The 112,873-nt window shown below is 59.0% G+C and carries 109 protein-coding genes, 4 tRNA genes and 3 pseudogenes (2 of these 116 cut by a window edge); 68 read left to right on the forward strand and 48 right to left on the reverse strand.

The features are described from left to right. Positions 1 to 52, forward strand: the 3' end of a protein-coding gene (locus J7I12_RS09295; protein WP_302548426.1) for a hypothetical protein. 917 nt of this gene lie to the left of the window's left edge; the window shows 52 of its 969 coding nt (coding positions 918-969); its start codon lies off the left edge, out of view; its stop codon occupies positions 50 to 52. Between the two features lie 127 nt (positions 53 to 179). Continuing rightward, entirely contained in the window at positions 180 to 452 is a 273-nt protein-coding gene (locus J7I12_RS09300) for a hypothetical protein (protein ID WP_302548427.1), read from the forward strand. Positions 453 to 838: 386 nt separating this feature from the next. Here J7I12_RS09300 and J7I12_RS09305 read toward each other — a convergent pair whose 3' ends face one another. The 4 genes from J7I12_RS09305 to J7I12_RS09320 all read right to left on the reverse strand — a co-directional run bounded on the left by J7I12_RS09305 (position 839) and on the right by J7I12_RS09320 (position 5,088). Then, positions 839 to 1,414: a MerR family transcriptional regulator gene (locus J7I12_RS09305; protein WP_118229391.1), complete on the reverse strand. Its 576-nt coding sequence runs from the start codon at positions 1,412 to 1,414 to the stop codon at positions 839 to 841. A gap of 584 nt (positions 1,415 to 1,998) precedes the next feature. Continuing rightward, entirely contained in the window at positions 1,999 to 2,493 is a 495-nt protein-coding gene (locus J7I12_RS09310) for a C40 family peptidase (RefSeq protein ID WP_118229392.1), read from the reverse strand. Between the two features lie 964 nt (positions 2,494 to 3,457). Continuing rightward, positions 3,458 to 4,255 carry a DsbA family protein gene (locus J7I12_RS09315; protein ID WP_118229393.1) on the reverse strand — a complete coding sequence of 266 codons (798 nt, stop codon included), beginning with the start codon at positions 4,253 to 4,255 and terminating at the stop codon, positions 3,458 to 3,460. A 407-nt stretch (positions 4,256 to 4,662) separates the two neighbouring features. Next, positions 4,663 to 5,088, reverse strand: a complete 426-nt coding sequence (locus J7I12_RS09320; RefSeq protein WP_118229394.1) for a response regulator — start codon at positions 5,086 to 5,088, stop codon at positions 4,663 to 4,665. A gap of 57 nt (positions 5,089 to 5,145) precedes the next feature. On the opposite strand from J7I12_RS09320, the gene J7I12_RS09325 reads away from it, so the two are divergent. Continuing rightward, complete coding sequence (locus J7I12_RS09325) at positions 5,146 to 5,310, forward strand: hypothetical protein (protein ID WP_165450887.1); 165 nt, start codon at positions 5,146 to 5,148, stop codon at positions 5,308 to 5,310. Positions 5,311 to 6,003: 693 nt separating this feature from the next. Next, on the forward strand, positions 6,004 to 6,792 hold the full coding sequence (locus J7I12_RS09330; RefSeq protein ID WP_118229395.1) for a ParA family protein: 789 nt from the start codon (positions 6,004 to 6,006) through the stop codon (positions 6,790 to 6,792). Between the two features lie 606 nt (positions 6,793 to 7,398). On the opposite strand, the gene J7I12_RS09335 is transcribed toward J7I12_RS09330, so the two are convergent. Then, on the reverse strand, positions 7,399 to 7,803 hold the full coding sequence (locus J7I12_RS09335) for a hypothetical protein (RefSeq protein WP_130957869.1): 405 nt from the start codon (positions 7,801 to 7,803) through the stop codon (positions 7,399 to 7,401). Positions 7,804 to 8,074: 271 nt separating this feature from the next. On the opposite strand from J7I12_RS09335, the gene J7I12_RS09340 reads away from it, so the two are divergent. Further along, the gene (locus tag J7I12_RS09340; RefSeq protein WP_118229397.1) at positions 8,075 to 8,995 is read left to right on the forward strand and encodes a ParB/RepB/Spo0J family partition protein; all 921 of its coding nucleotides are present in this window, start codon (positions 8,075 to 8,077) and stop codon (positions 8,993 to 8,995) included. A gap of 34 nt (positions 8,996 to 9,029) precedes the next feature. On the opposite strand, the gene J7I12_RS09345 is transcribed toward J7I12_RS09340, so the two are convergent. From J7I12_RS09345 to J7I12_RS09360, 4 genes are all read right to left on the reverse strand, one after another. Continuing rightward, positions 9,030 to 9,461, reverse strand: a complete 432-nt coding sequence (locus J7I12_RS09345) for a DMT family transporter (RefSeq protein ID WP_165450888.1) — start codon at positions 9,459 to 9,461, stop codon at positions 9,030 to 9,032. A gap of 324 nt (positions 9,462 to 9,785) precedes the next feature. Next, positions 9,786 to 10,736, reverse strand: coding sequence for a carbohydrate kinase family protein (locus J7I12_RS09350; protein WP_288908195.1), 951 nt, complete (start codon positions 10,734 to 10,736; stop codon positions 9,786 to 9,788). A 40-nt stretch (positions 10,737 to 10,776) separates the two neighbouring features. Then, positions 10,777 to 11,097: a divalent-cation tolerance protein CutA gene (cutA, locus tag J7I12_RS09355; protein WP_118229399.1), complete on the reverse strand. Its 321-nt coding sequence runs from the start codon at positions 11,095 to 11,097 to the stop codon at positions 10,777 to 10,779. Between the two features lie 61 nt (positions 11,098 to 11,158). Then, complete coding sequence (locus J7I12_RS09360) at positions 11,159 to 11,854, reverse strand: aspartate/glutamate racemase family protein (RefSeq protein WP_288908194.1); 696 nt, start codon at positions 11,852 to 11,854, stop codon at positions 11,159 to 11,161. Between the two features lie 330 nt (positions 11,855 to 12,184). Between J7I12_RS09360 and nth the strand changes: the two genes are divergently transcribed. From nth to ureG, 14 genes are all read left to right on the forward strand, one after another. After that, a complete protein-coding gene (gene nth, locus J7I12_RS09365; protein ID WP_118229401.1) occupies positions 12,185 to 12,877 on the forward strand; it encodes an endonuclease III in 693 nt (230 codons plus the stop codon). 171 nt (positions 12,878 to 13,048) lie between these two features. Beyond that, positions 13,049 to 14,002, forward strand: a complete 954-nt coding sequence (locus tag J7I12_RS09370; RefSeq protein ID WP_118229402.1) for a chemotaxis protein — start codon at positions 13,049 to 13,051, stop codon at positions 14,000 to 14,002. 601 nt (positions 14,003 to 14,603) lie between these two features. Continuing rightward, positions 14,604 to 15,884 carry an urea ABC transporter substrate-binding protein gene (urtA, locus tag J7I12_RS09375; RefSeq protein WP_118229403.1) on the forward strand — a complete coding sequence of 427 codons (1,281 nt, stop codon included), beginning with the start codon at positions 14,604 to 14,606 and terminating at the stop codon, positions 15,882 to 15,884. 135 nt (positions 15,885 to 16,019) lie between these two features. Then, complete coding sequence (urtB, locus tag J7I12_RS09380) at positions 16,020 to 17,705, forward strand: urea ABC transporter permease subunit UrtB (protein WP_207287311.1); 1,686 nt, start codon at positions 16,020 to 16,022, stop codon at positions 17,703 to 17,705. Between the two features lies 1 nt (position 17,706). Further along, positions 17,707 to 18,891: an urea ABC transporter permease subunit UrtC gene (urtC, locus tag J7I12_RS09385; protein WP_130957870.1), complete on the forward strand. Its 1,185-nt coding sequence runs from the start codon at positions 17,707 to 17,709 to the stop codon at positions 18,889 to 18,891. Then, a complete protein-coding gene (gene urtD / locus J7I12_RS09390; RefSeq protein ID WP_118229405.1) occupies positions 18,888 to 19,778 on the forward strand; it encodes an urea ABC transporter ATP-binding protein UrtD in 891 nt (296 codons plus the stop codon). Before urtC ends, urtD begins: the two co-directional genes overlap by 4 nt. A 5-nt stretch (positions 19,779 to 19,783) precedes the next feature. Next, the gene (urtE, locus tag J7I12_RS09395; RefSeq protein ID WP_118229406.1) at positions 19,784 to 20,479 is read left to right on the forward strand and encodes an urea ABC transporter ATP-binding subunit UrtE; all 696 of its coding nucleotides are present in this window, start codon (positions 19,784 to 19,786) and stop codon (positions 20,477 to 20,479) included. 9 nt (positions 20,480 to 20,488) lie between these two features. Continuing rightward, positions 20,489 to 21,541 (forward strand): urease accessory protein UreD, encoded by a 1,053-nt coding sequence (locus J7I12_RS09400; RefSeq protein WP_302548430.1) that lies wholly within the window; start codon positions 20,489 to 20,491, stop codon positions 21,539 to 21,541. A 43-nt stretch (positions 21,542 to 21,584) separates the two neighbouring features. Continuing rightward, positions 21,585 to 21,887, forward strand: a complete 303-nt coding sequence (ureA, locus tag J7I12_RS09405) for an urease subunit gamma (protein WP_118229407.1) — start codon at positions 21,585 to 21,587, stop codon at positions 21,885 to 21,887. Positions 21,888 to 21,902: 15 nt separating this feature from the next. Continuing rightward, the gene (locus J7I12_RS09410) at positions 21,903 to 22,241 is read left to right on the forward strand and encodes an urease subunit beta (protein ID WP_118229408.1); all 339 of its coding nucleotides are present in this window, start codon (positions 21,903 to 21,905) and stop codon (positions 22,239 to 22,241) included. Next, a complete protein-coding gene (ureC, locus tag J7I12_RS09415) occupies positions 22,238 to 23,959 on the forward strand; it encodes an urease subunit alpha (protein WP_207287313.1) in 1,722 nt (573 codons plus the stop codon). The genes J7I12_RS09410 and ureC overlap by 4 nt, the downstream gene beginning before the upstream one ends. 180 nt (positions 23,960 to 24,139) lie before the next feature. Continuing rightward, complete coding sequence (ureE, locus tag J7I12_RS09420) at positions 24,140 to 24,580, forward strand: urease accessory protein UreE (RefSeq protein WP_118229409.1); 441 nt, start codon at positions 24,140 to 24,142, stop codon at positions 24,578 to 24,580. Further along, complete coding sequence (locus tag J7I12_RS09425; RefSeq protein ID WP_288907743.1) at positions 24,555 to 25,358, forward strand: urease accessory protein UreF; 804 nt, start codon at positions 24,555 to 24,557, stop codon at positions 25,356 to 25,358. The genes ureE and J7I12_RS09425 overlap by 26 nt, the downstream gene beginning before the upstream one ends. A gap of 4 nt (positions 25,359 to 25,362) precedes the next feature. Beyond that, entirely contained in the window at positions 25,363 to 26,013 is a 651-nt protein-coding gene (gene ureG, locus J7I12_RS09430) for an urease accessory protein UreG (RefSeq protein WP_118229410.1), read from the forward strand. Between the two features lie 98 nt (positions 26,014 to 26,111). Here ureG and ahcY read toward each other — a convergent pair whose 3' ends face one another. Together ahcY and J7I12_RS09440 are read right to left on the reverse strand one after the other, a co-directional pair. Next, the gene (gene ahcY, locus J7I12_RS09435) at positions 26,112 to 27,533 is read right to left on the reverse strand and encodes an adenosylhomocysteinase (protein ID WP_118229411.1); all 1,422 of its coding nucleotides are present in this window, start codon (positions 27,531 to 27,533) and stop codon (positions 26,112 to 26,114) included. A 54-nt stretch (positions 27,534 to 27,587) separates the two neighbouring features. After that, entirely contained in the window at positions 27,588 to 28,526 is a 939-nt protein-coding gene (locus J7I12_RS09440; RefSeq protein WP_288907739.1) for an ArsR/SmtB family transcription factor, read from the reverse strand. Positions 28,527 to 28,657: 131 nt separating this feature from the next. Here J7I12_RS09440 and J7I12_RS09445 point away from each other — a divergent pair, with 131 nt between their 5' ends. The 3 genes from J7I12_RS09445 to tyrS all read left to right on the forward strand — a co-directional run bounded on the left by J7I12_RS09445 (position 28,658) and on the right by tyrS (position 31,498). Then, positions 28,658 to 29,227, forward strand: a complete 570-nt coding sequence (locus J7I12_RS09445; protein ID WP_242621188.1) for a DciA family protein — start codon at positions 28,658 to 28,660, stop codon at positions 29,225 to 29,227. Between the two features lie 325 nt (positions 29,228 to 29,552). Continuing rightward, complete coding sequence (locus J7I12_RS09450) at positions 29,553 to 29,924, forward strand: hypothetical protein (protein ID WP_118229453.1); 372 nt, start codon at positions 29,553 to 29,555, stop codon at positions 29,922 to 29,924. 377 nt (positions 29,925 to 30,301) lie between these two features. Further along, positions 30,302 to 31,498, forward strand: coding sequence for a tyrosine--tRNA ligase (tyrS, locus tag J7I12_RS09455; RefSeq protein WP_288907736.1), 1,197 nt, complete (start codon positions 30,302 to 30,304; stop codon positions 31,496 to 31,498). 172 nt (positions 31,499 to 31,670) lie between these two features. On the opposite strand, the gene J7I12_RS09460 is transcribed toward tyrS, so the two are convergent. From J7I12_RS09460 to J7I12_RS09485, 6 genes are all read right to left on the reverse strand, one after another. Further along, entirely contained in the window at positions 31,671 to 33,311 is a 1,641-nt protein-coding gene (locus tag J7I12_RS09460) for an L-lactate permease (protein WP_118229415.1), read from the reverse strand. Between the two features lie 769 nt (positions 33,312 to 34,080). Continuing rightward, positions 34,081 to 35,091: a glycosyltransferase family 2 protein gene (locus tag J7I12_RS09465; protein ID WP_118229416.1), complete on the reverse strand. Its 1,011-nt coding sequence runs from the start codon at positions 35,089 to 35,091 to the stop codon at positions 34,081 to 34,083. 5 nt (positions 35,092 to 35,096) lie between these two features. After that, entirely contained in the window at positions 35,097 to 36,233 is a 1,137-nt protein-coding gene (locus J7I12_RS09470) for a DegT/DnrJ/EryC1/StrS family aminotransferase (RefSeq protein WP_118229454.1), read from the reverse strand. Positions 36,234 to 36,260: 27 nt separating this feature from the next. After that, positions 36,261 to 36,785, reverse strand: coding sequence for a chemotaxis protein CheW (locus tag J7I12_RS09475; protein WP_130957871.1), 525 nt, complete (start codon positions 36,783 to 36,785; stop codon positions 36,261 to 36,263). Next, positions 36,782 to 37,210 (reverse strand): hypothetical protein, encoded by a 429-nt coding sequence (locus J7I12_RS09480; RefSeq protein ID WP_302548434.1) that lies wholly within the window; start codon positions 37,208 to 37,210, stop codon positions 36,782 to 36,784. Before J7I12_RS09480 ends, J7I12_RS09475 begins: the two co-directional genes overlap by 4 nt. Further along, on the reverse strand, positions 37,207 to 40,047 hold the full coding sequence (locus J7I12_RS09485) for a response regulator (RefSeq protein ID WP_302548435.1): 2,841 nt from the start codon (positions 40,045 to 40,047) through the stop codon (positions 37,207 to 37,209). The genes J7I12_RS09480 and J7I12_RS09485 overlap by 4 nt, the downstream gene beginning before the upstream one ends. A gap of 127 nt (positions 40,048 to 40,174) precedes the next feature. On the opposite strand from J7I12_RS09485, the gene J7I12_RS09490 reads away from it, so the two are divergent. Continuing rightward, positions 40,175 to 41,092, forward strand: coding sequence for a DMT family transporter (locus J7I12_RS09490; protein WP_118229420.1), 918 nt, complete (start codon positions 40,175 to 40,177; stop codon positions 41,090 to 41,092). A gap of 223 nt (positions 41,093 to 41,315) precedes the next feature. Here the strand turns inward: J7I12_RS09490 and J7I12_RS09495 are convergent, their stop codons facing one another. From J7I12_RS09495 to J7I12_RS09515, 5 genes are all read right to left on the reverse strand, one after another. Next, entirely contained in the window at positions 41,316 to 41,678 is a 363-nt protein-coding gene (locus tag J7I12_RS09495; protein ID WP_118229421.1) for a DNA-binding transcriptional response regulator, read from the reverse strand. Positions 41,679 to 41,741: 63 nt separating this feature from the next. Continuing rightward, positions 41,742 to 42,119 (reverse strand): NifB/NifX family molybdenum-iron cluster-binding protein, encoded by a 378-nt coding sequence (locus tag J7I12_RS09500; RefSeq protein ID WP_118229422.1) that lies wholly within the window; start codon positions 42,117 to 42,119, stop codon positions 41,742 to 41,744. Positions 42,120 to 42,143: 24 nt separating this feature from the next. Then, positions 42,144 to 43,058: an ATP-binding protein gene (locus J7I12_RS09505; protein ID WP_288907730.1), complete on the reverse strand. Its 915-nt coding sequence runs from the start codon at positions 43,056 to 43,058 to the stop codon at positions 42,144 to 42,146. Beyond that, positions 43,051 to 43,971 (reverse strand): nucleotide-binding protein, encoded by a 921-nt coding sequence (locus J7I12_RS09510; protein WP_288907729.1) that lies wholly within the window; start codon positions 43,969 to 43,971, stop codon positions 43,051 to 43,053. The genes J7I12_RS09505 and J7I12_RS09510 overlap by 8 nt, the downstream gene beginning before the upstream one ends. A gap of 1 nt (position 43,972) precedes the next feature. Next, on the reverse strand, positions 43,973 to 44,341 hold the full coding sequence (locus tag J7I12_RS09515) for a NifB/NifX family molybdenum-iron cluster-binding protein (protein WP_118229425.1): 369 nt from the start codon (positions 44,339 to 44,341) through the stop codon (positions 43,973 to 43,975). Positions 44,342 to 44,595: 254 nt separating this feature from the next. Here J7I12_RS09515 and J7I12_RS09520 point away from each other — a divergent pair, with 254 nt between their 5' ends. The 16 genes from J7I12_RS09520 to J7I12_RS09595 all read left to right on the forward strand — a co-directional run bounded on the left by J7I12_RS09520 (position 44,596) and on the right by J7I12_RS09595 (position 62,630). Next, positions 44,596 to 44,847 carry a hypothetical protein gene (locus tag J7I12_RS09520; RefSeq protein ID WP_288907727.1) on the forward strand — a complete coding sequence of 84 codons (252 nt, stop codon included), beginning with the start codon at positions 44,596 to 44,598 and terminating at the stop codon, positions 44,845 to 44,847. A gap of 739 nt (positions 44,848 to 45,586) precedes the next feature. Next, positions 45,587 to 46,747, forward strand: a complete 1,161-nt coding sequence (gene hflK / locus J7I12_RS09525; protein ID WP_118229427.1) for an FtsH protease activity modulator HflK — start codon at positions 45,587 to 45,589, stop codon at positions 46,745 to 46,747. Further along, on the forward strand, positions 46,747 to 47,592 hold the full coding sequence (gene hflC, locus J7I12_RS09530) for a protease modulator HflC (RefSeq protein WP_118229428.1): 846 nt from the start codon (positions 46,747 to 46,749) through the stop codon (positions 47,590 to 47,592). The genes hflK and hflC overlap by 1 nt, the downstream gene beginning before the upstream one ends. Positions 47,593 to 47,627: 35 nt before the next feature. Continuing rightward, on the forward strand, positions 47,628 to 48,320 hold the full coding sequence (locus J7I12_RS09535) for a LexA family transcriptional regulator (RefSeq protein ID WP_118229429.1): 693 nt from the start codon (positions 47,628 to 47,630) through the stop codon (positions 48,318 to 48,320). A 2-nt stretch (positions 48,321 to 48,322) separates the two neighbouring features. After that, complete coding sequence (locus J7I12_RS09540) at positions 48,323 to 49,390, forward strand: lytic murein transglycosylase (RefSeq protein WP_288907723.1); 1,068 nt, start codon at positions 48,323 to 48,325, stop codon at positions 49,388 to 49,390. A 316-nt stretch (positions 49,391 to 49,706) separates the two neighbouring features. After that, positions 49,707 to 50,855 carry a tyrosine-type recombinase/integrase gene (locus J7I12_RS09545; RefSeq protein WP_303193060.1) on the forward strand — a complete coding sequence of 383 codons (1,149 nt, stop codon included), beginning with the start codon at positions 49,707 to 49,709 and terminating at the stop codon, positions 50,853 to 50,855. After that, positions 50,852 to 51,904: a hypothetical protein gene (locus J7I12_RS09550; protein WP_303193059.1), complete on the forward strand. Its 1,053-nt coding sequence runs from the start codon at positions 50,852 to 50,854 to the stop codon at positions 51,902 to 51,904. Before J7I12_RS09545 ends, J7I12_RS09550 begins: the two co-directional genes overlap by 4 nt. A gap of 528 nt (positions 51,905 to 52,432) precedes the next feature. Then, positions 52,433 to 52,558, forward strand: a complete 126-nt coding sequence (locus J7I12_RS09555) for a hypothetical protein (protein ID WP_498794168.1) — start codon at positions 52,433 to 52,435, stop codon at positions 52,556 to 52,558. Positions 52,559 to 52,718: 160 nt separating this feature from the next. Beyond that, positions 52,719 to 53,246 (forward strand): hypothetical protein, encoded by a 528-nt coding sequence (locus J7I12_RS09560; protein ID WP_303193058.1) that lies wholly within the window; start codon positions 52,719 to 52,721, stop codon positions 53,244 to 53,246. Further along, complete coding sequence (locus tag J7I12_RS09565; protein ID WP_498793601.1) at positions 53,239 to 55,134, forward strand: DUF3987 domain-containing protein; 1,896 nt, start codon at positions 53,239 to 53,241, stop codon at positions 55,132 to 55,134. Before J7I12_RS09560 ends, J7I12_RS09565 begins: the two co-directional genes overlap by 8 nt. 957 nt (positions 55,135 to 56,091) lie before the next feature. Further along, a complete protein-coding gene (locus tag J7I12_RS09570; RefSeq protein WP_498793603.1) occupies positions 56,092 to 56,760 on the forward strand; it encodes a YagK/YfjJ domain-containing protein in 669 nt (222 codons plus the stop codon). A 206-nt stretch (positions 56,761 to 56,966) separates the two neighbouring features. Continuing rightward, positions 56,967 to 57,839, forward strand: coding sequence for a ParB/RepB/Spo0J family partition protein (locus tag J7I12_RS09575; RefSeq protein WP_303192887.1), 873 nt, complete (start codon positions 56,967 to 56,969; stop codon positions 57,837 to 57,839). A gap of 122 nt (positions 57,840 to 57,961) precedes the next feature. Beyond that, the gene (locus J7I12_RS09580) at positions 57,962 to 58,243 is read left to right on the forward strand and encodes a hypothetical protein (protein ID WP_303192888.1); all 282 of its coding nucleotides are present in this window, start codon (positions 57,962 to 57,964) and stop codon (positions 58,241 to 58,243) included. Positions 58,244 to 58,259: 16 nt separating this feature from the next. Further along, positions 58,260 to 58,445, forward strand: a complete 186-nt coding sequence (locus tag J7I12_RS09585; RefSeq protein ID WP_215646934.1) for a hypothetical protein — start codon at positions 58,260 to 58,262, stop codon at positions 58,443 to 58,445. 552 nt (positions 58,446 to 58,997) lie between these two features. Beyond that, entirely contained in the window at positions 58,998 to 59,477 is a 480-nt protein-coding gene (gene brxF, locus J7I12_RS09590; RefSeq protein ID WP_303192889.1) for a BREX-3 system P-loop-containing protein BrxF, read from the forward strand. A 15-nt stretch (positions 59,478 to 59,492) separates the two neighbouring features. After that, positions 59,493 to 62,630 (forward strand): DUF6079 family protein, encoded by a 3,138-nt coding sequence (locus J7I12_RS09595; RefSeq protein ID WP_498793606.1) that lies wholly within the window; start codon positions 59,493 to 59,495, stop codon positions 62,628 to 62,630. Positions 62,631 to 62,690: 60 nt separating this feature from the next. Here the strand turns inward: J7I12_RS09595 and J7I12_RS09600 are convergent, their stop codons facing one another. From J7I12_RS09600 to J7I12_RS09630, 7 genes and pseudogenes are all read right to left on the reverse strand, one after another. Further along, positions 62,691 to 63,044 carry a DUF488 domain-containing protein gene (locus J7I12_RS09600; RefSeq protein ID WP_303192891.1) on the reverse strand — a complete coding sequence of 118 codons (354 nt, stop codon included), beginning with the start codon at positions 63,042 to 63,044 and terminating at the stop codon, positions 62,691 to 62,693. A 565-nt stretch (positions 63,045 to 63,609) separates the two neighbouring features. After that, positions 63,610 to 64,347 (reverse strand): DUF542 domain-containing protein, encoded by a 738-nt coding sequence (locus J7I12_RS09605; protein ID WP_303192892.1) that lies wholly within the window; start codon positions 64,345 to 64,347, stop codon positions 63,610 to 63,612. Positions 64,348 to 65,045: 698 nt separating this feature from the next. Continuing rightward, complete coding sequence (locus J7I12_RS09610) at positions 65,046 to 65,744, reverse strand: ABC transporter ATP-binding protein (protein WP_303192893.1); 699 nt, start codon at positions 65,742 to 65,744, stop codon at positions 65,046 to 65,048. A 3-nt stretch (positions 65,745 to 65,747) separates the two neighbouring features. After that, a complete protein-coding gene (locus J7I12_RS09615) occupies positions 65,748 to 66,881 on the reverse strand; it encodes an ABC transporter permease (protein ID WP_303192894.1) in 1,134 nt (377 codons plus the stop codon). Further along, entirely contained in the window at positions 66,878 to 68,038 is a 1,161-nt protein-coding gene (locus J7I12_RS09620) for an efflux RND transporter periplasmic adaptor subunit (RefSeq protein ID WP_498793609.1), read from the reverse strand. The genes J7I12_RS09615 and J7I12_RS09620 overlap by 4 nt, the downstream gene beginning before the upstream one ends. A gap of 18 nt (positions 68,039 to 68,056) precedes the next feature. After that, entirely contained in the window at positions 68,057 to 68,656 is a 600-nt protein-coding gene (locus tag J7I12_RS09625) for a TetR/AcrR family transcriptional regulator (RefSeq protein WP_374283474.1), read from the reverse strand. 403 nt (positions 68,657 to 69,059) lie between these two features. Continuing rightward, positions 69,060 to 69,296, reverse strand: a pseudogene (locus J7I12_RS09630) (integrase core domain-containing protein); the annotation flags it as partial. On the opposite strand from J7I12_RS09630, the gene J7I12_RS09635 reads away from it, so the two are divergent. Together J7I12_RS09635 and J7I12_RS09640 are read left to right on the forward strand one after the other, a co-directional pair. Next, positions 69,259 to 70,575, forward strand: a complete 1,317-nt coding sequence (locus tag J7I12_RS09635; protein ID WP_498793611.1) for a DUF927 domain-containing protein — start codon at positions 69,259 to 69,261, stop codon at positions 70,573 to 70,575. The pseudogene J7I12_RS09630 and the gene J7I12_RS09635 sit on opposite strands and share 38 nt — an antisense overlap. A 450-nt stretch (positions 70,576 to 71,025) precedes the next feature. Continuing rightward, positions 71,026 to 71,098 (forward strand) — tRNA-Pro (locus tag J7I12_RS09640). A gap of 370 nt (positions 71,099 to 71,468) precedes the next feature. Here J7I12_RS09640 and J7I12_RS09645 read toward each other — a convergent pair. The 4 genes and pseudogenes from J7I12_RS09645 to J7I12_RS09660 all read right to left on the reverse strand — a co-directional run bounded on the left by J7I12_RS09645 (position 71,469) and on the right by J7I12_RS09660 (position 73,666). After that, positions 71,469 to 71,822 (reverse strand): DUF3024 domain-containing protein, encoded by a 354-nt coding sequence (locus tag J7I12_RS09645; RefSeq protein ID WP_498793612.1) that lies wholly within the window; start codon positions 71,820 to 71,822, stop codon positions 71,469 to 71,471. 10 nt (positions 71,823 to 71,832) lie between these two features. Further along, entirely contained in the window at positions 71,833 to 72,324 is a 492-nt protein-coding gene (locus J7I12_RS09650) for a restriction endonuclease (protein ID WP_498793613.1), read from the reverse strand. Continuing rightward, positions 72,290 to 72,379 (reverse strand): annotated as a pseudogene (locus J7I12_RS09655) (transposase); the annotation flags it as partial. The gene J7I12_RS09650 and the pseudogene J7I12_RS09655, both read right to left, overlap by 35 nt. Positions 72,380 to 72,475: 96 nt before the next feature. After that, positions 72,476 to 73,666 (reverse strand): IS256 family transposase, encoded by a 1,191-nt coding sequence (locus J7I12_RS09660; RefSeq protein WP_498793615.1) that lies wholly within the window; start codon positions 73,664 to 73,666, stop codon positions 72,476 to 72,478. A 31-nt stretch (positions 73,667 to 73,697) separates the two neighbouring features. On the opposite strand from J7I12_RS09660, the gene J7I12_RS09665 reads away from it, so the two are divergent. Beyond that, positions 73,698 to 74,012, forward strand: coding sequence for a hypothetical protein (locus J7I12_RS09665; RefSeq protein ID WP_498793616.1), 315 nt, complete (start codon positions 73,698 to 73,700; stop codon positions 74,010 to 74,012). 66 nt (positions 74,013 to 74,078) lie between these two features. Here J7I12_RS09665 and J7I12_RS09670 read toward each other — a convergent pair whose 3' ends face one another. The 4 genes from J7I12_RS09670 to J7I12_RS09685 form a co-directional block, all read right to left on the reverse strand. Further along, positions 74,079 to 74,591 carry a GGDEF domain-containing protein gene (locus tag J7I12_RS09670; RefSeq protein ID WP_498793618.1) on the reverse strand — a complete coding sequence of 171 codons (513 nt, stop codon included), beginning with the start codon at positions 74,589 to 74,591 and terminating at the stop codon, positions 74,079 to 74,081. Positions 74,592 to 74,632: 41 nt separating this feature from the next. Further along, positions 74,633 to 75,868 (reverse strand): ISL3 family transposase, encoded by a 1,236-nt coding sequence (locus J7I12_RS09675; protein WP_096152604.1) that lies wholly within the window; start codon positions 75,866 to 75,868, stop codon positions 74,633 to 74,635. Then, on the reverse strand, positions 75,810 to 76,946 hold the full coding sequence (locus J7I12_RS09680) for a nitrate- and nitrite sensing domain-containing protein (RefSeq protein ID WP_498793619.1): 1,137 nt from the start codon (positions 76,944 to 76,946) through the stop codon (positions 75,810 to 75,812). Before J7I12_RS09680 ends, J7I12_RS09675 begins: the two co-directional genes overlap by 59 nt. A gap of 322 nt (positions 76,947 to 77,268) precedes the next feature. Beyond that, a complete protein-coding gene (locus J7I12_RS09685; protein ID WP_498793621.1) occupies positions 77,269 to 77,844 on the reverse strand; it encodes a GGDEF domain-containing protein in 576 nt (191 codons plus the stop codon). A 173-nt stretch (positions 77,845 to 78,017) separates the two neighbouring features. Between J7I12_RS09685 and J7I12_RS09690 the strand changes: the two genes are divergently transcribed. Beyond that, positions 78,018 to 78,275, forward strand: coding sequence for a transposase (locus J7I12_RS09690; protein ID WP_498793623.1), 258 nt, complete (start codon positions 78,018 to 78,020; stop codon positions 78,273 to 78,275). On the opposite strand, the gene J7I12_RS09695 is transcribed toward J7I12_RS09690, so the two are convergent. From J7I12_RS09695 to J7I12_RS09705, 3 genes are all read right to left on the reverse strand, one after another. Continuing rightward, positions 78,266 to 79,109 (reverse strand): IS5 family transposase gene (locus J7I12_RS09695; protein ID WP_498793625.1). Its coding sequence is split into 2 segments (ribosomal slippage): positions 78,266 to 78,701 and positions 78,700 to 79,109, totalling 846 coding nucleotides; the frame shifts between segments, so codons are not numbered across the junction. The genes J7I12_RS09690 and J7I12_RS09695 overlap by 10 nt on opposite strands. A gap of 97 nt (positions 79,110 to 79,206) precedes the next feature. After that, on the reverse strand, positions 79,207 to 80,562 hold the full coding sequence (locus tag J7I12_RS09700; RefSeq protein ID WP_225940604.1) for a transposase: 1,356 nt from the start codon (positions 80,560 to 80,562) through the stop codon (positions 79,207 to 79,209). A 152-nt stretch (positions 80,563 to 80,714) separates the two neighbouring features. Continuing rightward, positions 80,715 to 80,870: a (2Fe-2S)-binding protein gene (locus tag J7I12_RS09705; RefSeq protein WP_118230672.1), complete on the reverse strand. Its 156-nt coding sequence runs from the start codon at positions 80,868 to 80,870 to the stop codon at positions 80,715 to 80,717. Between the two features lie 84 nt (positions 80,871 to 80,954). Between J7I12_RS09705 and J7I12_RS09710 the strand changes: the two genes are divergently transcribed. The 8 genes and pseudogenes from J7I12_RS09710 (at position 80,955) to J7I12_RS09745 (ending at position 88,173) form a co-directional block, all read left to right on the forward strand. Beyond that, positions 80,955 to 81,308: a hypothetical protein gene (locus J7I12_RS09710; protein ID WP_498793628.1), complete on the forward strand. Its 354-nt coding sequence runs from the start codon at positions 80,955 to 80,957 to the stop codon at positions 81,306 to 81,308. An 18-nt stretch (positions 81,309 to 81,326) separates the two neighbouring features. Next, on the forward strand, positions 81,327 to 81,611 hold the full coding sequence (locus J7I12_RS09715) for a hypothetical protein (RefSeq protein ID WP_227118716.1): 285 nt from the start codon (positions 81,327 to 81,329) through the stop codon (positions 81,609 to 81,611). A 161-nt stretch (positions 81,612 to 81,772) separates the two neighbouring features. Continuing rightward, positions 81,773 to 82,474 carry an ERF family protein gene (locus tag J7I12_RS09720; RefSeq protein WP_192112109.1) on the forward strand — a complete coding sequence of 234 codons (702 nt, stop codon included), beginning with the start codon at positions 81,773 to 81,775 and terminating at the stop codon, positions 82,472 to 82,474. Between the two features lie 68 nt (positions 82,475 to 82,542). Next, a complete protein-coding gene (locus J7I12_RS09725; RefSeq protein WP_303193295.1) occupies positions 82,543 to 83,706 on the forward strand; it encodes a hypothetical protein in 1,164 nt (387 codons plus the stop codon). 92 nt (positions 83,707 to 83,798) lie between these two features. Continuing rightward, positions 83,799 to 84,767: pseudogene (locus J7I12_RS09730) on the forward strand (AAA family ATPase); the annotation flags it as partial. Positions 84,768 to 85,136: 369 nt separating this feature from the next. Next, a complete protein-coding gene (locus J7I12_RS09735; RefSeq protein WP_498793631.1) occupies positions 85,137 to 86,174 on the forward strand; it encodes a DUF3150 domain-containing protein in 1,038 nt (345 codons plus the stop codon). Between the two features lie 4 nt (positions 86,175 to 86,178). Then, positions 86,179 to 87,804, forward strand: a complete 1,626-nt coding sequence (locus J7I12_RS09740) for a cobaltochelatase CobT-related protein (RefSeq protein ID WP_498793633.1) — start codon at positions 86,179 to 86,181, stop codon at positions 87,802 to 87,804. 207 nt (positions 87,805 to 88,011) lie between these two features. Further along, positions 88,012 to 88,173, forward strand: a complete 162-nt coding sequence (locus J7I12_RS09745; protein ID WP_374281456.1) for a hypothetical protein — start codon at positions 88,012 to 88,014, stop codon at positions 88,171 to 88,173. A 488-nt stretch (positions 88,174 to 88,661) separates the two neighbouring features. Here the strand turns inward: J7I12_RS09745 and J7I12_RS09750 are convergent. Continuing rightward, positions 88,662 to 88,738 (reverse strand) — tRNA-Arg (locus J7I12_RS09750). A gap of 416 nt (positions 88,739 to 89,154) precedes the next feature. On the opposite strand from J7I12_RS09750, the gene J7I12_RS09755 reads away from it, so the two are divergent. From J7I12_RS09755 to J7I12_RS09765, 3 genes are all read left to right on the forward strand, one after another. Beyond that, positions 89,155 to 89,703 carry a UbiX family flavin prenyltransferase gene (locus J7I12_RS09755; protein WP_242621195.1) on the forward strand — a complete coding sequence of 183 codons (549 nt, stop codon included), beginning with the start codon at positions 89,155 to 89,157 and terminating at the stop codon, positions 89,701 to 89,703. Positions 89,704 to 89,837: 134 nt separating this feature from the next. Next, positions 89,838 to 90,524 carry a metal-dependent hydrolase gene (locus J7I12_RS09760; RefSeq protein ID WP_288907722.1) on the forward strand — a complete coding sequence of 229 codons (687 nt, stop codon included), beginning with the start codon at positions 89,838 to 89,840 and terminating at the stop codon, positions 90,522 to 90,524. Then, positions 90,517 to 91,101 (forward strand): GNAT family N-acetyltransferase, encoded by a 585-nt coding sequence (locus tag J7I12_RS09765; protein ID WP_498793635.1) that lies wholly within the window; start codon positions 90,517 to 90,519, stop codon positions 91,099 to 91,101. The genes J7I12_RS09760 and J7I12_RS09765 overlap by 8 nt, the downstream gene beginning before the upstream one ends. On the opposite strand, the gene J7I12_RS09770 is transcribed toward J7I12_RS09765, so the two are convergent. The 3 genes from J7I12_RS09770 to murA all read right to left on the reverse strand — a co-directional run bounded on the left by J7I12_RS09770 (position 91,061) and on the right by murA (position 95,239). Continuing rightward, positions 91,061 to 92,452 carry an L-serine ammonia-lyase gene (locus tag J7I12_RS09770; protein WP_118229877.1) on the reverse strand — a complete coding sequence of 464 codons (1,392 nt, stop codon included), beginning with the start codon at positions 92,450 to 92,452 and terminating at the stop codon, positions 91,061 to 91,063. The two genes, J7I12_RS09765 and J7I12_RS09770, sit on opposite strands and share 41 nt — an antisense overlap. 854 nt (positions 92,453 to 93,306) lie before the next feature. Further along, positions 93,307 to 93,963 carry a BON domain-containing protein gene (locus J7I12_RS09775; RefSeq protein ID WP_288907720.1) on the reverse strand — a complete coding sequence of 219 codons (657 nt, stop codon included), beginning with the start codon at positions 93,961 to 93,963 and terminating at the stop codon, positions 93,307 to 93,309. Positions 93,964 to 93,988: 25 nt separating this feature from the next. After that, positions 93,989 to 95,239, reverse strand: a complete 1,251-nt coding sequence (murA, locus tag J7I12_RS09780) for a UDP-N-acetylglucosamine 1-carboxyvinyltransferase (protein WP_118229960.1) — start codon at positions 95,237 to 95,239, stop codon at positions 93,989 to 93,991. A gap of 148 nt (positions 95,240 to 95,387) precedes the next feature. Here murA and J7I12_RS09785 point away from each other — a divergent pair. The 14 genes from J7I12_RS09785 to J7I12_RS09850 all read left to right on the forward strand — a co-directional run bounded on the left by J7I12_RS09785 (position 95,388) and on the right by J7I12_RS09850 (position 108,999). Then, a tRNA-His gene (locus tag J7I12_RS09785) sits at positions 95,388 to 95,463 on the forward strand. Between the two features lie 288 nt (positions 95,464 to 95,751). Continuing rightward, entirely contained in the window at positions 95,752 to 95,949 is a 198-nt protein-coding gene (locus tag J7I12_RS09790) for a serine acetyltransferase (RefSeq protein ID WP_118229879.1), read from the forward strand. 228 nt (positions 95,950 to 96,177) lie between these two features. Next, a tRNA-Val gene (locus J7I12_RS09795) sits at positions 96,178 to 96,254 on the forward strand. A 195-nt stretch (positions 96,255 to 96,449) separates the two neighbouring features. Next, positions 96,450 to 98,387, forward strand: coding sequence for a threonine--tRNA ligase (gene thrS / locus J7I12_RS09800; protein WP_288907719.1), 1,938 nt, complete (start codon positions 96,450 to 96,452; stop codon positions 98,385 to 98,387). Position 98,388: 1 nt separating this feature from the next. Then, positions 98,389 to 98,919, forward strand: a complete 531-nt coding sequence (gene infC, locus J7I12_RS09805; RefSeq protein ID WP_118229881.1) for a translation initiation factor IF-3 — start codon at positions 98,389 to 98,391, stop codon at positions 98,917 to 98,919. Between the two features lie 141 nt (positions 98,920 to 99,060). After that, positions 99,061 to 99,258 carry a 50S ribosomal protein L35 gene (gene rpmI / locus J7I12_RS09810; protein ID WP_118229882.1) on the forward strand — a complete coding sequence of 66 codons (198 nt, stop codon included), beginning with the start codon at positions 99,061 to 99,063 and terminating at the stop codon, positions 99,256 to 99,258. Positions 99,259 to 99,636: 378 nt separating this feature from the next. Then, positions 99,637 to 99,993, forward strand: a complete 357-nt coding sequence (gene rplT / locus J7I12_RS09815; RefSeq protein WP_118229883.1) for a 50S ribosomal protein L20 — start codon at positions 99,637 to 99,639, stop codon at positions 99,991 to 99,993. 447 nt (positions 99,994 to 100,440) lie between these two features. Then, positions 100,441 to 101,478 carry a phenylalanine--tRNA ligase subunit alpha gene (gene pheS, locus J7I12_RS09820; protein WP_118229884.1) on the forward strand — a complete coding sequence of 346 codons (1,038 nt, stop codon included), beginning with the start codon at positions 100,441 to 100,443 and terminating at the stop codon, positions 101,476 to 101,478. Positions 101,479 to 101,483: 5 nt separating this feature from the next. After that, positions 101,484 to 101,948: a translation initiation factor IF-2 gene (locus J7I12_RS09825; RefSeq protein WP_118229885.1), complete on the forward strand. Its 465-nt coding sequence runs from the start codon at positions 101,484 to 101,486 to the stop codon at positions 101,946 to 101,948. Positions 101,949 to 102,002: 54 nt separating this feature from the next. Beyond that, the gene (gene pheT / locus J7I12_RS09830; protein WP_118229886.1) at positions 102,003 to 104,408 is read left to right on the forward strand and encodes a phenylalanine--tRNA ligase subunit beta; all 2,406 of its coding nucleotides are present in this window, start codon (positions 102,003 to 102,005) and stop codon (positions 104,406 to 104,408) included. Positions 104,409 to 104,494: 86 nt separating this feature from the next. Then, complete coding sequence (locus tag J7I12_RS09835; protein ID WP_118229887.1) at positions 104,495 to 104,848, forward strand: MerR family transcriptional regulator; 354 nt, start codon at positions 104,495 to 104,497, stop codon at positions 104,846 to 104,848. A 45-nt stretch (positions 104,849 to 104,893) separates the two neighbouring features. After that, entirely contained in the window at positions 104,894 to 105,598 is a 705-nt protein-coding gene (gene rpe / locus J7I12_RS09840) for a ribulose-phosphate 3-epimerase (protein ID WP_118229888.1), read from the forward strand. Positions 105,599 to 105,765: 167 nt separating this feature from the next. Further along, a complete protein-coding gene (gene tkt, locus J7I12_RS09845) occupies positions 105,766 to 107,757 on the forward strand; it encodes a transketolase (RefSeq protein WP_302548487.1) in 1,992 nt (663 codons plus the stop codon). Between the two features lie 72 nt (positions 107,758 to 107,829). Continuing rightward, complete coding sequence (locus J7I12_RS09850) at positions 107,830 to 108,999, forward strand: phosphoglycerate kinase (RefSeq protein ID WP_118229890.1); 1,170 nt, start codon at positions 107,830 to 107,832, stop codon at positions 108,997 to 108,999. 116 nt (positions 109,000 to 109,115) lie between these two features. Here the strand turns inward: J7I12_RS09850 and J7I12_RS09855 are convergent, their stop codons facing one another. From J7I12_RS09855 to J7I12_RS09870, 4 genes are all read right to left on the reverse strand, one after another. Continuing rightward, on the reverse strand, positions 109,116 to 109,619 hold the full coding sequence (locus tag J7I12_RS09855) for a translation initiation factor 2 (protein WP_288908520.1): 504 nt from the start codon (positions 109,617 to 109,619) through the stop codon (positions 109,116 to 109,118). Between the two features lie 43 nt (positions 109,620 to 109,662). After that, positions 109,663 to 110,244 (reverse strand): histidine phosphatase family protein, encoded by a 582-nt coding sequence (locus tag J7I12_RS09860; protein ID WP_118229892.1) that lies wholly within the window; start codon positions 110,242 to 110,244, stop codon positions 109,663 to 109,665. After that, positions 110,241 to 111,662 carry a DVU_1551 family NTP transferase gene (locus tag J7I12_RS09865; protein WP_302548486.1) on the reverse strand — a complete coding sequence of 474 codons (1,422 nt, stop codon included), beginning with the start codon at positions 111,660 to 111,662 and terminating at the stop codon, positions 110,241 to 110,243. The genes J7I12_RS09860 and J7I12_RS09865 overlap by 4 nt, the downstream gene beginning before the upstream one ends. 280 nt (positions 111,663 to 111,942) lie before the next feature. Continuing rightward, on the reverse strand, positions 111,943 to 112,873 hold the 3' portion of the coding sequence (locus J7I12_RS09870; protein WP_242621192.1) for a DVU_1553 family AMP-dependent CoA ligase. The gene runs 173 nt beyond the window's last position; 931 of the gene's 1,104 nt are visible here — the last part of the coding sequence; the start codon falls outside the window, past its right edge; the stop codon is at positions 111,943 to 111,945.

The following is a 112,873-nucleotide window of genomic DNA, read 5'->3' on the forward strand; positions in this document are numbered from 1 at the left end:
CGCCAGCATGGCCCTGGTGACCGTGTTCTACTACTATGCCGGGCGGGCGTAAGGCTCTGTGCCTTGCGGACGTTTTGCAGCCCCCCCAATAAACGGCTTTTGCCGGAGGGTTGCGTGTTCTGGCTTCAGCCTGCAGGCAGCGCAAACAGTACATAGTAAAATTCAAGGATATCCACAAGATGCAATCAAATCCCTCTGCCGCCATAGCGGCGCAGCCGCAGCCCAAGGTTCTGCGTCCGGAACACACGGGCGCACGGGTAACAGTGCTGGTGCAGCCGGAAGAAAGCCTGCTCTCTTTGCCCCGGCCCAAAACTGCCCGCCAACTGCTGGAAGTGCTGGGGCTGGCGGAAGAGACCGCCCTGGTGGCTCGTGAAGGCCAATTGTTGACGCCGGACCGGCGGGTCTGGCCGGGCGACAACCTGCTGGTGCGCAAGGTTACGTCCTCAGGCTAGAGCCAGCGTATCGTTGAGAATATGTATTCTCAACGGTTACAGCACGCTCGGTCCGGCGCTTAAGCGGGCATGGACATAGCGCTGCTGTCTTTGTCCGCAACTTTCTTCGTCGTAACGGGCCAAGCTCCTTCGCCGCAATGGCTGAAGCTGCGCCTGCGCCTCCACGGCGGGCCGGCGGGCGTCTGCTTCCGCAACCGCCAGGCATGGTAACGTTGCAATGTCCGCGTTTTTGCTGCAGGTTTGCTGTTTTGCAAGTCGGGTTTCAGGGAGAGTTTGGCGGCGCGGCTTTGGACTTGCGCCGTTTTTTTGTCGTGGGACGGTGCGGCATGCGTTATTTTTATTCCTGCAATATTTATTAATTATAATACATAGTTATCTTGTTGTGGTTATGGTGCGTCGGCATTGCGGTTGCGCAGCGCCCGCCCCATCCACTGCCGCAGCTGTTCCAGGTCGGCTTGCTGTGTCTTTTCAGAGGATTCCAGTAAAATGCGCAAATGCGCAAGCTCGCGCTGCAGCGCGTCAACGGAGGCCGATGGCGTGCTTGGAGGCGATGCGGGCAGGCGTTCCACCAACAGGCGCAGCACGGCAGCAATGGCTTCCACGGCGGTGGTTTGCCGTTCCAGAAGTTGCAGGGCTGCGTCGGGAAAGGCGGTAACGGCTGCAGCGGTGTTCTGGTCCGGCGGCTGCGCCGGGGCCACCACCAGCGCATTGCGGGGAAAGCGCGTTTGCAGGGCTTCTTCCACTGTGGCGGCGGTGCGGGATTTTTGCATCTGTTCCAGAATGGCGGCAATAACCGTAAGGGTTTCGTGCCGGTAGCGACGGCGGCGGCCTTCGCCCACACTGGGAATATAGGCGGCAAAACGTTTGCAGTAGTATCTGGTGGTGGATTCCGGCAGGGAGAAATGGCGCGAAATATCCGCAATGCTCAACAGGCTTGCCGTCGCTGTAGCTTTGCGTGGCATACGTCCTCCCTCGCTGCGGGCGTTCGGATCAGGCTTTTTGTGGCCTTGCGGACCGGCATTCTGAAACGCATTTTCACTACGCTGCTGCGTTTAGAAAAAACGTAAGCAAAATCCTCTGCCTTGGCAAGCTGCCCGCTTTTTTTGCGCAGCATTCAGCGTTTTTTGAGGGCTTGCGGCCTGGCCGACATATGTGCCTTGCGGTTTGCTGCACTGGTGCACGGTCGGAGCCGTCCTTGATCTTTTGCCGCTTTTCTGGTGCGGCGTGGAAGCGTCCACACGGCCTGAAAGGACAGGATTGCAGAACGGGGCTGCAAGCGGGCTTGCCCCCTGCGCGGTCCTTGTTGTGGTTTGACGGTCTTGTGGCTGTTTTGAGCTTGCAGAAAAAACGAACGACAGGGCCTGCCGTTGGGTGGAGTTGTGCTGCCTGGATAGCTTGCGGATTGGCGCGGGGGATTGCGACGTTATGCGGCGAGATGCCCACGAGGCAAGGCTTTTTTCTACGCTTTTTGCAGGGACGGGAGGGCACTGTCCGTCTCGCCCTGCTTGCGGTGATGCGAGACGGCAGAAGGACGTGGCGGAGAGGCTCAGCGCACGACGCGCCGCACTGAGACAAGCCGGCTGCGCCAATAGGGGATGTCCATATTCTCCATACGCACTTTTTCGCCCCTGCGCGGGCTGTGGATAAAGGAGTTGCCCCCGGCGTAGATGCCGGTGTGCAGTCCACGCGGGCTTGCGCTCGTGCGGAAGACCACGATGTCGCCGGGGCGCACTTGCTCGCGCGGCACAGACTGCCCGATTCTGGCCTGGTCCACGGTGATGCGGGGCACTTTTACGCCGTTTTTGTTGTACACCCACCAGATGAGCCCGGAACAATCAAAACCTTTTTGTGGCGAAGCGCCGCCAGATCGGTAGTTTTTTCCCATCTGGGCATAGGCGGTGCGCACCACCCCTTTGGCGGCCTCTGGCGTGGGGCCTGTGTCCACATTGCGCCCCAGCAGCCCGCAGCCGCTCAGCAACAGCACGCTGAGGCCCACCAACAGGGCGGAGCGTACCGTTTTGGCAACCGCGTGTCCTTGCATTGTCCTTCCCTTCCTTCGCCTACGCGGGGGCCTTGCCAGCCCCGGCGTGTTTTGCCTTTGTGCCGCAAGGCCTTGCGGGCTTCTTTGCACCTGTGGCTTCCCTCGGCTACAGGCTGTGCCGCGGCCATAAGGCTTTTTTATTGAGAGCTGTATGTTGCGCTTCTGCGGCGCTGGCCCTTTTACCGTATTTCATGGCCTGAGGCGTTGCTTTTTTGACACAACTGCCTGTGCGTATTGCATAGCAAATCTCGTGCCGCATTTTTCCCGCTGCTATAACTTCTATCTCCTATAAGCCGGGAATCGTCAAAAAGGTCAAGTCCCATTTTCTCTAGAGATTTGATATAAAAGTTACAGACACAGTGCGTCATCTGCCCTGTTTTTGCCAGCCTGCAGGGAAGTGTTATTCCATCCCCCCCCCCGTTATTTTGCCGACTTTGTAGCGCTTGCCGTATGGCGTCGCTGTTCTTGTTCCAGTGACGCTTTACCCAGAGCGTATTCTTGTTGTTGTCGAGGAGTGGATATGTTTTGCCCCCCAGCACTTTTACCGTGAGGTTTCGGCAGCTTTTTTGTCTCAACCTCACGGTATGCAGCGTGGCGCCGGCGCCTACGTCTTTGTTCCTGGTAAAATTTCAGTTGCACTGGCTTTGGTGAAGGCGTGCACAGACGTCCACAGACACCCGGGGGGCATCGGCGCTGCTTTTGGGGGCGGGAAAGCGTCTGCGGGAGCGTTTAAAAGTTGTACGAATATGCTTGCAACATGGAAATGCGCAGACGCTGCAAGCCCCCAGGCCGCACTGCGCGGTATGGGGGCTTGCAGGAGCTTGTTTGTCTGGATGTGGCGCGTTGGGGGCGAACGGCCCGCGTATGGTTCCGTTGCATGCGCGCGTGCGGTGGTCAGCTCTGCCGCCTGCGTCTTGTCGCAGGGTCTGGCTCCTGACGGGCACGGGCTTTGCCCGATCAGTTCTTATTTGTCGGCTTGTTTTTTGAGGGCCATGTCCACAGCGTCTTTAAACAGATCCAGGGGCAGGGCTCCGCGCAGCACCATATTGTTGACCAGAAAATAGGGGGTGCCTTCCACGCCCAGTTTTTGCGCGTCTTCCTGGTCTTGGGCTAAAATGGTTTTGACCTTTTTGCTGTGCAGATCTTTGACCAGGGTTTTCATATCGACGCCCAGTTCCTGGGCCGTTTTTTTCAAATACGCTTCACCTTCCGTTATTAACTGGTCCCGGTTGGCAAAAAGCGTTCGGTAAAAGGCCCAGGCCTTATTTTCGTCCTGTTGCGCAATAGCCGTAAAGTAGGCTGCAGAGGTGGCCCCCGGACCTTTTTCGTCCAGAGGCAGATTTTTGAAAACCAGGCTCACGTCTTTGCCGTATTGCCGCATGAGGGCGTCCAGGGTGTGAGACGCCTGCTGGCAAAAATGGCAGGTGAAATCTGAAAACGCCACGATCCTGACCTTGGCGTTGGCCGGTCCCAGTACGGGCCTGTCCGCCGTGCGTACGGACTTGGGCGTTTTCATGTCTTCTGCCCACTGGGCCTCCATGCTGCGCTTGCGCCGTAGGTTGGAACCTTGCTGTGCGATATCCAGGACAGATTCGCTGTTGCGGCGCAGCACGTCCATGACCAGATCCGGACGTTCTCGAAAGATTTTTTCCAGAGCCTGGGTCAGATTTTCATCACTGATGGGCGCAGCTTTGGTCTGCGCCCCCCAAAGCAGGCCTGCCGCCATAAGGGCTGCCAGCACAAATGTTTGCATAGTCCGCATAGATACTCCGCTCTGTTACTCTGTCCTTTTTTGCTGCTGTCGCTTGTGGCCAGGGCTATTCTCTGACGCACGCCGCTTTGCCCGTGCTGACGGTCACGACAGGCCTGCGCCTTGCCCCGGCGCTGTGTGCGTTTTTTGGGGGCGCGCAGTTCTCCCCCCTTCTCAGGCGGGACAGTCATGTTTAGATTGTTACGTCCGCGCTGTCCAGAGCACGGCAGCCGCATTTTTGGCAGTGCGTTGTTGCCCCGCCCCTTCCCCCCAATCAGGGGCTTGCCCGTCTTCTGCCTGTTCTGCAGAGTTCTTTTTTGGGGGGGGCTGTGCCGCGACCGAGGACCCTTTGCGGCAGTAATCCATGGTCATATTTTCCCCCGAATGCCCGCCACCAGCCCTGCAGGTCCGGATAAATTTCACCTTTGCATTTGTTGCCTGGTGTTTTCCGGCGAGGTGTCCGCCCCGACTTCAAGGCTGCTTTGGGTGAACGCATCTTCCAGCTTGAAGATCAATTCGTCCAGATCTACGGGCTTCATGAGATAGCCAAAAGCCCCTTGGCTCATGGCCTGCACTGCCAGCTGCATGTCAGCGTGTCCCGACAGCAGAATAACTTTAATCTGCGGCCACTGCTGGTGGATTTGCTGCAGAGCGGCCATGCCGTCCAGCACCGGCATCTTCACATCCATGACAACCAGGCCGCAAGGGTCGTTGGTTAGGGCCGCTAAAGCCTCTTGGCCGTTGCTGGCCATTGCGCAGACATACCCCCTCTTGCCCAGGCGCTTGGCTAAAATGCGCGTCACATCCGGTTCGTCATCCACCAGCAGGATTTTTTTTGTCCCCATAGTTGCTCCCTGTTCTGCGCCGTCCGTCACGTTTCACGTGAAACGGAGGTAAACATCGTGGCGTGCAGCCAGCGGTTGTCATTGCAAAAATTTTATACTTTTACCATGGTATTTGCCATAAGAATTTTTACCGCCCTGCAAAACGAATCGCAAGTGTTGGGCCTGGCCGGTACTCTGCTGCCTGTTGCTGTAGAAGAAATTTTTTATACAAAACATCGCTGAGCGCAAAGGGCTGTACGACGGTGGCTGGTGCGTGGCTTTGGCAAACGTGTGCACCTGTCTGTCATGATAGGTGGGGTGGCCTGCTGGCTCTGGTTTTAAAGGATAACTACACTCCCCCACTGCAAAAAGGTCAGGCCAGGGCACTCTCTCGCTGTTTTGCTTCGGTACATCAAAGCTAACATCGGTTGCCGCAGTGGAATATCCCCCCGTCCGTGCGTGTGCCGCATGTCCACATTCTTCCACACACGCTTGACGAAAGGTTTGCAATGCACTACAAAAAAGTCGGCTTGTTTTGCGGCGTTTCATGAGAAACATGTTTGTTATTGCGTTTCACGTGAAACGTTGCCCGTGGTCTGATTTTTAAAGCAGCTCTGGCTTGTTACGCCTGCCAGACAAGATGGTTCGCCTTGAGAACATTCTGACGGCTGCGCAAAAGAACACCGTCACAGAAGCGTAAACGCAGCTTGTCCTGTTACGAAAGGGCCCTGGCCCGTTATGCTGCAGCAAGCCAGGGGCCAGAATCGCCTCGTGGTTGCTTGCGCTGCTGTACGTCAAGGGCGGACATCGTACAATTTTGAGGACGTCTGCGCTCAACATGGCAAGCATTGGCGTTTTGTGCGCGCCGCGTTTGCGCGCCGTGGCGGTTGTCCGCTTACCTGCATCATTTCAGACCCCTGTGACCGGGAGGGACGCATGGCGCGCATTATTTCCATCGCCAACCAAAAGGGCGGCGTGGGCAAAACCACTACAGCCATCAATCTTTCGGCCGCTTTGGCGGTCATGGAAAAAAAGGTCTTGCTGGTGGATTGCGACCCTCAGGCCAACAGCACCAGCGGCCTGGGCCTGCAGCAGGAGAATCTGCACGGCGATCTGTACGGGGCCTTTTATGAGCCGGAAAAGGTGCGCCATTGTATTGCCAAAACCCGCTCTCCCTTTTTGGATATCCTGCCAGCCAGCACCAACTTGGTGGCGGTGGAGCTGGAATTAGTGGACAAGATGGCGCGGGAGTTTTTTTTGGACGAATGTCTGAAACCCATCCACAATGACTACGAATATATTATTCTGGACTGCCCTCCTTCACTGGGGCTGCTTACCCTCAACGCCCTTTGCGCCGGGCGTGAACTGCTTATTCCCCTGCAGTGCGAATTTTTTGCTCTGGAGGGCATCGTCAAGCTGTTGCAGACTTTTGAACAGGTCAAAAAGCGCCTGAACCCGCAGTTGCGATTGTTGGGCGTTGTTTTGACCATGTACGATACGCGCAACCGGCTGACCCGCGAAGTCAAAAACGAAGTGCGGCGCTGCTTCCCCGACCATCTTTTTGAAACCGTGATTCCGCGCAACGTGCGCCTCTCGGAAGCGCCCAGCCACGGTAAATCCATTATCCATTATGATATCAAATCCAAAGGGGCGGACGCCTACCTGGGTTTGGCCAAAGAGGTGGTATTGCGCCGTCCCGCAGCGCAAAGCCCCGTGTTGCAATAGTGCGGTATGCTAACGTAGTCATTATGTCGCGGTTTATTTGTATTTTCCAGAACCGCAATGTGCTTGCGTTGTTTGCTTGGGGAAAATTCTCGCGTCTGATGCGCCCAAGCGGTTCAGGCGCGCGGTCCCGCTGCGGCGCAGGCAAACCGGTTTTTGCAGCGTCGGCATATTCCTGAAGGATCTGTCGGCTTGAAAAGGCGCAAAGGGACGTCGGCAAAAGCTCACGAGGTCGCGCAGCGTCCATCAGAGGGCCAGCCCCGGAGCGAGTTTCGGCACGGCCCCTTACGGTCCCTTGTGCCGCCCACTACGCCCACATGGGGCAGAAAGTGCGCCCGCGGCGGTCAACAGGTTGCGCCAAAGGGGCAGACACAACGGCAAGGCCGAGCGCCGTAGCCGGGTTTTGCCCGGCGGTGCTTCGGCGCGCGGGTTCGACATCGACGCGGCTGTGCCAGGAGGCAGCGGAGGGCGTTTCCTTTGGCCCAAGCGCCTTGGGCTGCGGCGCCATGTGGTTGGGCCATCCTCACCGACCGTGGTCGCGTGGGTTTGCCCACACTACCCCCCGCCTGTGTTGTCGGCCCGACGCTGACGCCCCAGGCGTGTGTTCGCTCAGCAGTGCGGCGTACTGTGCTCCAGGGCCTGGTGGTCGCGGAAATGCTTTTGTCGGATGGTGGTGCCGCAGGCCCGGCAATGGAAGACCAGCAGCCCGCCGATATTGGCGTTGGTCAGTACAAAAGGCTGGGCTGGGTCCGTGCGCCAGTCTTCGGTGGCCGCGCCGCAGTGCGGGCAGGAAACGGCCGGGCTGTAGGGATAGCGAAAGTCCCAGGTCCGCAGCAGCGCGTCAAAATCGGCCAGCGGACCTAGGGGCTGCTCCAGATTTTCCGGCTGTTGGGGCTTAGCGTGCAGAGCGGCGGCCTGCGGCTCCAGGCGACGCCAAAGATCCCAGGGCAGGATCACATATTCCACATTGCCTTTGGCGTCGGTGACATAACGCAGCGCGTCTTTATACGACATGGTTTGCATCCCCTTTAATGATAGGCCGTAAGATGACGCGCGGCTGTAAAAAAAGTCAAGGCCCAGCCCGTCATCGGCGCACATCCGCAATAGCGCAAGATAGGGGCCGGTCAGCCTGGATAGACGGTAGCCTACATGGCATCTTAGTGATATATCGCACTATTATGCATGGTTCGGCGCGGCATGGAACGCAGGAAGAGCCCTTGGCAGAGCAAAACCGCAAGGGAAATAAAGAAATGCTATTGCAAAATGCAGTGTACAAGGAGCAGCCATGAGCGGCAGCAGCAAAGGACTGGGACGGGGGTTGGACGCCCTTTTCGCCGGCTCGGCGGCACAGAAGGAAGTGAGCAGCGCTGTGGCGGAGGTGGCGGTGAAGGATTTGCACCCCAATCCGGATCAGCCCCGGCGGCGGTTTGACGACGCGGGCCTGCAGGAGCTGGCGCAATCCATCAAAATGCAGGGCATTATGCAGCCTTTGCTGGTGCGGCCCCTGCCCGGCGGTCAGGGCTATCAGATTGTGGCGGGCGAACGGCGCTGGCGGGCGGCGCAGCTGGCGGGCCTGCAGCAGGTGCCGGTCTATGTGCGCCAGATGTCGGAAGAAGAGGTCATGGCCGCTGCGCTGATTGAAAATCTGCAGCGCGAAGACCTGAACCCCATTGAAGAGGCCGAGGCCCTGCAGGCCCTGCGCCGGACCCTGAATTTGACGCAGGAGGAATTGGCCCTGCGCCTGGGCCGCAGCCGACCTTCGGTGGCCAATGCCCTGCGGTTGTTGCAGCTGAGCCCGCAAGCGCGCAAGGATCTGGAGGAGGGGCGGCTCACCGCCGGGCACGCCCGCTGCCTGTTGGGCGTGGACGAGGCCGCGGCGGCGGAAAACCTGCGTTGCCGCATTGTGGAACACAATCTTACTGTGCGCGAGGCCGAGGATGCGGCCGCCTACTGGCGCGGCAACAACGCCCTGCCCTGGGATCTGGCGGATGCGGCGCCCGTTGTGCCGAAGGCGCGTGTTCCCCGCAAAAAAAGCCCGGAGCTGAAGGCCCTGCAGCAGGACCTCAGCCGCAGTCTGGGCTGTCGGGCCCGCATCAGCGGCGACGAAAACGCGGGACGCATCGCCCTGCCCTACGCCAGTCGCGAAGAACTGGGCGCCCTGCTGCACAGGCTGGGCATGGATGCGGACAAGGGCGAACAGGTCTGATGCGGGCCCGGCGGCTATGTCATTGACGGCGCTATCAGCGCCGCATGACCAGTACCAGGCCGGCCAAAATGAGCAGCAGGCCCACGGCTCTGCGCCAGTCCAGCGGCATGGGGGTCAGGCCAAACCAGCCAAAATGGTCGATGACAGAGGCCATGAACAGGTTGCCGAGGATCATGGCCACGCCCGTGGCCAGAGCGCCGATGCGCGGCACGGCCAGTACCGTGCTGAAGACCATGCAGGCGCCCAACACCCCGCCCACCCACTGCCAGGCAGGGGCTTCGGTCAGGCGCAGAACGTGCCCGCGCCCCAGAACCAGACTCATCAGCCCCAAAAACAGGGCCCCTACCGTAAAGGAAATAAAGCTGCTTTCCAGGGTGCCCACGGCGCGGGCCAGGGCCGCGTTGATGGGGGCCTGCAGGGCCACCATGCAGCCGGCAAAGATCATCAGAGCGAGGGTCGGCAGCATTGGGGCCTCCTAGAGCATTTAACACTTGAAATGCTCGCTTACGGCAGGCAAAAGCCTGCCTTCTCGCATTTCGTGGCAAGGATTTTCAAGAAAATCCTTGCAGAGCAGTTACCTTTGAGAACAGGTATTCGCAACGTTTACGGCACGCTCGTTTCGGCGCTTAAGCGCGCAAATGCATAGCGGTGCTGTCTCCATCCGCAGCATTCTGTGTTGCAACGGCTGAAGCTACGCTTGCGCCCCATGGTGGACATCTGCTTACGCAGCCGCCAGGGCATTGCAATGTTGCAGTGCCTGGCGGCTGCGCCAAGCGGCGCAGAACCGTGCTTACAGAATGCCCTGGGGCAAGGGGCCGAAAGCCGCTTCGTAGCGCTGACGAAATTGCTCCGGTGTGTAGCTGTGTTCCTGCGTGCCCAGTTTTTCCAGGGCAAAGCTGGCGCTTACAGAGCCCAGTCTGGCGGCTTCGGGCATGGTCAGGCCGTGGGTGAGGCCCTTGAGCAGGCCCGCGCGGTGCGCGTCGCCGGCGCCGGTAGGATCCTGTACGGCAGTGCAGGGCACGGCCGGAATGCGCGTTTCCGTGCCGTCTGCGCCGCGCACCACGGCCCCGTCCGCGCCCAGGGTGGTGACCAGCCAGAGGGTGCGGCCCACGAGTTCGTCTTCGCTTTTGCCTGTGGCCTTGCAAATCATGTTCAGCTCATAATCGTTGGTGATGCAGGCAAAGGAGCCTTCAATGGCGGCCAGCAGGTCCGCGCCGGAAAGTACGGGCAGCTGCTGACCGGGGTCGTAGATGTAGGGCACGCCCTGCTCACGGAAAAAGCCGGGCAGGCGGCGCATGTCTTCCACATTGCCGGGAGAGATGATGGCCATGTCCGCTTCGGGGTCCAGATGGGGGAAGGCGTAGTGGGCGGGCAGCGTCATGGCCCCGGGATAGAAGCCGGTGATTTGGTTGCTGTTGAGGTCTGTGGTGATGTAGCAGAGGGCCGTGAAGATGTCGTCCTGACGGCGTATGCCTTCCAGCGGCAGGCCCAGCCGCTCCAGCGCCGTGGCGTAGGGGCCGAAGTCCCGCCCGGCGGCGGAAACGATGACCGGCTTTTCGCCCAGCAGGGCCAGAGAATAGGCGATGTTGCCCGCGCAGCCGCCCCGCCGTTCGTCCATGCCGTCCACCATAAAGCTCACATTGATCATGTGCAGCTTGTCCATAAGGATGTGGTCCTGAAAATTGCCGGGAAAGGTCATGATGCGGTCAAAGGCCAGCGAACCGGAAACGTAGATGGACATGGTTGCCTCATTGCCGAAAAGGACAAGGGTGAAAGAAACGTTATGCCAGGGGCCGACTGTTGCGTTCGATCCAGCGCAAAAAGGGTTTGAGGCCGTCTGCCAGGGGCAGGGCCAGCACGCAGGGCAGCTGGTAGGGGTGCCCGCTGCGGACAAAGGCCTGCACGTCCGCAAAGGCCGCATCGCTGACCTGCGCAAGCAGCAGACACTCTTCGGCCTCGTGCACCCTGCCCTGCCAGCGGTACACAGATTGCGCGCCGGGCAGCACGTTGACCCCGGCGGCCAGCCGGCGCTCCACCAGGCCGCGGGCCAGACGCAGAGCCGCTTCACGGCCTGGTACGGTCATATAGACAAGGTAGGGCACTCGCGCCTCCTGCCCCGCATTCTACACGCAGACTGTGGAAAAACAAAGGGCGAACCGGCCGTCACGCTGCGGTCAGGGCAAAGGCAACCGCGCTCAGGGCGTGGATTTTCGTGGTGTCAAAAAGGGGAATGGGCGTGTCGCTCTGGCGCAGCAGCAGGCCGATTTCCGTGCAGCCCATGATAATGCCCGCACAGCCGCGCACCGCAAGATCTTCCACTGCACGCAGATAAAATTCGCGGGAGCGCGCGGCAATGACGCCGTGGCAGAGCTCTTCAAAAATGATGCGGTTTATTTCCCGGCGCTGTTCCTGTGGGGGAACCATAACCTCAATGCCCGCCGCCATGATTTTTTCTTTATAAAAAGTCTGCTCCATGGTGTAGGCCGTGCCGAGCAGGCCCACCCGGCGCAGACCGCGCGCCAAAACCGCTTCGGCCGTGGCGTCGGCAATGTGGATCAGCGGCAGGCTTACGGCCGCCCGCACCTGGTCAAAAACTTTGTGCATGGTGTTGGTGCAGATAAGCAGCACTTCTGCCCCGCCCCGTTCCAGGGCTTGACCCGCCTTGGCCAGGATGCGGCCGCTTTTCTCCCATTGCCCGGACTTCTGGCAATCCTCAATGGCTTGAAAATCCACACTATAGAGAAGACATTGGGCGGAATGCAGTCCGCCGAGCCTTTGGTTTACGGCCCGATTGATGATTTGGTAATAGCTGACCGTGCTTTCCCAGCTCATGCCTCCCAGCAAGCCTATGATCTTCATAATTTACACCTGTTAAATCGGCATGTTGTGAAAAATCCGTCGCGGCAGGGCCGGTGACGGCCAAACGTCCGGGGTGGCGTCGGGTGAAGTGCCCCGAAGCAAGCCAAGGTTAAGGGAGAACAGCGCCAGCATGCCAAACCCCGGGCCCAAGGTCGAGCAAAAAACGCTTGCCTCTATGGCAGGAAAGGGTTGCCGTATGGCGAAAACGTTCCGGCGCGGGCACGGGAGACACAGCTGCTGCCCGTAGCGGCCCGGATATTTTGGGGAACGTCCCGCGCGGGCACGGAGGACGCCCTTGCGGCGGGCAACAGGCTATGGCATAGCAGGCCCATGAGCACAAAAAACGACCGCCAAGAGCGGGCTTCCCGCACGCTTGCGGCCCTGCAGGCGCGCTATCCCGCGCCGCACACCCACCTGGACGCCCGCAACGCCTGGGAACTGCTGGTGGCCACAGTGCTGGCCGCTCAGTGTACGGACGCGCGGGTCAATACCGTCACCCCGGAGCTGTTCCGGCGCTGGCCGGACGCCGCGGCACTGGCCGAAGCCGCGCCGGAGGAGCTGGAAGCCGTCATCCGGCCTACGGGCTTTTACCACAGCAAGGCCAAAAACCTGCTGGGCGCGGCGCGCCGCCTGCGGGATCAGTTTGGCGGCTCGGTGCCGCAAACCCTGGCGGAGCTGGTGACCCTGCCCGGCGTGGCGCGTAAGACGGCCAACGTGGTGCTGTTCGGGGCCTTTGGCATCAATGAGGGCCTGGCCGTGGACACGCACGTCAAGCGCATCTGCTATCGGCTGGGCCTTACGGACGCCACAGACCCCGTAGAAGTGGAGCGCGACCTCATGGCGCTGCTGCCCCGCGAGGAGTGGGGTGACTTCAACCACCGCATGGTCTGGTTCGGCCGGGAGGTTTGCGCGGCGCGCAAGCCCCAGTGCGGGCAATGCCCCATGGAAGGGTTTTGCCCCAGGCGCGAGCCGCCCCGTGCGGGCGGCAAGGGCGCGCCGGGGCGCAAGGTTGTCCTGTCCTGATTTTTTTCTGGCGGTGGTCTGGGGCGTCTTAAGAAAATCGCGGCCTTGCCGATGAGCTTTACAAGTCGCAATATACAGCTTTGCCAAGGACGCAGACCAGTGCCGGCGTGGGTGACGCAAGCACCGGGGAAGCCTTCTTCCCGAAGTGAAACTGTTTGAGGGTAGGACGCCATGTCGCAGAACAGCTTGCTCAACGTCAGCAATAACGAACTGGAAATCATTGAATTTCTTATTGACGAAAAGCAGCCGGACGGCAGCGCCTACAGCGGGCGCTACGGCATCAATGTGGCCAAGGTGCTGGAGATCATCCGCCTGCCCAGCATCACCAGTGTGCCCAGCAAGCACGACCCCTCGGTGCTGGGCACCTTCAATCTGCGGGGCAAGGTGCTGCCTCTGCTGGATCTGGCGGCCTGGCTGGGCAAGGAGATGTCCACGCGAGAAAACGCCAAGGTCATCGTCACAGAATTCAGCGGCGTGCAGGCGGCCTTCCTGGTGTCTTCGGTCACCAGCATCCACCGCATGACCTGGGACCGCATTGAGCCGCCCAACCGCTATGTGCAGACGTATTCGCGCGACAGCATCACTGGCGTGCTGCGCATCCAGGACCGCGTACTGTTCATCCTGGATATGGAAAAAATTCTGGCCAATCTGGACAGCAGCCTGGACATGTCCAAGGTGGAGCTGGACAGCAGCCCGGTGGAAGGGGCCGCACAGTTCCACCTGCTGGTGGCGGACGACTCCAACTCCCTGCGGCACATTATTCGATCTTCACTGGAAAAATCCGGCTTTCAGGTCACGGCTGTGGGCAGCGGACGGGAGGCCTGGGAATTTTTGCTGAAAACCCAGGCCGAGGCGCAGGCCCAGGGCAAGGAACTCACCGACCTGGTGCACCTGGTGGTTTCAGACATCGAAATGCCTGAAATGGACGGCCACATGCTCACGGCCAAAATCAAAGAAGCGCCGGGCATGCACCACCTGCCCGTCATCCTGTTTTCTTCGCTCATTACCGAAGCGCTCTACGCCAAAGGCGTCAAAGTGGGGGCGGATAAGCAGGTTTCCAAACCCGACCTGCCGGGCCTGAGCACCATCATCCGCGAACTCATCGCCCAAAAGCTGCACAAATAGCGCAGTTTACGAATGAAATGAGTTAATTGCTCTGCAAGGATTTTCTTGAAAATCCTTGCCACGAAATGCGAGAAGGCAGGCTTTTGCCTGCCGTAAGCGAGCATTTCAAGTGTTACATGCTCTAGAGCAACGCACCGTTGCGAATAGGTATTCGCAAAGGGTAAGGCACGCTCGCTCCGGCGTTTCAGCGCGCAAATCAATAGCGATCTGCTTGCATCCGCAGCATCCTGTGTCGCAACGCTGAAGCTGCGCTTGCGCCTCCACGGCGGGCGTCTGCTTACGCAACCGCCAGGGCATTGCAGCATTGCCATCCCTGACAGCGGCAAAAAGCCGTCGAAAGCCCATTTGAGAGCCCATTGCCCTGCACCGCCTTTTGCGGTGCAGGGCTTTTTTGTGCGGTGGGATAAAACAAAAATGTTTTATACTCGGGGCAAAAAAACAAAAATGTTTCGGTAAAGCGGGATACTTTAAAAAAATATTATTACATATCGCACTGATATAAAAAAATCCAAGCTGGCACATCGCTTGCTACCCAAAGGCAACAACGCACCGCGTCCCATGGGGGCCGGGCGCGTACACCCCGTGTTCCCAGGAGGAAGCGATGTTGAAGAAAATGTTGGCACTGCTGGCGCTGGCCCTGACCCTTGGCGGCGTTACCGGCGCACGCGCGGCAGACACCATCAAGGTGGGCATTCTGCATTCATTGTCCGGCACCATGGCCATCAGCGAAACTACGCTCAAGGACGCCATGCTCATGCTCATTGACGAGCAGAACAAAAAAGGCGGCCTGTTGGGCAAAAAGCTGGAGCCTGTGGTGGTGGACCCCGCCTCCAACTGGCCCTTGTTTGCGGAAAAAGCCCGCGAACTGCTGAGCAAAGACAAGGTAGCCGTGGTCTTTGGCTGCTGGACCTCGGTTTCGCGCAAGTCTGTGCTGCCCGTGTTTGAGGAGCTCAACGGCCTGCTCTTCTATCCCGTGCAGTATGAAGGCGAGGAGTCTTCACGCAACGTCATTTACACCGGGGCCGCGCCCAACCAGCAGGCCATCCCCGCCGTGGACTATCTGATGAACGACCTGGGCGTGCAGCGCTGGGTGCTGGCCGGCACGGACTATGTCTTTCCCCGCACGGCCAACAAGATTCTGGAGGCCTACCTCACCGCCAAGGGCGTGAAAAAGGAAGATATCCTTATCAACTATACGCCCTTTGGCCATTCCGACTGGCAGTCCATTGTGGCGGAGATCAAAAAATTCGGCAGCGCCGGCAAAAAGACCGCCGTGGTTTCCACCCTCAACGGCGACGCCAACGTGCCCTTCTACAAAGAGCTGGCCAACCAGGGCGTTTCTGCGGCGGATATTCCGGTCATGGCCTTTTCTGTGGGCGAGGAAGAGCTTTCGGGCATCGACACCAAGCCCTTGGTGGGCCACCTGGCGGCCTGGAACTACTTCATGAGTGTGGACACGCCCGCCAACAAGGCCTTTATCAAAAAATGGCACGCCTACATCAAGAATAACAAGCGCGTGACCAATGACCCCATGGAAGCCCACTACATCGGCTTCAACCTCTGGGTCAAAGCCGTGGAAAAAGCCAAAAGCACGGATGTGAACAAGGTGCTCAAAGCCATTGTGGGGCTGGAAACCCCCAACCTCACCGGCGGCATGGCCAAGGTGCTGCCCAACCACCACATTACCAAGCCCGTGCTGATCGGCGAAATCCAGGCCGACGGTCAGTTCCAGGTGGTCTGGGAGACGCCCAAAGTGGTGCCCGGCGACGCCTGGTCCGATTACCTGCCCGGCTCCAAAGACCTGGAAGCGGACTGGACCGACCCCATTAACTGCGGCAACTACAACGTAAAAACAAAACAGTGCGGCGGCGCTGCCAAGTAAGGCCGCACGTCCAAAGCTCATAGAGCCTCCACCCTGCAACCGGAGGGGGCCGACCCTGCCCGCGTCGGCCCCCTCCCCCACCGGCTGTCCCCTCCGGCTGTCATGCCGGAGAGCCCCCCGGACAAGGATATGTCTATGCGCGCGGTGTTATCCCTTCTTTTTTGCATCCTGTGCGGCTTGCCCTTGGCAATGCCCACTGCCGCTCCGGCGGCGGGCGCTGCCTCCGGAGACGCGGCGCTGACTCCCGCCACGACTCCGGAGCCCAGCCCGACCCAGGAGCAGGCCGGGCTGTCCACAGCCCTGCCTGCGGAACTGCTCCGGGCTTTGGTCAGCCCCAAGGTTATGGACAGGGACAAGGCCCTGGACCTGTTGGACACCCTGCCCGTCGACCTTCAGGACAGGCTGCTGCGCGCCCTGCTCCACGGCCGTCTGTTGGCGGATCAGGAAACCCGGACTCTCTATGTGGCGGCCGCTGATGGCGCCGCCCGGCCACTGCTTGCGCCGGAAGCGTCGGCCCGGCCCGCTGAAGGACTGCGCCGCGTGGGCACCAGCAACCGTCAGCGCCAGCGCATCACCGATGTTCTGAACGCCCGCGCCCTCACTGCGCCCAACGTGCTGCGCCGCCGCGCCGCGGCCGCCGCACTGATGGAAAGCGCCGTACCGCCGCTCAAAGCCCCGGCCCTGCGCGCCTTGCTGGATGTGGAAAAGGACGCTCCCACCCGCGCCAGCCTGGAAGCCGCCCTGGCCCTGCACACGGCGGCGGACAAAAGCGCCACCCCTGCAGACCTGCTGCAGGCCGTAGCCGCGCTCGACGCCAACGGTGCGCCCACGGCCTGTAACGCCCTGAACGCCCTTGCCGACAGTGCTGACCCGGCGGTGGCCAAGGCGGCGCAGGACGCCCTGTACAGACAGCGTGTGGCCGCCCAGTGGGGCGGGTTTTTTGAAATGTTCTTTTTCGGCCTCAGCCTGGGATCCATTCTGGTGCTGGCGGCCACTGGTCTGGCCATCACCTTTGGCGTCATGGGCGTCATCAACATGGCCCACGGCGAATTTATCATGCTGGGGGCCTACACGGCCTGGGGCGTGCAGCAAATGCTGCCCGGCCGCCCCGGCCTGGCGCTGCTGCTGGCCGTGCCCGCCGCCCTGCTGGTCAGCGGCGGCATGGGCGTGCTGCTGGAGCGCACGGTCATCCGCTTTCTCTACGGACGGCCGCTGGAAACCCTGCTGGCCACCTTTGGCGTGAGTCTGGTGCTGCAGCAGGCCGTGCGCAGCGTGTTTTCGCCCCTTAACCGGGCCGTGCAGACCCCGGACTTCATGAGTGGCGTGTGGCAGATCACTCCGCACTTTGCCCTGACCTGCAACCGCGTCTACATCATGCTGTTCTGCCTGGGAGTCTTTGCCTGCATCCACGCGGCCATGCACCGTACCCGACTGGGGCTGGAGGTGCGCGCCGTATCGCAAAACCGGCCCATAGCCCGCTGCATGGGCGTGCGCGCCGCGCGGGTGGACGCCCTGACCTTCGGCCTGGGTTCCGGCGTGGCCGGCATGGCCGGCGTGGCTCTGAGCCAGGTCACCAACGTGGGGCCCAACCTGGGCCAGGGCTACATTATTGATTCCTTCATGGTGGTGGTCTTCGGCGGGGTGGGCAACCTCTGGGGCACGCTCACGGGCGGCCTGGCCCTGGGCGTGGCCAACAAGTTTCTGGAGCCCGTAAGCGGGGCCATGCTCTCCAAGATCATCATTCTGGTCTGTCTTATCCTGTTTATCCAGAAGCGGCCGCGCGGGCTCTTTCCGCAGAAGGGCCGGGCGGTGGAGGCATAATATGCGCACGCTACTCTCCACGGCGCCGGTCCTTCGCGCCGGGCAGGATCCTCTGCCGCACGAAGGGCTCTTCAACCGCTCCACCCGCGTTTTTCTGCTGCTTACGGCACTGTTCGCCCTGGCGGTCTGCGGCGGCAGCCTGCTGCCCCAGGCCAGCGCCCTGCATGTGCCGGGCTATCTGGTCGCCTTGCTGGGCAAGTACCTGACCTACGCCCTGCTGGCCCTTTCCGTGGATCTGATCTGGGGCTACATGGGGGTGCTCAGCCTGGGGCACGGGGCCTTTTTTGCCTTGGGCGGCTATGCCTTCGGCATGTACCTCATGCGCCAGATCGGCGCGCGCGGCGTGTACGGCAATCCGGACCTGCCGGATTTCATGGTCTTTCTTAACTGGAAGGAACTGCCCTGGTTCTGGACCGGCAGCGAGCATTTCTGGGCGGCGGCTCTGCTGGTGGCGCTGCTGCCGGGCGTGACGGCCTATGTGTTCGGCCGACTGGCTTTCGGCTCGCGGGTGTCGGGGGTCTATTTTTCCATCATGAGTCAGGCCATGACCTACGCTCTTATGCTGGCCTTTTTCCGCAACGAAATGGGCTTCGGCGGCAACAACGGGCTTACGGACTTTAAGTCCTTGCTGGGGTTTGACATCCAGACCGATGGCATGCGCACGGCGCTCTTTGCCTGTTCGGCGCTGGCCCTCATGGCGGGCTATTGTCTGTGCCGGGCCGTGACGGCCTCGCGCCTGGGGCGGGTCTGCGTGGCCATCCGCGACGCCGAAGACCGCACGCGCTTTCTGGGCTACAGGGTGGAGCGCTTTCAGGTGGCGGTGTTCACCCTTTCCGCTGTGCTGGCGGGCGTGGGCGGCGCACTCTATGTGCCGCAGGTGGGCATTATCAACCCCGGCGAGTTTTCACCCCTCAATTCCATTGAAGTGGTGGTCTGGGTGGCCCTGGGCGGCCGCGGCAGGCTTTACGGCGCGGTATTGGGGGCCATTGCGGTCAATGCCTTCAAAACCTGGTTCACGGGCGTGCTGCCGGAGGTCTGGCTATTTGCCTTGGGCGGGCTGTTTGTGCTGGTCACCGTGTTCCTGCCCCAGGGGCTGGCGGGACTGCCTGCGCAACTGCGCGCATGGCTGCGTCGTCAAAGGCCCTCTGCGCCTTCCGAGGCCGCAACGCAAGGAGGCGCGGCATGAAATCCTCTCGCGACTATCTGCAGGGCCGCAGCCTGGAGGAAGTGGAAGCAGCGGCCAAAGCCTACGAGGCCAGCCACACGCCCTTTGACAAGCGTCCGCTCCGGGAGCGCGTGCAGCCTCCCCGCGCCATGCTGGAAAAGCCGCGCATCGCCCTCTATCTGGAACGCATCGGCGTGAGTTTTGACGGCTTCAAGGCGCTCAATGACCTGACCTTCTATGTGGACGAAGGGGAGCTGCGCTGCGTCATCGGCCCCAACGGCGCGGGCAAGACCACCATGATGGACGTCATCACGGGCAAGACCCGCCCCGACGCGGGCACAGCCTGGTTTGGCCGTGACTGCAACCTGCTGCAGATGGACGAGGTAGCCATTGCCCAGGCGGGCATCGGCCGCAAATTCCAGAAGCCTTCGGTCTTTGCGGCTTTGACGGTGGCCCAGAATCTGGAGCTGGCCCTGGCGGGCCGTAAAACCGTGTGGGGCGCTTTTCGCGCGCGGCTCAACGGCGAACAGCGCGACAGCCTGGAGGAAGTGCTCACCCGTATTCGCCTCGCGGAGCAGGCCCGCATGCCCGCGGGCAGCCTTTCCCACGGGCAGAAGCAGTGGTTGGAAATCGGCATGCTGCTTATGCAGAAGCCCCGCCTGCTGCTGCTGGACGAACCTGTGGCGGGCATGACCCCGGAGGAAATGGATCGCACCATTGAGCTGTTGCACGAGCTGGAAGGTAAGCAAAGCATCATGGTGGTGGAACACGATATGGAATTTGTTCGGGCCATTGCCCACAAGGTCACGGTGCTGCATCAGGGCAGCGTGCTGGCCGAGGGCAGCATGGAGGCCATGCAGAACCATCCGGCCGTGGTGGAGGCCTACCTGGGCGAACCCTTGGAGTAAACGTCATGCTGCGGATAGAAAATCTCAATCAGTATTACGGATCCAGCCACATCCTGCGGGATGTGGAGCTGGAAGTGGCCGCCGGTTCCTGCGCCTGCCTCATGGGCCGCAACGGTGTGGGCAAAACCACGCTGCTGCAGTGCGTCATGGGCGTGCTGCCCGCGCGCTCCGGCCATATTTTCCTGGAAGGGAAGGACTTGCTCCCGCTGCCTGTGGAGCGTCGTGCGGCCCTGGGCATAGGTTATGTGCCCCAGGGCCGCCAAATCTTCCCCTTGCTTACCGTTCGGGAAAACATGGAGCTTTCCCTGCCCATGCGCCGGGACGGCCTGCGCAGCATTCCGTCCTTCATCTTCGACTTTTTCCCGGTGCTGGGCGAAATGCTCTCCCGTCGGGGCGGCGACCTTTCCGGCGGGCAGCAACAGCAGCTGGCCATTGCCCGCGCCCTGGTTCTGGAACCGCGCCTGCTCATCCTGGACGAACCCACCGAAGGCATCCAGCCCAATATCGTGCGGGATATCGCCGTCGCCATCCGGCGGCTGAACGCGGAGCTGGGCCTTACCGTCCTGCTGGTGGAACAAAAAGTGCCCTTTGCCCGGCGTATGGCCGATACCTATATGATCATGGACCGGGGGCACATTATGGCTCAGGGCCCCATGCAGGGCCTGGACGCGGCCACGGTCAAAGCCTTTTTGAGCGTCTGAGGCCCCGCTGTGCTGCCCCCTTCCCCCCTTGCCCCTTCCCCCTGCTTTGCTGCGCCTGTGGCGCACGACGACGCCGGGCACGGGTTCGGGCCGGACCGCCGCTGGAGCGCCGGGCTGGACCTTATTTTTGAAGCGCGGCTGGCGCGCAGCGTGCTGACCAGGATGTCTTTTCACGGTCCCCTGCGCGTGCAGCGCCCCTTTTACCCGGAAGGGCCTTTGCCGGGCGCGCCCCTGGCCGCAGCTGCCTTGGCCGAGCCCTGCCACTGCTGTTTGCTGCATCCGCCCGGCGGCCTGGTAAGCGGTGACGATCTGCGCATAACCGCCTTGGTGGAGCCCCAGGCCCATGTGCTGCTTACCACGCCCTCGGCCGCCAAGTGTTATGCCGCCGACGCCTGCCAGGTGCCCCAGGCCCAGCATGTGGCGTTGCGGGTGCGCGGCGGCCTGCTGGAGTGGCTGCCGCGTGAAACCATCGTCTATGACGGCGCGCGGGCCGAGCTGACAACGGCCATTGACCTGGATGCCACGGCCTGTTGCCTGGGCTGGGAGGCCCTTTGTCTGGGCCGTGCGGCGGCTGGAGAACGCTTTACGCGCGGCCGTCTGCGTCAGCGATTGAGCCTTTGGCGCGCGGGCCGCCCCCTGCTGCACGAGACGTTGGACCTCACGGCCGGGGATGACCTGCAGCACGGGCCTTTCGGCCTGCAGGGAGAAACCGTGTGTGCCACGCTGTTTGCCGTGGGCCGGGCAGAGGCGCAAGGCGGCCCCGGCCCGGACCAGGCGGCCCTGGAAGCGGTCTGCGCCCAGTTGCAGGAAGGGCTGGCCCCGGAGAGCCCCTGTACGCCCCTGATCTCCGGTGGCCGTCCCGGCCCCGGCCCGGTTCGCGCGCTGTCCCCCGCGTCGGGGCGGGCCGGGGCCACCCTGCGCCAGGGCGTGCTGTTGTTGCGCTATCTGGGGCCGGATATGGAAGCGGCCCGGCGGCTGTTTTTTCAGGTCTGGGCCTTGCTGCGTCCTGTACTGGCGGGCCGGGCGCCCTGCCCGCCGCGCGTCTGGGCCGGAGCTTTTTGAAAAGATGGGTGGGGGTGTGAAATTCTCCATCCAAGGAGGCATTATGGAACTGCTGCCCAGAGAAAAGGACAAACTTTTGCTGTTCACGGCCGGGCTGCTGGCGGAGCGGCGCAAGGCGCGCGGGCTTCGGCTCAACTATCCGGAAGCCGTGGCCTACATCAGCCTGGCGGTATTGGAAGGCGCGCGGGATGGGCGGAGCGTGGCCGAGCTCATGGGTTCGTGCCGCAATCTGCTCAGCCGTGAGGACGTCATGGAGGGCGTGCCGGAGATGGTCCGCGAGGTACAGGTGGAGGCCACCTTTCCCGACGGCACTAAGCTGGTTACGGTGCACGATCCCATTTTGTAGCAAGGAGAGGGCCTTATGATCCCCGGCGAATACATGCTGGCGGCGGGCGAAGTGGTCTGCAACGCCGCGTCGGAAGGGCGCGAAGTGGTGCTGGAAGTAGCCAATACGGGCGACAGGCCCATTCAGGTGGGTTCGCACTACCATTTTTATGAGGTCAATCCCGCGCTGGTCTTTGAGCGGGAAAAGGCGCGCGGCATGCGGCTGGATATTCCGGCCGGCACGGCCGTGCGACTGGAGCCGGGGCAGAAGCGCGAGGTGCGGCTTATTCCCTATGGGGGGCTGCGGCGCGTCTACGGCTTTCGGGGGCAGGTGATGGGGCCGCTGGACGTTGTGGTCGGGGAGGAAGAAGCATGATCCGCATACCAAGAAGCCAGTACGTCGAGCTGTACGGCCCCACCACGGGCGACCGCATCCGCCTGGCGGATACGGACCTCTGGATTGAGGTGGAACGCGACCACACCGTGCCCGGCGAAGAAGTCTGCTTTGGCGGGGGCAAGGTCATCCGCGACGGCATGGGGCAGAGCCAGCGCGGCAATGCCGAAGGCGCCATGGACACGGTCATCACCAACGCCGTTATTCTGGATGCGGCGCTCGGCGTCATCAAGGCCGATCTGGGCATTCGGGACGGGCGCATAGCCTGCATGGGCAAGGCCGGCAACCCGGACGTGCAGCCGGACGTGGACGTGATCATCGGCCCCGGCACGGAGATCATTGCCGGCGAAGGCTGCCTGCTCACAGCCGGGGGCATGGATTCCCACGTCCACTTCATCTGCCCGCAGCAGGTGGAGGAGGCGCTGGCCAGCGGCATTACCACCATGCTGGGCGGCGGTACGGGCCCGGCCACAGGCACCAACGCCACCACCTGCTCGCCCGGCCCCTGGCATCTGGAGCGCATGCTGGCCGCCACGGACCTGCTGCCCATGAACTTCGGCTTTCTGGGCAAGGGCAACGCCGCCCTGCCCGACGCCCTGCGCGAACAGCTGGAGGCAGGAGCCTGCGGCCTTAAGCTGCACGAGGATTGGGGCAGCACCCCGGCGGCCATCGACAACTGCCTGTCTGTGGCCGACGAATACGACGTGCAGGTGGCCATCCACACGGATACGCTCAACGAGGCCGGTTTTGTGGAAGATACTCTGGCCGCCTTCCGGGGGCGAACCATTCACACCTACCACACGGAGGGCGCGGGCGGCGGACACGCGCCGGACATTCTGCGGGCCTGCTCTCTGCCCAACGTGCTGCCTTCGTCCACCAATCCCACCAGACCCTATACGGTCAACACCGTGGACGAGCATCTGGATATGCTCATGGTCTGCCACCACCTCAACCCTTCGCTGCCGGAGGACGCGGCCTTTGCCGATTCGCGCATCCGGCGCGAAACTATTGCCGCGGAAGATATTCTGCAGGACATGGGCGTCATTTCCATGATTTCTTCCGATTCCCAGGCCATGGGGCGGGTGGGCGAGGTGATCATCCGCACCTGGCAGACAGCCCATAAGATGAAAGTGCAGCGTGGCCCCCTGCCGGAAGATAAAGACCACGGCAACGACAATTTCCGTGTGCGGCGCTATCTGGCCAAATACACCTGCAACCCGGCCATTACCCACGGCCTGTCCCATGCCGTGGGCGCTGTGGCGCCGGGCCTGCTGGCTGACCTGGTGCTCTGGAAACCGGCGTTTTTCGGGGTCAAGCCTTTGCTGGTGCTCAAGGGCGGGCAGATAGCCTGCGCCCCCATGGGCGACGCCAACGCCTCCATTCCCACGCCCCAGCCCATGCACAGCCGCCCCATGTTCGGAGCCCTGGGCCAGGCGGCGGCAGCGGCCAGCCTGAGCTTTGTTTCCCGCGCGTTTATGGAAAACGGCGGGGAAGGCCGCCTGCGCGAACTGGGCCTGCTGCGCGGGCTTTCGGCCTGCCGGGGCACGCGCGCCCTGCGCAAGAGCGACATGCTGCTGAACAGCGCCACGCCCGCCCTTTCCGTCAACCCGCAAACCTATGAGGTGCGCGCCGACGGCGAAATCCTCAGCTGCCCGCCGGCGGAGGTGCTGCCCATGGCGCAGCGCTATTTTCTGTTTTAGGTGGCGGAGAGCAAAGTCCGCTCCTTCGCGGCCTTGCACTGGATTGGCGGCCCCAGGCGACGTGACAAGGTCGTTTCCCCTCCGGCCAGGGTACGCCCGGCGCACGCCCTGAGAAGAGAAGCGCTTTTTGAAGGATGGCGCGCGGGGGAAAGCAGTTCCAACTTCACAGGAGGAGGTTCCATGCTGGAATTTACGGAAAATCTGGGCAACCGCGACGATCTGCAGCCCACGGAACGGCTGACGTTGGCCTATGAGCAGCGCGGCAAGTGCCGTCAACGGCTGCGGTTGGACAGCGGGCAGGAAGCGGGCCTGTTTTTGCAACGGGGGCAGGTGCTGCGGGAAGGGGACGTGCTCCGCGCGGGGGAAACCCTGGCCGTGGTGCACAATGCTCAGGAGCCGGTAGTGACGGCCGTGGCCCCCAACTGGGAGACGCTGGCGCGGGCCTGCTATCATTTGGGCAACCGCCATGCGCCTCTGCAGCTGGGGCACAAGTGGCTGCGCTTTACGCCGGACCATGTGCTGGAAGAATTGGCGGAAAGCCTGGGCCTGCGCCTGCGGCGGGAAAACGCGGCCTTCGTGCCCGAAGGGGGCGCGTATGACGGCCCGCACAGCCATGCCTGAAGCCTCCGCGCCCGGATCTGCACCGGGGGGCGCGGTCACGGGGGGCTGGTCCGGGCCGGACCCGGCCCTGCTGCCCCTGCTCTATCTGGCCGGGCAGACTTTGCCCGTGGGCGGTTTTGCCTGGTCCCAGGGGCTGGAGGCTGCCGTGGAACAGGGCCTGGCGGGCGACGCTGCGGGCTTGCGGCGTTGGCTTGCGGGCGTGCTGCACTACGGCCTGGCCCGCAACGATCTGCCCTTGCTGCTGCGCCTGCACCGGGCGGCAATGACGCAAGACGCGACGGGCCTGCGCTTTTGGAACGATCGTGTGCTGGCAAGCCGCGAGAGTGCGGAACTGTGGCAGGAGGAAGTGCAGATGGGCCGGGCTTTGCGGCGGTTGCTCACGGATACGGGGCTGCTGGCTGCCGCGGGGCCCCTGCCGGGTATGGATTTGCCGGATGACGCGGGCTATACGGCCTGTTTCGCGGCGGCGGCGGCTTTGCTGCAGACGCGCGCCGCAAAGGCGGCCCCTACGCCGGGGCAGGCGGCGTCCTTTGGGCTGAACGCGGCCTGCGCCTATGCCTGGAGCTGGCTGCAGAACCAGACCGCCGTGGCCTGCAAGACCGTGCCCCTGGGCCAGACCGCCGCCCAGAAGCTGTTGCTGGAATTTTTATCCCTGCTGCCGCAGGAAGCGGCGCAGGCCGCCGCGCTGGACGATACGGCGGTGGGGGCGTCCCTGCCGGGGCTGGCCCTGTGCAGCGCCGCGCACGAACGGCAGTATTCACGTTTGTTCAGGAGTTGAAACCATGACTGCAAGACCCTGCCTGCGTGTGGGCGTGGGCGGCCCGGTGGGTTCGGGCAAGACCGCCCTCCTCCGCCATCTCTGCCTGCGCATGCGCAAAGACTACAATATGGCCGTGGTCACCAATGATATTTATACCCGCGAGGACGCGGAATTTCTGCTGCGGCACAACGCCCTGGAGGCCGACCGCATCCTGGGCGTGGAAACGGGCGGCTGCCCGCACACGGCCATACGGGAAGACGCCTCCATGAACATCCAGGCCATTGAGGCGCTGCAGCGCCGCCATCCCGGCCTGGAACTGGTGCTGGTGGAAAGCGGCGGGGACAATCTTTCCGCCACGTTCAGCCCGGAACTGGCGGACCTGACCCTCTATGTCATCGACGTGAGCGGCGGCGATAAAATTCCCCGCAAGGGCGGGCCGGGCATTACCAAATCCGACCTGCTCATCATCAACAAGGTGGATCTGGCCCCCATGGTCCACGCTTCGCTGGACGTTATGGAGCGGGATACGCGCAGAATGCGCGGGCAGCGGCCCTATGTGCTCACGGAGCTGCTTTCCGGCGCGGGTGTGGAGGCGGTGGTGGCGTTTATTGTGCGCGAAGGGATGCTGCGGCCATTGATGCGGGAGCAGCAGGCGGGCTGTTGCCGTAGCTGAAGGCCCGGACCGGCCGGGGCAGCGGCGGTAGCGCGCTTTCCCGTTGCCGGACCGGGCCGTTGAGGCGGCGGGCAACAGCCGCGCCGCCCCGGAGAGCCTCAGTAGCGGTACATTTCAGCTTTGTACGGCCCTTCCACGGGCACGCCGATGTAGTCGGCCTGCTCCTGGGTAAGGGTGGAGAGCTTGACGCCCAGGCGGGCCAGATGCAGGCGGGCCACCTCTTCGTCCAGCTTTTTGGGCAGGATGTAGACCTTTTTTTCCAGATTTTCTGCGGCCAGCTTGAGCTGGGCCAGGGTCTGGTTAGTGAAGCTGTTGGACATGACGAAGCTGGCGTGCCCTGTGGCGCAGCCCAGGTTGACCAAACGTCCCTCGGCCAGCACCAGAATGCTGCGGCCGGACTTGAGCGTCCACTTGTCCACCTGCGGCTTGATGTTGGTCTTGGTGACGCCGGGGGTGTTCTCCAGGTAGGTCATTTCGATTTCATTATCAAAGTGACCGATATTGCAGACAATAGCCTCGTCCTTCATGCCTTCCATGTGCTTGCCGGTAATGACGTGATAGTTGCCCGTGCAGGTAACGTAGATGTCGCCGCAGGGCAAGGCGTCTTCGATGGTGATGACTTCAAAGCCTTCCATGGCGGCCTGCAGGGCGCAGATGGGGTCGATTTCCGTCACCAGCACGCGCGCGCCGAAGCCGCGCATGGACTGGGCGCAGCCTTTGCCCACGTCGCCGTAGCCGCAGATCACCACCACCTTGCCGGCCACCATGATATCCGTGGCGCGTTTGATGCCGTCGGCCAGGGATTCGCGGCAGCCGTAGAGGTTGTCAAACTTGGACTTGGTTACGGAATCGTTGACGTTGACAGCCGGGAAAAGCAGTTTGCCCGCGGCGGCCAGCTGGTAAAGGCGGTGTACGCCGGTGGTGGTTTCTTCAGACACGCCGCGGACCTTGGCGGCCACGTTGTGCCAGTGCCGCGGGTTGTCCTGTAGCCGCAGCTTCAGACGATCCAGCACGCACTGAAATTCCTTGCTGTCGGCTTTTTTGTCCAGCATAGCGGGATTTTCTTCGGCCTCCACGCCCGTGTGAATAAACAGGGTGGCGTCGCCGCCGTCGTCCACGATAAGGTCCGGGCCGCTGCCGTCAGGCCAGGTAAGGGCCATTTCAGTGCACCACCAGTAGTCTTCCAGGCTTTCGCCCTTCCAGGCAAAAACCTTGGCCAGGCCCTGTTCCACAATGGCGGCGGCGGCGTGGTCCTGGGTGGAAAAAATGTTGCAGGAGGCCCAGCGGATGTCCGCGCCCAGGGCATGCAGCGTCTTGATGAGCATGGCCGTCTGAATGGTCATGTGCAGGGAGCCCGTGACCTTGAAGCCCTTGAGAGGCTTGGAAGGACCGTACTTTTTGATGCATTCCATAAGGCCCGGCATTTCGCGTTCGGAAAGCTGCATTTCTTTGCTGCCGAAGTCGGCCAGGCTCATGTCCGCCACTTTGTGCGCCAGGGTCAAATCCAGTGCTTTGGTCATAATTTCTCCTTGAACCCTCTGTTTTTTATCTGTTTGCTGAATTTATTGATTTAATTAGTCAACCGCATCGGCCTGAAGCAACAGCAGGGTCAGGCCCCGTCCCACGGGCTTGCGCACGGCACTGTGTACGGCAAAGCCTGCCTTCTGCAGAACCGTGGCCAGGGCGTCTTCGGCAAAGCCTAGCCAGCGGTCGCCGTAGCGGTTGCGCATGGCCTCGTCGGTATGGCGCAGAAAATCCGCCACGAACAGCCGCCCGCCGGGCGGCAGGATCCGCCGGATTTCGCCCAGGGCCTCGGCCGGTTGCGAAAGGTGGTGGAGCACCAGGTTTATGCAGGCAAAATCCGCCTCGTGGTCGCGCAAAGGCAAATGGCTCAGATCGCCGATGCGCAACGAAACCCGCTCCGCCGACAGATCCTCCGGGGCGAAGCGGCGGCGACAGATCTCCAGCATGCGGGCCGAACCGTCCACGCCGATGACCCCGTGCGCCAGGGGCAAGAGCCTGGCCAGTACGGCTCCGGTGCCGCAGCCCAGGTCCACGGCCGTGCCGCAACCTTGCGGGACGGCGGCGCAGACGGCCGCGGGCAGGTCAAAATCGCCCAGCACTTCATTATTCAGCTCGTCCCAGTTTTCCGCAATGGCGTTGAAAAACTGGCGGGTCTTGCGGGCGCGCTCCTCCAGCATCTGCGCGGCCATGGCCAGGTCGGCCCGCATGTGGGCATCGGGCTGCACAAAGGCCATGAGGGCGCGCAGCAGATCGTGGCGCTCGCCTGTTTTGGGCGCAGCGTAAAAAACCCACAGTCCGTCCCGACGTGAACCCAGCAGGCCCGCTTCCGTAAGAATTTTCAGGTGGCGCGACACGCGCGACTGGCCCATATCCAGAATGTGGACCAGTTCGTTGACCGAAAGCTCATAATGCAGCAGGATGTAGACCAGCCGTAAACGGGTTTCGTCGGAAAGCGCCTTGAAGCAGAGCAGGGCCGTGCCGTTGTCCATAATGCCGGTTGTCCTGAAAAAAGGTGGAAGCGCAGGGGCGCAAAAGCCGGTCGCCGGGCTGCGCCCGGACCTCGGTGACGGCCCCTGTGGAGTGAGGTGGGGCCGCAATATGAATGTAAATATCAAGATATATGCATATAGTCAATACGGCTTTGCGTCGCCGCTGTGGCCAGGGGGGCGGCCTCATGGCCCGGCGCAAGCGTAAGCGCACGGCGGCTTCAGGCCCTATGCCCGTGGGCGAGGCTCTGGCGGGGGTCTTTGCCGGGCTGGGTCTGGACCCGGAGGAAGCGGCCCGCCGCGCTCGCCTGCAAAGCCTGTGGGAGCACTGGGAAAGCGTTATGGGGCCGGATCTGGCCCCCCTGGCGCGGCCCCTGGGGCACCGGCGCGACCTGCTGCTTATTGGGGCAGAAGACGCCATGCTGGCTCAGGAGCTGCACTACCTAAGCCAGGAGCTGCTGGACCGGGCCAATGCCTTTATGGAAGCGCCGGTGTTTCAGAGCGTGCGGGTATCCTTGCTCCTGGGCAAGAACGGGCTGGACGTTTCGGCCGCAAGCCCTCTGCCGGTCACGCGCACCCGTCCCGTGGGGCGCAGCAAGCCCCTGCCTCGCCCCAGCGGCGAACGCCTTGTGGGCATGGACCCCGCCTCGCCCGTGGCCCGTGCCTACGCGCTGTTTGCCGGTCGCAAGCCACGGGCGCAATAAGCGGCCTGCGCCTTCGGTGTGATGCGTGTAAGGGTTTTCCTGCGTCAGCAGCCAGTTATATGGTGCCTGCACAAAACCGCATTGCGTTTTTGTCGTTGCTTTTGCCGCAGGCGCGCTCCCCTCTCCACCGCAAGTTCGGCCCTGCCGCAAAATTTTTTTAGCGTGTTATTTTGCATAAATAAAAAAATATTGGCGCTCCTCAGCCTGCGCCCTTGTTGTGCGCTTGCTGCGGTTATTGACAACGCTTCCGCCGGAGTGCTAGCTTGCTGCAAGCACCGTCCGCCAGTGCCGGACCGGACGGAAGAGCGCGGAGGATGGAATGCAGATGCGGAAAGTCATGGAAGACATTTGTCTGAAACACGACAATGGCTGCGATTTCACCTTTCGCGGTCGCCTGTTCTCCGAATGCTCGTGGTATGACGAAGGCCTTGGCATGCTCACCCGTCAGAAGCTCTATGTGACCGATCACAACGAACAGGTCTACTACATCGTCCGCTCCAGCGGGCAGGAACGCAGCCGTCACGCCTATAAGCTGCGCATGCACGGCGACAATTGCATCATCGATAACGGCGTCAGTGAAATGGCCCTGCAGTTCGACCTGCTCATGCTGGCCGTGCGCGGTCTTTGCGGGCTGGACGCCGCCGCCACCCCCACCCTTTCCATGGTGGAAGAGATGCTCAAGGCCGCCAATGCCTGAGCCGCACCACGGCCATCAGCCACGCCGCCCTCCAACCAGGCGGCGGCAGCCTCCACAGTAAAGGCCCCGCAAGGGGCCTTTTTCACAACCGTCATCATTGCGGACGGGCCTTGGTGAGGACAGGCGTCCGGTAAGAGCGGCGTGGTGCAGACTTTCCCCGTCACCGCGATAAAAAAGCCTTTTTGTGCCGCTGCAGCCTGCGGCGGTTTTTATCGGTCACGGGCGGAAAGCGTTCCGTTTTGTCCGGCCTTGAGGATGAACATCCCCAAAGCCGGGCGGTTCCGGTTTGACACTGCCCAGAGCCGGGGCTATCAAAGAAAGCCGTGCGCCGTTGCCGCGGCGTCGCCGCCAACCGTTTTTCCACAAGGATATGCACCATGACGGATATCGACCGCCAGATGGCCGCCATTAAACGTGGCGTGGCCGAGCTTATCGACGAGGGCGAACTGCGCAAAAAACTGGCGCGGGGCGTCCCCCTGCGCGTGAAAGTAGGTTTTGACCCCACCGCCCCGGACCTGCACCTGGGCCATACCGTGGTCATGCACAAGATGCGCCATTTTCAGGAGCTGGGCCACAAGATCATCTTTCTTATCGGCGACTTCACCGGCCGCATCGGCGACCCTTCCGGCCGTTCAGAAACCCGCCCTCCCCTTACCGAAGAACAGGTCATGGCCAATGCCGAGACCTACAAAAAACAGGTCTTTAAAATTTTGGACCCGGAAAAGACCGAGGTGGCCTTCAACTCCGCTTGGCTGGGTTCCATGAACGCCGCGGACTTCATCCGTCTGGCCTCCTGCTGCACCGTGGCCCGCATGATGGAACGCGACGACTTTGAAAAACGCTTCCGCGAGCAACGCCCCATCTCTATCCACGAGTTCCTCTACCCCCTCTGCCAGGGCTATGACTCCGTGGCTCTCAAGGCTGACGTGGAAATGGGCGGTACGGACCAGAAGTTCAATCTGCTCATGGGCCGCACCCTGCAGGCCCATTATGGGCAGGAAAGCCAGTGCATCCTTACCATGCCTCTGCTGGAAGGCACGGACGGCGTGCGCAAGATGTCAAAATCCTACGGCAATTACATCGGCATCGACGAAGCGCCTTCCCAGATTTTTGGCAAAGTCATGGCCATTTCTGATGCGCTCATGTGGCGCTACTACGAACTGCTCTCCAGCAAATCTCTGGAGGACATCGCCGCCCTCAAGGCCGCCGTGGCCAACGGCAGCGTCCACCCCAAGGCCGCCAAAGAGGCCCTGGCTCACGAAATGGTCGCCCGCTATCACAGCCCCAAAGACGCCGATGAAGCCCAGCAAGGCTTCAACGCCGTGTTTGCCGGCGGCGGCGTGCCCGATGAAATGCCCCAATACGCCTGCTCTTCCGGCGAAGCCAGCACGCCCCCGGCCTTCCTTGAAGCCGCCGGACTGGTAAAAAGCCGCGGCGAAGCCAAACGGCTTATTAAAGAAGGCGCCCTCTCCATCGACGGCCAACGCTGTGACGACCCCCTCTCTTCCCTTGCCAGGGGCTCCTATGTCGTCAAACTGGGCAAGAAACGTTTCCTCAAACTGCTGGTGCAGTAGGGATCTTCTGAGTGCTGCTGTCGTTGCCCGTAACGAGTGTTGCCTCTTTGTCCGCTTCCTTCGCCGCAACGGGCTAAGCTCCTTCGTCGCAACAATTGAAGCTGCTATGGCGCAGAACACAAAAAGGCCGCCCCCAAGGGGGCGGCCTTTTTAGTGTAAAGCAGGAAGTGGGCTACGGCAGCATCCAGTGCAGCACGCCGGACTGCAGGTAGGTCAGCACGCAGATGAAGGCCGTCATGGCCAGGCTGTGGCCCAGGGTGAAGCGGAAGAGGTTGCCCTCGTTGCCCACCAGGCCGGTAGCCGCGGTGGCCACGCTGATGGATTGGGGCGAGATCATCTTGCCGGTAACGCCGCCCGAGGAGTTGGCGGCCACGGCCAGGTAGGGGTCCATGCCCACCACTTCGGCCGTGGAGCGCTGCATGCCGCAGAACAGGGCGTTGGAAGAAGTGTCCGAACCGGTGAGGAACACGCCCAGCCAGCCGAGCAGCGGCGAGAAGAGCGGGAAGAGCGGCCCGGTCAGGGTAAAGGCGATGCCCAGGGTAGAGCTCATGCCAGAGTAGTTCATGAGGTAGGCCAAGCCCAGGATGGTGGCGATGGTCAGGATGGGGAAGCGCAGCTGGTAGATGGTGCGGAAGAAGCAGGCCACCGCCTTGCCGAAGCTGTAGCCCTTCATGAAGGGCACGGAAAGGAAGCCGGCAATCAGGATGGCCGTGCCGCCCGCAGAGAGCCAGTTAAGGGTAAAGATGGCAGGATAGTTGGGATCTTTGCCGGCGGCCAGAATGGGCGCGGCTTTGTTGATCATGCCGTCCAGAGCGGGCCAGGAGAACTTGAGCACCGCGCCGGGCACGGCGTTGAGCATACCCTTGAACTGGGGCAGGCCCCACAAAAAGACCATCAGGGCCAGGATGATGTAGGGCAGCCATGCGCGCAGCACCACGCCGAAGCTGGGGGCTTCGCCCGCCAGGGGGGTTTCCTTTTCGCCTTCAAAACGCCAGATGCGGGCGGGCTTCCACACGCGCAGCAACAGCACCATGGAAATGATGGTGATGATGGCGGACATGATGTCGGGGAGGGTCGGGCCGTGGAAGTTGGAGAAGGCAAACTGCGAGGCGGCGAAGCTCACGCCGGCCACCATGATGGCGGGCAGCACTTCCAGAGAGCGTTTGAAGCCGCACATGACCACGCACAGCCACAGGGGCACGATGACGGAAAGGAAGGGCAGCTGACGGCCCACAATGGCGCTCACGTGCAGGTCGCTCAGGCCGGAAACCTGGGCGCCCACGATGACCGGAATGCCGATGGCGCCGAAGGCCACGGGGGCGGTGTTGGCAATCAGACAGATGCCCGCAGCGTACAGGGGTCTGAAGCCCAGGCCGGCCAGCATGGCCGCGGTGATGGCCACGGGCGTGCCGAAGCCGGCGGTGCCTTCAAGGAAGGAACCGAAAGCAAAGGCGATAAAGATGGCCTGGAGGCGGCGGTCGTCGGTAAGCCGGGCCAGCGATTCTTTGATGTACTCAAATTCGCCGGATTCCACGGTCATGTTGTAGACCCACACCGCCGTGACGACGATCCAGATAATCGGGAAGAGCCCGAAGGCCACGCCGTAGCTCAGTGCGCCCACGGCCGTGCCGAAGGGCATGCCCCACACGGCCACGGCCAGGATGAAGGAAAGGGCCACTGCCACCAGCGAGGCGTAGTGCCCTTTAGCCCGGCGTACGGCCAGCATGTAGAACAGGCTGAACAGCGGGATTGCTGCCAGCAGGGCGGAGACCACTGCTCCGCCTACGGGATCGTAAACTTGCGTCCATGCCATAATGAGACCCTCATACAAAAAAGATGTTGTTGATGGGCATGCCGGAAGGGCGGGCACAGAACGCCCGTGCGCCCCGGCGTCCGGTCACGCCCCCGCGACCAGAGCAGGCGCCGTCAAAACGTGCGCGCATCCGCTAGGATTTACCCGAAAATCCTTTTGCTATCGGCCGAAATACAGATGTCGTCTGTTTTCGTCATCAGGCAGGGCGGAAACTACTCTGGGCTATGTTTATCCTGTTTTGTCCTGAAAAACAACGGGGTGAAGCCCGGCGAGAGGAAAAAAACAGAAAATCCCAGGTGTAGTAAAAAATTCAAGACAACAGGGTTGTTACAGCTGGCCGATAAGAAAAAGCGCAGTGCAGAGGGCCCCGCATGACCCTGCGGCAGCATCGCCCTGCCCTGCAGAACCAGGATGCGGCAAAGGGGCGCGCTTCGTGCACTGTCTGATGGAAAAAGGTTTTGCAGGATGGAGGCTGCGGAGGCAGGAATTTTTGTGAACAAAAGCGCCCTGCCCGCCCCTGCTTCTGGGCATTACAACGTTGCAATGCCCTGGCAGTTGCGTAAGCGCTATGTCTTTGCGCGCGGAAGCGCTGGAACGGGCGCGCCGTAAACGTTGCGAATACCTGTTCTCAACAGTGCTCTGTGCTAGAGCAGTTTACGAATGAAATGAGTTAATTGCTCTGCAAGGATTTTCTTGAAAATCCTTGCCACGAAATGCGAGAAGGCAGGCTTTTGCCTGCCGTAAGCGAGCATTTCAAGTGTTAAATACTCTAGCGGCGCAGGGCGGCAGGCAGGGCAAAGTAGAGGCGGGCGGCCAGATCAAAGCAGGCGCCCGGCAGGTAGCTGGCCCACCAGAAAAGCTGGTATTTGCGCCCGGCGGCGCGCCAGGGGCGCAGGACGCGGCGAGCTTCGGCGTTGTGCCCTTGCCGCCAGAGGTCCACGGCTTTCTGGAAGGCGGCGCGGCGGTTGAGCAGGCTGACCAGGTCGGCGTAGTCCGCGTCGTAGCCGGGGTAAAGGCGGCGGTGTTTCTTCAGAATGCGCAGGGTTTCGTCTGCAAACTGGCCGAATTTGCGGAAGGTAGTATTGGCCCCGTGCACTCGCCAGAGCGTCAGGGGGGCGTCCACATGGTCCAGTTCCCAGTCGTGGGCGATGCGGTAGAAGACGTCGGCTTCTTCACAGACGTTGAGGCTTTCGTCAAACCAGCCGCCGTTTTGACCCGTGCCGGGGGCCACGCCCGCAGAGGAAAGCCCGGTGAGGGCAGTGGCCCGGATCATGGCCGAGGACATGGAAATCCACTGTCGTTCCATGAGGGCGGCAAAGGCTTTGCCGCGCACGGGCGCGGCTTCGGCGAAAAGGCGGCGGCGCATGCCCCGGCCGTCAAAGATTTCCGTGTCGGTGCAGGCAAGGCCCACGCGGGGGTTGACCTCAAAAAGGGCCGTCTGCGCCGCCAGTTTTTCGGGCCGCCAGAGGTCGTCGCAGTCCAGAAAGGCCAGGTAGCGGCCCCTGGCCTGGGCCAGGGCCAGATTGCGGCCCGCGCCCAGGGGTACGATAGTCTCGCCCCGGAAGTAGCGCACCTTGGGACCGTAGCTCTGCGCTATGGCCGGGCTAGCATCGGTGGAGGCATTGTCCCAGAAGATGACCTCAAAATCGGTAAAGGTCTGGGCCATGAGGCTGTCCAGGGCTTCACGCAGGTGGCGGGAACTGTTCAGACAGTTCATGATCACGGAAACGGCCGGGGCCTCCGTGACGGCGGGACGCGGGGCGTCTGCAGGCGTCTGCATGGCGGTCAGTCCAGGGCGGCGGCCAGGGCGTCGCAGACGTGCTCCACGTCTGCGCGGCTCAGGCCGGGGTGCAGGGGTACGGTCAGGATTTGACTGTAGAGGGCTTCGGTCACGGGCAGACTGGGTTTGCCGCCGCCAAAGAAGCTCAGCAGGTGGTTGGGCTTGTAGTGCACGCCTGTGGGGATGCCCCGGTCGGCCAGGACGCGGACCACCTGATCTTTGCGGCCTTCCCGCACGCAGACGGGCAAAATATGGGGCACAATATAATCCTGCGGGTCTGTGGCAAACAGGTGCAGGCCCTTGAGGGGGCTAAGGCGCTGGGCATAGAGGGCGGCCAGGTCGCGCCGGGCCGGGGCAAATTCCTTATCCAGGCGGCCCAACTGCACGCGGCCCACAGCGGCCATGATGTTGCTCATATGGTAGCGCCATCCCTGGCGCTTTACGTCCGGATCCCAGGAGCGCGTGCCGGAAAAGCGCTTTTGGGCATCGTTTTCCACGGAGAGCAGGCGGGCGTCCGAGGCCAGGCGGACCACTTCGGGGTCAAAGGAAACCAGGCAGCCGCCTTCGCCGCAGGTGATGTTCTTGATGCCGTCGAAGCTGAAGCAGACCACATCGCCGAAGCTGCCGATTTTGCGGCCGTGGCGCAGACAGCCGAAGGCGTGGGCCGCGTCCTCTATCACGCGCAGGCCGTGGCGGCGGGCAAAGGCGTAAACCTCTTCCAACTGCCAGGGGTTGCTGGCGTAGTGCACGGGCATGACGGCGATGGTGCGGGGGGTCAGGCGGCGGGCGGCGTCTTCCAGGTCCAGGGTGCCCGTTTCGGGCAGCGCGTCGCAGGCCACGGGACGGCAGCCCGCAGCGCTGATGGCCTGAAAGGAGGCCACAAAGGTCAGGCTGGGCACCAGCACTTCCGGGCGGCCGTCTTTGACGGCGCAGCCGGCGGCCACGGCGTCCACAGCCAGGTGCAGGGCGGCCGTGCCGGAGTTGGTGGTGACCACCTGTGCGGGCTTCACGCCCAGGTAAGCGGCCAGTTCTTCTTCAAAGCGGCGCACTTCCGCGCCCATGCCCAGATAGCCGTCTTCCAGCAGCACGCGCGCCACGGCGCGCGCCTCCGCCTCGCCCACAATGGACCGGGACAAACGCATGGCCGACATACAGCCTCCTTGTGGGGTCTAACCCACTTCGGCCTTCGTGTCGCTCAATAACGTGTCCAGGTCAAGCAGAATCAGCAGCCGGTCGTCCAGCTTGCCCACGCCCCTGATGTATTCCGAGCCCACGCCGCAGACCACGGGGGGCGCGGCCTCCACCGTGGAGGCGGGAATGCGCAGCACTTCGGAAACGCCGTCCACCAGAAAGCCCACGATTTTCTGGTCAAATTCCATGACCACAATGCGGGTGCGGCTGTCGCGTTCTACCGGCGGCAGGTTGAAGCGGGTGCGCATGTTGATGACCGGGATGACCTTGCCGCGCAGATTAATGACGCCTTCAATGTAGGCGGCCGCGTGGGGCACCATGGTGATCTGTATGGGGCGGATGATTTCCTGTACCGCAAGGATGTCCACGCCGAATTCTTCGTCGGCAATATGGAACGTGACCAGCTGCAGCAGGTCGCCTTTATGGGCGGCAGCCTGGTCGGCGGCGGTCTGGCTGGTGGCCGTCGGCGATGCGCCGGCGGCGGGGGTGGTGGTTTGCGTCATGATGGTGTCTCCGTGCTTTCCGGAACATGCCCCAACGTCTGCGCGCGGGGGCGGCCGTGGAACGTCGCGTCTTTCTTATCGGCAGCGCCCGGCAGGACTTCAGGGCCGCTTCCCAGCTTTGGGCCGGGGCGCGTTCGTCCGGGCGCAGGGAGTCCGGCCAGACGCGGCGTACGTAGTCGAAGTGGTTGACGCGCAGGTTCGCACAGCGTTGTCTGTGAGGGGGAGAGTCCGCCGGGCGTGATGCGCGGGCGGTGGCGCGCTACGGGGATGTTTTCCGCCGCCAGGGTGGCCTGCAGGGCCGGGTCCGCGCCGGCGTAGACGCAGAGACAGTCCGCGCCGGGGGGCACGGCCCGCAGGGAACGCACGGCGGCTTTGAGCAGCAGCAGGTAGGAAGGTTTGTGGTCCAGGCAGAAAATCACTTTCATGACTGGGGGGCCTCTTCGGGGCTGGGCGCGGGGTTCTCCAGCCTTTCCAGCAGCAGATTGGCGCGGCGGGCCATGCCCTCCGTGTCGAAATCGCGTAGTCGGTGCAGAATGTCCGTCACGTCGCCGGCATAGGGCGTGCCTTGGGTCAGGGGGGCGAAGCGCGCCAGAGCCGCTTCGGCCCCGCCCCAGTCTGTAATCATACGTTCTGGCAGGGTTTCCAGCACCTCGTGCAGAGCCTCCAGCCGGGCTGCCGACAGCCGCCGTTGGCCGCCTGTGGTCGCGTCGCCGTGCCGTTGCAGGGTGCTGATCTGGGCCAGGGCTTCGGCCATGCTGTGGGCAAAGTCGGTCATGAGCTCCTGGGGGGGCGCGCTGTGGGGCAAATTGGCCTCCATCTCCGTGGTGAGCTTGCGGATGCGCTCTACCCCCAGGTTGGCGGCCACCCCCTTGACCGTGTGGGCCAGGCGCGCGGCGGCGCGGTAGTCGCCGGCGGCCAGCAGGGCTTCCAGTTCGCGCGGGCTGTCGCCGTAGTGCTCCATGAAGCGCAGCAGCAGGTCGCTGTACAAGCCATTGTTGCCGCCCACAGTGGCGAGTCCGGCTTCAAAATTGATGGGTGGGTCGCTCGGCGTGGCGTCCGGGCGGGCGGCGTCGGGGGCAATCTTTTCGTCGTCGCCGGCGGAGGCGGTGGCCGTGGTTTTATCCGGAGACGACGCGTCCGGCGTGGGCCCGACAGGCGCCGTGCCCGTGTCGGGGCAGCAGGGCAGCCCGCCGGGCAGCCAGCGGCACAGGGCGTCGTAGAGGGCGGTGGGGTCCACGGGTTTGGTCAGATAGTCGTTCATGCCCACGGCCTTGCCGTCGTGGCGCGAGGCTGCGTCCGTGTGGGCGGTCATGGCGATGACGGGCAGACTGTGCGGCGTATGCCCCAGGGCGCGGATGCGGCGGGTGGCCTCCAGGCCGTCCATAACCGGCATCTGCACGTCCATAAGCACCACGTCCACGCCGCCCTGGCGTACTGTCTCCAGCGCTTCCTGGCCGTTATTCGCCAGACGCACTTCCAGACCCGCCCGGAGAAGCAGCTCCCTGGAAATTTGCGCGTTGATTTCATTGTCGTCCACCACAAGGACCACGGGGCGCAGCTGGGTCGGGTTCGGGGCCGGGTCCGGCTCTGCCGCAAGGGTCTGGGGCCGCGCGAAGTCCAGGGCAAAGGAAAAGGTCGTGCCTTTGCCGGGGACGCTTTCCACCTGCAGATCCCCGCCCATGAGGTGCACCAGCTGCCGGGCCAGGGCCAGGCCCAGGCCCAGACCGCTGTCCGCGCGGGTGAGGGATTCATCGCCGGGGGTAAAGGGATCGAACACGGTGCAGAGCTGCTGGGCGTCCATGCCCGGCCCGGTATCGGCCACCACAAAGCGCAATCGCAGCCTGTCGGGCGCGGAGGCGGCAATGGGATCTTCAGACGGGGGGGCGGGCTGCGCCCGGCACTCCACTACGCCGCGACTGGTGTAGCGTACGGCATTGTCCAGGAGGATGCGCAGAACTTCTTCCAGATGGCGCTCGTCGCCCGTGATTGTGGCGGGCAGGGCGGGGTCGAGCACAAAGCGCAGGTCCAGTTTTTTTTCCAGAGCCGCGCCGGCCACGCTCTGGCGCAGCAGCTCTACGAATCTGGCCAGCACAAAGGGCTGCGGCTCCAGTTGCACATGGCCTTCGCTGGCGCTGGAAAAGTCGAGAATGCGGTTGACCATGTCCAGCAGCACGCTGCCGGATTTGTTGATTTGCGCCAGGTAGTCGCGCTGCACGCCGCTGAGCTCTGTCTGCAGGCTCAGGTAGCTCATGCCGATGATGGCGTTGAGGGGCGTGCGGATTTCGTGGCTGATGCGGCGCAGGAAATCATCTTGCACGCGGGAGGCCCGCTGGGCCAGCTCCAGGGAGGTGAGCGCCTGAGTTCTGGCCTGCACGGCCTGCTTGCGGTTGTTGCGGGCCGTGAGCTCTGCGGCTTTGAGCGCGTTGATGCGGGCCTGCAGGGTGGCCTGCATGTGCTGTAGGGTGGCGAACATGCCGGCCAGTTCGTCCTGGTGGCGCAGGCGCAGGGGGGGCGGATCTTCCCCCGCGGCCACGGCGGCCGCGTAGCGGTTGACGGCCCGCAGGGGCCGCACCACCCTGGTGTGGCAGACGTAGATATTGATCACAGCGCTCACGGCCAGCAGGCTCAAGCCCGCCAGCACGGCGGCCAGCAGAGGCAAAAGGCTGGCCTGGCGCGCCTTCATTTCGTTCAGAAAGTCCCCGCGCCAGCGTTCGCGCAGTGCGCGCATGCGGCTTTCGAGCTCCAGGGGCAGGCGGTCCAGTCCCGTGCTGCGCAGCATGCGCCGCGCGCCTTCCGGGTCCGGCGGGCGGCCTTCGGCCCTGGCCTCGCCCATGGCGCGGCCCACGGTGGCTTCCGTAAGGTAGGCGAGTTGGGCTGTTTCGTTGAGCAGTGCGCGAACCTGATCCAGAACTCCCGGCGGCAGGATAAGGCCTTCGGCCAGGGCGTTGAGAGAAACTGTTTGCCCTGGCGCAAGGCGCGAGCTTTGCGGTCGCGGGGCTTCCCCCTGGGCCACCTGCAGGGTGTGCTGCCAGGCCTCCAGGCTGGCTTTGTCGCCTGTGACCACAAAGGCCAGGGCATCGGCGTAGGTCTGCTGCACCGAATCGCCCAGTTCGCCCAGCAGACTTTCAAGGTGAGAAAATTCGTGTACCATGCCGTTAAGCGTGTGCTGGCCCCGCGCCAGCCAGATCAGCCCCGTGGCCAGCACGGCCAGCAGGATCAGCTGGGTGATGTTGGCTATGCGGATCAGACCACGGATGCTCATGTCGTGCTCCCGGTACGGCCCATCCCCGCGGTGGGCGGGGACGGGTTTTTCTTGCTGTTCCCCCCGGTATGCCATAGGCTGCCGCAAAAATCACCTCCAACCGGCGCAGCCGTCCCCCCCGGTCGTCATGTTGTCCATCCGGTCCTCCCTTCTGCCCCACCTGGCCCTGCTGACCGCCATGTCCTTCTGGGGTTCCACTTTTGTGGCGTTGCGTGTGGCCCTTGCCGCGCTTACTCCCCTGCAGACCATGAGCGGGCGTATGCTGGTGGCCTGCCTGGCCCTGCTGCCTGTCTGGCCGCGTTTGTTTCGGGAGCTGCGGCGCAACGGGCACTGGGCTTTGCTCTTGCTGATGGGGCTGTGTGAGCCCTGCCTGTTTTTTTTGTTTGAGACCCACGCCCTGCGCCTGACCACGGCCTCGCAGGCGGGCATGGTCACGGCCCTGCTGCCTCTGCTGGTGGCGGCGGCCGCCTACGTGGCTCTGGGGGAACGTTCCGGCCCGCGCGCGTGGCTGGGCTTTGCCCTGGCCGTGGGCGGCGTGGTCTGGCTGAGCGGCACGGCCAGGGCAGGGGCAGCCGCCCCCAACCCGGCCCTGGGCAATCTGTTGGAGGCCGCAGCCATGTGCTGCGCCACGGGCTATACTCTGCTGGCCCGTCGCTTGTCGCCGTTTTACAGCCCCCTGTGCATTACTGCCGTGCAGGCCGGCGTGGGGCTGGCTTTTTTCAGCCTGCTGCTCTGCTTTGTGCCCGAAAGCGCGGCGCGGGTGGACCTGGGACGGAACTTTCCCGCCTGGGCCGCCTGGGCCTGCGTGGCCTACCTGGGGGGCTGCGTGACCTTTGCCGGCTACGGTCTGTATAATCTGGGGGTTAACCGGCTTTCCGCCGGCCGCGCCGCCGCCTACACCAATTTGATTCCGGTTTTTGCCATGTTTTTCGGCATGCTGTTGTTGGACGAACGCCTCAGTCCCGGCCAGTATGGCGGCGCAGTCTGCATTGTGGCGGGGGTGCTCTGCAGCCAGTGGCGCGGCGGCGCGAAAGAAGCAACGTAGTTTTTGACGGGGCGTCAGGGATGTGTTCCGCCCTTGCCCGCGGAGGGCCGGACGCCGGTACAAAAGCCCCCGGCCTCGTCGTGGCGACGATGCCGGGGGCGGGTACGGCGCAAGGCAGACCGGGGGGCAATCGGCCCGCGTCGGCGGATGGAGGAGGGCGTCGCCGCGCGGGGCCTTGCGCCGCATCCGCGGCAACGACGCGAGGCGTCGTTCCGGGAACGGGTCAGGCCAGTTTGTCCAGCAACTGCAACAGCCGGGCGGCGTCTGCGGCGTCGGGCTGCAGGGGCAAGGCCGTCAAGATGCCCAGGCCTTCGGTGGCCTCGTGAAAGTCCTCCTCCGGCATGGGGCTCAGCACGGCGGTGGGCACGGCGGCGTTGACCAGCAGCAGGTCCATGACGGCCCGGCGTGCGTCCGCCTCTGGTCCAAGGTCCAGAATCATCAGGTCCGGCGGCTGCGTGCGCAGCAGCGCCTTGCAGTCTTCCAGGCCGGACACCAGCGCCACGCTGTGCCCCGGCGTTTCCAGCCCGGCCACAAAAGCGGCCAGATCCGCGGGGCGGCGGGTTTGCACCACAAGATTTCTGCTCATGCCTGTCCTCCCCTGGGCCGCTGCGCGGCCCGCATGGTCACAAGGTTTTCCCTTTGGAGAGGCTTAATGGCCGCCGCCGCAAGTGTTTTCCACGGTGAAGGGGGCGAGGCGTCCCGCGCAGAAGGCTTCCACGGCTTTGCCCACATTGGGCTGGTCGCCGGCAAAAAAGACCTGGATGCCCATTTGGTTGAAGCCCATGAGGGGACGCATGCCCATGCCGCCAGCCAGCAAGGCCGTGACGCCGTGCTGCGCCAGATACTGCACGGGGGCCATGCAGCCGCCCTGCTGGTGGGGGATGGGCGGCAGGGTGGACTGACCCAGCACTTTGCCGTCTTCCACTTCCACGATGGTATAAATATCGCAATGACCGAAATGCATGCCCATGCCGGCTTCCATGCCGCCGGGCAGCGCCGAAGGAACGGCTACCACTGACTTGCTCATACGTTGCATCCTTGTCTGTTTTGGTTAGAGGTGGGTAAGCGCGGCGGCAGGCTTGCGGGGCGTTGCAGCCAGCTGCCGTATCCCGCGCCACATGGCCGCCAGAGGGGCGGTCAGGGGCGAGGGGTCTTCGGTCAGAGCGCGGCGGCGCAGCATGGCTTGGGGCACCAGGGGGCTGAAGGGCAGCTCGCCGACCACCGTATGGCCGTTCTGCGCCGCCAGGGCGCGGATGGCCGTCGCTTCTTCCGGGTTGAGGTCCGCTTTGTTGATACACACGGCCACGGGGATGCGGAAGTGGGCGCAGAGCTCCGCCACCCGCGTGAAGTCGTGCTTTCCGGCCGGGGTGGGTTCCACCACGGCCACAGCCAGATCCGCGCCGGAAAGGGAGCTGATCACCGGGCAGCCCACGCCGGGCGAGCCGTCGCAGAGCAGCCAGTCCAGCCCGCGTTGAGCGGCCAGTTCCCGCGTACGGGTTTTGAGCAGCGCCACCAGGCGGCCGGAATTTTCCGCTCCGGGGGCCAGTTGGGCGTGCACAAAGGGGCCCAGCCGGGTTTCGCTCACATACCACTGGCCGCAGTGCCGTTCGGGAAAGGCTATGGCTTTGTCCGGGCACAGGCTGTAGCAGACGCCGCAGCCCTCGCAGGCCAGGGGGTCGACCTTGGCCACGCCTGTTTCAAGGTTTATGGCCTCAAAGCGGCAGAGGGCGACGCACTGGCCGCAGCCCGTGCAGCGTGCCGGGTCCACCACGGCCGTGTTGCCGGAGATGAAAGGCTCTTCACTGATGCGGCGCGGGTCCAGCAGAATGTGCAGATCGGGCACATCCACATCCAGGTCCGTGAGCGCCAGGCCCAGCCCTTCTGCATGGGCCAGGGCCGCGAAGGCGGCGCAGAGACTGGTCTTGCCCGTGCCCCCTTTGCCGCTGACGACGACGATCTCAGGCATGAGCGGCCTCCTTGACAAAGGCTTGCAGCCGCGCTGCCAACTGCGTGCAGCGTTGCCGCCAGTCATCCCCAACGGGGGCGGGGGCCAGGGTAGGCGGCAGGCCGCGCGCGCCTGCCGCAGCGGCCTCGCGGTCAAAGGGCAGCTCTGCCAGTACGGGCAGACTCCGCCCGGCGCACCAGCGGCGCAGCTCCGCCGCGTCGGCGTCGCTCTCCGCCATGCCCACACGGTTCAGCACTACGGCCGTGGGCCGGCCCAGAGGCTCAAGAGCCGCGTGGGCCAGCCGAAAGTCGTGCACGCCAAAGGGCGTGGGCTCGGCCACCAGGAGAACTGCATCGGCCTTGCGGGCAACGGTCATGGTGGGGCAGCTCACGCCGGGGGGGCCGTCCAGAATAACGTCGGGCGCGGTTTCGCCGTCTTCCGCAACCGGCAGAAGATCTTCCAGCCGTGCAGAGAGCGCCCGCAGCAGGGGCGGGGTCATGGCTTCGCCCACCCTGCTGCGGCCCATGAGAAAGGCCCTGCTCGTCGGCGCCAGTTTTGTGACGCCCTGCAGCAGCACGCCCAGCTCCCGCCGGCCGGGGGTCAGGGCCTGGGCCGGGCAGACCGCAAAGCAGCCGCCGCAGCCGTGGCACATTTCAGCAAAAAAGACCGCCTTGCCGCCCAGCATGGCTATGGCCCCGAAGCGGCAGATCTCCCGACAGGCCCCGCAGGCCGTGCAGCGGGCGGGATCCACCTGTGGCACCTCCATGTAGACCGGTTCGGGCGCGGCGAGCTCCGGCTTGAGGTAGAGGTGCAGATTGGGGGCCTCCACATCGGCGTCCACCGCCAGGCACGGCCTGCCCCACTGGGTGAGCAGGCTGGCGGCCACGGTAGTTTTGCCCGCGCCGCCCTTGCCGCTGGCCACCAGCAGGCGCATGTCAGGCCCTTCCGCCCGCGGCGCGGTTGGGACCCTGCGCCTGGGCCGCCTTGCCGCTTTCATAAAGGTTAACGGCCTGGCCCACGCTGCCCTTGTCCATATCCTGAAACACGGCAACCCCCGCCGCTTGCAGGGCCGTAAAAGCCTTGGGGCCCACAAAGCCGCTGAGCACCACGGTAACGCCCGCCTGGGCCAAGCGCTCCGCCGTCTGAATGCCGGCCCCCTGGGCCGCCATCTGCGAAGCGCCGTTGTCCAGATACGTGGTCTGACGGGTTTCCGTGTCCAAAAGCACAAAGCCGGCGGCCCGACCGAAACGCGGATCCACCATGGACTCCAGCCCAGGGCCTTCACTGGAAACGGCAATCTTCATCTGAGGCCTCCTGCAGCGGCACTTTCGTCGGGGAAAATGCCCATAAGGTTATCCTGCCCGATCAGGTTTTTGTGTTTTGCTCAAATGAGCATAACATCAGACTTGCGCCTGTCAAGAGAAAAAGTTGCGTCAAAGTGCCTTCAGAAAAAAAATATGCGGGATTGGGTGCGCCAGGCAGCGCTGGAAGGAACAATTTTCCGGTACGGTTTTTGCTTGCCTGCTGCGTTACCAGAAAATGTTTTTCGGGAGGCTGTATGCTGCGATTTTTTACTCCGTACCGTTGGCCCTATACCTTGTTTGTGACGCTTTTGGTGAGCAGCGCTCTTTTTTTGCTGGTCATGCTCGGCAGCGCTGCGGAGCCGGCCCCCTCCGGCGCGGACTATGCGCCGGGCTTTGCCGTGCGGGCCGACCATGTGCAGGTGGTGCAGGTGGTGCCCCTGGCCGGAGCGAGCCTGCGCAACCCTGCCGCGTCCACGGCGCGCGCCGCTGTGGTTTTGCCTTATTAGATAATTTCAAATGGCGTTGCGGCTGTGCGGGCAGACGTCCGCTACGGAGACGTGGCGCGTTTTTTGCGTCGACAGACGCCGGGGCGTACCGCAAGCGTTGCGGAAACAGTTGCAACGCAAGGCGGCGCCTTCTGCTGCGTGTAAAAAAATACCGCTTTTTCTGCAGGAAACAACTGCCCTGCTGCCGTTATTTTTTTTGTTTGTCGGCAGGGAGTTGCCGGGGCCGGAGCGCGTGGGCCCGGGTTGCGTCAACGGCAGGCGCGCCGCCCGGCCATGACCGTAGCGGTCGCCGCAGAGTATTCAGAAACGCTTTATTTTTATCGTGCTCACAGTGTGGGGGCAGGCCGGAGCACGTTGCGCGGCCTTAGAGCAGTTAGCGAATGAAATGAGCTAACTGCTCTGCAAGGATTTTCTTGAAAATCCTTGCCACGAAATGCGAGAAGGCAGGTTTTTGCCTGCCGTAAGCGAGCATTTCAAGTGTTAAATGCTCTAGACGGCCGCCGCAGAGACACGCCCGCCTGCCGCAACAGAGTCATGTCGAAAAGGGTTATCCTTTTCTTTTAGCGTCGGCCTTGACCCTCGCGTACGCATCCCGTATAAAAGTCTTGTGGTTTCATGCCATGGACCGTTTCTTGACCGGATTCTATGTATATCGTATTCTCCCGCTTTCATGCCTTTCACAACTGCCGGCATCCTTCCTCCGGGGCGCCGCACTTTCAACACAAGGTATAACAACATAATGAACTGGGATTGGGACAAACTGCAGGAAAAACGGCAGAAACAACAAGGCGCGCAGCCGCCTCGTCCGCCGCATGAGCCGGAACCCGAAACCGAACCGCGCGAAGACGAACCTCGCCGCGCCCGGCGATCCGATTTCGGCGGCGGCCGTCCTTCTTTTGGCGACAATCCTTTTAAAAAACTGTCGCAGCTCAAGCCGCCCCGCGGCAAAGCCGTGTGGCTGGTAGGGCTGGCCGTGCTGGGTTTGTGGCTGCTTTCCGGCATCTACATCATTAACCCCGACGAGCAGGGCGTGGTGCTGCGCTTCGGCCAGTACAACCGTACTGAGGGCCCCGGCCCCCATTACGCCTGGCCCGTGCCCATCGAAAGCGTCTACAAGCCGCAGGTCACCCAGGTGCTGCGCAGCGAGGTGGGCTTCCGTTCCGTGGGGCAGGCCGCCACTTTTCAGCAGGGCCAGCTGCGCACTATCCCCGAAGAAGCCTCCATGCTTACGGGCGACGAAAACATCGTCAACGTGCAGTTCAGCGTGCAGTACAAAATCAATGACCCCGTGCAGTATCTGTTTAACGTGAGCGCGCCCACGGCCCTGGTGCGCAACGCGGCCGAGGCCGCCATGCGCGAGGTTATCGGCAACAGCCAGATCGATTCGGCCATCACCGACGGCAAACTGCAGATCCAGAGCGAGGCCACTCAGCTTTTGCAGACCATCCTCGACCGCTACGGCGCGGGCATCCGCGTGCTGGCCGTGCAGCTGCAGGACGTGCACCCCCCGCGGGAAGTTATTGACGCCTTTAAAGACGTGGCCAGCGCCCGCGAGGACAAAAGCCGCATCATCAATGAGGCCGAGGCCTACCGCAACGAACTGCTGCCCAAGGCCCGCGGCCAGGCTGCGGCCCTGCGCAACGAGGCTCAGGCCTATACCGCCACCAGGGTGCGCGCCGCCGAGGGTGAGGCCGCCCGTTTTGACGCCTTGCGCGTGGAGTATGAAAAAGCCCCCAAAGTCACTGAACAGCGCCTGTACTATGAAGCGGTGGAGGAAATCCTCGCCGCCTCCAAGGACAAAGTGGTGCTGGACGGCGCTGCTGCCGGACGGGCCCTGCCCTATCTGAACCTGCCCGGTTTTGGCGCGCCCGTGGCCCCCAAGGCGCTGGAGAAGAAGTAATGCGCAGAAATCCTCTTGCTCTTGCCCTGGTGCTGTTGGTGCTGGTCGTGGTGGTAAGCCAGACGTTTTTCACCGTCCACCAGACCCAAAAGGCTCTGGTGCTGCAGCTGGGCGACCCCTTGCAACGGGTTTACGGCCCCGGCCTGCATGTGAAAATCCCTTTTATCCAGAACGTGGTCTACTTCGACGCCCGCGTGCTGGACTACGAGGCCCGCTCGCGCGAAGCCTTCACCGTGGACAAAAAAGCCATCGTGCTGGACAACTACGCGCGCTGGCGGATTATCGACCCCCTGCAATTTTACCGTACCATGCGCAGCATTCCAGGCGCGCAGGCGCGGCTTGACGACGTTGTCTACTCCCAACTGCGCGCTCTGGTGGGCGCGTACACCCTTACAGAAGTGGTGTCCTCCCACCGGGCCGTCATCATGAAGGAAGTAACCAACAAGGTTTCGGCCTTGATGCACAATTATGGCGTGGACGTACTGGACGTGCGCATCAAACGCACGGATCTGCCTTCCGAAAACCAGCGGGCCATTTTTGGCCGTATGCGCGCGGAACGGGAACGGCAGGCCAAACAGTACCGTTCGGAAGGCGAGGAGGAATCCACAAGAATCCGCTCCGACGCCGACCGGCAGCGCGCCGTCATCCTGGCTGAAGCCGCACGTGCGGCGGAGGTGGAACGCGGCAAGGGCGACGCCCAGGCCGCCGCCATCTACGCTGAGGCCTACAACAGGGCGCCCCAGTTCTACGCATATCAGCGCTGGCTTGCCACGCTGCGTTCTTCCCTTAAGGAAAACAGCAGAATAGTTCTTGGCACCACGGCGCCCCTGCTCAATCAACAATAGCCCACGTGGCTTGCCTCGTGTTTAACGGAGCCTTTATGCCTGCATTCGCAGAAATTTATGAACGCATCAAACTAGCCACCAACAGCCGTACGCAGGTGGAATTGGCCGAGGTGCTGGACATTCGTCAGTCCAGCATTTCCGATGCCAAGCGCCGTAATTCCGTACCTGGCGACTGGTATATGAAGCTGTTTGAAAAATTCGGCCTCAATCCCGACTGGCTCAAACAGGGCGTGGGGCCCATGTACCTGCGCACCGAACAAGGCTATGTGCCGCAGGACGCCCCGGCCGCTCTGGCTGAAAGCGCCGCCCACTACGGCGACGTTCTGGCCCGCAGCAGCGTAGCCTCTCTCTACGACCCCCTTTGCGCCTATGCCGACGACCAGCCCCGTCCGGAACTGGAGCTGGTGGGCAAAATTGCCCTGCCCCTTTCCTTTGTGCGTGACGGGCTTACCGTGCTGCGCCTGCGTGCCGACAACATGGCTCCCATCATGGCCGGCGGCGCGTATGTGGGCGTGGACACGCTGGACAACGAAGTGGTTTCCGGCCACGTCTACGCCGTGTTTGCCCCTTTGGAAGGCGTGGTGCTGCGCCGCGTGTTTCTCAACAGCACGCAGGACGGCTATGTGTTGCGTTCCGAAGCTCCGGACTTCCCCGAAACCTCCCTCACCTCCGAGCTCTTGCGCAAACGGCTCCTGGGTCGCGTGGCCTGGGTGCTGCAAGAAATCTGACCATGACCCCTCCCCTCCTCCCCATGTGCCGCTCTCTGGTCTGCCGCCTCTGCATCCTGCTGGTCTGTCTGTTCTGCTCCGCCTGTGGTGCACGTGAGGCCCCTGAGGCCGCCGGTCTGGAGGAAGCCCCTTTGTCCGCCCCCGACGCTGCCTGTAACGACGCGTCGGGGGCGGCCCAACCCTGGTCCGCACCCAGTGCGGCCGCCGGTGCCGCCAACGCTTCCACAGCATCTCCGGCCGCCCTGCCCGCAGTCTGGCAACCTTTGGCGCAGCGTCTGGCAGCCGATGGCCTTTCCGGCCCGCGGGTGACGGCCTTGCTCCAAAGCCTGGGACCCACGGCCAGCCAGGCCCCCATGGGCCGTAAAATGCGCGAGCTCTACCAACGCCGCTTTTTCCCTCGGCCCCCTTCCACCAAACCTGCGCAGCAGTATTATAAAGGCGTGGTCAGCGCAGCCAACGCCCGTCAGTGTCGCGCTTTTATAACCGCGCACCAGGCGGATTTCAGCGCGGCGGCAACCCGCTACGGCGTGCCCCCTTCCGTGGCCGTGGCCCTGCTTTTTGTGGAAACGCGCCTGGGTAAGGTGCTGGCCGACGTGCCCGAAAACGCCTTCCACACGCTGGCCAGCATGGCCGTGAGCCGCAGCCCTCAAGACATTACGGATTGGTTGCCCCGCATGCCAGGCTATGAGGCCCACCTGGACTGGTTTGCCGCCACCATGCCCAAACGGGCCGACTGGGCCTACAAGGAAACCCGCGCCCTGGTGGAACACATGCTGCGCGATAACGTGCCCCCCTCACACCTGCCCGGCTCCATCTATGGCGCTGTGGGCCTCTGCCAGTTCATGCCCTCCAATATCGCCGTGTACGGCGCAGACGGCAACGGCGACGGCCGCGTGGACCTCTTCGATACCTCCGACGCCATCGCCAGTCTGGCCAACTATCTGGCCCGTCACGGCTGGAAACCCGGGCTGCCCCGCGCCCGGCAGCACAAAATCCTCATGGCCTACAACCACTCTGACGTCTACGCCAACACCATTCTGGCTCTGGCAGATCTGGTGGAACAGCCGTAGGCGCGTAAAATTTCTGTTTAGTAAAATCTTATCATGTGGCGCGCAGGCGGCACAACCTGACAAAAAACCACAAAAAAGCGGTCAGCCTTTTACGGCTGACCGCTTGCTTTCTTATGGTGCGCCCGGCGAGATTCGAACTCACGACCTTTGGCTCCGGAGGCCAACTTTCAATATTTACACCTAGTTTCATCAATTTTTTTTATTTTATAATTTTAATAGATTGTAAAATTGTTTTCTTGCATTTTGTTCTATACTTTGCCATCAAAAGTCAAGCACAGGGTTGGAAATAGGGTTGGAATATTGGTGGAGGAAGTTTATGGCGAGTCAGACTCGTGTGAAGACAAATTACCCCGGAGTGTTCTACCGGCTTGCTGAGCGTAAAGGCAAACCCGGTGAAGAGCGGGTCTATTATATTGTTTTTAAGCAAGATTCTAAGGTCGTTGAAGAAAAAGTTGGTAGGCAGTATGCGGACGATATGACTCCTGCTAAGGCGTCCGGAATACGAGCTGAGCGGATTGAAGGGAAGCGCGCTTCTCGTAAGGAGATTCGCGAGGCAGCTCTTGCGGCAAAGGCAGCCGAGGCTGCTAAGCCGACAATTGCTAGACTTTGGAGTCAGTATCAACTTGCTTTTGATGATGATAAAGTAAGAAAATCTGATGTGAGCAGGTATAATATCTATATATGTGAAATTTTTAAAAACAAAACGCCTAATGAAATAACAACATTAGAAATAGATAAGCTCCGTCATATGCTGCTCAAAGCAGGTAAAAGTCCGCAAACAACAAAACACATACTCGCATTGCTTCGTCGGATAATCAAATTTGGCGTCAGAAAAGGGCTATGTGCATCACCAGATCCATCCGTGCTCCATTTTGAGATGCCAAAGGTAGACAATCAGAAAACGGAAAGTTTAACCGGCGAGCAGTTGAATAAATACCTAGAAGCAATTGATATGGAAGCAGATCAAGACGCCGCCGCCTTGTTAAAGCTCGCGTTAGTTACGGGCATGCGCAAGGGTGCTTTGCTGGCGTTGCAGTGGAGTGATATCGATTTTGAAAGGGATTTTATTTTGCTTCGTGGTGAAGCCGCTAAGAAAGGTAAAACAGAACGTATACCACTCTCACATGCGGCCAGAATTGTACTTCAAGGAGTTAGAAGAGTCGATAGCTTGTATGTGTTTCCGGGAAGAAACGGTGAGCAGCGGAAGGAATACCGAAAAATAGCAGAGAGGGTGAAAAGGCGCGCTGGCCTGCCTGAAGATTTTCGTCCGCTGCATGGGTTGCGTCATGCCTATGCTTCGCTTCTTGCCTCCAGTGGAAAGGTCGACCTATACACATTGCAGAAGTTGTTGACGCATTCAAGCCCTCAGATGACCCAGCGTTACGCACACTTGGCAGATGAAGCGTTGCAACGTGCAGCTAGCATCGCCGATGAAATCTTTGACATGGACACGGAGAAAAAGTGATGCCAAATCTAGCCCTTGACCAAACAAACATAGAAGAGTCCTTTTTCTTTTGTGAATATGCGAAACGCAGATTTGAGATGTCAAAATTTAATGATGGTCAGATAACTGAAACTATTGACAACTTGAACTATCGCTCAAGAGAGATATTCTGTGATGATGTACCAAAAGGGTTTGATATAGATTTGCTTACTGATGTTATCTACGTACGTGAAGCTTCGATGCTTGGGTTGGCTCATACTGTTTCATTTCCTGAGCTTAGGGATTACATAATCTTCCTCGCAAATGCTCCAGATATTGAACGCCTGTTTGATATTACAAATCATTTCAATGTAAGCGCCGCCTGTTTACCTTTCCCCTATGAGATGGCTGAGATCGCCATGCTGACAAAGTCCGGAGAGGATATCCCAATCACATTCAAAGCTCTCAAAAAAAATGATAGGAGATGCGTAATCCTATCTAATAGTGATTGCAGGTATGTCTATTTCGGCATTGATAAAAACCTTCAACTCGATGAAATTATAGATCTTATTAAAAAGAATGCGACCCTTTTTAAGTCGCGCAATGACTACGAAAATTGTGAAAGAAAGGATATTATCAAGGAAGTACATAAGCAATCTAACTTAAAAACGCATAGGCAGGCCTTACATAATGTGTTTAATAAGTCTATGGGGTTGTTAATATACGATTTATATATTGATAGTGATTTTGATCTTGAACGCGCTTTGGAGCGGCATCGGAAACATTGCTCTGAAATCAAATGTGATCCAAGAAAAACTGATACATCTGAGGACTGTGGACAATGCAAACATTTTTCTAGATGTTCAGAGCTTTGGAGAAAGCAGTTCAATATAGCTGTTGGTAAAATAAAAGATACTGATAGTTCTGAGGAATGGTTGAACCTTATAAAAATTAATCAAAATAAGCGTCTTATACGGAGGCCAACAAGTTTTTTTAAATACACCATTGATAAACCAAGCCAATCAGTAATTTTAGCATCGCAAAAATTTATTCATGATGCGTTGTGTAAAGTGGCAGCTAGAAAATTATAATAAAAAGAAGCCACGTCACCGATGAATCAACAATTTAGGTGCTTTCTCAAGTGCTGCACTCCTAACTTATTTATCATCTCAATCGATTTTCTCAATGCCTTTTTTTGCCGTCTTGCATGCTGCGCACTGAACAACGTCGGCAAATGGCATTCTCATAGCCGAGATTGTTGCTTACCAAGTGGAAGGAACATTGAAGTTTTGCCACGGGCACGTTGCTTCATATTAAAATCCCTATCGCTTGCAGACAATCAGGGAATTTTTCCTTCTCTCACCGTCCTCGCAGTGTGTCTTTAGCCGAGCCTCGAACGCGCCTGCTTGGCCGTTAATAAAACAGATTACTGATAGCATATTTAAGCGCTCCTCGAGGTGCTCGCGCTCCCCTTACTCTCTTTTCTTCCACTATAAGAATAGCCAGTGCCCCAAAAACTGAATTGGAGGTTGGCTATGCCTACCATTGAGACCACATGTCAATGCTTGACTGAGCAAGAAGTTTCAGCCCGAACCGGGCTAAGCCTTTCCACGCTCCGTATGCACCGTTTTACGCGAAGAGGGCTCCCTTACATAAAAATAGGGCGCTCAGTGCGATACCGCGTATGCGATCTTGAAGCATACCTTGCAAATCACCGCATTGCCCCCGAAGGAAACAGCAGATGATTTTTCGCTGGCTTCTTCGCATATTGTCGCGTCCCAGATCATGCCATTAATCGTCCCCTCCAGCAGCCACAGCTGCTGGAGGGGTGCAGAAAATAATTGTCTGAGGTTAGGTTAAGTTCCCGCCTTGTTAGCTGAACTATCGAGGCGGAGCCGTACCAATTTGAAAATAAACAACTTCATTGCCGTTATAAGTGCAGCCGTATTTGTTTACTCCTGCCACTCCGTTTGGTGGGGCGATGTGAAAGGTCCGACTGCAGATATGAAGGGGAAAAATATGCCTGTATTATCGGTCATCACGCGCGAAGCCGCGTCATTAGCAAAAGATGAGGAGCAATCCGATATCGTTCTATCTGAGCCAACAGGCCATACGCCAGCCCACCGACATAGGCCAACTCGAGGCGAAGAATATGCTATTTTGGGTGCGTACGCCAAAGGTATGCCTATACCTGAGATAAAAACTAAATTTAATGTTTCAAACACACAAGTGGCGAGAATCCTAGCGAAAGGATTCGATGCTCGTGCAATATGCCCCACAGCCCCCAAGTATCAATTGATTCAAAATGAAAAAAAGTATCAGCAGCTTTTTTCAATGCTAGAATGTAACGCTGCACCTTTCTTGAAAATAGAAAAAGTAGGCAATGCTCTGCTTATCAAGCCGTATACCCCAGAAGGATATGTTCATGAGTAGCAACAACCCTGAAAAAATTAATATTACGGAAAATTCAAGCATATCTACACCACGTACTGCTCTAGAAAAAAGAATGAATGAGGATACTCAAAAAATCAAGGATGCTATGGAAAAAGAGGTTGCTAGTTGGGCTGTTCCACAAGAAGTACCAGCGGCGGAGGTCCCGCTGCCTCCCTCAAACAATCTCTCCCCTAGGCCAGATGAAGGTCAAAATTTTCTCCAGGATGATAAAAATGTTTCTTCTAGCAACAAATCATCAACTTATCATAAAACGAGAAAACGATTTGTTGATTTTGTCAGTGCAGCCAATCGTGCACATCGGGAAAATAGTATATTTGAGCGTCGCCACCATGATTTTTATGTAAGAAGGTCGCTAGATGATGAGCGATGGTATCGTGATCGAGATGAAATCATTCCACTGGAAAAAGTATCACAGGGCGACGAGATGCCTGAACTGCCACCTACGTTACACGAATTAGTAAAAGGCATGGCCCATGCCACAGGGCTACAGTATCTTGGCGTCACGTTGGCTATTTTAGGGGCGACTTTGATTGCAGTCCGAGGCCGTGTTTGGGTTCGAATAAATAGGAACTGGCGTGAATTTGCGGTCAGTATGCATCTTCAATCTGCTCCATCAGGGTTTCGAAAGACGCAATTTGTAGAGATGTTACAGCGGCCATTCAAGACTTATATGGAACAAAAAAATCTTGCGTATAGTGCAAGTCGAAAGACTGATGAGGAAAAGAACTCTATCACAACGCAAGTTGCTACAGCGTTGTGCAAAGGGCGTATAAAAGCAGTAGTCTCAAAAAATCTTGAGGGTAGCCTGCCAGATCTGTCAGAAATTGACGCAATTATTAACAACTGTGTGGAAGAAAAAGCGCACATTATGAGCCTCAAGCGATATGTACCATATGCCTGTTGTCTCTTTGTTAATAAGTGTTCAACTCCAAAAGCGCTTGAATTGCTAATTGAAAATGGTGGATGCTTAGGGTGTATTACAGATGAGGCGGATATGCTGACGTCCACGTTGCTGAATCCTCAACATGGAATTCCTTCTCTTGTCCTGCACGGGCATACCGGTCAGTACTTCAGTGAACAAAATTGCCGAAAGGCAATGACGTTTCAACAAATAGCACTTCCGATGGTTCACATTGTCCAACCTCACGAAATGGCGCTGCTTTATTCAAATGGCCGCAAGATTGAGCAAGGTTTAGTAGCTCGGTTCGTCCCATTTTTCTATGATACCTCCGAGGACCCTGTAGAAATTGGAGAAGGGGCGTTTGATGACTATTTCAGTGTTATTTCAGGCCTGCTGGAAAAATTTTATTCACAAGATTGCCAAGTGGAGCCTTTGGAAATTGGCTTGTCCGAGAAAGGGGAAAATGTCATTTATGAATTTGGAGAAATTGTAAAAAGAGATATTAGGCCAAAGATGCCCGTTTCTGGGCACCCATACTGCGATAAATCATGTGGGCTTGCCGCGCGATTGGCATTTGCAATTCATGCGTGGAATAATGTTGATCCGCTTGACGGCAACATAACAGCAGAAGAAGTAGAGCAAGCCTGCAATATCGTATATGAAACCTTTCATCATGCTTTGCACGCATATTCTCCGACGGGATTGAGGGCATACCCCGGAGCTGTCCGGATCATAAACACGCTGCTTAACATCAATTACGAAGAAAGAAGCCATATTATTTCTCATGGGCTTGATTCCCGGAGAATTGAGCAGCGCATCAAGCTTTCTCGTGATGGGATTAATGATTCTCTCAGATTCCTTGAATTCCATAATGCCCTGAGCATCTACGATGATTCGAGCCCAAATCTTAAGCTGCACGTTCATAGAGATTTTTTTAGATTCTTCAGTCAGAAGAGATATAAATAATCAGCGTTAGGCGTTTGCACGGGGATACCCCCGTGCAAACTAAGCATGAATAATCGCTGAGGGCGTCAACAGCCCCTTCAGGGGCATTCCATGATATTCTTTAAAAACAGCTAACGGAACTCTCCACCACAATTCCGATATCTTCCCAGTCAAGCAGAGTCGAGCTTCTTGATCGTCTTTAACGAGCGACCTGCAATTTCACTGTATTTGTTGCTTCGCGCTGAATTAATAGGCTGGTGAAGCTCGTGTGGCGGGAAATTGGTTATAAAGGGCGCTAGCGCCGTATTCGCACTATTTCTGCACGTTTGCTATGGCGTTCATGCTCCTCTGGCATGCTGGTAGAGGCAAAATCATTGAAATACGCTTCAGGTGCTGCTGGCGTTCTCAATCCATGCTGTATGGGGGCTGCCGTGTTCCGGAAAATGAATACCAAGGCAACAGCATATCGTTATAGTGTAAGGGCTGTCAGGTCGAAAAAATGCGACAGCCATGCATCAAAAACGGCTACATTGAGGATAACATGGCGAATGTAGGCCTTTTTATGAAACAAAGCATGCAAATTTTGCCATCACTAAGCGTTATGATGAATGCTTACATTATAACCAATGGAATCGCTCAATAAGCTTATTATAAATTATCTTTAAAATTGTGCTCACGTCGTTTTACAAAATTCATTATTTTTACATGCCATCTAATAGAAAACTTTATCGCAACAATACTATGTGAAAATATTCAGCATATCTCAGAAGTAACTTTCTTTATACTCCGTGTAGTGCGTATTTGGCTATCCCGGTTTTAGTAGTGTCTTAATAATAATCATAAAAAAGCTATTTGCTACAAATGATACGTGCATTCTTTAGAATAAATTATAAACACGATGTTTATTGCCAGTGGTATGTTTATTAGCCATAAAAGTAATAACTATGACAGAGTAAAAGTAAGCCAAGGGAGATGGTCATGGCAAAAGACACCACTTCTGGGAATAAATACAGAGGCTACACAATTAACAATGGGCAAGATGGTAACCTCCATTGTCATATAAAAACATTAGACCAGATCATAGACACTGTTGAACACATGACAGCAGAGCACTCAAGGGTGTTGTCAGTACGCCTTGATATTCAGAACACAGCAACTGGTTGTCTCTGGAATAATGGGCAAGAGATTGACTATGCACTCGACAGCAAGGACATGACCAGGATTATTGAAAGTGCAACACGTACCCTAAACTCAAAATCAAAAGAAGGAAAAAATGATCCTGATGTGCATTGGGTCTGGACAACAGAAAGGGTCTCACCAGATGACAAGCCACACTTTCATGTAAATGCGTTTGTCAACGGCAATGCAATTCAAAACGGCTATTCCGTTAAAGAAGCTGTGAGTAGGGCAGTCAAAAACAAACTGCAAAACGCAAATAGCACGCCCAATGAAAGCTATGATGGGCTTGTTAACTTTTCTGGTAGCAATGGAGCCAAGGGGAAGCTCATAGAGCGCAATTCCCCTGAAGTCGAACAACAGATCGATGACGTGGTCTATGCAGGCAGCTACTTGGCTAAAACCCGCACCAAAGAATTTAATCCCAAGGGCTCAAGGGTTTCTTCATGCACAAGGATTCCTCGAAAATGATGTTGCGAGTTGCGGAGGTAGTGGTATCCTCCAGACCTCTCGAATAAGCCTTTATGTTCGCAGGACATCGGGGTCCTGGTTTGTGTTGACTTTTTTTGTCAATCATCCCTACGCTAATGAAAAGGCCTGCTCGCAGACTTTATTGGTTGTTTTGGTGACTTCGGAGTTCCGAAGTGTGAAATAGTTAAAAAATACGAGGTTTTACTGTGCCTATTGATCCGCCCAAGGTATCGACAAGTGCTCAATCTGTCCCACAGAACCCTGTGGGTGTTAGCTCAAAGATTGAGATGCTCAAGATATCAGAGATATCCCCTGATAATAATCAGCCCCGGCGCTATTTTGATAAACAGCAACTTGAAGAGTTGAAAGGCTCTATTAGTGTTAATGGAATTATTACTCCGATTCTATACCGGGTTGATGGCGATAAAAAAGTAATAGTCTCAGGTGAGCGTAGATATAAGGCGGCATCAGAACTTGGTCTTGAAGAATTACCAGCTCAGTTGGTATCTGGAGATTACAGGGTCATTGCTTTGACCGAGAATTTGCAGCGCAATTCTCTCCTGCCCATGGAAGAAGCTCGAGCCATCCAGGATATCATCAATGCATCTGGTTTAGCTCAACAAGGCGTTGCAGTTCAATTGGGCAAGGCAGAAAGTACTATCTCAGAGATACTCAAGCTCAATAGCCTCCCATCTGGCATACAAGAAGCGGCTATTACGAGTCCCCTTTGGTCGCGCAATAAACTGCTTAAACTTTCAAAATTAAAAGATGATAAGCAGCAAGCTGAATTCAAAAAGATGCTAGAGGCCATCGAAAAGAAGGAAGCAGCCAAAAAGTCGCGAGATTCTAGTTCTGGTGAAGCAGGGCAGAAACCTACTGCCCAACCGGAAAATAAGACTCCCAAAATAGACCGCAGATTGACCGCATTCAAAGGTCACATCCAAAAGTTGCGCGATAGAATCAAGAAAGATGTAGAAAAAATAACGGATGCTCGTTTTAGAGAAGGCATTGAAAAGGAGATACGAGCTCTACTGGATGAAGTCTCTGCCTATCAGAAAGGCAAATCCGAAGAGAATTAACTGTTTCACTCAAAATATTTGAGGGTGTTGCTTTACTGGCAACACCCTTTTTTTATTTTATTATCTGCTTATTATATGCATTCCCACACCAACCCTTATCAGCCCAGCATGCAGGAGAACACATGCAACAATACTGGCAACGCAATTTTGAGCGTTCTGAAAGACTAATAAACCATGGCCTCGGTACAGAAGCTTTTTTTAGGTCAATCGAACAGGAATTGCCCCCTGTGGTATCACGGGCTGAACTGGCAAAGGCAACTGGTGGGCTCATTTCAGCAAAAACGCTGTCCAATGAAGACGCTTTGCACAAAGGCCCCGCAGAGCGTGTACGGGCAGGGTCAAAGATTGGCTACCCCCGCGCCTCAGTCATGGCGTATATTCGGAAAAAATTTAAACTGTTATGAAAAATTTGAGGTGATTATGTACGGTTTTACCCCGCGCAGTGCCAATCAGCCTGCTTCTGACAAGCAACTTTGCTATGCCTATGACCTCGCGGAGCGGCAGGGCCTAGACGCTGAAGCGCTTTGCTCAATACACTTCAGTAAAGAATTTGCTGAGATGACAGCAAATGAGGCCAGCCAGCTTATTGATCTGCTAAGGGTGTGAAAGGAGTTGAGGGGTGCATACCAATGTTTGATGCAACATCCCTAGTCTGGCCTTGGCTTCATCGCCCCCGAACCGAATAATTGTAGTCCCAGTAACGTTGCCACGCCCCGCCATGCGGCACGCCTGAAACAACAACGCAACTTTCTGGCTGGTTCACTGCTCGACAGAACCCCTCGCTGATTTCCGGGGGTATGGTCGCATCCGTGCGGCTGCTTAAATGCCGCTGGGGCAAGTGCTGCAGCGATGGAGCCACCGCCTTAGGGTTCAAAGTTTCTGCAAGCTAGCTCACGCCCTGCAGGTTTGCCCAAGCATCAATATCAAGATTGCCTGCAACTGTTCCCAGAAAGGTCACATCCTGCCTCATGGCAGCAAGTAGTGCCGCAGCCCCGCCACCGTCAGAAAACCCGACCATTATGCCTCGTTTGCTCCAAAGATTCTTGCTAATGATTAGAGCAGGCTCTAGTCTGCAAAAAAAATCGATTGCGTTCGAAACTCGGGGCTTGATAATGGTACTGACAAAAAAATCAATAGACTCTACTGAGAAAGAAATATATGACTGAAAATATTCATAATACACTAATACAGTCCATCCAGGCTGTTGAAGGTCTCTATTACCGCCTGATTCTACTGGTAGGCAAAACCGGTTCAGGCAAGACAAGAGTTCTTCGAAAATTGGCCGAGACTGTCGGCTCATCCGTCGTCAACGTCAATCTGGCGCTTTCCAGCGAACTCTTGGAGCTGACGGCAAAGCAGAGGTCGCTTCGGTTGCCGGGCATCCTCGATCAGATCGCGGATCAGGCTCAAGCACCGGTGGTGCTGGATAATCTCGAGATCCTCTTCGACAAGGATCTCCAGCAGGACCCCTTGCGCCTGCTGCAGTCCATTTCGAGAAATCGGGCCGTGGTGGCTTCGTGGAACGGAATCATGAATTCCGGGAGGCTTTTGTACGCCGAAAACGGCCATCCCGAGTACCGCAGCTATGACTCGGTCGATGCGCTGATTGTGGGCATGGATGGTACAGACACGGAATAGAGAGGCAGGGCAAGCATGAAATACGGAGACCTTATCCAGTTCGACCCGATTGAGTCGGTCGTTCAATTACGAGACGCGGACAAATCCAGCGCCGCGCACACACTCGTAAACACCTATGTCATTTCCGAGGAAATGGCCGAACGGCTCACGCAGCTTGTCATTCCTCAGATGCAGTTCGACCAGCCGGTCGACAACAAAGGCCTGCTGGTCGTCGGTAACTACGGCACCGGTAAGTCGCACTTGATGTCGGTGGTCTCCAGTCTTGCCGCAGACGCCTTCCTGCTGGAAGGGCTGAACCACTCCGGTGTCCGCGACGCAGCCTCTCAGATCGCCGGTCGGTTCAAGGTCATCCGTACCGAAATCGGAGCCACCACCATGTCCCTGCGCGACATCCTAGTGGCCGAACTGGAAGAACATCTCGAAAAACTCGGCGTGGAGTATGTGTTCCCCGAAGCCGGGACCATTACCAGCCACAAACGGGCCTTCGAGGACATGATGGCCAAGTTTGGCGAGATCTTCCCCGAACACGGACTGCTGCTTGTGGTCGACGAGCTGCTCGACTACTTGCGCACCCGCAAGGACCAGGAGCTGATCCTCGACCTCAACTTCCTCCGCGAGGTCGGCGAGGTCTGCAAGGACCTGCGCTTCCGCTTCATGGCCGGTGTCCAGGAAGCCATTTTCGATAGCCCGCGCTTCGCCTTTGTCGCCGACAGCATCCGCCGGGTGAAGGACCGCTTCGAGCAGATCCTCATTGCCCGTAGCGACGTCAAATTCGTTGTGGCCGAGCGTCTGCTTAAGAAGACCACAGAGCAACAGGCCAAGATCCGCGACTACCTGATGCCCTTTGCCAAATACTATGGCGGCCTCAACGAGCGCATGGACGAGTTCGTCCGGCTCTTTCCCGTGCATCCCGATTACATCGACACCTTCGAGCGGGTTACCGTGGTGGAAAAACGCGAGGTGCTCAAAACCCTGTCCATAGGTATGAAGGGCATTCTCGGTAAGGACGTGCCGCAGGACGAGCCTGGCCTGATCGCCTTCGACAGCTACTGGAACACGCTCAAGCAGAACGCCTCGTTCCGCGCCATTCCCGAGATCCGGGCGGTCATCGATTGCAGCCAGGTGCTGGAATCCCGCATCGAGAACGCCATCACCCGTAAGCAATACAAGCCGATGGCGCTGCGCCTCATCCATGCGCTGTCCGTCCACCGCCTCACCACCGGCGACATCTATGCTCCCATGGGCGCATCCGCCGAGGAGCTGCGCGACCGCCTCTGTCTTTTCGATCCGCTGATCGCCGAGCTGGGCAGCGACGAACCGGATAAGGACTTGCAGACCCATGTGGAAACGGTCCTGCGCGAGATCCACAAAACGGTCAGCGGCCAGTTCATCTCCTTCAATGCCGACAACCGCCAGTTCTATCTCGACCTGAAGAAGACCGACGACTTCGACGCCCTGATCGACAAGCGGGCCGAAAGCCTGGGCCAGGCCCAGCTCGACCGTTTCTATTACGAGGCGCTCAAGCGGGTCATGGAATGCCAGGATGCCACCTACGTGACCGGCTACAAGATCTGGCAGCACGAACTGGTCTGGCAGGAGCACAAGGCCGCCCGCACAGGCTACCTCTTTTTCGGCGCTCCCAACGAGCGCTCTACCGCCGTGCCGCAGCGGGACTTCTACCTCTACTTCATCCAGCCCAACGATCCGCCGCGCTTCAAGGACGACAAGGTCAACGACGAGGTCTTTTTCCGCCTGAAAGGCACCGACGAGGAATTCCAGACCGCGCTGAAGAGTTACGCGGCAGCCCTGGATCTTGCCGCCACCTCCTCGGGCCACGCCAAGGCCACCTATGAATCGAAGGCCAACGGTTTCCTGAAGAAGCTGGTCCAGTGGCTGCAGAAGCACATGAGCGATGCCTTCGAGGTCACTTATCAGGGCCGCGCCAAGTCCATGACCGAATGGGCCAAGGGCAAATCCATCCGCGATCTGTCCGGTCTGTCGCCCCACGAGACTATCAATTTCCGTGACCTGGTGAACACCATTGCCGGTGTCTGCCTGGCACCGAACTTCGAGAACCAGGCCCCGGACTACCCGTTCTTCTCGGTCCTGATCACCGGCAACAACCGCGCCCAGGCAGCGCAGGACGCCCTGCGAGCCATCGCCGGGCAGAACCGCACCAAGCAGGCCACCGCCGTGCTGGACGCCCTGGAGCTGCTCGACGGTGAGAAGATCGACCCCTACAAGTCGAAGTACACCACGTTCATCCTCGATGCCGTCAAGGGCAAGGGCCACGGCCAGGTGGTCAACCGCAACGAGATCATCCAGGACGACCACGGTCTGGAATACATGAACCCCGGCGGTGGTCGGCTTGAACCGGAATGGGTGGCGGTCATCCTGGCTTCGCTGGTCTATTCCGGCGACATCGTGCTCGCCATTCCGGGCAAAAAGTTTGACGCCACCGGACTACAGCAGCTTGCTGCGACCGGCATGGACGAGCTGGTCCGCTTCAAGCACCTGGAGCAGCCCAAGGAATGGAACCTGCCCGCGCTCAAAGCGCTGTTCGAACTGCTCGGCATGACGCCGGGCATGGCCCAGCTCGTCACCCAGGGCAAGGACGAGCCGGTGCAGAACCTGCAACAAGCGGTGGGCAAGATCGTCAAGCGCATCGTCATGACCCAGCAGACCCTGCGCGAAGGGCTCTCCTTCTGGGGCCTGGACCTGCTCGCGGGAACCGACCTAGCCAGCCAGGCCAGCGGGCTGGACGAGGCCAAGGGCTTCTTTGAATCGCTCCAGGCCTACTCCTCGCCGGGTAAGCTGAAAAACTTCCGCTACAGCGCTCCCGAAGTGCTGGCGCACGAAAAGGCCGTGAAGGCCCTAGATGAGCTGGACGCCCTGCGCGAGTTCATCATGGACCACAGCCCGACGGCGTCCTGGCTCTCCACCGCCGAGGCGGTGCTGCCCGCCGAGCATGACTGGGTGGATCGCATGAAGACCACCCGGCAGGATGTGCTGGATGCCCTCAAGCAGGCCGACCTGACCGAGCTGGCGCAGCGCTTGTCTTCCGGAGTGTCTCATATATGCTCCTTGGGATGCGCAGACGGCGGCGTCAGCGCAATGGGCTTTCCACTGTGTGTCAGTGGTGCTGACTATTGAACATGTTGGCGGTTGTGCAGCGATGATTACGCTCACAAAAACCGTAAAGTGCGGGCAAGATTACCCGGCGTGTCGGCATATATATTCCAGTAGAGCCACGGCGTTGTTATGCTTGTCGTCCTTTGCGGCGTGTAGCAGTGTCACCAACTGATGCTCCGCCAACGTGCGCAGCTGCGCTACCGCATCCGGGGCATGGCTCAACTCCACGAAGTAGCGCTCTCGAAATGTCGTCCATTTTGCAGGGTCGTGGGCAAACCATTTGCGCAGCTCCGTAGAGGGGGCAATTTCCTTGAGCCAGAGCTCCACACGGGCTTCTTCCTTTGTCATGCCGCGCGGCCAGATGCGGTCCACCAGAATGCGCAGGCCGTCTGCGGCCAAGGGTTGGTCGTAGATGCGTTTGAGGGCAAAACTCATAGATACTCCTTCAATGCCAGTTACAGGCTAACCTGTTTACTTTGAAAGAGCCGCGCCACCAATGGCAGTGTTGCCAGATATATAAAACTCAGGGGGAGCGGACGAGAAGCCTTTTGCGTATTCCTACCCCATCATGCAAAATGCACTGCAAAAATTAGACGGCAGAGAGCACGAGGCTCAGTAGCGCCACATAGTGCAGTAGCCATGCGTGGGGCATACAGGCGTGGTGAATAACGAGCGCAGCAGCGTGGGCATAAAGAAATCGAAGGGATATAGCATAGCCTGCTGCACGGTTGCGGTGAAGAGTGAGCAACGCCCAATACCCATCACTTCCAGACAAAACACTATAACTTAAGTAACTTGCATAAAAAATCTGCAAAGGGATGCGAAAACAGTGCGACGATATGAACATGATGATGTTGGCTGAAGCACGCCCATGGACGCCAGAGCCAGCATGACCACGTTCGTCTCCTTCCGCGCAGTCGCTCAAAGGTGAAGGGCACGTGAAGATTAGCAATTTTCCTGTCTTATCATACGCCATCTTCACGCAGGTACTGCGGTACAGTTATGTTGTCCGTACCTGTTCCTCCAAACTTATCGCCTTGGGAAAAAGAATGTTGTTTTCCAGAAAGATATGCTCGTGAAGATCAGCTTCAAGTTGTTGCAGACCATCGTACAGGGCCCTGAATGAGGTGCAGAAGTCCGGCAGCACTGCGTAGTTCTGTGTGGTCTTGCGCAGGGCCTCCAGCAACCTACCCGCCCCTTCGTGTTCATAAATCATCTGGCCTATGGGATTACGCACCGAGCCGCAGTGCGATTGGGCGGGGGGGCCGCCAGCGGTCTGTTGTTCCAGTGCGCAAATAAGGGGGAAGAGAATGTTTTCCTCTTTGGGCAGATGCCCCAGCAGCTCCTGGCGCAGGGGCTCAAAGCTGCGGGCTACTTCGGTCAGCATGGCACCGTGCCGCTCGGCATGGGCCTTGCGTACCTTGTCCAAGAGCTCCTGAAGATGGGGGAGAGTGCTGTACAGGTAGGCATGGTGCGTATCCACAATGTGGCGACACAATTCGCAGGGGAGAACGGCGCGCCAGTCTTTTTGTGGTGCGCGCAGGGGCAGGGGGCGTTCCAGAGCCTTGTGCAGCTCCTGCACAACATTTTCCACAGGGTGGGCGATGGCAAGTGCGGCATCCCGCAAGGGCTTTTGCCCGCCGCAGCAGGTATCTATGCCCATGGTCTCTAAAGCTTCACGCAATCGTGTGTCGGCCAGTGCAATGTCGCTGACCTTCATGTCGGCTGTGATGTTCATGGTACGCCTCCAAGAAATTAACTGGTTGGAGTGTTTTCACACCAAGGGGAACGCCCTGCGCCAGCTATTGCGCGGTATTTTGCAAAAACTGCCGGGCGTGTGCTCCTACTTTTTCACGAACGTAAAGAAGTGCACATAGACCTGTTTTCACATACCGGTGGCTTACCTCTGCCGCAAGACGTTCTTCCCGACGGTTTGTCGTGGCTGTTTCGAAAATCTGGGCGGCATTGTCCAAAAATGGGTTTCTCCAGCGGTAATACATGCTCTGAGTGATTGATATTAATGCTTCCCGGCTATGGATATATAACTATCGTCAGAATTTCGAATAGTTATGATACAAAAAAGTTGCAAAAAGCATCGCGCCTCAAGGAGATTTTGAACATAAGCCATGCTACAACATTTTTCTCTCAAATTCTATTTATGAATCCCAGACATTTTTTCAAAAACTAAAAGAGCAGTATAAAACCGGACGTTCGCTCCATCAGTTTGGTTTCAAAGAGCAGTTTACGGTAATGGTCTTTATCCGACCTGCAGCAAGGTGCTGCAACGCGATATGTTCGGCATGTATCAAACTGTCATGCCCAAAAGTGCGGGGTATGCGCTTCCTTGACCCTGCAAAAAAACCAGTGCTCTCGTGCTACAGCTGGGGCTTGCAAAATGCCTCTTCGCTCCGAATACGGATGGGCAACAGAGCCGCCTCAGTCATCCTGCACCAGTTTGCCGTCCCGGAGGTAAAATGTTTGATCAAAACGATCAAAAATTTTTTCATCGTGGGTTACAACCAATACCGTGGCGTTTTGCTCTGCGGCTACTTTGCGAAACAAATCCATCACAACGCCAGCGCGTTCTGAATCTAGGGCAGCGGTGGGTTCGTCAGCGAGAATAATTCGGGGCTTGTTGGCCAATGCCCGGGCAATGGCGACCCGCTGGGCTTCTCCGCCAGAAAGCCGTGACGGCGCCGTTTCACTTCTGTGCTCAACCTGCAGATATTTTAACAAATCCATCGCGCGTTGGCGGGCTGCATCTGGTGAAACTTTGGCAAGTTCTAAAACAATGGCAATGTTTTCAGCGGCATTTAAAAAAGGCAGCAGATTGTGAAACTGGAATATAAAACCAATGCTGTCCAACCGCAGACGGCGTAAATCCTTCTGCCGCCATCCCCCGTCATAAACAAGCTGTCCATCGAGTTCCATGCGCCCGCTGCTTGGCTCCAGGATGCACCCAATGATATTGAGCAGGGTACTTTTGCCGGAACCGCTCGGGCCAAGCAATCCAACAACCTCACCCGGATACACCTGCAACGAAATTTGCTTTAGGGCGTCAACTTGCGCATCGCCCTGCCCAAATGATTTTGAAAGGTTCTGAATGTTGACCAGCGGCATTCTGTGGTTGGACATATTCTATCCTCCCAAAGCTACGGCAGGCTCAATTTTCAGCGCAAGGCGCACACCCATGCCACTGGCAAGCACACATAAAATCAGCACTGCGCAGGCCAAAGACAATCCGTCCTCTGGCATAAGGATTACCTGCCGGGGAAAATAGTTCTTGGTAAGCCTGATAAGCAAGGCTCCCAAGGAAAAACCGATCACAGCCATGGCTACAGCTTCCTGAACAATAAGCCCAACAATGATGCTGTCTGGAGCGCCAATCAATTTGAGCGTGGCTATCTCGCGCCTTTTATCCATGGTCATGGTATAAATAAGAAGTGAAATGATGACGGAAGAAACGGCAAGCAACACGACAGTGAAAAGCCCGATCTGGCGGCGAGATTTGTCGACCACCGATTTTATCAAGATATCCTCCTGAATTGACTGGCTTAACCCCGTGAGATGTTTCCAGCGGCTAACGGACTGCACGACCCTCTCTGGATTTGCTCCTGTCGCAACTTTAACAACCACCGCGTTGATGATATCCCTGCTGGCTGGCGCGGTGCCACGCTCGGCTTCCCGCCGCGCAACCGGGGGCTCCAGTTCAAATTGCAGGCGTTGCGCGTCCTGCAACGTAATATAGGCCACAGGGTCACCGCCCGAAGAAACCTGGTTTTGGGTCAACCCCACCACAACAAACGTGTTTCGCCCCAAGCGAACCTCTTCGCCCAAACTTAGCCCGCTCTTGATGTCAGCCAACATTTCATAGTGACCACGGGTTATAAAACGCCCCGCGATTGTATTCGCGGGTTCTCCTGGTCTCCCTGGCTCATATCCCACCATGTAAAGCCTGATCTTTTTTTCGTTGTGCGTAGTTTCAACTGATTGATAGGTTATAGAGCCTGATGCGGCCACCGTAGACAGGCTGGCAATTATTTCCCTGGTATCACCAGGTATTCTTGACGATTCAGCGAAAGGACCTTTTTTTCCAGCCTCCACTACCCACAGATCGGCCTCAGGCGCTCTGGACAAAGACAACGCTTCTTCAACCAGGCCGCGATAAATGCCGACCATCGATAGCACAAGACCCAAAAGCAGGCTGAGCCCCAGGCACGTCAGCGAGAATCTCCCCAAATTGTGCCGGATATCATGCGCCGCCAGATTCATGGAATGCTCCGTGGCAGTATTACCGCTCTACGGCCTTGCCGTAAGCTGGGCGACGGAGTAGCAACTACCTGGCTTGCTTCGGGCAATCCCTGGATCACCGGCAGAGAGCCTTCAAGCGTGCCTTGCCCAAAGCTCAATCGGCGCAGATGGAGTGTGCCGTTCTCCAACGTCCAAACCTCTCCACTGTTACCATTCCGCTCAGAAATCTGGGTTTCCGGAACCAGCACCACGTCATTCAAAAGATCAGTTGAAATGACCACCTCGGCCTGCTCGCCCAGGTGAAAATCACGCGGGCAATTCCCCCAGGTCACGTAAATACGCCGTTCTTCGCCTATTCTGTCACTTTCCAGATCCACCCGCGCGACCCTGCCGACAAATCGCTGCCCAGGAAGGGACCGTAGGCGAACCTCAGCCGGCTGACCAACCTCTATATGTCCAGCCTTTGCCTCGTCGACAAAGGCGCGAACCCATACCGAGCAGGGATCCACCAGCGTGAAAGCTGGTTCCCCGGTTTGCAGCATTGTGCCCATTTCAGCGTGACGGCTTATGATCATGGCGTCATACGGTGCCGTTAGAAAATGCTGAGACAGCACTTCCTTTGATAAACTGACTTGAACCTCTGCATCCCTTAAACTTGCGGCGGCTGCTGCAACCTCAGCTCCAGCCAAATCCACTTCGGCTTCAGCTGTTTTGGTTGCGGCAAGCGATACCTCAACTTCTTCAACTGTGACCGCGTTTTGTTGTTTCAACATATGGCGGCGATTGCTTTGTTGCTGCTTCAACGCAAGGTTAATGCGCGATTTTTGAAAATTGGCCTTCGCAATATTTAGGTTGGCTCTGGCCTTTTCCAGGTTTGCCAAAGCCTTGGCCACCTGATTTTCTTGTTCCACGTTGTCCAGAACAGCCAGAACCTGGCCCTTCTTTACAACATCGCCGTGGTCAGCCTTTAATTCACGCAGAATCCCGTTTACCTTGAACCCCACGTTTGATTTGACTTTCGCCTCCACCGTTCCAAGGCCAAATACCTGAATTTGCGCCTCTGGAATCGGTTCAATGACCTGGACAGCAACGGGGTGAAAATACATGTAACTCGGCACGACAACGGCAATTATGCCAATAAATGCCGTTGATAGAATCATTCTGTTAAATTTGGGCATGAATTATTCCTTTGCCTGTCAGCATGCCCCGTGCATGCCATGTAGCAAAATTTCCAGAAGCCGACGGCTTTCTGTTGCAAGGTCAAAAGTGCGGCCGCCGAGCGACCACCGCGTGGCAAGACCTGATGCCAAGGTTAAAAGGAGACTGGCTATTTCCTGTGGGGTAAACACGCAAGACAAATCGCGATCTATCTGAGCTTGTCTGGATAGTTCGGCCAATAAATTATTAAAGTCGGAGGCCATCGAGTTAAAAGCCTGACGCAATAAATCATTTTGTGCATGCAACTCGCGTGAGAATATGAGGGAATGCAGCGCTGGTGTATGTTGAACAAACTCTAAATGCGCGCCAATGACTTTTTTTATTTTTTCAAAAGCGCTTACTTCTGTTTTACAGGCTTCTTCCCAACGTTTTTTTGCTTCTGTTATCAGCCACTCAGCCACCGCAAGCCAAAGATCCTGCTTTGTGGAAAAATGACGAAACACACCAGCCTGGGTAATGCCAACACGGTCGGCCACAGCCTGGGTGCTCACACCCCCCGGCCCCAGTTCGGCAACCAATGACAGCGTTGCGGCAACAATTTCGGATTTTCTGGCCGTACTGCTTTTTCTAATGCCCATTGCCCCTCCATTAAGTTGGTAAGTGTTTACTAACTTAATGCCGTAATTCGTGTCAAGGCAGCGAGTTTCACGGCGCGTCAGGAGTTATTCATCGCAGAGCTTTTACGTGCGATTTAGATCTCATTTTTATCATAACTACGTGCAGTGGCTGGTTTTTTATATCATCTTGGAGGCTGGCGACGATGGATATATTTGTAGACTGGGCAAAAAGGAGATGTGGCGGAGGGAGGTCTGGCAACGAAAAGCCGGGATTGCGCCACAATTTGTCGTGCCAACCTCAAGTATTACTGAGTTCCTGGCCACGGCGATGTGCGTTTTGTCCACAGACAGATGCCTCTTAGGATTGAACGTCCCTTTGAATTTGGATATCAGCCCAACATCGTTGCGGGTGGAGTTGCCCCCGCTAAACCGGACACTCCAAGTTTTGCAATGAACGGATAAACTCACGGGGTGAGAGCATCCGCAGGGCCTTATGTGGGGCATTTTCATTATAGTCTTCAAACCAACCGGAAAGCTGCGTCATCACAGTTTCGGCATCCGATCGATCGTTGCAGAAGACGTAATCCCGTTTGAATGTTTTGACGAGAGCTTCAGCCATACCGGTGCTTTGGGGGCTGCGGGAAACCACAGGTACTCTGCACAACATTAGTGGGGATCTACAATTATGGCAGGAGCGCATAGGTAAGCTATGCGCGGGCAATTCTTTGTTAGTGTTAGCAACCAGTTATGCCTTGACGGGACCGCTCCTTCGTCCATGTGACATGGAAGGTGGGGGGCTGCATATCTATGGGGCATCGTCGACCGGTAAAACAACGCTAGCTCTTGTTGCAGGCAGCGTGTGCGGTGGAGGTGGAAATCGTGGGTATTTGCGCCAGTGGCGTAGTACTCACAATGCTCTTGAACACACGGCGGCCATGCATAATGACAACCTGTTGGTTCTTGATGAGGTCGGTCAGGCAACGGCAGAAGTTGTCAGTCAAGTGGCTTATATGCTTCCCAACGGTCAAGGAAGATCTCGTATGCGTGCTGATGCCTCGCTACGTAATGCATTGACCTGGAGATTAAATTTTCTTTCCACGGGTGAGCTTACAATCAATGACAAAATTGAAGAGTCAGGCAAACAGCGCGCCATGGCAGGACAGGCAGTGAGAATTATTGATTTGCCAATCGACGGAGGTACAGGTGAGAACATGTTTGCTAATCTGCATGAGCATGCTGATCCGGCATCATTAAGTGTCGCCCTTGCAGATGTGTGTAGTAATAGTTACGGAACGGCTTTAAGAGCATTTATAGCCAAGTATTGTGAAGGAAGTGAGCAGAACCAAGAGAGCTTGCTTAAAAAAATAGATGAATTCGTTTCGTTAAACGTATCCTCTGATGCTTCTGGGCAAGTTAGGCGGGTCGCCCGTAAGTTTGGACTCATTGCTAGTGCAGGTGAAGCAGCAATTGAGTGGGGCATCCTTCCCTTTAGTAAAGGAGAAGCCTATGCATCCGCCCAGCGATGGTTCAAGATTTGGTTGGAGCAACGTGGTGGTTCTGGCGACTTGGAAATGGCCAAGGTGCTTAAACGCATTCAGGATCATTTTGCTCTCAATCAGTCTCAGTATGTACGATGGGATCGGCATGCAAGTCTCGTGGATAACAATTTAAGTCAACCTAACATGTGGGGCTACCGCATAAAAGATGGTGGGGAAGAGCTGTTTATTATGCTGACTCCTAGAGTTGATGAAATAGCAAGGGGCGTGAACCGCAAATCTCTGTTGGGAATATTAAAAGCTAAAGGCTGGGTAGTTTGTGATGCATCAGGGAAGGTGAGAGAGACGCATAGCATTGGAGGAAAGAATAAGCGTGGAATTGCTTTTATTCCTGCGCGTTGGGATGAGGTGTCAAAAAGTGACAGCTCAAGTCTTAGCTTATAAATTCTGTGCGTCGTGTGCGTCAAAGACTACAGCGGCGTCTCTATAATGCCTGAAAACTCGGCCATAGAGACGCCGCACAGCTCGCACAGCACGCACACCTGTTTTTTTGACTTCGCAAAAAATCATGTTCGATGTAACAAAAAAAATAACTGCGATTGCAAAAACAAAAAAATCACTGTGCGACATGTGCGCCGTGCGACGACACTGAGAGGCCGAGATTCTCGGCCATTCAAACCATACTACTCGCACAGTGCTCGCACAATCCGCACAGCTGTTATGCCACCGGTGTAGCCCATGACTGCCACAATGGGGTAAAAATCTCTTCGGGCACATATGTAACGTCGGTGCACCACAATTGAGCCCGTTTGTCAGCAAACTATCTAGTATGTGGGTGAATTATCAAAGCAGGTCAGACTTAAAAAATAAAAACCGAAATAAATATATCTAGATGGGGCAAGAAAAAAATCTAGCGGCATTCCAGCTTTGGGAGCAGGAAGTCGAAGGTTCGAATCCTTTCGCTCCGACCATATATCAAAGAAAAAGGGATAGTTAGGTGAAAACCCGACTATCCCTTTCTTGCGTTGAATGGGATCGCCAAAAGTGGCGTGTGGTAGAATTTCTGGAAAAATCCACGTAACTATCCGATATATATTAAAATTTATCGAGCCACATAGCCACAAGTTAAAAAGTTGCATCAACGATACAAACGCTTGCGGACATGGGGGCGATTGGTGCGTGATTGGCGTGTTGTGAATGTCAGAATTCCTATCAAGTGTGTCAGTAGGGAGGTGCTTGTCTAACAGAATCGACTGTCAGATCAACTCATAACTAGTACAATTGAATACATTCATCACCTTTCGCAGTCTAGATCAAAAGTAACTATCTAGTTCAGACTACCCAAAGAAGCAGCCATATGCATTCTCGTGAACCAGTTTCAGAAATTCTTCAAGAGACCGAAGAGAAGGGCATGGTTCATAGAGAGTCCATTTTCCATTACCCCTCATCCAGTAGACCTTCCAATTCTTCTGAGCGTTGACATAGCTTGCTTTGGCAATAGGACTTTGGACCTTTTTTGATGGTTCCATGAAGTGAGGACGAATCTCGAATAGCTCTACTGTCTGCTTCTTGGGATCAACCTCATATCCCCATTTCAGCTTGTCATGGAGATGCGGTGGCGGTCCCTGTTCTTGGCAGAAGTCCTGGAGAAGCTTCTCGTATCGGTGTTGTTCGAATTTACTGATTGCCATTGCTTGTTTCCTATGCCTGATCCAGCAGTTCCCTGACTTTGGTGGCTTGGATGAATTTTGCTGGATTGTCCTGGCTATTGGCAAGAACGGCGAAGTGCTCTTTACCGCACTTGATCTTTGCACCTTCCTTGTGGCGTAGGTCGTCCCACCAGTGGCTCCCCTTGGTTTCAACGACGAAGTAGAGCTTTTCCTTACCTTCGTCCTCGACAAGAACAGCCCAGTCTGGATTGTAGGTTCCAAGCGGTGTTGGAACCTTAAACCAGCCGGAAAGCTTGGCATAGACCTTTACTGCTTCATTCTTTTCCAAGCCTTGAGCGAATCCCTTTTCCACGCCAGCTGAATCGTACGCAATTCTGTCGTAGACAGACTTTTCAGATTCCATGGTGTTCTTGAGATGCCCGGTAAACTCTTCCTTCTCGAAAAGCTCCTGTGTGTAGAAACACTCGTCACCGACGCGGCGACTTGATGCGACGGCACAGATCGACGACGCGAACTCCTGCATCGGCTTGCCGCAAAATCCCAATAATCTGTTCTTCGGTGAATCTGCTACGTTTCATTCTTGTGCTCCTATGGGTAGTGTCCAGAATTTTTCGCACATTTTGTAGCAGCTAGCCGGTGAAGCATGGTTTCGTACGTGCCGCAAAATCTCTGATTTAAACCGATATCTCTTGATTCATGTTCATATACCGTTGCGTACCCCACTTTTGGCCTGCCATATAGCGCAGGCGGGCAGCCACCAACATCAGGGCAGCATGACCATCCGGAAAACTGCCCACTACTCTGGTTCGACGGCGAATTTCACGGTTCAAACGCTCAAGCGGATTGTTTGTCCTGATGTGCCGCCAGTGGGCCACGGGAAAATCATAATACGAAAGCGTTTCGTCACAGCCGGATTCCACTATTCTGGCTGCCTTCTCAAGACGTTGCGCTCGTAACTTGCTTATCACTTCCACCGATTTCCGGCGTGCGGCCTCTTTGTCCTCTTGGGCATGAACAGCTTTGAGCATCAAAGCAACTTCTTTGGCTTTACCGCGAGGAACCGCATGCAGTACGTTGCGATAAAAATGCACCACGCAGCGCTGCCATTTGGCATCTGGGTAAAATTCTCCAAGCGCCTCCAGTAAGCCAAGGCTTTTATCAGATACAACAAGGTCTATCTGTTCGAGGCCACGCTCTCGGAGATATCGAAGAAATTGCCGCCAGCTTTCTGCATCCTCACGTGATCCTTCTGCCACTCCGAGAATTTCACGGAAGCCGCCGGTACTCACGCCAATGGCTACTAGCACAGATACGTTTTGAACTTCACCGCCCCAAGAGCGTTTCAGCCATATTCCATCCACAAAAATGTACGGGGATTTCGGTTCAAGTGGTCGATTGCGCCATTCCTCAACCCGCTCAAAAATCTTTTGATTCAAGTCGCTTATTGTGCTTGGACTGACTCGACTGCCCCAAAGAGCCTCGGTAATATCCTCGACCCGACGTACCGACACGCCTGCCAGGTACATCTCTACCAAGGCTTCTTCCACTGAACTTTCCCGGCGACGGTATCGTTCGATGATCGCGGTTTCAAACGGCATGTGCCGCAGCTTGGGAACCTTGAGCTGAACCGTGCCGGCCTTGGTCTGCAAATTCCGCTCGTAATGTCCAGCGCGGGTACTGGCGCGCTCCGCGTTGCGTTCATAGCGTCGGGCCTGACAAAGGGTATCAGCTTCCGCATCTAGCAGGCCGTTCAAGGTCTCCTCGACACTTTGGCGCACAACCTCGGAAACGTGTGTGCGCAATTCTTCTTCATCGACAGCAATCACCGGAACTTTCTTTTTACTGTGCGTCCTGATAGCTTCCATCTGTAGCTCTCCACGTTGGTTTGGTGGTTGTTTGGCGATAACCAAACTTAACCGACTTGGCGGGCTACTTCCATTTTTTCAATGTGCGAAAAATACCGTACGTTATCTGATGATCAATCCTTCCGCAAAGCCTCCCCCTGAAAAGCCTTGGGCCATCCTCGGCATCAGCCGTCGTCAGTACGACACCGTTAAGCCCTGGAAACGAGCCAAGATGAGTAAGGACGAATTCGCTAAGCTTATCTGCTCGGTTCCCCCTGAGGCCATTAAGCACCTGAAAGACCTTGCTGACGCGGAGAACCTCCTCGAAGCTGCCTTTGGCAAAGGCTTTGGTGACGAACAATCGTAGTTTACTTCCCGCCTGCAAAAATGATGAGCCAGATAATTTACCTCGATATGTTTAAGGCAAACCAATTCATTTTATCGCGCTAAACGTGCAAACCTTATTTCTACCAGTGCGCTTCGATTCATAAAGAGCTGCATCAGCCCGAGCCATAATTGTTTTGAGAGAATCACTCTCGTCAATTTCTGCAACGCCAAAGCTCATGGTTACTTTCAAACCGGACGGGAAAGAATGCTCAGCTATAACTGACCGAAGTTTCTCAGCGAGTGCTACGGCAGAATGTAACTCGCTTGACGGGGCCAGAACCACAAACTCTTCCCCCCCCCATCTCACCAATATGTCTGTCGCCCTGATTATTTTAGATGCCATGGACGTGACTTCAACTAGAACATCATCTCCGACATTGTGACCGTATGTATCATTGACAATTTTGAAGTGATCAATATCCATCATTATCACACTAAAAGGCGTTTTGTAACGGGAAAACCGTTGAAACTCTGAATTAAAAATATCTACAAACTTGGTTCGGTTATGAACCCCAGTGAGCCTATCCGTTGAAGCCATCTTTTCTTTTTCTTCAAGCAATTGATTAGTGGTTCTTCCGGGTTTTCCGTGGGTAACCCCTGTCAGGAACTGGCCGGGTAGAGGTTTAGACCGCCACAGAAGAAGTAGATGGCTGTCTTGAAATGCTCCCGGTTCCTATAACCGCAAGCCTTCCTCTTGATGGCCATGATCTTGCTGTTGAGGCCCTCGGCCACGCCGTTGGTGATCCTGTGGCGGCAGAAGGTCAGGATGTTCTCAAGATGTCTCTGAATCAGTCCGCCCACTTTGCGCATTGGGGCAAGATCTGACCTGTTCACCCAGACCAGCCATCGCTTCACAAAACGTCTGGCCCATCCCGTGCTCAGGTACTTCCAGACGTCGTTCAGGCTTTCCTTCATGGCCCAGGCCTTGGCCACCTTGAGGTTCGCTGTCTTCAAGGCCTCCAGGGCTGGCCGGTGTTTGTCCGGCAGATTCTCCTCCCGGTATAGCCAGAGGAATTTCGTGCCCTTGAGTCGATGGTCATCCTGACTTGTGAGTTCGCGGTGCTCTTGCTTGCGTACCCGGTCCACAGCCTCGCCTACGTGTTTCATGACGTGGAACCGATCGTGAACGATTTTCCCCGCCGCGTCCGGCACATGTTTGAGCGTAGCTTTAAAATAGGGCTCCCACATGTCCATGGCCACGGCCTTGATCCGCTCCAACTGCGCCTTGGTGAACTGAAGGTAGTACCCCTCAAGGCTTTCGGCCTTACGCTCGTCGGCCACATACTCCACCGTGCTGCCGATCAGATCACAAACCACGGTCACATAGTCGTGCCCCTTGCGGAATGCCTTCTCGTCAACGCCAAGATACCGCGAGGGATTCGATTGCTTGCGCTCCCGGCCCCGGCGCACCGCCCTTTCCATGACACCCCATGCTTCGTCCCAGGTGATGCGCAGGATGCGCCGCGCTCCTGTTACGGTGGCGCACTCGGTCAGCACGTCGATGATCAATCGCTCCATCAATATGGTGAAACGTGCCTTGGACTCGGCCCAAGGCACGTTGACCTGAAGGACGCCATGCTCGGGGCAGTCCACTCGGGGAATCCGAGCATGCAGGAACGTCTTGAACTGGCACGTGTCCAGATGGCGCCAGACACGAGGCTCGGCATGGTCGCGGCAAGCCAGCTCTCGACCACAAGTAGGGCAAAACCAGCGAACACCAGGACCATGCTCCACGCGGATGTCTACCCGACCTTCCGCCGTGTCCAGTTCAACAGCCTCAACAAACCAGGGCTCGGTCAGCCCGAGAATCCGAAAATATAGGTCCGTATCCTTCATTGGTGCCCTCCGGGAAGGACATTAGCAGATCAGCTACCCACGGAAAACCCGGAAGAGCCTGATTAGTAAACTTCAGCAGAGAATTCAGAGAATTCGAAATACCTGAAATCTCATCATGACTTTGGTCGGTAATTTCGATTTTATAATCGTGGGTTCTCAAAATAAACCGCATTTTATCATCAATGTTTTCGAGCCTCGCCGAAAATGACTTAATAAACCGCCCAACGAAAAGCCCCGAAACGAGAAGGACGAGGGCTGTAACGCATAATATCAATAATCCAGTTAATTGAGCTTTTCTTTTTTCGTATTTCAAATACTGATCATACGTGTCTACAAGTGTACCTTCGACCGAATAGTACACATCCATTGCCCCCGTAGACATTCCGAACCAACTATCGTAATCAAACTCTTGCTGTCTACCGTCTAAATACAAAGAAATTGCAGCTTCCGTTTTTTTGACTTTCTCGTCATCTGCGACAATGCCGACATAACCTGGATATTTTCCTTTAAGGCTTTTCAAAAACTCTTCCTTCGATATCTTGTAAAATCCAAACTTTTCTTTTACATAAAATTGACTCTCCCCATCTAAAAAATTATTCATCGCCGACATAGAAATTCGGGCCCGAATTTTCCCAAGGTGTTCCCTTGCCATCAACAAATTCATTAACGACAAAAACAAATAATCATGTTGAATATGCTCGTAAGATTTATCCGAACTGTAAGTTGCAATAATTTCGTATATTATGTCAGAGTACTCTAGAAAACAATCTTCTAGAGAAATCGCATTAGAATCACTTAAGCCGCGAAGCATGATCTGCCTTCCTGAGATTTCTCGGGACAATGAAGTATTCGACAACTTAAGAATGGCAGCGTTAGTTTCAGCACGCCATAATTGGAGTTCATTAATATTGCTCGGCGTAGGGCGAAAGAGACTTTTTACAGTGAGCCCGCGCTCTTTTTGTAGCATGTGAATAGCTTTAGTCGACAGCCTGAAAGCATTGTACTCTTCAAGCAGTGTTTGTCTTTCTGAATATTTGCCCCAACTAAAACTAGCTACAGCCACTGCAACAGCAGCCATAAACAACGCCATGCATATATAAAGAAAATAAAACTTTGCTCGCACAGTAGTAAGCACTTGCACACCTCTAGCGGCAGAATACCCTGCGCAAATCTGCACAAGGAGATTTATCACCAAACACAACTAGCAAAAACGAGACAAGCACAAACGGCTTGTGAGTATTTTTCACAATATTTGCGAACTACAAACAACAACCTTGTTTTTACCAGTCATTTTTGCAACAAGCAATGCATCATCACATCGCTTCAACAGTCTTTCAGCATCTTCATCTACAGCCAACGATGCTACTCCACTACTGATGCTGAAAGAAATACTTTTATTCTCATACAAACTCGGCCAAACTCACTGTACTCCGAACCCTCTCTGCAAATTTTTCTGCACCAATCAAATCAGTTTCGGGCAACAATACTGCAAATTCTTCACCACCAACCCTGCCTAGCGTATCAGTCTGCCGTAAATTTTCTCGTACGATTGTGCAAAAGTGCTTGAGAATTTCATCGCCAACAATATGCCCATGAACATCATTAACTATTTTAAAGTTGTCCAAAGCAATCATTACCAGAGACAGGCTTGTAGAATATCTTTTAGATCGGACCACTTCTGACGTCATCACCGATGAAAAATGCCTCCTATTAAAGACACCAGTCAGAAAGTCATGCGACGAGCTATACACCAATTCCTCTTCAAGTTTTTTACGCAAAGATATGTCAATTATTGTTGACAGGATTGCATCCTCATTATTGTAAACAATTCGCTTTGACGACACCATACCCCAAAAACGAACACCGAGACTGTCTATGAATTCAATTTCATATTCTTTCAAAAACCCTGCGGAAGTTACTAAGCTTAAAAAATGCTTTCGTCTGCCCGGATCAACATAAAAATCCGTTGTATTCACGAATTCAGGCGTTTCTCCTTTTGTCCTTAACAGTTTCTGTGCATGCTCGTTCATATAAAATATTTTTAGGGAGCTAGATATTCCTGATGTTGCTTGTAAAAAGCCACAAGAAGTGGGTTCGAAAAACTGGACCGTGAGCTAAGGTGGACGTAAGAAGTCAAAGGAGGCTTTTTATGTCCAAATCGAGAAGGAAGTTCACCGCCGAATTCAAGACCCGCGTTGCCCTTGATGCCCTGTCTGGGGAGCAAAGCTTGTCCGAGCTTGCCAGCAAGCATGGCGTGCATCCAAATCAGATTTCTCAGTGGAAACAGCAGGCCAAGGAGCAGATTGCAGCTGGCTTTGCGGGCAAGTCCCAGAAGGCTCAGCAGAATGATGAAGCCCGTATCAAGGAGCTTCATGCCAAGATTGGCCAACTTAGAACTTATCCATAAATAATTTTTCTATCAGCCTTCCGGAAAGCGATGAAGGCAGCAGCTAGATGCGTGAGAGCCAGGTGAGTTGAGTCGAGCTTTTCGTAGCGGATTACCAGCTTGCGAAAGCGGTTGAACCAAGAGTGGCAAGCCTCAACAACCCACCGCCGAGCCACAAAAAGAGGATTCACAATTTTTTCACGTCGCTCTTCACCGCGTGGGCGAACATGCGGCGTATATCCCGCCGCGACCATTGCCACCTGTGGTGTTTCTCCGGCATAACCAGCATCGGCGCACAGATTCTCGGTTTGGCCCTCCATGATTGCCCTCACCACCTTGTTGGCCAAAACGCTCCCCAACTGGCTAACATCATGCCGGTTGGCTCCGGTCACGACGACCGACAACGGGACGCCACGCCCGTCCACAAGAATATGGCGCTTTGTTCCTTTTTTTTCCTCGATCCGTGGGGTTGGGCCCGGAACTCTCTTTGGCCAGCGGTGCCTTGTTCATGCTGCCATCTATAGATTGCCATTCCCAAGCTATCCCTTCTAAATCGTCATATTCGGACAAACCACGCTTCCAAAGCTCCAAGAAAAAGCCTTCTTGCTCCCATTCTCTGAAATATCGATGAATTGCACTCGGACTCCCAATAACATCTTTGGGCAATGCTTTCCACTGAATCCCAGTTCGCAGCACATAAACAATCGCGGAAAAGACGTTGTGTGCCTCAAGGGGCTTTCTTCCTCCGCCAACCTTGCGTCGATACTGCTTTTCTTTATCTCTCCTGGGCGTCGGTATCAGTGGCTCTACTATTTCCCAGAGGGCATTCGACACTTCCCATGATTTCACGCTCATGTGCTTGTCTCCATTGGAGAAAAGCATGCCAGAAGGACAGCGTTTCTTCAAGATTATTTATGGATAAGCTCTTAACAGCCCGTTGATTTATTCATGATTAACACCGCTCTACGGTAATCTGCGCTCCGACGAATTCTTCGCCGGTCTCGCTCCTCATCTCGACAAAAATCATCGAAACGACCATCCATCCCCAAGCAAAAACAAAAATTTGCGCTGAATTGAGGTAAAAATACCCCTTCGGGGTCCCGAAACCTATCAACTGGCGCATCAGCAGGCCGAGATTGAACCCGGCCACGCACAGGAGATATCGTTTGTGGACGTTTTCCTGCCCTCGAAGGTGCGTTCGTCGCATGCCTCCACGATCGAGCACATGCTGAAAACTTCGCTCGACCAATTCCGTTCGTCGTTTTGCCAACTCGCGCCCTTTGGCTGACTTCAGCCGGGCGCGGTTATTGTAAACGGCCCGCCGTGCCTCATGGTCACCTTTCCAGTTGAACAACCCGTTCGCCTTCGGCTCGGCGATCCTCGTCTTCCAAACTCCGCTATCCAGTTCTTTCACTACTTCCCGAGAATGGTAGCCTTTGTCCGCAATGACCTCCGTCGGAGCCGTGCTTATCGGCGTACAACCGATGTCGGAAAGATTCTTCCTGGCGGATTCGAGCGTCTTGCCGATCGTCGTCGTGTCCCCCTGGTCGGCCTTGTGGATATCGGCGGAGACAATCGCTCCGGTGTCCAGGTCCACGGCGTGTTCGGGCTTGTAGGCGAGGTGGGTGCGGCCATCCTTCATCTTGGTAATCCGCGCGTCCTCGTCGCTCTCCGACTTCCAGTCCTTGTTCGAAAGCTTTTTGCCCTTGCGCTTGCGATCCATGCGGGCCAACTCTTCACGGGTCGGCGTCTTGATCCCGCTGTCCTTGGCGATGCGCTCAAGCATCTGCTGGTACGTTTCTCCTGTATCCCGGCGCACGATCGAACGCATGGCCGCGTTGGCTTCCATGGTCGAAGCATCGATACCAAGGCGCTCCCCAACTACCAGGCCGGACTTGGTCAACGCCTGCAACACCCAGCCGAATACTTCCTGATGGACTTCCAGGGGCAACCGTTGGCGGATTCTGCTCAGGCTGGAGTGGTCCGGAACCCTCTGGGTCAGGGAGAGTCGTAGGAACTTTCGCAGCGACAAGGAGTCGGAACACCGCCACTCAAGCCCGCGCTCGCTCTCGATACCTTCAAAATAGCCAACCAAGTGCATCCTGAAATATCGACCTGGAGGAATGGATTTCCTGCCGGGACCAGACGCATAATACGGCTCACAGAGCTTCTCGACAAAACGGTCAAAGCCGCCCTTGATCAAGACCGACTGCAAGCGGTCATAAAAAACGTGTCCAGGTGAGCGCGGTAAATCCGCACACATGACAAACACCTGACTCTGGTCATCACTCTGGTTGCCAAGTCCCATAACAGCTCCTTGTTCATGGCAACCTTCTATATTTTTGAGATTTTTTCAATATATAAATAGTTTCGTATATAAAAAAATCATTTGTTAAAATTTTGTAAAATGCTTGTCTTGTTTAAAATTTGGTCCGCCAACTGACGAACGTCTGAAAGACATCAGCGACCTTTCGGATTCTTTTCAGCACACTGGCACCCACCAGCCTTTTTTTCGTTCATGATACGTTCAAAAATTGTAGATTTTCCGTTTTGAATAACATCCTGCTCAATATCTTCGGATGTATAGCCAAAACAATAGCATACGAGTTCTGACATAATCAAACTCCTTAAAGAAATTTTCCGATGAATGCATGATTTTCTCTGAATTGATTACGGCCAGGATGACGGCGATGTCAATTTTTGGCTCTGACGTCGGAAGGAATTTTTCAACATGCTGTTAGCCGTTATGCGCAATATATCATCCGATCTTTTGTCGCCTGGGGAGCCCTGAAGGATTCCGAGGCCAAGGGCTGCTATGAGAAAGCCGCTCCTGTGAGCATTGCCGAGCCAAGCCTGGCCATCCTGATGTTCGAGTCAGCACTCCTGGCCACCCCGGAGGCCAAGGGCGCATTAGGGCTGCTCCTGAACAACCCGACATTCTTCCCATTCCAGCTCCCCGTGTTGACAGGAGATTTTGTTTCACAACGCAGCGACCGGATCGACGTGGTTCGCTACGGACTGGACGATGAGCTGTTGAAATTGAAGGACAACTAAATCAGGGATGGGACGTGAATGCTTTGGACTTCGGAACACACTAAATGGCTGGTCGACACCGGCGAACGACTGAAGACCGCCGACGGCAAGGATGTCGAGGTCTGGGAGTTCCGTCATGAGAACGACGTAGCAGTGCTTTCGGCCGGGGCGAAACACTTCCGGAATCATTACTGCCTGGATGCTGAAATCGATTTTCTGCGGGGCAAGCAAGCGCGTAAAGACTATCTTAATACACTTAAATTCCCTTGCTGTTCTGACCCTCCCCCCGAAAAGTATGCCATTGAAAAATTTAGTGTGGCATAGGAGCATAAGGATGGAATATGGGACAATGTTATTCGTCAAATCTTAAGAATATATTACTCTTACAAGAACGCCAGAGTAATGCTTCAAATCACCCTAATAGCCCTGTCCAGCACTAAGCTGGGCGGGGCTTTGTCATTTTGCTATCCAAGGAGAATTTTCATATGAACCAATACCAATCAGAAAGCATCACCGACTTGGCCAAGGCCTTGCTCAACGTCCAGCGCACCGTGCAACCTATGGCCAAGGATGCTGAAAATCCTTTTACCAAAAGCTGGTACGCCAGCCTCAAAAGCGTCATGGACGCCTGTCGCGATGCGCTTATCGAAAACGGCATCTGGCTGTGCCAGTACCCTGTGCCTGCGGAGCAGCCCAACTCTCTCGGCCTGGTCACCAAGCTCACCCATGCGGAGTCCGGGCAGTGGCAAAGCTCTCTGGCCGTGGTTCCTTTGCCCAAGGCCGACCCGCAGGGCATGGGATCGGCAATTACTTATGCTCGCCGCTACGCGTTAACCGCCATGTTGGGCATGGTAACCGAAGATGACGATGGCGAAGGGGCTAAAAATGGCAAAAAATCGCCTACCCGACCCAAATTGCCCGTAATCGCCCCTGGATCGCAAAAAACGCGGCAACGCGAGCCTTCCATCAAAAACAACCTTTCAAGCCCCTCAAATCGCCCGTCATCCAGCCTTGAAAGCCTTCCACCACTTGAAGGCGTCACCTACCAGCAAGTTACAGCTCAGGACGGACGCCCTTGCATCATTGCCACCGGCAATACACAAGCCAAAAAGGAATTACTTACCGGCTCGGGCTTCCTCTGGAGCCCGCAGAGAAAATTGTGGTGGAAATATGTTGATGCTGCATAGAAAAAATCAAAACACCGAGTGAAAGGGCTGCCTGATGGCGGCCTTTTCACGTTTATGGAGGCTAAACCATGGAACAGATGGACCGCACGGAAGGATTGAGGGCGTTAATCAGGCAAGGTCTGCAGGCCGTTGCCCACAACGACACACTTGCCCACCTAGGCGACCGCTCCTGCTATGTGGGAATGAGCGATATCGGCCAGCACTGGGAATGCCCACGGTCTGCATTGGCCAGAAAGGTGCTCCCCACCACAAACAGCCTGGAGCGCCTGCTTACGCTGCAGAGAGGGCACTGGTTTGAATCTGGGGTTGGGCAGGCACTGGCATCGTTGGGCTTGCATGTTTTGCCCCAGCTTGAGATTAACTGGCAGCATCAGGGCGTGCCCATCAAAGCCCATCTTGATTTTGTGCTGGTCTGGGGCGCGCCCGTCAAAGCCATACGAATTTTGGAAGTAAAAAGCACCGACAAGCTTCCCGGCACCCCGCACGATTCCCATTTGCTGCAACTGCACGGACAGATCGGCCTGCTAACAAAGGCATGGAGCAAGCCCGTTTTCAGCCTTCGTGCTGAGGACGGTACGCTTCTGCATGACAAAATGACATTCCCTCAGCTTTGCCGTGCCCAACTTGGCCTTCAGCTGCCCGCAACGGCTGCCGAGGCAAGCATGGAGGCATGGTTGCTCTGTCTTTCCATGAAGGACGTGACCACCTTTGGTCCCTACACTTTCAATCAGGCCATGCTGGATACGGCCCTTGATCATGCGGTCCAACTCTGGGGCGACCTCACGGCCCACCGTGCCGGGAATTTGTCCCTTTCACAGGTAACCTGCGCCCAAGGTTTTTACCCAATCTGTTCCTACTGCGAATACAATGGCGACTGCCCCAAGTTCCCACAGGGCGTGCATATGCCGCAATGGGAACCGGCACTTGAAAAGCTGGCGGCCCTCAAGGAGCAGCGCACCGCTTTAGATAGCGAAATCAAAGAGATGGAAACTGTGCTCAAACTTGTTCACCGCCAGGCTGGCACACGGGATTGGGTAGACACGGGAAACTACCGATTCCGCATGTCTGTGACAGCAGGTCGAACCACGTTGGACAAGGATGCTCTGCGGGAGGAGTTGACCGAGATTTTTCATGCGGAGCATTTGGGAGACATCGACGTAAACGCCTTGCTGGCCCGCTGTGAGCGTACGGGCTCACCTTTCGAAAAATTGAGCATTTCGCCCATAAACTGAAAAATAGGGCGCTCATGACCATCCCCCTCACTTTTATCACGTTCACTACAACCGCCCTGCCCTGGGGCATTTTTCGTTTTAAGGAGCTAGGTATGAATACTATCGACGACCTTAGTAACCTGCAGCCCACCGATCTTGATGCAGGTCAGGTGTTCAGTGGCAAGCCCTCTGGCACCATGGTCAGGGGCTACGCAGTTCCTTCGGCCTACACCCCGTCCATTGACCACGACTATCTTTTCCATGAGTCCAGCCGTGACGTTGTGGTCTGGTTTCTCAACCCACAGGAACCGCTGTACGTCTTCGGCCCCACAGGCTGCGGTAAAACGACATGCATCAAGCAGCTGGCAGCCAGGCTTAACTATCCTGTCTTTGAGGTTACCGGGCACGGGCGGCTGGAATTTGCCGACCTGGTTGGTCATCTGACGGTCAAAAATGGCAGCATGACCTTCGAGTACGGCCCGCTTGCGCTTGCCATGCGTTACGGGGCACTTCTGCTGCTGAATGAGATCGACCTGACATCCCCTGAAATTGCAGCAGGCCTGAACAGCGTGCTTGACGGCTCCCCCCTGTGCCTGGCGGAAAACGGCGGCGAACTGATTGTGCCACACCCCATGTTCCGTCTGGTTGCCACGGCCAATACCAATGGCGGTGGCGACGACACTGGCCTCTACCAGGGCACCCAGCGGCAGAACCTTGCATGGCTGGACCGCTTCACCATCTGCGAAGTGGGCTATCCCTCTGCCGATGTGGAAAAAAGCCTGCTTGCCCGGCGCTTCCCATCGCTGCCTGAATCGTTGTGTGCCACCATGGTGGACTACGCCAATGAGGTTCGCAAGCTGTTCATGGGAGAAGCTTCCACCAGCAATCTGACCAACGCCATCGAAGTTACACTCTCCACGCGCAGTTTGCTGCGCTGGGGTGATCTGACCGTTCGCTTTCAGCCTCTGGCTCATCAAGGCGTACAGCCCGTCACCTATGCCCTCGACCGGGCGCTGGGATTCCGAGCCAGCCGTGAAACCCGCGCTATGTTGCACGAGCTGGCCCAACGTATGTTCCCTCAACAGGTGGAAGCTGAGTCCCCCCAAACGGTAACGGCAGAAATTGAAATCCTGCAAGGCGAGCAAGCCCTACGCTTCATGCGTGGCCATCTGCACCACACACCGACAGTGACCAAGCCCCTCGTTCATCTTCAGGTAATCTACAATCTTTCCGGCAAAAAGCAGGACGGCAAGTTCTGGATCGGCGAGGCTAGCCCTGTGGGCCTCACGCTAAAGTGGGGCAAGCCGGACACCGTTGGCCAGCAGCATTTTATTCCCGCCGAAAACTGTGAGGGCAACAATTCCGTGATGGAGCTTGAAGCACGCGCAGAAAAGAAAATCAAAGAAGGCTACTCCCTCAATACAACAAGAAGCTCATTCTAGGAGGCTACTATGGCACAACTTGTTTCTGACATCCGTATTCTTGATAACTTGCTGGCCCTCAATCTCAACGTCAGCTTGTGGTCAGCCCGACGCAAAATGAGTCAGGAAGACCTGGGCGGCGCAGAACTACCCCCTGAAGATCTAGCTTCTTTGGGCTCAAAGCGCATTGCCGACCCGGAAAACCTCAAGGTGTTCGGCACACTCAAAGCCCGCGCCTTCAACTACCTTGACCGGCAAGGTGTACGGTTTATGTCCGGCTGGGCCATCCCCGAAGAAAAGGCCGGCGAAATCGTGCAGGAGCTGCTTAACATCCGCACTGAATTCCAGAAAGAAAAGGAAGCATTTCTGGCTGACTATGACCAAAATGTGCAGGCATGGATTGAGAAGCACCATCAGTGGGGCGAAATAATTCGTAACTCCCTTGTGGGGCCTGACTATGTACGCGCCCGCATGGATTTCCGCTGGCAGTTGTACAAGGTGGCCCCGCTTGAACAGCACACAGACAACACCGCTGTGCTGGAAGCTGGTCTGGCGGAAGAGGTGCAGGGCCTCGGCGGCACTCTGTTTGATGAGGTGGCTAAGTCGGCTGACGATATATGGCGCAGGGTTTATCACGGCAAGACGGAAGTAACCCACAAGGCGCTTTCACCGTTGCGCACCCTGCATGCCAAGCTCACGGGCTTGTCTTTCGTAGAGCCACATGTGGCCCCGGTGGCTGACATCGTGCAGGCTGCACTGCTGCGCATGCCCAAGAAGGGCAACATCACCGGTACAGACCTGTTGCTGTTGCAGGGGCTGGTCTGCCTGCTCAAGGACAGTACGGCCCTTGTGGGCCACGCCCAAAAAGTTATTGAGGGCTACGGCCCGGCGTTTGTGCTTGATGCCCTGTTGGCTGGTCCGGGCTTCATCCACGAGCCGGACGGCCCTGCTGGACAGATGGATGGCACCGTGGACGGGAATATGGATGATGAGCCCATTCTGCCTGATATTCCTGTGGCAGATAGCGCGTTGCCGCATCCTGCCATACCCAGCCTGGGCCTGTGGTGACACCATGGTACGCACAAAAGACGTTCTCAACTGTCTGCCCCTGCTGGCGTCTATCCTTGGCGACCGCTATGGGGTGCAGGTGCGTATCGGCGGTAAGGAAGCCTGCACCAACGGTAAGGTTATTCACTTGCCCGCGTTGCCTATGGATTGTGAGCCTGAATTACTGGCACTGGCTAAGGGGTTCACAGACCATGAGGCTGCCCATATACGGCACACTGATTTCGGGGTGTTGAAAGCTGCAAACCTTGATCCTGTGACCTTCAATTTGCTCAACTGCCTTGAGGATTGGCGCGTTGAAAAGAAACTGTCAGGCATTTTCCCTGGCTGCCGAAGAAACCTGAACTGGCTGATACGACGATTCTTTGTAGAGCAAGCACAGCCAAGGGCCGGGGATGATTCCCCGGCCCTTGCTGTTTTGGACTATGTGCTGTTGACAGTGCGAGCCTGGGATGTGGATGAGGTGACCCCGGCACGCCAACACGCGGCAAACATCGTGGAGCAGCACTTCCCCTGCTTGCTAGGGGCTCTGGATGCCATCTTGGTCAAGGTCTACATCTATTGCCCAGATACGGCGTCGGCAGTCGAATACGCACGGCAAATCGCCCAGTGCATCCGGCAGTGGGAACCGCTTAGACAGGCTCCAACCAGCAAAAGCGCTAACGATCACGGTTCTATGCCTAAGGCGAAACTGGAAATCAACGATTCTGCTAAACAAATTGGCCAGCGATCTGAACCGGGTCAACCGCAAAGTGCGTTGAGCTCGTTACCGCTCAAGGCTCTTTTGCATGCGGAGGCGCAGGATCTGCCTCAGAACATCGGCGAAATTCTGGCGATTGAGCTTACCAGTTGCAGCTCAGAATCAACGGGAGACGCACTGACCGTGGCCGTGGAAGGCACCCGGCATGCAGCCCCTTTGCCAGCAGAAAATAAACTGCAAGCCCTTCAGGCCAGCATTGCCCTGCGCACTCGCCTTCAGGGCTTTCTGCAGGCGCAAACGCAAAGACGTTGCAGCATCGGGCGCAGAGGGACTCTGCACGCCAATTCGCTGCACCGTCTGCAGGTTGGCAATGCTCGTGTTTTCCAAAAAGAATCTGAGCAGCAAGGCGTTAACACCGCTGTCCATATCCTGCTGGACGTAAGCGGAAGCATGGCTGGCGCACCGATTAATCTTGCCAATCGGGCCTGCTATGCCGTGGCAACTGCCCTGAGCCATATTCGTGGCGTGAACCCAGCGGTTACGGTTTTCCCCGCTACGACGGTCACAAACTCTGTATTCCCAATAATGCGGCATGGGCAGCCGTTGCCTGATAGGTTCGACATCCTGGCTTCTGGCGGAACCCCCTTGGCTGGGGCTTTGTGGTGGGTGCTGCAAACCATGCTGCCCCTCAGAGAGCAGCGTAAGATGATCCTGATTATCACTGACGGCATGCCGGACAAACAACTGGCTGCAAACAATGCCATAGGGGTGGCCCAAAAACTAGGCTTTGAAGTTTATGGCCTTGGCATACGGGATGAGCACATTACACATCTGCTGCCGCACACAAGTAAGGTGGTCAACGATCTGCCTGATCTGGTGCCTGCCGTGTTTGCCATGCTGCAGGCTGCATTACTCAAAGGCGGTGCTGTATGATGGTGCCGCTTGATTTCAGACCTTGGAGCCGAACGGGAATATTTCGTTTCTTCCTACTTAACAAAAAACGGCGCATCCAGCGCTGCTAAATGAAAGGAGGATAAATGAATTATCTTAGCTGGATACCAGTTGTTATAGCTGTACTTCAAGCAATTAAAGACAATTGGGATGACTAGCCGTACTAGGCTACCCGAAAGGAGAAAGAATATGGGCAGTAAATGGGCATTTTTAGGCGGCGTACTGGCAGGGATCGCAGGGGTATTCACAGCGGCAGCGTTGTCGGTGGAATTGGAAAATCGGAAAGACGGCAGATGCAATGCTGAAGAAGAACCGAAAAGGCTGGCCTTGCCTGAAAGCGAAGGCAGGTAAAAATCACAGTTGATTCTTGGGCAGGGAAATGGGGGCTTCCCGCTTCCTTGCCCTTGCTATACTTTTATTTTTCGACTGAAGTATAGGTCAAGTCGCAACATATGCATTCCACAAACGAATTGCAGCAGATTCGCTGACAGACCACTGGAGTGGACAGTTGCCACATTCACAAGCATAGCGGTAAATATCGTGGGTTCTTCCCTCCGGCCTTGATGTTTCACGTTGAGGCATTTTGCCGCATTTGATACACGGCCTGAGTGGAGGAAGATGTCCCTTGTTTGCGCTCATTCTTGAAAGATAGCCATTGTCTGTCGTGAACGCAACATTCTGGGATAGCTTGTGCAACTATGCGATTCTCCGCAGTAGATGTGCTAAAGAGTTGCATGGTGTAATTTCCATTTTTTGCAAAAAGGTTGGAAATAGGGTTGGAAAAAAATTGAGTAAAGCAAAAGCCCTTACGATTTTTTATCGTAAGGGCTTAATTTTTATGGTGCGCCCGGCGAGATTCGAACTCACGGCCTTTGGCTCCGGAGGCCAACGCTCTATCCAACTGAGCTACGAGCGCGCAAGGTCTTCTCTGTTATGCTTTGCGCGGTCCGCTGTCAAGGGCGTAATGGATCCGGCCCCGGCGCGGTCTCGCCTCCTCGCCGTATGGGGTGGCGCCGCCGCGGCGGCAAAGCGTCTGCCCGGCCGCGTGGATCTCCAACGCCCCTCCCCGGCGCACGGGGCTGCGACCTGCCGAAAATGTTGCCGTAAAAGACGCTGCTCCTCTGCCTTTGGGGCGGTGCCGCCCGCCGCGTTTACAGTCCGCCCGGTTGTGGACTATACTGAACAAATACGCGCCCCCTCCGGGAAGGCGCGGCACAACCTTTGGGATAGACTATGCAAGAGTGCGGCGAGGGCGGCCTTGCGCACCTTGGCGGGCAGGCCGCCGGGGCGCAGGCGCGCGATATTCTGGTGGGCGTAAGCGGGGCCAGCGGTATGGCTTTGGCCGCAAGCCTGCTGCGGTTGCTGGCAGGCATGCCGTGGGTACGGGTGCACTGCGTGGTGTCGCAGGGCGCGCGGGCCGTGCTGCAGGCCGAATGCGGGGCCGGGCCGGAGCTGCTTACGGCCCATGCCGGGCAGGTCTACGCCCCGGACGATTTGGGGGCCGGGCCGGCCAGCGGTTCCTGGTGGCGGCGCGGGGCCGTGCCGGCGGCTATGCTGGTGGCGCCCTGCTCTATGGGCACCCTGGGCGCGCTGGCCAGCGGGGCCACGCGCAATCTGCTGCAACGCGCGGCGGATGTGGCCCTTAAGGAGCGGCTCACCCTGGTGCTGGTCACGCGGGAAAGTCCGCTTTCCGCCGTGCACCTGCGCAACATGCTTACGCTGCAGGAGGCCGGTGCGGTGATCATGCCGTTTTCTCCCGGTTTTTATCTGCGGCCGCAAACGCTGGACGAGCTCTTGCGGCAGTCCTGCGGGCGCATTTTTGACCAGTTGGGCCTGCCGCACCGGCTGGGCCGCTGGGGGGAAGCCCTGGCGCAGGCGTGATGCGCCTCGCCTTCTGTGGCAAATCTTTTTTACATATTCCGCAAGCTGAAAGTACAAAGCGTCGGGGCCGACAAACCTTGTCGCCGACCCCGCGGCGTAAGGCAGCGTCCGTTTGCGGACGCGGGAGGCGCGTCATGAGTTCCATTACCTGGTTTGGTCACTCGGCTTTCAAGATCGGTTGTCCTGATGTGCAGGTGGTCATTGATCCTTTTTTTGCGCCGCCCACGGACGTGAACGCGGCCACGCTGGGGCCCGTTGATCTGGTGCTGGTAACCCACGACCACAGCGACCATGTGGGCGAGGCGGTGGAGGTGTGTCGGCGCAGCGGGGCCATGCTGGGGGCCATTGTGGGCACGGCGGGCAAACTGGTCGCCGCGGGCGTGCCCCAGGCGCAGATCCTCAACGGCATCGGCTTCAATATGGGAGGCACGGTAAGCCACAGGGGCGTGAACGTCACCATGACGCAGGCCTACCACTCCAGCGATTCCGGCGCCCCGGCGGGCTATATTGTGCGCATGCCCGACGGCCTCACCGTGTACCATGCGGGCGATACCTGCGTGTTCAGCGGTATGGAGCTGTGGGGGCGGCTGTACAGCATTGACGTGGCCCTGCTGCCCGTGGGCGGCGTGTTCACCATGGACGCCCGGCAGGCCGCCCTGGCCTGCAAGCTGCTGGGCTGCAAGGCCGTCATCCCCATGCACTGGGGCACTTTTCCCGTGCTGGCCCAGAATACGGCGGCCTTTAAGGAGGCCCTGCAGAAGCAGCACCTTTCCTGCACCTGTGTGGATATGGGCGTGGGAGAAACGGTCAGCTTTGGCTAAGGCCGCGCTGTTTTGTCTGCGCCGCGCCGTCAGGGCAGATCACGCTGTTTTGGCGGATCTCTGGCGGCGTAGTGTGGTGGCCACGCACGCCTTTCTTTCCTGTGCGGCTGTGGCGGAGATCCATATTGCCGTGCGGCAGGTTTATCTGCCGGGCGTGGAGGATTTGTGGCTTGCGCACTGCGGCCCAGGGGCAAGAAAGGGGCAGGATGGCTCCGCAGGCGGATTGCGCCCGGTGGGCTTTATGGGGCGCAACGGCGGACATGTGGACATGCTTTTTGTGGATCCGGCTTTTTTCGGCTGCGGGGCAGGCCGGACGCTGCTGCGCCTGGCCTGGGAGCGGGCTTTTGCGGCCGGCCTGCCTTTGACGCTTGACGTCAACGAGCAGAACCCGGCAGCAGTGGCCTTTTACCGCCGGATGGGTTTTGTGGTCACCGGCCGTTCGCCCGTGGACAGCGCGGGGCGTCCCTATCCTCTGCTGCATATGGCTGCGGACAGAGGCTGCGCCCGCCTGTTGGCAGGGCGATGTTGTCGTTCTTTCAGTCCTGCGGATCCTGTCGTCGTTCCAGTGCGGCGTTGACGGCCTCGGCCAGGCCGCCCAGGGAGGTTTCCTTGTAGCGGGCCTGCAGGTCCAGTCCGGTGCGGTACATGACGCCGATGATCTGGTCCAGCGAAACCACGCGTTCGCGTCCGTCTTCCAGGCGGGAGAGCTGGGCGCAGTTGACGGCACGTTCGGCGGCCACGCCGTTGCGCTCAATGCAGGGTATCTGCACCAGGCCGCCCACGGGGTCGCAGGTCAGGCCCAGGTTGTGTTCCATGCCTATTTCGGCCGCCACTTCCACCTGCTTGACGCTGCCGCCGGTGACGGCGCAATAGGCCCCGGCAGCCATGGAACAGGCCACCCCCACCTCGCCCTGGCAGCCCACCTGCGCGCCGGAGATGGAGGCGTTGCACTTGTAGAACAGGCCAATGGCCCCGGCCGTGAGCAGAAAGTCGCGCGCGCCTTCTTCTGTCGCGTGCGGATAAAAATTTTTGTAGTACAGCAGCACCGCCGGCGCCACCCCGGCCGCGCCGTTGGTGGGCGCGGTGACTACCCGCCCGCCTGAGGCGTTTTCCTCGGCCACGGCAAAGGCGTAGAGCATGGGCCAGAGGCTCAGGTCGCGCCGACCCGCCGCCTGCAGGGCGCTGACCTTGCGCAGCAGGTTGGGCGCGCGGCGGCGCACCCGGTAGCCGCCGGGCAGCACGCCGTCCGTGCAGCAGCCCCGTTCCACCGCCTCCTGCATCACCGTCATGATGGCGTCCAGCCGGGCATTGACCTCCTCCCCCGACCGCCAGAATTCCTCATTGGCCCGCACCACCTGGGCCACGCTCAGCTTGTGCGCCGTGCAGTGGGCAAAGAGCTGCGCGGCGGTGTCATAGGCATAGGGCGGCGCAGGATAGTCCTCGTCCGGGCTGTCAAAATCCGCGTCCGTGCGGATGGCCCCGCCGCCGATGGAATAGTACGTGCGGGCGTGCAGGACGGTCCCGTCCGCGGTCAGAGCCGTGAGAGTCAGGGCATTGGCGTGACGGGGCAAAAACAGGCCCTTGTGCTCCAGTAAGTCCCGTCCGTACACAAAGGGCACGGCCTGCACGCCCGCCAGCATCAGGTCCGCGCCCTGGCGCAGCGCCGCCGCGCGCGCGGGCAGCCGGGCAGGGTCCACATGTTCGGGGTCTTCCAGCTCCAGCCCGGCCAGGACCGCCGCGTCCGTGCCGTGTCCCCGACCCGTGAGCGCCAGAGAACCGAACAAATCCACCTGCAGCCGCGCCACTGCCCCCAGCAGACCCAGAGCTGCCAGCTCTCCGGCAAAACTGCGCCCCGCCAGCATGGGCCCCATGGTGTGCGAACTGGACGGCCCAATGCCGATTTTGAACAAATCAAACACGCTCAACATTGTCGGCCTCCACGCCCCTTCCAGTCATCTTGCGGGAATGCTCTGTACGGGCCCCGCCGGAAAGCCTCCGGCAGAGCAGCGTTGACATGCATTTTCGCAAGGGGGGCGTCAGCTTCGGCGTTTCCCCGCGCAGTCATGCCGTGTTTGCGTCCTCGCGGCGGGCAGTCGCGCAAGGCACAGCATGCCGGAGGGGGGTTCCCCCGTCATCAGCCTTGGTTGTGACACAGAGCGAGGCGGGGTGCAATGCGTCGGGATATGTTCTTTGAATGTTCGTATTTATATTAAATAAAATCATATAGTTATTTATGATATGAACATTTAGGGCAAAGGCTCTGCGCACAGAAGCATCAAAAAGAACAAAGGGAACAGAGTGCACAAAAACACAGCGTGCCAGCCGTGCGGGGCAGGGCATTACGACTTTGAAATGTCCGGGGTTTCGTAAGCACAATTTATTTGCGCGCTTAAGCGCTGGAACGAGCGTGCCGTAAACTTTGAGAATACCGATTCTCAAAGGTAGTCTGCTCCAGAGCATTTAACACTTGAAATGCTCGCTTACGGCAGACAAAAGCCTGCCTTCTCGCATTTCGTGGCAAGGATTTTCAAGAAAATCCTTGCAGAGCAGTTAGCTCATTTCATTCGCTAACTGCTCTAAGGACGCAGAACTTTTGACGGGTTATGTGCGTTCGGGGCTTTGCCTGTGTGGGGCCGCCCTGGCGGGAGAGGGTGACACGGGCGTTCGGCCAGGGCCGGCCCGGTTCGGTGGGGAAGAAACGTTTTTTGAAGGGATGGGGGGCGTGGGGGGAAGGGGAACTTGTGTTCACAAAAGTTCCCCTTTCCCCCACAAAAAACTTTTTCTATGGCAAATCGCGGCTTTCCGGGCTGGATTCGGCAGAAGCCGGGGCCGGGGCCGGGCTGGCGTTGGCGGCGGGCTGGTCCGCGCCTTCGGCGTGCTGGGGCTGGATGTCGCCCAGTTGTCCTGCCTTCTGGGGCAGCATGAGGTAGCTGGTGACGGAGGTGACGCCCGACACGCCCCTGGCGGCGCGGATGGCGAGCTGGCGTTCGGCATTGTCCTTGACCACGCCCAGCAGCACCACGCGTCCGGCGTTGACTTCGGTTTCGACGCGGGTGGAGGAGAGGCCCTTGGTGCCGATGAGTTCCGTGCGCAGTTTGGTGGCCAGGGCCATATCGCTTTCGTCGTGAGTTTTGGCGGTGAACCAGTGGGGGGTGACGGAGTGGGGCTTGTAGCGGCGGGCGATGGTCAGAGCTTTGGCCTGCATGTCTGCGGGCACTTCGCCCACCAGGAAGACGTGGTTGTAGAAGCTGTAGACGGCCACGGACCAGCCGCCGGTGAAGCTCTCGTCCATGAGGGCGGTTTTGATTTTTGCGGCCAGCTCCGTGTCTGCAGACATGGTGCCCGCCAGGCGCGGGTCGTCGTAGACGCCATAGGCGGCGCAGCCGTTGAGGCAGGTAAGGGCCAGCAGCAGGAGCAGGGGCAGGGCCAGGCGTGGCATATGAAACCTCCGTTGGGGGGCGCGGTTATTCCTGTTCGCGGCGGATGCGCGCGCCCACGGCCGTGAGTTTGTGTTCGATGTGTTCGTAGCCGCGGTCCAGGTGGTAGATGCGGCGTACCTCGGTACGGCCTTTGGCGGCCAGACCGGCCAGGACGAGGGAGGCGCTGGCCCGCAGGTCGGAAGCCATGACGGGCGCGCCGGTGAGCCCCTGCACGCCGCGCACCATGGCCGTGTGGCCGGAAACCTTGATCTGCGCGCCCAGGCGCACCAGTTCCAGAACGTGCATATAGCGGTTTTCAAAAATGCTTTCTTCCACCACGCTGGCGCCGTCGGCCAGGCACATGAGGGCCATGATCTGCGCCTGCATATCAGTGGGAAAGCCGGGGTAAGGCTGGGTTTTCACGTCCGTGCCGTGCAAGGGGCCGGCGCAGCGGGCCAGCACGCCCTGCGGGGTGGCGGTGATTTCCATGCCCATGTCGCAGAGCTTGCGGATGACGGCTTCCAGCGCGTCGAAGGGGCAGTGGCGCAGCAGCAGTTCGCCGCCGGTAATGCCTGCAGCCACCAGAAAGGAGCCGGCCTCAATGCGGTCGGGCATGACGGCGTAGGATGCGCCGTGCAGGGCCTGCACGCCCCGGATGCGGATGACGTCGGTGCCGTGGCCTTCAATCTCTGCGCCGCAGGCTCGCAGAAAGTTGGCCAGGTCCACCACTTCTGGTTCGCGGGCGGCGTTTTCCAGCAGGGTTTCGCCGTCGGCCAGCGCGGCGGCCATGAGCAGATTTTCCGTGCCGCCTACGGTGGGCATGTCAAAGGTAATGCGCGCGCCCGTGAGACGGCGGCAGCGGCCAAGAATGTAGCCTTCTTCCAGCTGAAAGCTGGCGCCCATGCTTTCCAGCCCCTTGAGGTGCTGGTCCACGGGGCGCGCGCCGATGGCGCAGCCGCCGGGCAGAGCCACACGGGCCTGGCCAATGCGGGCCAGCAGGGGGCCCAGGCACAGCACCGAGGCGCGCATGGTGCGTACCAGGTCGTAAGGGGCTTCGGGCAAAAGCTGGCCGGGCTGCGTGCGCACTTCGTGGTCGTCGTAGCCGCAGGCGCAGCCCAGCACGTTCAGGAGCTTGAGGGTAGTATGGATGTCGCGCAGGTCCGGCACGTTGGCGATCACGGCTGGTTCGGAAAGAAGGATGGACGCGAACAGAATGGGCAGGGCCGCATTTTTGGAGCCGCTGATGTCAATGCCGCCCGTAAGGGGCACGCCGCCTTCAATAACCAGTTTGTCCATGCTGTCTCCGCGGGTGGGCGCGGGCCTCTGGCCGCGCGCGTGAAGAATAACAAACAGCATACGCCTTGTTCTAGACAAAATCCAGAGTCCGCAGCGCGGAAAAAAACTTGCCAAAGGAAAAGAAGCTGCGTATAAGAACTTTCCCGTGGCGGAAGTAGCTCAGTTGGTAGAGCACCTGGTTGTGGCCCAGGTGGCCGTGGGTTCGAGTCCCATCTTTCGCCCCAGAAAATTTTTCTTCCCGTTCCGCAACCGCCCGCAATGCCCTGTGCAGCGCGGGCGGTTGCTTTTGCGCGGGCTGCCCAAGTCTGCGCGGATCCGCCAACTCTGGTTGGCCCGCCCATTTTTTGTGGCCCGCTATGCTCCTTTCTTTGCGGTAGACCCAGGCAGTCCATTTTTTTCCGCAGCGCTGTGCCCCTTCTTGGTGTAGACCCGGCTTGTGTCACAACGCAGTACGTTATTATACGTGCGGGCGCGGTTTTGACTATTTTGCCTGCGTCCGTTAGAAGAATGTAATGAACAAAGACAATCTCCCGGCCATTCGTCCCTGTATGAAATGCGGCGCCATCCCCGACAAAATCGAAACCTCCCGTCCCGACGGCCGCACCCGCGACCTCTACCGCGTGGTCTGCCCTTGCGGCAATGGGCCTTTGCGCTGGTCGGTCAGCGTGTCCGCCGCCATCCGGCTGTGGAACACGCACGACGCTTCGTAAACGGTTCCTTTTGGGAATATTCCTTTTCAATCAAAGGATGCGATACGTTCGCTGGAGCTTGCCCGCGCAGATAATTGGCGTTTGCCGTCTGGCGGCCCGGCAGCGTCTCCGCGTGGTGCGGCCGCTGTCGGGATAGAGGGCCACGTCCGCCGCAGCCTTTCCTTCCCGCGCAGTAAAAAAATGTTGACGCGTCGCCGCTCGGCGGCTATAACACCCCTTGCCTCAAGTAGGAGCGTAGCTCAGGTGGCTAGAGCACTTCCTTGACACGGAAGGGGTCAGCAGTTCAAGTCTGCTCGTTCCTACCAAATGAAGTTCCGGGGATGGTTTCCCCTTTATGGCGGAAGACCTTGACTCCGCCCATAACAGGGGCCGCCGCAAGGGCGGCCCGGTGACCGTTATCGGCGCAGTGGGGAGGTTTACCTCCCCATTTTGTTTTTGTCGGCGGCGCGTCCGGCGCGGCAGGGGTCGTAGCGGCACGTTGACGAAAAAGGAGCAGTTTGATGGAAGTGCAGGTAGAAGGGCAGGCGGTGTCCGCTGCGCCCGGCGATGCCGTGGCTGTGGTGCTGCAAAAGGCCCTCAGCGGCAAAAAATTCAAGTCCGTGGTGGCTGCGCGCACGCCCGACGGCGCGCTGCTGGACCTTTCCGCGTCTGTGCCCCAGGGCTGTGCCGCGCTTGCGCCCGTAACGGCCGAAGAGCCCGACGGCCTGCGCCTGCTGCGCCACTCCACGGCCCACGTCATGGCTGCGGCGGTCAAACGCCTGTTCCCCACGGCCAAGGTCACCATCGGCCCGGCCATCGACAATGGCTTTTACTACGATTTTGATGTGGAACGGCCCTTCTCCAGCGAGGATTTCCCCGCCATTGAGGCTGAGATGCGCAGCATTGCCGAAGCGCGCCTGCCCTTTACCAGGGTGGACGTGTCCAAGGCCGAGGCCGCCGCGCGCTTCACGGCCGAGGGCGAACCCTATAAGGTGGAGCTGCTGGAGAGTATTGAGGGCGACACGGTTTCCCTCTACACCTGCGGCGAATTTACCGATCTTTGCCGGGGCCCGCACGTGCCGCACACGGGTTTTGCCAAGGCCGCCAAGCTGCTTTCCGTGGCCGGAGCCTACTGGCGCGGCGATGAAAAGAACCGCATGCTCTCGCGCATCTACGGCACGGCCTTTGCGGACGAAAAGGCTCTCAACGCCTACCTTAAGCAAGTGGAGGAAGCCAAGCGTCGCGACCACCGCAAGCTGGGGCGGGAGCTGAACCTGTTTACCTTTAAGGAAGACGTGGCTCCGGGCATGGTTTTCTGGCTGCCCAAGGGCATGCTGGTGCGCACCATCCTGGAAGACTTCTGGCGGCGCGAGCACCTCAAGCGCAACTACGACATCGTCCAGGGGCCGCAGCTTTTGCGGGTGGAAACGTGGCAGAAATCCGGCCACTACGACCACTACCGCGAAAACATGTATTTTACGCAGATTGAGGACGACGCCTACGGCATCAAGCCCATGAACTGCATTGCCCATATGCTTATCTACGGCAATGAGCTGCGCAGCTACCGCGACCTGCCCCAGCGTTACTTTGAGCTGGGCGTGGTGCACCGGCACGAAAAAAGCGGCGTGCTGCACGGCCTGCTGCGGGTGCGCCAGTTCACCCAGGACGACGCGCACATCCTTTGCGCGCCGGAGCAGCTGGAAGGCGAAATTCTGGAAGTCATCCATCTCATCCGCGATCTCATGGGCCTGTTCGGCTTTCAGTACAAGGTGGCCATCTCTACCAGGCCCAAGGACAGCATCGGCACGGACGAAGCCTGGGAGCTGGCCACCAATGCGCTGATCCAAGCTGTGGAAAAGGCCGGCATCAGTTACGAGATCAACGCGGGCGACGGGGCCTTTTACGGCCCCAAGATTGATGTGCGCCTGCTGGACTGCATCGGCCGCGAATGGCAGTGTTCCACCATCCAGGTGGACTTTACCCTGCCGGAGCGCTTTGACCTCACCTATGTGGGGCAGGACGGCGAGCGCCACCGTCCGGTCATGGTCCACCGGGCCATCATGGGTTCGCTGGAGCGGTTTATCGGCATTCTCATAGAAAACTACGCCGGCGCGCTGCCCACCTGGCTTGCGCCGGAGCAGGCCAGGGTGCTGACCGTGACGGAGGTCGGCGACGCGGCGGCCTTGGCGGTGCGCGACCAGCTGCGCGCCCAGGGCGTGCGCGTGACCGCCGATACGCGCAATGAAAAGCTGGGATTCAAGGTGCGTGAGGCCCAGTTGGCCAAGGTGCCGTATATTCTGGTGGTAGGGGAAAAAGAGGCGCAGGAGGGCGGCGCCAACGTGCGCCTGCGCAGTGGAGAAAACCTGGGGCTCAAATCCGTGGCGGACATAGCCGCGCTGGTGCGTGCGGACGCTGAAGAGCCCTTCAAACAAGGAGGGATGCGCTATAGCTTCGCCTAATATGAGATTCCGGCGCGACATGCCGCAAGACGGCGTGCGCCGCAACGAGTTGATCCGCGCCCGCGAGGTGCGTGTGATCGCTGCCGATGGCGAACAGCTTGGGATTCTGCAACGCAACGACGCCATTGCCCTGGCCAAGGAGGCCGGCATGGACCTGGTGGAGGTGGCATCCACTTCCGAGCCGCCCGTCTGCCGGATCATGGACTACGGCAAGTTCAAGTACGAGCAGCAGAAGAAAAAGCAGGAGGCCAAAAAGCGCCAGAGCGTGGTGCAGATCAAGGAAATCAAGGTCCGGCCCAAGACCGACGACCACGATTATGAAACCAAGATCCGCCACATCCGCCGCTTTTTGGAGGATGGAGACCGCTGCAAGATCACGGTCTTTTTCCGGGGCCGCGAAATTGTGCACAAAGATCGCGGCATGACCATTCTGGAGCGGGTGGTGCAGGACCTGGCCGACGTGGCCAAGGTGGATCAAGAGCCCCGCGCCGAAGGCCGCACGCTGCAAATGCTGCTGGTGCCCAAGAAGTAGCGCGGCTTTGCCGCGCGCAGACCCGCCCGTGGGGGCGGAAAACAGGGAGCGGCCCTTGCGTCGCGTCCCGCTTTGGGGCATTATGCCCCTTCCGGTTTCCGCCCGGCCCTGCCGGGCCCTATTCAGTGCAAGGAGTATGTCATGCCCAAGATCAAAACCCGCCGTGCCGCGGCCAAGCGTTTTTCGCAGACCGGCAGCGGCAAGTTCAAGCGGCGCCGCCAGAACCTGCGGCACATCCTGACCAAGAAGGCTCCGGGGCGCAAAATGCGTCTGGGCCAGGCCACCCTGGTGGACGGGACCAACATGAAGGCCGTGCGCCGGATGCTGCCTAACGGCTGATTTGCCCGTTTGCCTGTCGGCTGCTGCGGCAGTCGTTGCGCGCCTTGGCTGCACAGGCCTTAGGCGTTGTTTTGGCGCGTTGCCGCGCCGGATGCAGAAGCAGACCTGTGCCGGCCCTGTGCCGCCGTGCTGCGGTTTTTACGCCGAGCAGACCGGCGGCCTGCAGCGGCCCTTGTATCGGGCGGCGGGCGGCTGGGCGTGCGGGGCAACCCGCGGGCGCACGGAAAACGATTGAAAGACTCTGACGGTGCACTGCGCCGGCGGCGTATGCGGAGCCGCGACCGACGTCCAATCCGCGTCCCCTATTGAGGGTTACGACAAATTTTACGCATCTCCACGGGCATTCCTCCGCCTGGTGGGGAGAAGGAGGATACGCTCATGCGTGTGAAGAGAGGTCTTGCCGGGCATCGCCGTCATAAAAAGTATCTTGACGCGGCCAAGGGCTTTCGCGGAGGGCGCAGCCGCCTGTACCGCACCGCCCGTGAGGCTGTGGAACGTTCGCTGCAAAACGCCTTCACGGGCCGCAAACTGCGCAAGCGCGATTTCCGCAGCCTGTGGATTCTGCGCATCAACGCGGGCGCGCGCCTGAGCGGGCTTTCCTACAGCCGCTTCATGCACGGCCTGAAGGTGGCGGGCATTGCCCTCAACCGTAAGGTGCTGGCGGACCTGGCGGTGTACAAGAAAGAAGACTTCGCCCAGGTGGTGGAGCTGGCCAAGGCCGCCCTGAGCAAGTAGATCGGTTCGGCCCCTGCTGCGCTGACGGCGGGGGCCGTCCCTTTTTGGTCTGGATGGGTGCGCCGCGCCGCGGCGTCCGCGTGCTGCCTTTTGCAACCGGCCAGCGTTGCGTCCTGTCGGAAGATGCTGACCCGCACTGCCGCGGCGTTCCTTAAAGAGCGTTTCCCGCCGTGCCGGGGCATGCCCAGATGCGCCGTCCGCCCCTGCCCCGCAGATTTCGGAATTTTCCTTCAGGGCGCGTCTGCGCGGGAAAAGGCTTTGCAGGAAGGGCCGCCGCCGTCCCTGCCGACTGTGGGCGGCTTGCGGGGGCGCGGGCGGGATGGTATGTCTTAAGGGCGCGGGCGGTGCGCAAGCGCCCCTCGCGCTCTGTTTTTTTGTCCGGGAGGCGTCCCGGCGTCTTGGTTTTGTGTAACAACAGCGCCGCAGCAACGGCATGGGGAATCCGTTATGGATTTGATTTCTGCACTGGAGGGCCTGGTTCCCGAACTGGAGGCCGGTTTGGCCCAGGCCGCCGACCTGGACGCGCTGGAAGCCCTGCGCGTGGACGTTCTGGGGCGGAAAGGCCGCATTGCCCAGATCATGAGCCAACTGCCGGGCCTTGCGCCAGAGTCGCGCCCCGCCGTGGGGCAGAAGGCCAACAGCGTCAAAGAACGCTGCAACGCCCTGTTTGAGCAGCGTAAGGCCGCTCTGGAAGCCGGGCGCGAGGCCGCCGCGCTCAAGCGTTTTGATCCTTCCATTCCGGGCCGCGCGCCCTGGCGCGGCAGCCTGCACCCCACCACCCTGGTGATGGAGGAAATCTGCGGCGTGTTCAAGGGGCTGGGCTTTGATGTGGCCTCCGGGCCGGAAGTGGAGATAGACTATTACAATTTTGAGGCCCTGAATATGCCGCCGGAACATCCCGCCCGCGACATGCAGGACACCCTGTACATTACGGACAAGGTGCTCATGCGCACCCACACGTCGCCCGTGCAGGTGCGCACCATGCTGACGCGCAAGCCGCCCGTGGCCGTAGTGGTGCCCGGCAAGGTTTACCGGCGCGACAGCGACCTCACCCACACCCCCATGTTCCACCAGATCGAAGGTCTGCTGGTGGGGCAGGGCGTGAGCCTCGCCCACCTGCGCGGCACGCTCACAGCCTTTGTGCGCGCCGTGTTCGGCGCGGCCACCGAGGTGCGCTTCCGGCCCAGTTTTTTCCCTTTTACCGAGCCTTCGGCGGAAGTGGATATTTCCTGCTGCATGTGCGGCGGCAAGGGGCACGTCAACGGCGAGCCCTGCCGGGTGTGCAAGACTACGGGCTGGGTGGAGATTCTGGGCTGCGGCATGGTGGACCCGGCGGTTTTTGAGGCGGTGGGCTACCCGGCGGACAGCACGGGCTTTGCCTTTGGCATGGGCGTGGAGCGCGTGACCATGCTCAAATACGGCATCGGCGATCTGCGCATGTTTTTTGAAAACGACACGCGCTTTTTGAGCCAGTTTACCTGGTGAAGCCCATGGCCCATCCGTCCGTCCCCCGCGCTTTGCCTGTGCGCCTTGCCGCGACGACCGCCAAGGCTTTGCACTGTCTGGCGCGGTGTGGGCGCCCGGCCCGGCCCGACAGCGGGCTGCGGCGGCTGGCGGCGGCGCTGCTGGCGTTGTGTCTGGGGCTGGGCTTTGCTTTGCCCGGCGCGGCCCTGGCGGCTTCGGCCTTCAGTGCGCGTCAGTCCGGGCTGGAACCGCCCGGCGGCCCCCGGTCTGTGGAAACGTTGCCCAACCAGAGTGCGGGCCGCACCGCCGAAGGGGGCATGGGCTATACGGACGCTTACGGCAATACAGTCACCCCGCGCGAAGCCGAAACGCCGCAGCCCCGCAAGCGCCTCAACCCCGGCGCGTACGGCGCGGCGCAACGCAGGCAGGCCGAGCGCCCGCTGCCCGACCCCGCAGCGCAGGACCAGAAGCCGGTCTGGAATTTTCGCTAACCGCAGTGTTCGCGCGGCAGGCCAAAGGCCCGCGCGACAAAGGATCGATACGCTATGCTGCTCTCTCTTTCTTGGCTGCGTGAGTTCACCCCTTACGAAGGCACAGCCGAAGCCCTGGGCGACCGGCTGACCATGCTGGGTCTGGAGCTGGAAGACATCCGGCGGCCCTATGCACCCATCGCCGCCATCGTGGTGGGGCGGGTGGTCACGTGTGAAAATCATCCGCAGTCCGACCATCTGCACTGCTGCACGGTGGACGCGGGCCAGGGGCAGCTTCTGGAAATTGTCTGCGGTGCGCCCAACGTGGCGGCGGGGCAACTGGTGCCCGTGGCTCTGGTGGGCACGCGCATGCCCGACGGCATGGTCATCAAAAAAGCCAAGCTGCGCGGCGCGCCCTCGCAAGGCATGATCTGTTCCGAGCGGGAGCTGGGACTCACCGAAGACCACACGGGCATCATGATTTTGCCGGAAAATTTTGTGGTGGGCAAACCTTTGGTGGACCAGCTGGACCTGGACCGCGAAGTGCTGGATATTTCCATCACGCCCAACCGGTCGGACTGCCTTTCCGTCCTGGGTCTGGCGCGGGAAACGGCCCTGGCCTGCAACCTGCCCCTGACCATCCCCGACGTGCCTCTGCCAGAGAATCTTGCGTCGGACCTGGACGTGCCCATTGCCATTGACGACCCGGAGCTGTGCTGGCTCTATGCGGGCCGTGCGCTTACCGGGGTGCAGGTGGGGCCCTCGCCCATGCGTTTGCGCCACCGCCTGCACGCCCACGACGTACGCCCTATCTCCAATATTGTGGACGTGACCAACTACATTCTGCTGGAATGTGGCCAGCCCCTGCACGCCTTTGACCTGGACAACCTGCACGGGGGCCGCATTGTGGTGCGCCGCGCTGCGGCAGGGGAGCGCTTCACGACCCTGGACGGGCAGGAGCGCGTGCTCAACGCCCAGGACCTCTGCATCTGCGACGGCGAGCGCCCTGTGGCCCTGGCGGGCGTTATGGGCGGGCTTAATTCCGAAATAGGCGCGGGCAGCAGCCGCGTGTTTCTGGAAAGCGCCGTGTTCCGTCCGGCCACCATCCGCAAGACTTCGCGCCGTCTGGGGCTTTCGTCCGAGGCTTCCTACCGTTTTGAGCGCGGCATAGATCAGCAGCGTGCGGTCTGGTCCCTGAACCGGGCCTGCGCCATGATGGCGGCCCTGAGCGGCGGCACGGTCTGCGCCAGCCTCTGCATCAACGAGCCCCGGCCCTTTGCGCCGGCGCGCATTCCCTTCCGTCCGGCCAGGGCCGACGCCCTGCTGGGGGTCCACCTGGGTGCGGATTTCGACGCCGCCACCCTTGCGGGACTGGGCTGCGCCGTGGACCGCAGCAACCCGGAGCAGTGGGCAGTGACCCAGCCTTCCTGGCGGCCGGACCTCACCCGCGAGGCCGATCTCATTGAAGAAGTGGGCCGCCTGCACGGTCTGGACACCATCGCCCCGGCTTTGCCCAGGGTGGAGCGCAACTTGGCCCACGCGGGCGAACCGGAATCACGCTTTGATTTCTGGTCCCGCATCAAGCACTGGGGCGCGGGCCTGGGCCTCAACGAGGCGGTCAACTACAGTTTTGTGGGCCACAAAGATCTGGACCGCCTGAACCTGCCGCGCGAGGGGCGCATTTCCATCATGAATCCCCTTTCGGCAGAACAGGATGCCTTGCGCACGGCTCTGGCGCCGGGCCTGCTCAACACCCTGCGCAACAACCTGGCCCAGGGGGCCGCTGGCCTGCGGTTGTTTGAACTGGCCACAGTCTTTGCGGCGGATGCGGCAGCGGAAACCACGGCCCGTGAAACGGGCGTGCTGGGCCTGCTGCTCTACGGCGCGCGTTACGACGCGGCCTGGCCCCAGCCTGAAGGCGACCTGGATTATACGGACCTCAAGGGTGTGGTGGAGCATTTGCTGCACCACCTGCACGCGCCCGCGCCGGTCTGCGCCTTGCGGGAGGACCATCCCTTTTTGCTGCCTTGCGTGACCCTCACGGTGGAAGGCGCGGCCCTGGGCGTCATGGGCCGGGTCCGGCCCGGCATGGCGGCGGAATACCACGCCCGCAAGGAAGTCTGGCTGGCCGAAATCGACCTGGAGGTTCTGCGCCGCCTGCACGACGCGGTGCAACTGCGCTTCCGCAGCCTGCCCGTGTTTCCACCCGTGCGGCGCGACATCACGGTGGCCGCCGGCCCAGGCCTCACGGTAGGGGCCGTGCTGGAGCACATCAGGGGGCTCAACCGGCCGCTGCTGGCGGACGCGACCCTGGGGGACTGCTTTGAGCCGCCCGTGGCGCAGGACGCAACGCCTGTGCGGCACCTCACCTTCCGCCTGACTTTTCGTCATGCGCAGCGTACGTTAAAGGATACAGAGGTAGACAAAGAGCGGGAACTCGTGGCAGAATCACTACGACGCGCATTTGATGTGCGCGTCTGATCCAGCAGTCCGCATCCCGCCGTTCGCGCGTTCCTGACTCCGCGCGGGCGGCAGGGGTGCGGCGTTGTCGGCGTCCGGGGGACAAGATGGAGGAAAAGACGTCCGGGAAGACTTACCGCATCGGCGAAGCGGCGGAATTGCTCCACCTCAAAACCCATGTGCTGCGCTTCTGGGAAACGGAATTTTCTCAGCTGGCTCCCATCCGTACGGACAAGGGCCAGCGCCTGTATACTGAAGAACACCTGGCCCTGCTGCGGCGCATCCAGCAATTGCTGCACGAGCAGGGCATGACTATTGAAGGCGCGCGGCGCGTGCTGCAGGGCAGCGCCGTGTTGGACGAAACCCTGCCCCAGCGCGTGGCCGCCGTGCCGGACCCGGAATTTATGCGTGGGCTCAAACGCCAGCTGTTGTCCCTGCGGCGTCTGCTCAGCGGGCAGTAAGAAGCGGGCGCGGCCCGCAGCCCGCACAAGGCGGAGAGCCAAGGCATGATCCTTTCACCTTCTCTGTTGTCGGCGGATTTCGCCCGTCTGGCCGAGGAATTGGCCGCGCTGGAAGCCGCCGGTCTTACCTGGCTGCACCTGGACGTCATGGACGGGGCCTTTGTGCCCAACATTACCTTTGGTCCCCCGCTCATCAAGGCCCTGCGCCCCCTGAGCGGGCTTTTTTTTGACGTGCACCTCATGGTGGAAGACCCCTCGCGCCATCTGGCGGCCTTTGCGGAAGCCGGAGCAGATATGCTGGTGGTCCACGCCGAGGCCGACCACCACTTGCAGCGCACCCTTGACGCCATCCGCGCCCTGGGCTGCAAGGCGGGCGTGGCCCTCAATCCCGGCACGGATGTGAATGCCGTGCGCTGGCTTGTCGCTGACCTTGATATGCTGCTGATCATGAGCGTGAACCCCGGCTTTTCCGGCCAGGCCTTCATCCCGGCCAGCTTTGCCAAGCTCCGCGCGGCCCGCAGGCTGCTGGACGAAAACGGCGGGGGCAACGTCCTCATTCAGGTGGACGGCGGGGTCTGCCCCGAAAACGCCGGCGCTCTGGTGGCGGCCGGGGCCGATGTGCTGGTTTCCGGTTCGGCATTTTTCGGTCACAAGCCCTATGGCGCGCGCCTGGCGGCCTTTGCCGCGGCCTGCGCGGCAAGCGGCGTCCGCCCCGGCCTTTGGGCCGCCACGGCCTGGAAACCGCAGTAGGGCACGCCTCGGCGTTGTTTGTGGGCCCCGCCGCGCGCCGCAGTGGGCGCGCCGTAAATTTGATAATGCCTATTCTCAAAGGTATCTGTTCCAAGGACCGCCGCAGGGCTGCGGCAGCTTGGCCGCCTTTCCCCATCCTCAAAAAACAACAGTGAAGGAACCGTTTCATGCCCACCCGCAGACAGTGCGCCAATGCTCTCCGTATCCTGGCCGTGGACGCCATTGAAAAAGCCCGTTCCGGGCACCCCGGCGCGCCGCTGGGCATGGCCGACATGGCCGAGGCTCTCTGGCGGCACGTGCTTCGGCATAATCCCGCCAATCCCCGCTGGCCCGACCGGGACCGTTTTGTGCTTTCCAACGGGCACGCCTCCATGCTGCTCTACGGCCTGTTGCATTTGTCCGGCTATGACCTGCCGCTGGAAGAGATTGAAAATTTTCGTCAGTGGGGTTCCAAGGCTGCGGGGCACCCGGAATATGACCTGGATATGGGCGTGGAGATGACCACCGGCCCGCTGGGCCAGGGGTTGGCCTCGGCCGTGGGCATGGCCCTGGCCGAACGCCTGTTGGCCGCGCGCTACAACACGCCGGAACACGCCGTGGTGGACCACCGTACCTACGCCTTTGCCGGCGACGGCTGCCTGATGGAGGGCGTGTCTTACGAGGCCTGCTCCCTGGCCGGCACCTGGGGGCTGGGCAGGCTCATCGTGTTCTACGATGCCAACGGCATTTCCATTGACGGCAAGGTGGACGGCTGGTTTACAGAGAACGTGGCCGGGCGCTTCACGGCCTGCGGCTGGCAGGTGCTGGGCCCGCTGGACGGACACGACGCCGCGGCGCTGGACGCGGCTCTGGCCGCAGCTCATGCGGATGAAGGCAGGCCCAGCCTGATCATCTGCCGTACGCACATCGGCTATGGTTCGCCCAAGGCGGATTCCGCCGCCTGCCACGGTTCGCCCCTGGGGGCCGAGGGCGTGGCCGCCGTGCGCCAGGCTCTGCAGTGGACGGAACCGCCCTTTGTCATTCCGCAGGACATCCGCGCCGCCTGGGACGCGCACGAGCGCGGACAGGCCCTGGAAGCCGCCTGGCAGAGCAAATTTGAAGCCTACCGCGCGGCCCACCCCGGCCTGGCCGCCGAATTTGAGCGCCGCGTGCGCGGCGAACTGCCCGCAGATTGGGCCGACACGGCCCGCCGCCTGGTGGAAGAGGCCCTGAACGCGCGGGAAGATCTGGCCACCCGCGTGGCCTCGCGCAAAACCCTGGAAACGCTGGTGCCGCGTCTGCCGGAGCTTCTGGGCGGCTCCGCCGACCTCACGGGTTCCGTGGGCACGCTTACGGCCGCGTCCACGCGGCTCAACCCGCCGGCCCTGACGGGCAACTATATTTCTTATGGCGTGCGGGAATTCGGCATGAGCGCCATTATGAACGGCCTGGCCCTGCACGGCGGCTTTATCCCCTATGCGGGCACCTTCCTTTCCTTTGCGGATCAGGCCAAGAACGCACTGCGTCTGGCGGCGCTCATGGGCGTGCGGGCCGTGTGGGTATTTACCCATGATTCCATTGGCGTGGGCGAGGACGGCCCGACCCACCAGCCCGTGGAGCAGCTCAATATGCTGCGCGCCACGCCCGGCCTGCACGTCTGGCGGCCCTGTGATACGGTGGAAACCGCCGTGGCCTGGCGCAGCGCGCTGGAAAGCCCCTGCCCCAGCGTGCTTTCGCTCTCGCGCCAGACCTTGCCCTTCTGCCCCAGAGATGCGGAGCAGGTGGCGGCCATTGCCCGGGGCGGCTATGTGCTGCGCCACTGCGCGGGCACGCCGGAACTTATTTTGCTGGCCACGGGCTCGGAAGTGGGCCTGGCGCTGGCGGCGGCAACGCAGCTGGAGGCCGAAGGCCGCCGGGTGCGCGTGGTTTCCCTGCCCTGTGCGGAACTTTTTGACGCCCAGGACGCGGATTATAAAGAAAGCGTGCTGCCCCGCGCCGTGCGCGCCCGCATCGCCATTGAGGCGGCGGCCGTGGATTGGTGGCGCAAGTATGTGGGCCTGGACGGCGCGGTGCTGGGCATGGAGCGCTTCGGCGCTTCCGCACCGGGCAAGGTGGTTTTTGAGCGTCTGGGCTTTACTGTGCCGCATGTGCTGCGCTTGGCGCAATCCTTGTTGCCCTAGGCGCTGATAACGACGTCCCGCGCGGCGGGACGCTTGTTTTTATAGAGAATTTCAACGGACCGGAGGGCGCAGATGCCGATCAGAAAGATGCAGGATGTGGACCTGGCGGGCAAAACCGTGGTTATTCGCGAGGATCTCAACGTGCCCATGAAGGACGGGGGCGTCAGCAACGACAAGCGCATCCGCGCGGCCCTGCCCACCATCCGCCTGGCGCTGGAAAAAGGCGCGGGTGTGGTGCTGCTGTCGCACCTGGGGCGGCCCACGGAAGGGCAGTTTGAAGAGCAGTTCTCCCTCAAGCCCGTGGCGGCCAGACTTGCCGAACTGCTGGAACGCCCCGTGCGCCTGGCCCCCACGTTTGCGGAAGCCACGGCCGCACCGGGGGAAGTGACCTTGCTGGAAAACGTACGTTTTCTCAAGGGCGAGAAAAAGAATGATGCCGCACTGGCCGCCCGCCTGGCTGGCCTGGGCCAGGTCTACGTCATGGACGCTTTTGGCGCGGCCCACCGGGCCCACGCCTCCACCGAAGGGGCCGTGCGCGCGGCGCAGACGGCCTGCGCCGGGCCTCTGCTGCAGGCGGAGCTGGAGGCCTTCGGCAAGGTGCTGGACAATCCGGCCCGGCCCCTGGTGGCCATTATCGGCGGCTCCAAGGTCAGCTCCAAGCTGGGCCTGCTGGAAAACCTGCTCAACACCGTGGACGTGCTTATGGTGGGCGGCGGCATTGCCAATACCTTTCTGGCCGCCGCCGGGTATATGGTGGGCAAGAGCCTTTGTGAGGAAGACCTGGTGCCCGAAGCCAAAAAGATTATGGAGCAGGCCAAGACCCTGAACAAAGAATTGCCCCTGCCCGTGGACGTGGTCACTGCCGAAGAGCTGGCCCCCGGCCGGCAGACTGGCGTTCACGCCGTGGGCGACGTGCCCCCGGATCAGATGATTCTGGATATCGGGCCGGAAACCGTGTCTGCCTATGAAAAACTGCTTGCCAAAGCCGCCACCGTGGTCTGGAACGGCCCTGTGGGCGCTTTTGAAACGGACCCCTTCGGGCAGGGCACCAAGGCTCTGGCCAATTTTTTGGCCGGAGGCAAGGCCTTTGTGGTAGTGGGCGGCGGCGACTCTGTGGCGGCCGTGGAAAAATACGGCCTGGCCGACAAAATGGGCTATATTTCCACCGGCGGCGGCGCTTCCCTGGAACTGCTGGAAGGCAAAACCCTGCCCGCCGTGGCCGCCCTGGAAGCCGTGTCGTAAATTTTGTCCTTTTGTGGGGGCTTCTCCTTGTGGGGGTTTCTCCACAGGACAGGGCCACCAGATAACGCTGCAAGGCGGCGGTGGGGAGACTTTGCCCCCACCGCCGCCCTGCAGCGTTATGTTTTTTGTGCGCGTGCGCACAGCCGCAGAGCCAGGCGGCGGACGGCGGGGTCGGGTTCGGCTGCGGCGTTCTGCCAGTGGGCGGCGGCATGGGCCTGCAGGCGGGCCAGCACGTCCAGGGCTTCCTCCGCGCCGTCCACCCAGGCGGTCACCGCGCCGTGCAGCATAAGGCCCGTCCCTTCCAGCGGCCCGCGGATGCCCAGCACGGGCACGCCTGTGCCGGCGGCCAGCCCCACCTCCACGCCCGCGTCCTGTCCGGACGCGCCGTAATAGATCACCAGGTCCGCCGTCAGGCAGGCGTCCCGGCAGAAGGCGTAGACCTGTCCGCCGTCCTGATCCGTATCCATCCAGATGCGCCGTTCCAGAGGCGTGAGCCCCGGCGGGGGCGCGGCTTTTTCCGTCCAGTCCAGCAGGCTGCAGCCCAGGGCCCGCAATTCGCGCCCCAGCAGCCGGACGCCGTGCTTGTGCTTGAAGGAAGCCGCCACATACACTGTTAACATGGGATTTTCTCTTGTCAGGGGGTTTTGGCAAATCCGGCCGTTGTTACCATTCCGGCAAAAAGGCGCGGCAGGCATAATATTGGGGAATGCGCAGCAGTTCGCCCAGGGGCAGGGCCAGGTAGTGGGCGAGGAGGCAGCGGATGACCCCGGCGTGGCTGATCAGCAGAAGCGTGCCTTCCGGGCAGCGCGTGCGCCAGCGGCCCACGGCCCGAAGGGCGCGGGCCTGGACCTGGGCAAAGCTCTCGCCCCCCGGCGGGGCGTAGTGGGCCAGCTGCGCCCCGCGGGCCTCCCACGCGCCGGGGAAGCGGGCGGCGATTTCAGCCCTGGTCAGCCCCTCCCAGCAGCCCAAAGAAATTTCGCGCAAATCCGGTTCCGTATGGAGGGGCGGGGGCGTGCCGGGCCAGGGAGCGGCAGCCAGAAGCAGAGCGGCGCTTTCCTGACAGCGCTGTAAATCTGAACAGACCACAGCCTGCACGGCGCGGGCCAAGGCCGGAGGCATTTCCCGCCCCAGGGCGCTGGCCTGGGCCCGGCCCCAGGGGCTGAGGGGAATGGCGCGCGCGCCCACCATACGGCGTTGCGGGTTGGCGGGCAGGGAGCCGTGACGGATAAGCCAGACGCCCTTCATGCCGGGGCCTTGGGCGAAGCCCCGCGTCCAGTGGCCGCGGCGGACGTTCCTTTTGCCGTTGTGCGGTCGGCGGGATTTGTTTGCGCCTTACCCGTGTGGGGCATGTCCGCCTGGGGCCCTTCCGTTGGCATTTTGTCTGCTTCGGGTTTGTCCGCCGGGGAAGTCTTTGCCGGAGTCGTGTCCTGTGGCCTGTCCTCCAGGGCCAGGGTCTGCTGTGCCACGGCGGCGGGGGCGCGGCCCAGTTCACGGGCCAGACGCGCTTCCAGCGCCTTGGCCCGGCCCAGACGGCCGACAATGGCGGCGCAGGCTTCCGCGTCCTGGGCAAAGACCTCCAGCTTCTGGCCAAAGCGCTGCGCCACGGGCACGAATTGCCCGCCCCAGCAGTATTTGTCCGCCAGATAGACCAGTTCACGTTCACTGACGGGCTGGTCGTCGGGGAGGCTGAGGTCGCGGTGGTCGCGCACCAGGGCCGCCAGATGGGGCAGGTCCAGAGCTTCCAGCAGGGCGGCCCCGGCAGCTTCGTGGTGGGGCTGGCCTTTGGCGATATCGTGCACCAGACCACCGGCGCAGGCCAGTTCCGGGTCCAGGGCGGGGGTCTGGGCCGCACCCGGCGCACGGGGGACAGCGGTCTGGTCCGGGTTTGCAGCCATGCGCGCAGCCCGGCCCAAAGCCTCGGCCAGGGCGCGGGCCACGGCGCCCACCGCGCGGGCGTGGCGCAGGCCTTTTTCCGGCACGGCGCGCAGACGCAGCAGCTCCAGGGCTTCGGCCGGGCTCAGGGCCGCGCGCCGCAAGGCCAGCCGTTGCAGGCGGGCATAGTCTTCGGGGCGGTCCATGTCTTCCAGCATGGCGGCATCGGGTACAGACAGGCGGCGGCAGGGCAGGGCAGCCAGTGCGCCGCGCAGGCCATCGGGACCGGCGTAGGCGGCCAGCGCGGGCAGGGCTGCGGCGGGGATGCAGGGGGGATGGCCTTCCTGTCCGGCAAAGACGGGCAAAAGTACCGTGTCCGGGGTCTGGGCGGCAGCCTCCAGCAAGGCGCGCAGGGTGAGGGAGCGCACCAGGGGCACGTCTACGGGATTGACCAGGACAGGGCCCTGACCGTGAGCGGCGAGCAGGGCCTGCAGGCCCGTCTGTACAGAGGAGAACATGCCCCGTTCCGGCGCTGGATTGCGCGCCACGGCAAGGCCCAGGGCCTTGGCGGCGGGCTCCACCACATGGGCGTGCCAACCCGTGACCACGGTGATGTCCGTAATGCCGGCCCGGCGAAAGGTGCCGACCAGCAGGGCCAGAGCGCTTTGCGCTTCAATTTTTTTGCCCTCTGCCGGGCAGGGCAGGGGCAGGAGGGCCTTGACCAGGCCCATGCGGCGGGCCTCGCCGGCGGCCAGAATCAAGGCGCGCGCGGGCCTTTCGGTTCCTTCCACGACAACCTTCCTTGCAGTCTTTGGAGCAGATGACCCTTGAAAGTATGGATTCTTAACGGTTACGGCGCGCCCGTTCCGGCGCTTACCCGCGTAACTAGAGCATTTAACACTTGAAATGCTCGCTTACGGCAGGCGGCTCTCACGCAGCCGTCAGGGCATTGCAAGGCTGCAATGCCCTGGGTTCACGGCAAGGCATCGGCCAGGGCCTTGGTCCTTTCGGAATATAATGCTTTTTTTGCAGAACGGGGGAGACGTTTCCTTTTTTTCTGCAAAACGTTTTTTACGCTTCCCTCCCGCCCTTGTGCGGACGGACCACGAGCACGCGGCCTTGGCTGTGCTGCAGGCGGCCGCGCACATAGCTCAGACGGGGCAGGGGGCTGCCGCAGGCGCAGGGGCCGGGCAGCAGGCGGGCCACGTCGCCCGTGCGGTAGCGGATGAGGGGCATGGCCTCGCGTTGGAGGGTAGTGAGCACGATTTCGCCTTCTTCACCAGGGGGGAGAACCTCTGTGCCGCAGGGGTCCACAATTTCCACCAGCAGGTCCAGGGCGCGGATGTGGCAGCCATTGTGGGCCGGGCATTCCACTGCGCCGCCGTAAGCGGTTTCCGTAAGGCCGTAGTGGTCCAGGATTTCGCACTGCCAGACGGTGCACAGCAGATGGCGCAGCACGGGGTCCAGAGGTTCGGCGCTGGAGAGCACGCCGCGCAGGCCTGGCGGGCCGCTTTGGGGGAAACTGTGCAGCAGGGCGGCCAGTTGGCCGGGCATGGCAATGAGGGCGTGAGGGCGCTGGGCTGTCAGCCAGCGGGCCAGGTCTGCGTGGGCGGCCCAGGGCCCGGCGGGACCGGCCAGAAGGGAAGGGGGCGGCGTGCGCACGTCCACGGCTGGGGTCAGGGCCTGACGCAGGACGTCGGCCACGCCGTCGGGGCGGTCCGCGCCGGGCAGGAGCACGGCCAGGCGGTCTCCGGTGCGGACCAGCTGGCGCATGCCCACGGCAAAAAATTCGCGGGTGCGGGCCAGGTCGCCTTCAGTAAAGGCCATGCGTTTGGGCGTGCCTGTGGTGCCCGAAGTGTGCAGGGTGACCATGCGCTGCACCGCGCCCAGGGAAACGCAGAGCAAGTCCTGCCACTGGCGCAGGTCCGCAGGGGTGGTGAAAGGCAGGCGCGGCAGGTCCTCCAGAGTCAGACGTTCCAGGTCCAGGCCCGTCAGACGGGGG

It is taken from the genome of Desulfovibrio diazotrophicus (assembly GCF_902498985.2).
Lineage (GTDB): Bacteria > Desulfobacterota > Desulfovibrionia > Desulfovibrionales > Desulfovibrionaceae > Desulfovibrio > Desulfovibrio legallii.

Coding starts and splice junctions, on each gene's coding strand:
- J7I12_RS09300 (WP_302548427.1), top strand. CDS start 180: ATGCAATCAAATCCCTCTGCCGCCATAGCGGCGCAGCCGCAGCCCAAG.
- J7I12_RS09305 (WP_118229391.1), bottom strand. CDS start 1,414: ATGCCACGCAAAGCTACAGCGACGGCAAGCCTGTTGAGCATTGCGGAT.
- J7I12_RS09310 (WP_118229392.1), bottom strand. CDS start 2,493: ATGCAAGGACACGCGGTTGCCAAAACGGTACGCTCCGCCCTGTTGGTG.
- J7I12_RS09315 (WP_118229393.1), bottom strand. CDS start 4,255: ATGCGGACTATGCAAACATTTGTGCTGGCAGCCCTTATGGCGGCAGGC.
- J7I12_RS09320 (WP_118229394.1), bottom strand. CDS start 5,088: ATGGGGACAAAAAAAATCCTGCTGGTGGATGACGAACCGGATGTGACG.
- J7I12_RS09330 (WP_118229395.1), top strand. CDS start 6,004: ATGGCGCGCATTATTTCCATCGCCAACCAAAAGGGCGGCGTGGGCAAA.
- J7I12_RS09335 (WP_130957869.1), bottom strand. CDS start 7,803: ATGTCGTATAAAGACGCGCTGCGTTATGTCACCGACGCCAAAGGCAAT.
- J7I12_RS09340 (WP_118229397.1), top strand. CDS start 8,075: ATGAGCGGCAGCAGCAAAGGACTGGGACGGGGGTTGGACGCCCTTTTC.
- J7I12_RS09345 (WP_165450888.1), bottom strand. CDS start 9,461: ATGCTGCCGACCCTCGCTCTGATGATCTTTGCCGGCTGCATGGTGGCC.
- J7I12_RS09350 (WP_288908195.1), bottom strand. CDS start 10,736: ATGTCCATCTACGTTTCCGGTTCGCTGGCCTTTGACCGCATCATGACC.
- J7I12_RS09360 (WP_288908194.1), bottom strand. CDS start 11,854: ATGAAGATCATAGGCTTGCTGGGAGGCATGAGCTGGGAAAGCACGGTC.
- nth (WP_118229401.1), top strand. CDS start 12,185: ATGAGCACAAAAAACGACCGCCAAGAGCGGGCTTCCCGCACGCTTGCG.
- J7I12_RS09370 (WP_118229402.1), top strand. CDS start 13,049: ATGTCGCAGAACAGCTTGCTCAACGTCAGCAATAACGAACTGGAAATC.
- urtA (WP_118229403.1), top strand. CDS start 14,604: ATGTTGAAGAAAATGTTGGCACTGCTGGCGCTGGCCCTGACCCTTGGC.
- urtB (WP_207287311.1), top strand. CDS start 16,020: ATGCGCGCGGTGTTATCCCTTCTTTTTTGCATCCTGTGCGGCTTGCCC.
- urtC (WP_130957870.1), top strand. CDS start 17,707: ATGCGCACGCTACTCTCCACGGCGCCGGTCCTTCGCGCCGGGCAGGAT.
- urtD (WP_118229405.1), top strand. CDS start 18,888: ATGAAATCCTCTCGCGACTATCTGCAGGGCCGCAGCCTGGAGGAAGTG.
- urtE (WP_118229406.1), top strand. CDS start 19,784: ATGCTGCGGATAGAAAATCTCAATCAGTATTACGGATCCAGCCACATC.
- ureA (WP_118229407.1), top strand. CDS start 21,585: ATGGAACTGCTGCCCAGAGAAAAGGACAAACTTTTGCTGTTCACGGCC.
- J7I12_RS09410 (WP_118229408.1), top strand. CDS start 21,903: ATGATCCCCGGCGAATACATGCTGGCGGCGGGCGAAGTGGTCTGCAAC.
- ureC (WP_207287313.1), top strand. CDS start 22,238: ATGATCCGCATACCAAGAAGCCAGTACGTCGAGCTGTACGGCCCCACC.
- ureE (WP_118229409.1), top strand. CDS start 24,140: ATGCTGGAATTTACGGAAAATCTGGGCAACCGCGACGATCTGCAGCCC.
- J7I12_RS09425 (WP_288907743.1), top strand. CDS start 24,555: ATGACGGCCCGCACAGCCATGCCTGAAGCCTCCGCGCCCGGATCTGCA.
- ureG (WP_118229410.1), top strand. CDS start 25,363: ATGACTGCAAGACCCTGCCTGCGTGTGGGCGTGGGCGGCCCGGTGGGT.
- ahcY (WP_118229411.1), bottom strand. CDS start 27,533: ATGACCAAAGCACTGGATTTGACCCTGGCGCACAAAGTGGCGGACATG.
- J7I12_RS09440 (WP_288907739.1), bottom strand. CDS start 28,526: ATGGACAACGGCACGGCCCTGCTCTGCTTCAAGGCGCTTTCCGACGAA.
- J7I12_RS09445 (WP_242621188.1), top strand. CDS start 28,658: ATGCATATAGTCAATACGGCTTTGCGTCGCCGCTGTGGCCAGGGGGGC.
- J7I12_RS09450 (WP_118229453.1), top strand. CDS start 29,553: ATGCGGAAAGTCATGGAAGACATTTGTCTGAAACACGACAATGGCTGC.
- tyrS (WP_288907736.1), top strand. CDS start 30,302: ATGACGGATATCGACCGCCAGATGGCCGCCATTAAACGTGGCGTGGCC.
- J7I12_RS09460 (WP_118229415.1), bottom strand. CDS start 33,311: ATGGCATGGACGCAAGTTTACGATCCCGTAGGCGGAGCAGTGGTCTCC.
- J7I12_RS09465 (WP_118229416.1), bottom strand. CDS start 35,091: ATGCAGACGCCTGCAGACGCCCCGCGTCCCGCCGTCACGGAGGCCCCG.
- J7I12_RS09470 (WP_118229454.1), bottom strand. CDS start 36,233: ATGCGTTTGTCCCGGTCCATTGTGGGCGAGGCGGAGGCGCGCGCCGTG.
- J7I12_RS09475 (WP_130957871.1), bottom strand. CDS start 36,785: ATGACGCAAACCACCACCCCCGCCGCCGGCGCATCGCCGACGGCCACC.
- J7I12_RS09480 (WP_302548434.1), bottom strand. CDS start 37,210: ATGAAAGTGATTTTCTGCCTGGACCACAAACCTTCCTACCTGCTGCTG.
- J7I12_RS09485 (WP_302548435.1), bottom strand. CDS start 40,047: ATGAGCATCCGTGGTCTGATCCGCATAGCCAACATCACCCAGCTGATC.
- J7I12_RS09490 (WP_118229420.1), top strand. CDS start 40,175: ATGTTGTCCATCCGGTCCTCCCTTCTGCCCCACCTGGCCCTGCTGACC.
- J7I12_RS09495 (WP_118229421.1), bottom strand. CDS start 41,678: ATGAGCAGAAATCTTGTGGTGCAAACCCGCCGCCCCGCGGATCTGGCC.
- J7I12_RS09500 (WP_118229422.1), bottom strand. CDS start 42,119: ATGAGCAAGTCAGTGGTAGCCGTTCCTTCGGCGCTGCCCGGCGGCATG.
- J7I12_RS09505 (WP_288907730.1), bottom strand. CDS start 43,058: ATGCCTGAGATCGTCGTCGTCAGCGGCAAAGGGGGCACGGGCAAGACC.
- J7I12_RS09510 (WP_288907729.1), bottom strand. CDS start 43,971: ATGCGCCTGCTGGTGGCCAGCGGCAAGGGCGGCGCGGGCAAAACTACC.
- J7I12_RS09515 (WP_118229425.1), bottom strand. CDS start 44,341: ATGAAGATTGCCGTTTCCAGTGAAGGCCCTGGGCTGGAGTCCATGGTG.
- J7I12_RS09520 (WP_288907727.1), top strand. CDS start 44,596: ATGCTGCGATTTTTTACTCCGTACCGTTGGCCCTATACCTTGTTTGTG.
- hflK (WP_118229427.1), top strand. CDS start 45,587: ATGAACTGGGATTGGGACAAACTGCAGGAAAAACGGCAGAAACAACAA.
- hflC (WP_118229428.1), top strand. CDS start 46,747: ATGCGCAGAAATCCTCTTGCTCTTGCCCTGGTGCTGTTGGTGCTGGTC.
- J7I12_RS09535 (WP_118229429.1), top strand. CDS start 47,628: ATGCCTGCATTCGCAGAAATTTATGAACGCATCAAACTAGCCACCAAC.
- J7I12_RS09540 (WP_288907723.1), top strand. CDS start 48,323: ATGACCCCTCCCCTCCTCCCCATGTGCCGCTCTCTGGTCTGCCGCCTC.
- J7I12_RS09545 (WP_303193060.1), top strand. CDS start 49,707: ATGGCGAGTCAGACTCGTGTGAAGACAAATTACCCCGGAGTGTTCTAC.
- J7I12_RS09555 (WP_498794168.1), top strand. CDS start 52,433: ATGCACCGTTTTACGCGAAGAGGGCTCCCTTACATAAAAATAGGGCGC.
- J7I12_RS09565 (WP_498793601.1), top strand. CDS start 53,239: ATGAGTAGCAACAACCCTGAAAAAATTAATATTACGGAAAATTCAAGC.
- J7I12_RS09570 (WP_498793603.1), top strand. CDS start 56,092: ATGGCAAAAGACACCACTTCTGGGAATAAATACAGAGGCTACACAATT.
- J7I12_RS09580 (WP_303192888.1), top strand. CDS start 57,962: ATGCAACAATACTGGCAACGCAATTTTGAGCGTTCTGAAAGACTAATA.
- J7I12_RS09585 (WP_215646934.1), top strand. CDS start 58,260: ATGTACGGTTTTACCCCGCGCAGTGCCAATCAGCCTGCTTCTGACAAG.
- brxF (WP_303192889.1), top strand. CDS start 58,998: ATGACTGAAAATATTCATAATACACTAATACAGTCCATCCAGGCTGTT.
- J7I12_RS09595 (WP_498793606.1), top strand. CDS start 59,493: ATGAAATACGGAGACCTTATCCAGTTCGACCCGATTGAGTCGGTCGTT.
- J7I12_RS09600 (WP_303192891.1), bottom strand. CDS start 63,044: ATGAGTTTTGCCCTCAAACGCATCTACGACCAACCCTTGGCCGCAGAC.
- J7I12_RS09605 (WP_303192892.1), bottom strand. CDS start 64,347: ATGAACATCACAGCCGACATGAAGGTCAGCGACATTGCACTGGCCGAC.
- J7I12_RS09610 (WP_303192893.1), bottom strand. CDS start 65,744: ATGTCCAACCACAGAATGCCGCTGGTCAACATTCAGAACCTTTCAAAA.
- J7I12_RS09615 (WP_303192894.1), bottom strand. CDS start 66,881: ATGAATCTGGCGGCGCATGATATCCGGCACAATTTGGGGAGATTCTCG.
- J7I12_RS09620 (WP_498793609.1), bottom strand. CDS start 68,038: ATGCCCAAATTTAACAGAATGATTCTATCAACGGCATTTATTGGCATA.
- J7I12_RS09625 (WP_374283474.1), bottom strand. CDS start 68,656: ATGGGCATTAGAAAAAGCAGTACGGCCAGAAAATCCGAAATTGTTGCC.
- J7I12_RS09645 (WP_498793612.1), bottom strand. CDS start 71,822: ATGGCAATCAGTAAATTCGAACAACACCGATACGAGAAGCTTCTCCAG.
- J7I12_RS09650 (WP_498793613.1), bottom strand. CDS start 72,324: ATGCAGGAGTTCGCGTCGTCGATCTGTGCCGTCGCATCAAGTCGCCGC.
- J7I12_RS09660 (WP_498793615.1), bottom strand. CDS start 73,666: ATGGAAGCTATCAGGACGCACAGTAAAAAGAAAGTTCCGGTGATTGCT.
- J7I12_RS09675 (WP_096152604.1), bottom strand. CDS start 75,868: ATGAAGGATACGGACCTATATTTTCGGATTCTCGGGCTGACCGAGCCC.
- J7I12_RS09680 (WP_498793619.1), bottom strand. CDS start 76,946: ATGGCTGCTGTTGCAGTGGCTGTAGCTAGTTTTAGTTGGGGCAAATAT.
- J7I12_RS09690 (WP_498793623.1), top strand. CDS start 78,018: ATGTCCAAATCGAGAAGGAAGTTCACCGCCGAATTCAAGACCCGCGTT.
- J7I12_RS09700 (WP_225940604.1), bottom strand. CDS start 80,562: ATGGGACTTGGCAACCAGAGTGATGACCAGAGTCAGGTGTTTGTCATG.
- J7I12_RS09705 (WP_118230672.1), bottom strand. CDS start 80,870: ATGTCAGAACTCGTATGCTATTGTTTTGGCTATACATCCGAAGATATT.
- J7I12_RS09715 (WP_227118716.1), top strand. CDS start 81,327: ATGCTTTGGACTTCGGAACACACTAAATGGCTGGTCGACACCGGCGAA.
- J7I12_RS09720 (WP_192112109.1), top strand. CDS start 81,773: ATGAACCAATACCAATCAGAAAGCATCACCGACTTGGCCAAGGCCTTG.
- J7I12_RS09725 (WP_303193295.1), top strand. CDS start 82,543: ATGGAACAGATGGACCGCACGGAAGGATTGAGGGCGTTAATCAGGCAA.
- J7I12_RS09735 (WP_498793631.1), top strand. CDS start 85,137: ATGGCACAACTTGTTTCTGACATCCGTATTCTTGATAACTTGCTGGCC.
- J7I12_RS09740 (WP_498793633.1), top strand. CDS start 86,179: ATGGTACGCACAAAAGACGTTCTCAACTGTCTGCCCCTGCTGGCGTCT.
- J7I12_RS09745 (WP_374281456.1), top strand. CDS start 88,012: ATGGGCAGTAAATGGGCATTTTTAGGCGGCGTACTGGCAGGGATCGCA.
- J7I12_RS09755 (WP_242621195.1), top strand. CDS start 89,155: ATGGCTTTGGCCGCAAGCCTGCTGCGGTTGCTGGCAGGCATGCCGTGG.
- J7I12_RS09760 (WP_288907722.1), top strand. CDS start 89,838: ATGAGTTCCATTACCTGGTTTGGTCACTCGGCTTTCAAGATCGGTTGT.
- J7I12_RS09770 (WP_118229877.1), bottom strand. CDS start 92,452: ATGTTGAGCGTGTTTGATTTGTTCAAAATCGGCATTGGGCCGTCCAGT.
- J7I12_RS09775 (WP_288907720.1), bottom strand. CDS start 93,963: ATGCCACGCCTGGCCCTGCCCCTGCTCCTGCTGCTGGCCCTTACCTGC.
- murA (WP_118229960.1), bottom strand. CDS start 95,239: ATGGACAAACTGGTTATTGAAGGCGGCGTGCCCCTTACGGGCGGCATT.
- J7I12_RS09790 (WP_118229879.1), top strand. CDS start 95,752: ATGAACAAAGACAATCTCCCGGCCATTCGTCCCTGTATGAAATGCGGC.
- thrS (WP_288907719.1), top strand. CDS start 96,450: ATGGAAGTGCAGGTAGAAGGGCAGGCGGTGTCCGCTGCGCCCGGCGAT.
- infC (WP_118229881.1), top strand. CDS start 98,389: ATGAGATTCCGGCGCGACATGCCGCAAGACGGCGTGCGCCGCAACGAG.
- rpmI (WP_118229882.1), top strand. CDS start 99,061: ATGCCCAAGATCAAAACCCGCCGTGCCGCGGCCAAGCGTTTTTCGCAG.
- rplT (WP_118229883.1), top strand. CDS start 99,637: ATGCGTGTGAAGAGAGGTCTTGCCGGGCATCGCCGTCATAAAAAGTAT.
- pheS (WP_118229884.1), top strand. CDS start 100,441: ATGGATTTGATTTCTGCACTGGAGGGCCTGGTTCCCGAACTGGAGGCC.
- J7I12_RS09825 (WP_118229885.1), top strand. CDS start 101,484: ATGGCCCATCCGTCCGTCCCCCGCGCTTTGCCTGTGCGCCTTGCCGCG.
- pheT (WP_118229886.1), top strand. CDS start 102,003: ATGCTGCTCTCTCTTTCTTGGCTGCGTGAGTTCACCCCTTACGAAGGC.
- J7I12_RS09835 (WP_118229887.1), top strand. CDS start 104,495: ATGGAGGAAAAGACGTCCGGGAAGACTTACCGCATCGGCGAAGCGGCG.
- rpe (WP_118229888.1), top strand. CDS start 104,894: ATGATCCTTTCACCTTCTCTGTTGTCGGCGGATTTCGCCCGTCTGGCC.
- tkt (WP_302548487.1), top strand. CDS start 105,766: ATGCCCACCCGCAGACAGTGCGCCAATGCTCTCCGTATCCTGGCCGTG.
- J7I12_RS09850 (WP_118229890.1), top strand. CDS start 107,830: ATGCCGATCAGAAAGATGCAGGATGTGGACCTGGCGGGCAAAACCGTG.
- J7I12_RS09855 (WP_288908520.1), bottom strand. CDS start 109,619: ATGTTAACAGTGTATGTGGCGGCTTCCTTCAAGCACAAGCACGGCGTC.
- J7I12_RS09860 (WP_118229892.1), bottom strand. CDS start 110,244: ATGAAGGGCGTCTGGCTTATCCGTCACGGCTCCCTGCCCGCCAACCCG.